Origin of the sequence: Pseudomonas sp. NY15374 (assembly GCF_048068255.1) — a bacterium.
Classification (GTDB): Bacteria; Pseudomonadota; Gammaproteobacteria; order Pseudomonadales; family Pseudomonadaceae; genus Aquipseudomonas; species Aquipseudomonas machongensis.
The window spans coordinates 114,418-201,520 of the sequence record NZ_JBLUPZ010000012.1 but is presented as its reverse complement, the minus strand read 5'-3'; the positions used below and the strand labels follow the sequence as shown (position 1 = coordinate 201,520).

The window sequence follows — 87,103 nt, the reverse complement described above, 5'->3', positions numbered from 1 at the left end:
GGGCCGGCGCCCCGCGCCGCCGCCCCCCCCGCCCCCCACCCCCCCCCCCCCCCCCCCCCCCCCGCCCCCCCCCCCCCCCGCGCCCACCGGCACCAAGGTGATCCCCCGCATTTTCGTGGGGGGTTTGGGGGGCGCTGTGCCCCGGATGCTGTGAACAAAAAGGAGAACCGGGATGGTCTTCTCGTCCAACGTGTTCCTGTTCCTGTTCTTGCCGGTTTTCCTCGGCTTGTACTACCTGAGCGGGAACCGCTATCGCAACCTGCTGTTGCTGGTGGCCAGCTACATCTTCTACGCCTGGTGGCGGGTAGACTTCCTGGCGCTGTTCGCAGGCGTCACCCTGTGGAATTACTGGATCGGTCTGAAAGTCGGCGCTGCCGGCGTGCGCACCAAGCCGGCCCAGCGCTGGCTGCTGCTGGGCGTGGGCGTGGACCTGGCGATCCTCGGCTACTTCAAGTACGCCAACTTCGGCGTCGACAGCCTCAACGCGATGATCAGCTCGTTCGGCCTTGAGCCGTTCATCCTCACCCACGTGCTGCTGCCGATCGGTATCTCGTTCTACATCTTCGAGTCGATCAGCTACATCATCGACGTGTACCGCGGCGACACCCCGGCCACGCGCAACCTGATCGACTTCGCCGCGTTCGTGGCGATCTTCCCGCACCTGATCGCCGGCCCCGTGCTGCGCTTCAAGGACTTGGTCGATCAGTTCAACAACCGCACCCACACCCTGGACAAGTTCTCCGAAGGCTGCACCCGCTTCATGCAGGGCTTCATCAAGAAAGTGTTCATCGCCGACACCCTGGCGGTGGTCGCCGACCACTGCTTCGCCCTGCAGAACCCCACCACCGGCGATGCCTGGCTGGGCGCGCTGGCCTACACCGCGCAGCTGTACTTCGACTTCTCCGGCTACAGCGACATGGCCATCGGCCTGGGCCTGATGATGGGCTTTCGCTTCATGGAGAACTTCAAGCAGCCCTACATCAGCCAGTCGATCACCGAGTTCTGGCGGCGCTGGCACATCAGCCTGTCGACCTGGCTGCGCGACTACCTGTACATCACCCTGGGCGGCAACCGCGGCGGCACCTTCGCCACCTACCGCAACCTGTTCCTGACCATGCTGCTGGGCGGCCTGTGGCACGGCGCCAACTTCACCTACATCATCTGGGGCGCCTGGCACGGCATGTGGCTGGCGATCGAACGCGCGCTGGGCATCGACACCAACCCGCAGCGCTTCAACCCGGTCAAATGGGCCTTCACCTTCCTGCTGGTGGTCGTCGGCTGGGTGATCTTCCGCGCCGAAAACCTCGAAGTAGCCGGCCGTATGTACGGCGCCATGTTCAGCTTCGGCCAGTGGCAGCTGTCGGAACTCAACCGCGCCCAACTCACCGGCCTGCAGGTGGCCACGCTGATCGTCGCCTACCTGACCCTGGCGTTCTTCGGCCTGCGCGACTTCTACCGCAACGCAACGCCACCGGCCGCCCCGCGCATTCCGGCGCAAGTACATGGCGACGGCACGCTGAGCCTGGACTGGAGCCGGGTCATGACCCGCGCCCTGGTGCTGCTGCTGTTCGTGGCCTCGATCCTCAAGCTTTCGGCGCAGAGCTACTCGCCGTTCCTGTACTTCCAGTTCTGAGGTGGATGACATGAACCGCACACTTCGCATCACCTATTCGCTGTCGTTCCTCGGTCTGCTGGTGGGCCTGGGCGCCTGGTCGGTCGGGGGCCTGGAGAGCTTCAACCGTACCGGGCAGATGACCCTGCTCGACGGCAAGCTGGCCAAGGCCGCCGAAACCCACTACGACGAACAGTTCCCGATCAAGCGCCTGGGCACCAACCTCTGGGCCGCACTGGACTTCAAGCTGTTCAACGAAGGCCGCCCCGGTGTGGTGCTGGGCCGCGACCAGTGGCTGTTCAGCGATGAGGAATTCAACCCCACCGCCAACGCCGACCAACTGATGCAGGACAACCTGGCGCTGATCCGCGGCGTGCGCGACACCCTGCAGCGCCAGAACATCGAGCTGGTACTGGCGATCGTGCCGGCCAAGGCACGGGTCTATGCCGAGTACCTGGGCAAGGAGACGCCCGCCAGCCTGCACGGCGAGTTGTTCAACCAGTTCCACGCCCAGGCGCGCCAGGCCAACGTGTTCGCCCCCGACCTGCTCGCCCCACTGGAGCAGGCCAAGGCCCGTGGCCAGGTATTCCTGCGCACCGACACGCACTGGACGCCAATGGGCGCCGAAGTGGTTGCCCAGTCCATCGCCGAAGGCGTCAAGCGCCAGCAACTGCTCGACAGCCAACCCCAGGCCTACATCACCGAGGCGGGCAAGACTGCGCCATACAAAGGCGACCTGACCAACTTCCTGCCGCTCGACCCGCTGTTCAGCAACCTGCTGCCAACCCCGGACAACCTGCAGCAGCGCACCACTCGCCCGGCGCAAGCCGAGGGCGACGACGGCGATGCGCTGTTCGCCGACAGCGCCATCCCGGTGGCACTGGTGGGCACCAGCTACAGCGCCAACCCGCACTGGAACTTCCTCGGCGCCCTGCAACAGGCGCTGCACAGCGACGTCGCCAACTATGCCGAGGACGGCCACGGCCCGCTCCTGCCGATGCTCAAGTACCTGCAGAGCGACGCCTTCAAGAACACCCCGCCACAGGTCGTGGTGTGGGAGTTCCCCGAGCGCTATCTGCCAATGAATAACGACCTCAGCAGCTTCGATCCGCAGTGGATCGCGCAACTGAAGAACACCCGTAAATCCGAAGAAAACCTGGCCCTTTCGTCCAACCGGACGGACCACTGAAAGAGAGGAACACGCACATGACTCACAAGCCATCCATCGCCAAAGCCCTCACCCTCGCGGCCGGCCTTTCCCTGGCATCGCTGCAGGCCTTCGCCGGTGCCGACGCCGCACTCTATGGCCCTAGCGCCCCGAAAGGCTCGACCTTCGTGCGCCTGTACAACGCAAGCTCCGCGCCCACCGCGGCCTCGGTCGGCAATACCCAGATCAAGCAGGTCGGTGCCCAGGCCAGCAGCGACTTCAGCTTCCTGCCTGGCGGCGACTACACCGCCCAGGTCGGCGGCAAGAGCGTGCCGGTCAAGCTGGCCTCGGACAAGTACTACACCCTGGTCAACAACAACGGCGGCAACCCGCAACTGATCGAGGAGCCACCGTTCAAGAACAAGCAGAAAGCGCTGGTGCGCGTGCAGAACCTCAGCGACCAGTCGCTGACCCTCAAGACCGCCGACGGCAAGACCGAAGTGGTCAAGCCGGTGGCCGCCAAGGGTCGCGGCGAGCGCGAAATCAATCCGGTCAAGGTCAACCTGGCCCTGTTCGACGGCAACAAGAAAGTCAGCGACGTCAAACCCGTCGCCCTGGAGCGCGGCGAAGCGGCCGTGCTGTATGTCACCGGTTCCGGCAACAGCTTGTCGCCGGTGTGGGTAACTCGCCCCGTGGCTAGCAACTGAACCCCCCTGCCTCTAAACGACTATTGGAGAAACATGATGATCCCGGTAATTCTTTCTGGTGGTAGCGGTTCGCGTCTGTGGCCTCTGTCGCGCAAGCAGTTCCCCAAGCAGTTCCTGGCGTTGACCGGCGAACACACCCTGTTCCAGCAGACCCTCCAGCGCCTGGTGTTCGAGGGCATGGATACCCCCATCGTGGTCTGCAACAAGGACCACAAGTTCATCGTCCAGGAGCAGTTGGCGGGCCTGAAGCTCGAAACCCAGGCCATTCTCATGGAGCCCTTCGGGCGCAACACCGCGCCAGCGGTGGCAATGGCCGCCATGAAACTGGTCAACGAGGGCCGCGACGAGCTGATGCTGGTGCTGCCCGCCGACCACGTGATCGAGGACCAGAAAGCCCTGCAACGCGCCCTGGCCCTGGCCACCGTGGCGGCCGAGCGCGGCGAGATGGTGCTGTTCGGCGTGCCGGCGACCAAGCCCGAGACCGGCTACGGCTACATCCGCTCCAGCCAGGACGCCCTGCTGCCAGAGGGTGTGGCGCGGGTCGCGCAGTTCGTCGAAAAGCCCGATGAGAAACGCGCCAACGAGTTCGTCCGCGCTGGCGGTTACTTCTGGAACAGCGGCATGTTCCTGTTCCGCGCCAGCCGCTTCCTCGAAGAGCTGAAAAAGCACGACCCGGATATCTACGACACCTGCCTGCTGGCCCTGGAGCGCAGCGACGAAGAGGCCGACGTGCTGAGCATCGACGAAGCCACCTTCGCCTGCTGCCCGGACAACTCCATCGACTACGCGGTGATGGAAAAGACCCAGCGCGCCTGCGTGGTGCCGCTGTCGGCCGGCTGGAGCGACGTGGGCTGCTGGTCGTCGCTGTGGGATGTGCACGAGAAGGACGACAACGGCAACGTCACCAAGGGTGACGTGGTGGTGCAGGACAGCCACAACTGCATGATCCACGGCAACGGCAAACTGGTGTCGGTGATCGGCCTTGAGAACATCGTCGTGGTCGAGACCAAGGACGCAATGATGATTGCCCACAAGGACAAGGTCCAGGGCGTCAAGCAACTGGTCAACACCCTCGACCAGCAAGGCCGCAGCGAGACCCAGAACCACCTCGAGGTGTACCGTCCGTGGGGCTCCTACGACTCGGTGGACATGGGTGGACGCTTCCAGGTCAAGCACATCACCGTCAAGCCAGGCGCCAGCCTGTCGCTGCAGATGCACCACCACCGCGCCGAGCACTGGATCGTGGTCAGCGGCACCGCCGAGGTGACATGCGACGAGAACGTGTTCCTGCTCACCGAGAACCAGTCGACCTACATCCCGATTGCCTCGGTGCACCGCCTGCGCAATCCGGGCAAGATCCCGCTGGAGATCATCGAAGTGCAGTCCGGGAGCTACTTGGGCGAGGATGATATCGAGCGCTTCGAGGATGTGTACGGGCGTACTTCCACGCCGGTCGAACGTGGGGTTTCGGTGAAGACCATCGCGCAGTAACGGCAGCGCTTTCATCGCGGAACAAGTCACAGCGGCGGTTCGCCGCTGCGACGTGTTCCGCGATGGCGTTTTTGAGCCATGCGTCATTTCCCGCTACGATGATCGAACCGCCCAACCAAGGCCTGCACCCTCATGATCATCGGCGCCTTTCTCATCCTCACCTGGCTGGTCCTGCTACTGCGCTACCCGGCCAAGGCCCTGCCGATTTCCATGGCCGCCGTGTGCGGCCTGGGCCTGGTTGCGTTGTTCGTGGTCTGGCAGGACAGCCGCGAAGCCTCGCAACTGGCCCGTCTCGATCTGCGCCTGAGTTATGCGCCCGATCAATGCCCTGCCGACCGGGCCCTGCAAGTACGAATGAAAAACGGCAACAAGGTGCCGCTCACCGAGCTGCGCTGGCGGGTTGCCGCCTACACCCCGGGCGATACGGTCAACCTTGCCGAAAACACCTATGCCGCGCCGCGCTATCGTGGGCCCGGTGAGCTGCAGCCGGGTGCCGAATGGACAGACTGCCTGCCATTGCCACCGCTGCGTTCTGGCTATCGTGCGCAGACCCTGGAGTTTCGTGCCGAGCACCTGCAAGGTACATTTGCCAATTGACCGGGCGACCGCGTCGAGCTTTTTCGCGGGCTTGCCCGCCAAGAGGCCGGTGCAGACGCTGCACATCTCACCTGACAGCAGACCCTGACCATGCCCACCGTTCTTGTCACCGGTTGTTCCAGCGGCATCGGCCGCGCCCTGGCCGATACCTTCCGCGATGCCGGCCACCAGGTCTGGGCCACCGCCCGCAAGCCTGAAGATGTCGAGCGCCTCGCCAGCGCTGGCTTCGTCGCCCGGCAACTGGACGTCAACGACCCGCAGGCCCTGGCACGACTGGCCGAGGAATTGCCGGAACTCGACATCCTGATCAACAACGCCGGCTACGGCGCCATGGGCCCGCTGCTCGACGGCGGCGTCGAAGCCCTGCAGCGCCAGTTCGAAACCAATGTCTTCTCGCTGGTCGGCGTGACCCGCGCCCTGTTCCCGCTGCTGCGCCGCTCCAAAGGCCTGGTGGTGAACATCGGCAGCGTGTCCGGGGTCCTGGTCACGCCCTTCGCCGGGGCCTACTGTGCCTCGAAGGCCGCCGTGCATGCGCTGAGCGACGCCCTGCGCCTGGAGCTGGCACCGTTCGGGATCCGGGTGATGGAAGTGCAGCCCGGGGCGATCGCTTCGCAGTTCGCCAGCAATGCACAGCACGAAGCCGAGCAGGTACTGGTAGCGGATTCGCCGTGGTGGCCGTTGCGCGAACAGGTGCAGGCCAGGGCTCGCGCCTCGCAGGACAGGCCGACCCCAGCGGCGACCTTTGCCCAGGGATTGCTGGCAGCCACACGCAAGACGCCGACACCGGCGCTGGTGAGGCTGGGCAATGGCAGCACCGCCTTGCCGTTGATGGCACGGCTGCTGCCGCAGCGGTTGCTGGACAAGGTGTTGCGCAAGCGCTTCGGGTTGTTGCGGCCGCTTTGAAGCGGTGGTGGATTCTTCGCGGGCAAGCCCGCTCCCACAAGTACAGAATCGGTGCTGTCCGTCCTGTGGGAGCGGGCTTGCCCGCGAAGAATCCACCACCCGTCTCAAACCTTGTCGAACGCCTGCCAGCCGCCCCCAAGCGCCTTGTACAGCCCCACCAGCGCCTGCGATACGGCCGCCGAGCTGTCGATCCACTGCTCTTCGCTGGCCAACAGTGCCGACTGCACGGTCAGCACGTTGAGAAAGTCCACCGCCCCTTCCACGTACTGCCGCTGCGCCGTTTCCAGGGCAATGCGGTTCTGCCGCACCGCCTCGGCCAAATGGTCACGGCGCAGTTGGCTGGCGTTGTACAAGCGCAGCACATCGTCGATCTCATGCCAGGCACCGAGTACCACCTTGCGGTAGTTCAGCGCCGCCTCCTGCTGCTGCGCCTCACGCAACTGGAGCGTGCCTTTCAGGCGGCCGCCTTCGAAGATCGGCAACGACAACTGCGGCCCGAAGGCGAAGCGCCGCGAATCCCAGTTGCCGAAATCAGCCAGTTGCATCGATTGGAAGCCGGCACTCCCGGACAAGCGGATGCTGGGGTAGAAATCCGCCTTGGCCACGCCGATGCTCGCGGTGGCGGCATGCAGGCGGGCTTCTGCCTGGCGGATATCCGGGCGGCGCTCGGCCAGTTGCGAAGGCACGCCGATGGCGAACTTCTGCTCCGGCGCCGGCAACGTGCCAACGTCCAGCAACGTGGTCTGCAGGCTGCGCGGCGGCTCGGCCGCCAGCAGGCTCAGGGTATTGATCAGGTCATCGCGACGCGCCTGCAAGGTTGGCAGGCGCGCTTCGATGGACGCCACCTGGGCATTGGCCTGGGCCACGTCGAGGCGAGTGGCGACACCCTCGGCCTGGCGGTCCTCGGACAACTTCAGGCTGTGCCGGGCAACCTTCAGGTTATCCTCGGTGACCTGCAGGGTGTGCTGCACCGCGCGCAACTGGATGTAGTCACCCGCAGTCTCGGCGAGCAGCGCCAGCAGCACGCCATTGCGGTCATTCTCGGCCACCTCGACACTGGCATCGGCCGCCTCGACCTGGCGCCGCACCCGCCCCCAGAAGTCCAACTCCCAACCCGCTACAAGATCGCCCTGCCACAGATTGAAGGCCGACTTGCCCGCCTTGCCAGATGGGTCGCTCAGCCCTTCGGCGCTGTTGCGCGCACGGCTGTAGCCAGCGTTGACATCCACCGACGGCAGCTCGTCGGCTGCGACGGTACTGCGCAGCGCCCGGCTCTGCAGCAGGCGTGCGCTGGCGATCTGCAGATCGAGGTTGCGCGCTGCGACCTGCTCGATCAGCGCACTCAGGCGCGGGTCATGAAAGCTGTCCCACCAGCGCAGTTGCAGCGGCTCTGCCACAGGCTGGCTCGCCGCCTGCTCGCCCTGCAGGGCGTTCCACTGCTGCGGCGCCTGGCTGTCGGGGCGCTGGAAATCCGGGCCGAGGGTGCAGCCGGCCAACAGCGCGGCGAGCAGCATTGTGGAAGCGGCTGCCGCAATGGCTGGATGGGCTTTCATCGCGCAGTCACCTCTTTGCCAGCCAGGGTGTCGCCCTGGGTATCGATGGTCGCCTCCACCGACATGCCCACACGAAGACGCTCGAGCAAAGGCTGCCCATCATCGAAGACGATCCTCACCGGAATCCGCTGCACCACCTTGGTGAAGTTGCCGGTCGCGTTGTCCGGCTTCACCGCGGCGAAGGTGACGCCGGTGGCCGGCGCGATGCTCTCGACATGCCCGTGCAGGGTCTCGCCGGAGAAGGTATCGACACTGATGCGCACGGGTTGGCCCGGCTGCACATGGGTCAGTTGGGTTTCCTGGAAGTTGCCGACCACATAGGCCTGTTGCAGTGGCACCACCGACAGCAGCCGCGCGCCTGGATTGACGTAGGCGCCAACACGCAGCGCGCGTTCGCCGACCATGCCGTCCACCGGCGCGGTGATGCGGGTGTAGGAGAGGTCCAGCTCGGCTTTTTCCACGCCGGCTTCGGCGCGCTTGAGTTGGCCATCGGCACTGGCGACCTGGGCTTGGAGGATGTCCACCTGCTTGCGCGTGGCCACCAGTGCCGCCTGGGTGTTGGCCAGCCGCGCGCGGGCCTGGTCGACGCGGCTGCGCGCCTGCTGGGCGTTCTGCACGGTGCCGGCGCCCTGCTCGGCCAGGCGGCTGTAGCGCGTCACTTCATGGTCGGCGAAACCGGCCTCGGCCTGCGCCGCCTTCACCGCGGCCTCGGCCTGGGCGATCAGCGCCGCCTGGCGCTCGAGGGTGGCGCGGGCATCGATGGCCTGCGCCTTGGCCACCAGCAATTGGGCCTGGGCGGCATCCAGTGCGGCCTGGTAGTCGCGAGCGTCGATGGTCGCCAGCAACTGGCCGGCCTTGACCTGCTGGTTGTCCTCGACCAGCACCTGCTTGATGAAGCCTGCCACCTTCGGCGCGACCACGGTGTAGTCGGCGGTGACGTAGGCGTCGTTGGTGCTCTGGCGGTGGTCGCTGCCGAACATCCAGGGGCCGACGATGGCGGCGAGGACGGCCACGGCGAGTACCGAGCCGATGAAAACTGTCTTGCGTGCTTGGGTCATGTCATTTGTCTCGAACTACAGGGTCAGGCCACCGCACGGGGCGGATAGACCCGGGTAGGCACAAAGGGAATCAGGCAGATCAGGGCCACGGCGATGCAGGCCATCACCAGGTAAAGGTCGGCCGAGGTCAGTACCAGGGCCTGTTCGTGAAGGCGCCTGGCCAGGTTCGCCGCGCCATCGTCCAGCAGTGGCGCATTGCCCAGGCTGTCGACCAGATGGTTGGAATGAAAATGCCTGCGCAGGGTGCCCAGGGCATCGAGCAGACCGGTAGCGATCACCGCCGCCAGGCCCTTCACGGTGTTGAACCAGGCGGACGCGAACGGGCCTTCCTGCGGGGTCATGCCGTTGGTCGAAAGCATCAGCAGCGGCAGCACCGCCATCGGCTGGCCGAACACCTGCAACAGGTAGTACGGGTAGAAATCACCGCGGATCCATTCGCTGGTGAGCAGGCTGCTGCCCACGCACGAGGCCGCCAGCATCGCCAGCCCGCTCGCCAGTACCCAGCGGCAGTCCACCGCGCGGATATTGCACAGCGCTGCGGTGAGCGGCAGCGCGATCAGTTGCGGCATGGCCACCAGCATCATCAGCGGGCTGGTCTGCGCCGGGCGATAGCCCTGGATCTGCGCCAGGTACGCCGAAGGAATGCTACCTACGCCGGAAAGCACGACCAGCACGCCGGCCAGGGTCACCAGGGCGAAGCTCAGGTTGCGCCGCGACAACATGCGCAACTGGAAGAACGGCAAGGGCTCGGACCATTCGTTGTACATGAACAGCACCAGCAACAGCAGGCCACCGCCCAGCAGCCAGCAGATCAAGGGCGAATCGAACCAGCCCCAACGATCGCCCAGCGACAGGCCCAGCACGATACTGCTGATGGCCGGCAACCCCAGCAGCACGCCACGCCAGTCGAACTGCCGGAAGCGCTCCAGGCGCAGCGGGTCCTGCGGCAGGCCCCAACCGACGCAGAAAATCGCCAGTGCCGAGGGCAGGATGATCTGCCAGAACGCCCACTGCCAGCCGACATATTCGGTCCACAGGCCCGCCAGTGGCGTGCCGAGGTTGGGCCCGAACGTGGCGGTCAGGGCATAGCAGGCCAGGCCATAGACCTTGATGTTCGGCGGCAGGAAGCGCAGCGCCACGCTCATCAGCATCGGCGGCAATGCCCCCGAGGCAAAGCCCTGGAGCACGCGCAGCAGCATCAGGCTATGCAGGTTGGGGGCCAAGGGCTGGACCAGGCCCAGCACGGCGAACAGGCCAATGGCGGTCATTGTGAAGCGGCGCAGCGAGAAGGTGGTGGCCAGCCAAGGTGCGAAGGCCATGGCCGACACCGATGCAGCGGCATACACCGCCACCAGCCAGGCCCCCTCGTCGGCGCCGATGCCCATGGCGCCGCGGATATCGGCCAGGGAAATCTTCGTCACCGCCTCGTTGAGCCCGGCGCAAAGCACCGCCAGTAACACACCGAACAACCCCACCACCACGCGCAGGCCGAATGGCGTCTGCGCGGGCGCAGCAGCCACCGGGGCGGCAGCGAGTGCAGCGGCGGGTGCGCTCAGGGAACTCATTTCTAGACATCTCCAGCAACATTTTTCAGCTGTGGGAAGTCTAGGGGTGGGGAATGCTTACGAAAACTGACTTGTTGGCAGTTTTATATTGCGCCAGACGCAATCCGCTTTCACTCCGGCCTCAAGGCTCGGTCCCGCAACACGCCTTCAATGTCCGCCGCAGCCACCGATGCGCCGGGTCATTGTCGAACCGTGGATGCCAGGCCTGCATCACCCGCACCTTCTCCAACTCCACCGGAATCTCGAACGAGCGCAGCGGCAGCCCGAACTTCAGCACATTGCCGAGGATATTCGCCGGCATCGGCAGGATGAGGTCGGAATCCGGCAGGGAGAACATCGCCGAGTGGAAACTCGGGGTGATCAGCGACACCCGCCGCTGCAGTTTGTAGTTGCCCAGCTCCACGTCGATCGGCCCGTTGGCCCGCCCGCGCCGCGACACGCTGATCTGTGGATAGCGGGCAAAGCGCTCGGGGGTGATCGGCGCGTCGAAGATCGGATGGTCGTCCCGCGCCAGGCCCACGAAGTGCGTATCGAACAGATGCTGCACCTTGATCTCCGGCCCCAGTTCGATGCTCGAACTCACCACCAGGTCGATCTGCCCGTGGCGCAGCACGAGGTCGTCATCGCCATGGGCTTCCGGCACGAAACGCAGCACCGTGCGCGGTGCCTCGGCCAGCATCATGTGCAGCAGGCGCGCGCCATACAGGGCGACGAACAGGTCGTTGGTGCGGATGTTGAAAGCGCGCTCCAGGTTCGGCAGGTCGACGTCCTCGCCGCTATTGAACACCAGCCCGGCCTGCTCGACCAGCGCCCGCACCTGGTCACGCAGGGCCAGCGCGCGGGGTGTCGGCACCAGGCCGCGCCCGGCACGCACCAGAATCGGGTCGCCCAGCGCGTCGCGGATGCGCCCCAGTGTGCGGCTCATCGCCGCTGGGCTCAGGTTCATGCGCTGCGCAGCGCCCACCACACTGCCCTCGTCGAGCAGGGCATCGAGGGCGACAAGCAGGTTCATGTCCGGGAGTTGCATGGCCGGTTTCCGTGGCGAGTGTGGGAAACGCGATGGTAGCAGGTCGCACGATTGCGTCTGGTGCAATGACGCCGTGCGTGGGGGGCCATTTATCCAGGTTGGGGGAAGGTTCGAGAATGGTGGGGTTCTTTTCGCGGGCAAGCCCGCGAAAAGATCGACACCGCTCACCCGCCCTGACATAAGGCCCCGCCAATGCCCATCCTCATCGCCATCGACGCCTCCCCCGCCAGCGCCCCCCTGATCGACCTCGCCCGCCGCTACTGCCGCCCCGGCGAACATCCATTGCAGGTACTGCTGGCCATCGACCCGACCTTCGCCGTGCACGAGCGCCCGGCGTCCTATACCGAGCAGGAACTGGAGGAATACCCCGCCGCCTGCGAGGAGCAGCAACTGGCCGAACGCGCCCTGCAACAAGCCGTGGCCACGCTGCGCGAAGCGGGTTTCCAATGCCAGGGTTGCATGGTCGCTGCGCAACCGGTCGAGGCCATCGTCGACAAGACCCGGGAACTGGGCTGCGAGCTGATCATCATGGGCCACCGGCACCTGTCGCGCCTCGGCAGGCTGCTGGACCCGTCGATCAGCAGCAAGGTGATCGACCGGGTACAGGTGCCAGTGCTGGTCTGCCCGGCAGGCGAGTGACCCTCACGCCCCGCCCGGCCTGACCACCACCGTGCAGGTCGTGCCAGCGGCCAGCAGGTAGCCTTCGGGCACTTCATCGATATGAATCCGCACCGGCACCCGCTGCGCCAGGCGCACCCAGTTGAAGGTCGGGTTCACATCGGCGACCAGCTCGCGGCTCTGCGGGTTGTCACGGTCATAGATACCGCGGGCGATGCTCTCGACATGCCCTTTGAGCAACTCGCCGCTCATCATCTGCAGCTCGGCCTGGTCCCCCACCTTCACATGCGGCAGCTTGGTCTCCTCGAAGAAGCCGTACACCCAGAACGAATGCTCGTCCACCACCGCCATCACCGCCTCGCCGGTGCGGGCGTAATCGCCCTTGTGGATGTTCAGGTTGGTGACGTAGCCGTCGACCGTGGCGACGATCTCGGTGCGCTTGAGGTTCAGCTCGGCCGCTGCCAGTTGTGCCTGGGCCTGCTGATAGTCGGCCAGGGCGGCGTTGGCGATATTGCTGGCGTCGTCGCGGTTCTCCTTGGAGATGACCAGGTTGTCCAGGTCGGCACGGCGCCGTGCGTTGACCTTGCGCATCTCCCAGGTGGACTTGCGCGAAGCGACCAGCGCCCGGGCCTGCTCCACGGCCAGGCGATAGTGCTCGGGGTCGATGCGGATCAGCACATCGCCCTTCTTCACCTGCTGGTTGTCACGCACCGGCACGTCCACCACATAGCCCGGCACATCGGCCGCGACGTTGATGATGTCGGCGCGCACGCGACCGTCGCGGGTCCAGGGCGTGGTCATGTAGTGCAGCCACAACTGGCGGCCGATCACCACGGCAGCGGTCAGCACCAGCAGGGTGGCGAGGAGGCTGAAGAACTTTTTCATCGAAGGTTTCTCACCAGTAGACAGACAGCGCCAGTGCGCCGAACAGGCAGACGAACAGGGACAGGCGCAACAGCGCCGGGTGCCAGAAGAAGCGATAGCCGTCGTGGCTGGCGATGAAGCGGTCCAGGCCCCAGGCCAGGCCTGCAGCGAACAGGAACATCAGGGTCATGGTGGGCATGTACACGCCATGGAAGGCGATCTCACGGGGCATGGTGCAATCCTTTGGCCGGGGCCAGGGGTGACTGGGGGTCGAGCAGCGAGGTGCGGATGAAGTGCAGGTAGCTCTGCGCGCGGCGCAGCACCGACGTGTCGAAGTGCCGGGCGAAGGGTTCGTCGGTGGCCTGCACGCGGCTGATGGCGTGGTCGACCGCCACCAGCGCGCGCTCGTGGTTGCTGGCGTTGGGCTGCAGGAACAGCCGCGCCAGGGCGCGCCCCATCACCCTGATCGCCTGGCGCCAGGGCTGCGATTCGGCATAGGCCGGGTGCACCGGGGCATTGGCCTGCTCCTTGCGCAGTTCGATCACGGCGTGACCGACTTCCGATACCACGAACATCCAGCCCATCAGCTCGGCCTGCACCTGCGGCTTGCCAGCCGCCAGGCCATAGGCCTGGTGCAGCAGGTCGCGGGTGCGACTCTCGAAAGCCGAGCCCAGGCCACGCAGGCGCCCACCGATGGCGAACAGCACCTGTTCGCGCAGGTCCTGCTCCAGGCGGCTCCATAGCCAACGACTGTTCGGCGGCAGGATGATCGCCCCGGCCGCAGCGCAGACCAGCATGCCGATGATCATGCCGATGTAATCGTTGATGAAGGCATACGGGTCGTAGACCGTGAGGTTGTTGGGCACCGAACCGATGGCGAAGAACACCAGCAAGCCCACGCCATAACCGGCATAGGCCGGACGCGACGAGAGGAACGCACCGAGCACGAACACCGGCGCCAGCACCATGCACAGCAGAGCGAAACCGTCGATCCAGGGGAACACGAAGAAGGTCTCGAAGAAGCCGATGAACGCCCCGAGCAAGGTGCCGCACGCCATCTGGAACGACATGCGCCTGGGGTTGGGCGACGCCGCCGAAAGGCCGGCGGTGACCGTGGCGATCAGCGTCATCATGGCGCCGCTGGGCCAGTCGCTGAGCAGCCAGTAGCTGCCCAGCAGCAACAGCACCGCGGCGCCACGCACGCCGGCGGCCAGCGACACCAGCCAGCTGGTCTGTGCCACATAGGGCTCGTCCCACTGCTCGCGTTCGTGGTTGTGCGCGGCCAGTGAGGCATGGGTCTGGGCGTAGCTATAGAGGTCGTCGACCAGGCGGTAGAGCAGCTCGTAGGTGGTGTGGAAGTCCAGCAGGTCGGCGTCGCTGGGGCCGGTCTCCAGGTACGCCGCACGCAGCCCGCGCACCTGCGCCTGCAGGCCGTCCTTGTAGGCCGCCAGTTCCAGGGTCAGGCGTAGCGCATCGGCATCGGTCAGGGCTCGCCCGACGTAGGGCTCGAGCAATTGCGCCAGGGTATGCAGGCCCGGCTCGATGGCACCGACGATCTGCGCCGGGCCGCGTGCACGCAGGCGTTCGAGCAAACGGTGCAAGGCGTTGAAACGGGTGGTGATGGCCATGAATTCGCTGTTCATGCGCACCAGGCGCCCGGAGCGCCTGCGCATGTGTGGATCTTCGAAGGCGGTGACGTTGCGCAGGCTTTCCAGCCCCACCGCCTCGGCGATGAAACGCACGTTGCACGACTCGAACAGCGCACGCTGGCTGTTGCCGCGCAGGGCCTCGACCACCACCCCGGCAAACACGCCGAAGCGCTGGTACAAGGCATTGCGCATGGCGGCGCTGGCCGATTGCGGCAGGATCGCGGCACTGACCAGGGTCGAGACGAGAATCCCCAGAGAGATCTCCAGCACCCGCCATACCGCGGCCATGAACGCCTGGTCAGGGTGCTGGAGCACCGGCAGGCCGATCATCGCCGCGGTGTAACCGGCCAGCACGAAGCCATAGGCGCGGAAGGTGCGATAGCGCATGGCCCCTGCCGAGCACAGGCCGACCCACAGCGCCAGGCTGGGCAGGAACAGCTCGGTGTTCTGCGGGAAGATCGCAATCAGCGCGACCATCATCGCCGAGCCGGCCAGGGTGCCGAGCATGCGGTAGAAACTCTTGGCGAACACATGCCCGCTCTGCGGCTGCATGACGATGAACACGGTGATCATCGCCGTGCGCGGCTGCGGCAGCTCCAGACGCATGGCCAGCCAGAGGGTGAGGAACGCCGCAGCGAGCACCTTGAAGATGTAGACCCAGGTCACCCCGTCGGTGCGCGCCCAGGCAAAGAAGCCCCGGCGCCATTCCAGGTTGGACAGCCAACGCATCATTGCCCGCGTCCCGAGGCAATCAGGGCCGGCGCTTTCGGCACCGCCTGATGCCCTTCATCCGGCACGTCGCTGCCCGCACCCAGACCTCCGCCCAACGCCGTGACCAGCTCGGCATGCACACTCAAGCGCGCAGCCTGGACCTGCTGCTGGATCTGCTGCTGGCGAAACAGCAGGGTCTGCGCATTGAGCACGTTCAGGTAGTCGGTCAGCCCGCGCTGGAAGGCAACCGTGGCGATGTCGTAGGTCTTCTGCGCGGCGGCGACCGATTCGGCCGCGAAGTGTGCCTGCTGCGCCATCGACTCGCGACGGATCAACTGGTCGGAAATCCCCTTCAACGCCCCGACCACTGTTTCGTTGTAATGGGCAACAGCCATGTCGTAGCCGGCCGAAGCTTCACCCAACTGCGCGCGCAGACGCCCGCCATCGAAGATCGGCAAGCTGATGGCAGGCCCGACGTTGTAGTTGAACTTGCGGCCGGTGAGAAACTCCAGCGGCCCGCCACCGGTGGCCATGAAACCAAGGCCGCCGACCAGGTCGACGTTGGGGAAGAAGCCTGCGTGGGCGACCTCGATGCCGCGGGCCTGGGCTGCCACCTGCCAACGGCTGGCGACCACGTCGGGGCGCTGGCCGACCAGCTCGGCGGGCAATGCCGAGGGCAAGGACAGCGGCGCCGCGAGCGTCAGTGTCGGGCGCTGCAGGCTGGCCCCCTCGCCCGGTCCCTTGCCGGCCAGTGCCGCCAATTGATTGCGCGTCAGGGCAATTTCTTCATCGAGGCTGTCGAGCTGCCGATGGGTTTCCGGCAACGGCGCTTCGGCCTGACTGACGTCCAGATGGGTGCCGATCCCGGCTTCGAGGCGCCGCCTGGCCAGCGCGAGGATCTGCTCCTGCTGCTCCAGCTCGGCCTGGACGATGTCGCGCTGGGCGAAATGCAGGCTCAGCTGGATGTAGGTGCGCACCACGTTGTCGTGCAATTCGAGCTGGGCCTGGCGGGCTTCGGCGGCGCGCATGTGCGCCTGGTCCAGCGCCTGCTCAGTGGCGTTGCGTTCACGGCCCCACAGGTCGAGGGCGTAGCTCAGGCCAATGGCGGCGTTGTTGTCCCAGGTATTGGCGCCGGACAGGGCGCCGGGGCCGTAGAACTGGTCCTCCGGCCAGTTGTGGCGCTTGAGGGTCGCCTCGCCATTGGCCTGGAGGCGTTCCGCCGACTCGACCACACCAGCCAGGGCCCTGGCCTGGCGCACCCGCGCCGCGGCCATGGCCAGGCTCGGGCTACCGGCAACCGCGAGGTCCATCCAGCGATCGAGCTGGGGATCACCATAGGCGCGCCACCATTGCTGCGCAGGCCAATGGGCGTCGCGGTCGGCTTCGCGGATGGCAGTGTCGGTGGCGAGTTGGTTGGCTTGCAGCGTCTTGCTTTGCGGGGCGATGCCCCAGGTTCCGATACAGCCGCTCAAGGACAGGCTAAGGGCACAGGCACTGAGCGCTCGAAGCGCTCCGATGTTGCGACGCGGCACAGCTGCGATTTCCCGAGGAAGAGGTGAAGGGGCCGGGCAATTCTAGGGGCGGGTTTCATTGGCGATAAGCGCATATTCCTGCGAATCTTTGTTACCAAAACAGCGATAATCCGGCTTTGGTCGGACGTTCTTTTTCGTCACTTCATGTCACAATTTTGTCCTCTAGATCGAGAGTGACCCATGGACACCCTGCAAAACATGCGTGCTTTCAGTTGTGTAGCCCAGCTCGGCAGCTTCACCGCTGCCGCTGCGCAGCTGGATACGACCACCGCCAACGTGTCGCGAGCGGTCTCCAACCTGGAAGCCCATCTGCAAACCCGCTTGCTCAATCGCACCACACGGCGCATCGCCCTGACCGAAGCGGGCAAGCGCTACCTGATGCGCTGCGAACAGATCCTGACCTTCGTCGAGGAGGCCGAAGCCGAGGCCAGCGATGCCCACGCCCGCCCGGCCGGGCAGCTCAAAGTGCATTCGATGACCGGCGTCGGCCAGCATTTCGTGGTCGATGCCATCGCCCGCTACCGCGAAACGCACCCAGACGTCACATTCGACCTGACCATGGCCAACCGCGTGCCCGACCTGCTCGACGAGGGCTACGACGTGTCCATCGTGCTGGCCAGCGAGCTACCGGATTCGGGGTTCGTCTCCCAGCGCCTGGGTATCACCTACAGCATCGTCTGCGCCTCGCCCGACTACATTGCTCGCCACGGCATCGCACACAAGCCTGCCGACCTGCTCAAGCACCAGTGCCTGCGCATGGTCAGCCCGGTGATTCCGCTGGAAAAATGGTTGTTCGACGGCCCGGAAGGCCAGGAGATGGTCAACATCACCAGCTCGCCGTTCCAGGTGAACTCCGCCGACGCGATGAAGACCGCGATCCGCAGTGGCATGGGGGTGGGCGTGCTGCCGATCTACTCTGCCATCGACGGCCTGCGCGACGGCAGCCTGGTGCGGGTGATGCCCGACTATCGCCTGCAGGAGCTGAACCTGTACGCGATCTACCCGTCGCGCCAGTACCTGGATGCCAAGATCAAGACCTGGGTCGAGTACCTGCGCAACTCGCTGCCGGAAATCCTGGCGGCGCATGAAGCGGACCTGAAGACCCATGAATTGCTGATCGCCACCTGAAAAAGCTGCTGCACTGAAGGTGGGGACAATGGTAGGTTGCTAACCAATCGTTGATTCGCGGCGGCCTTTTCGCAAGGCCGCCATCGTCCCACCGCCTTGCAGAGAAGTAGCCCGATGAAAAAGACCGTCCTGGCCTTCAGCCGTATCACCCCGGCCATGGCCGAGCGCCTGCAGCACGACTTCAACGTGATCCTGCCCAATCCCAAGCTGGGCGACATCAATGCCCAGTTCAACGAAGCGCTGCCTGAGGCCCACGGCCTGATCGGCGTCGGCCGCAAGCTCGGCCGCGCGCAGCTCGAAGGTGCCGGCAAACTGGAGGTGGTGTCGAGCGTGTCGGTCGGTTACGACAACTACGACCTGGACTACTTCAACGAACGCGGCATCGTCCTGACCAACACTCCCGACGTGCTCACCGAAAGCACCGCCGACCTGGGCTTCTCGCTGATCATGGGCTGTGCCCGCCGTACCGCCGAGCTGGACGCCTGGACCAAGGCCGGCAATTGGCAGGCAACCGTAGGCCCGGCACATTTCGGTAGCGACGTGCACGGCAAGACCCTCGGTATCGTCGGCATGGGCAACATCGGCGCCGCCGTGGCACGCCGTGGTCGCCTGGGCTTCAACATGTCGATCCTGTATGCCGGCAACAGCCGCAAGAGCGCGCTGGAGCAGGAACTGGGCGCGCAGTTCCGCAGCCTGGAGCAGTTGCTGGCCGAGTCCGATTTCGTCTGCATCGTGGTGCCGTTGTCCGATGCCACCCGCAAGCTGATCGGCGCCCGTGAGCTGAAGCTGATGAAGCCGAGCGCCTTCCTGATCAACATCGCCCGCGGGCCGGTGGTGGACGAGGCGGCGCTGGTCGAGGCGCTGCAAGCTGGCACCATCCGTGGCGCAGGGCTGGATGTGTACGAGAAGGAGCCGCTGGCCGATTCTCCGCTGTTCAAGCTGCCCAACGCGCTCACCCTGCCGCACATCGGCTCGGCGACTGCCGAGACCCGCGATGCCATGGCCAACCGGGCAATGGAGAACCTGCGCGCAGCGTTGCTGGGCGAGCGACCACGGGACCTGGTGAATCCGCAGGTGTGGAAGGGCTGAGCCTGGCCGCTGACTGTACCGGCCTCTTCGCGGGCAAGCCCGCTCCCACAGGTAACACCACCGTATTCAGAAGCTATGTGGGCTGTTGTGGGAGCGGGCTTGCCCGCGAAGAGGCCAGCACCCATCCAACAGGCTCACCGCGGCTGGCGCCGCCTGCCCAGCACCTTGCGCACCACATACCGCGGCCGGTGCTTGGTCTCCTGGTAGATCCGCCCGACATACTCGCCCAGTATCCCGATCCCGATCAGCTGCACCCCGCCCAGGAACAGGATCGCCGACAGCAACGACGGATACCCTGGCAGGTCGATCCCCCACAGTACCTTCTGCACGATCAGGTACACCGCGAATACCAGCGCGAACAGCGACACCCCCGCGCCGATGTAGGTCCACAACCGCAACGGCACGGTACTGAACGAGGTGATGCCGTCCAGCGCCAGGTTCCACAGTCGCCACAGGCCGAACTTGCTCTCCCCCGCCACCCGCGGCGGGCGGTCGTACTCGATGATCTCGGTGCGAAATCCTACCCACGACAACACGCCCTTCATGAACAACTGCTGCTCCGGCAACTGGCGGATCGCGGCGACCACCTTGCGGTCGAGCAGCCGAAAATCACCGACGTTCTCTTCGATATGAGTGGAGGCGATACGGTTGTGCAGCCGGTAATAAAGGCGCGCACTCCAGCGCTTGAGCGGGGTGTCGGCATCGCGGCTGCGACGCTTGGCCAGGACCACGTCGGCGCCCTGCTGCCAACGCTCGACCATCTGCGCGATCAGTTCGATGGGGTCCTGCAAGTCGACATCGATCGGCACCATGGCATCGCCATCGGCATATTCGAGCCCGGCGAACAGCGCCGACTCCTTGCCGAAGTTGCGCGAGAAGTTGATCACCGTGACCCATTCATCGCGTAGCGCAAGCTCGGCGCAGATCGCCTCGGTCTCGTCGCTGCTGCCGTCATTGACGAACAGGATCTCCACCGTCATGCCCTGCAGCGACGGCTCGGCACGCACGGTGCGGTAGAAGTGTTCGAGGGTGTCCTGCTCGTTGTACACCGGCACGATGAGGGTGATGTTCATGGCGTCCTCCGTCTGAAGACCACACTGCGCGAGTAGCTGTAACCCGCTACAAGGCTGACCATGGAAAAGATCACGAGGGTCAGCCAGGGTGACAGGCGCGCCCAGTCGGAAAGCGCACCCACCGCCACACTCACTATCCCCATGCCCAGCAGGAACAGCAAGTAGCGCCGCTTGCTGGGCCTGGCCGCGAAGGTGTAGCGGGCGTTGACGTAGTACGACAGGCTCGCCGCAACGGCAAACGCCAGCAGGTTGCTTGGCGCCTGGCGCAACCCCAGCAGCAGGTGCAGCAGGAAGAACACCGACCCGTGCACCAGGGTGTTGCCCAACCCGACCAGCACATAGCGCCGCATCTGGTCCAACAGCCCGCCCGCACCGGCGTTCAAGGCAACGTCCAGGGTTTGGGCTGCGGCTTGGTCACCACATAACCCTGGTCGCCGATGAGGTAGATGCTGTACAGGCGGTTGTCCACTACCGGTGTGCCGCCGCGGGCCAGCAGGTCATCGGCGCGCCAGGTCGGCGCCGGGCTCTGGTTGGCGGTGCTGTTGATATAGAACTGGCCGATACCGACGCGCGCCATCATCTCCGGCAAGAGTACGAAGTCCGAACTGCGGATGAACTTGAGCAACGGTGCCCGGGCCTGCGCGCCAGAGGCCGCAGGTAACCAACCCTCGGCCTGGTTGCGTTCGAGCAGGTAGAAGGCGCGGGCCTTGTCCAGGGCGGGGTGGCTGAGGATGTCCTGACCGATGTACTGACCGATCGCCGCGAACTGCGCCTTCTGCGCCTCCAGCAGACGGCCATGGGCGTAGGCCAGCGCCAGCATCGACAACAGCGGCAGGCAGAGAATCAGCGCGCGATCAGGCGCGCGGTCACCCAGCCCGCGCCTGGCCAGGTAGAGCAGTAGCACCAGCACGCAGGCAAAGCCCATCAGGGTGCGTGCGCCATGAATGAAATAGTCGAATGCCAGCATCACGCCGCTGGTCATCACCACCAGCACCAGCACCGCCAGCAGCAGGCCGGCGACGCGCACGAGCAGGCCTGGCAGGCCGTGCTGCCGATGGATACCTCGACCATCGCGCCACAGCCCAGCGGCGGCCAGCAGTGCCAGCCCCGCCGCCAGGACCAGGTTGCCGGGCGTCAGCAGCAGGGCGACATGCTCGAACGCCGTGCCCAGGCGCGTTATCACTTCGCCCGGCAGCGCAGCATCCACTGCCAGCATGGTCAAACGCTGCTCGGACATCCACGGCATCGCCACCAACAGATACACCAGCGCGCCCAACAGCATCTGCACCACACGCAAGGTCACCACCTTGCCCAGCCGGACCAGCGGATCGCCGCGCAACAGGCCGCGCATCGCGTCGATGCAACACAAGCCGATGAATACATTCAGCGTCACCTGGTAGAAACCCAGGCCGCAGGCAATCAAGACGGTGCCGGCGAACAACCGGCGTGGATCGAGGCTCACCGCCAGGATCATCGCCGCCAAACCCAGTGCCATGGCGGGCCCGTCGTACTGGTATGACAGGTTCTGCAGGAAGAACGGGCTGTACCACAGCGGCAACACCACGAGCAGGTCGGTCGGGCGCGGCTGGCCGAAGTAGTGAATGGCCAGGCGCGCCAGGGCATAGGCCGCCACTGGCAGGCTCAACAGCAGCGGCAAGGGGAACAGGTTGATCGCCCCGCCGGCGAAGCTCAGCCCTGCATGCAGCCACTGGGTGAACAGGCGCCCTTCGGCGGTCCAGTTCCCCGTGGCGGTCTGCGCGCGCCAGACATCGTCGAGGTACATCGAGTCGGCGAGAATCAGCGGCAGCACATGCAGGGCAAGTGCGAGCAGGCAGAGCAGGTGCGCCTGGCGCGGTGTCAGGGGGCGGTTCCACGGCTGGGCTGTCGGCATGGCCTACCTTGCAGGATCAAGGGGTTTGGCCAAGTGTAGACAGCGCAGCGCCAGCGTCTTCTGCAACGGTGTCGGGCACAGGCCTCACTTCATGGCCAACGCTGCCTGGGTGGCCTTGGCAACCCGGGGCTTGCGAAACACCAGCACATTACCGGCCATCACGGCGACCAGCCCCAGCAATGCCGGTGCCGTCCACTGATAGCCTTCGGCGAATGCCGACACGTTCAGCGCTACCAGCGGGAACAGCACCGTGCAATACGCCGCCCGCTCCGGACCCATGCGCCCGACGAGGGTCAGGTAGGCGGTAAAGCCAATCACTGAACCTGGAATCACCAGGTACAGCAGCGAACCGATATAGCGGGTGTTCCACTCCATGGCGAAGGGCACGCCATTGACCAGGCAATACAACCCCAGCAGGGTCGCACCGTACACCATCCCCCAGGCGTTGGTGGTCATCGGCTTGAGGCCCGCCTTCTGTTGCAGGCTGGAAAGCATGTTGCCGGCCGAGAAGCACAGGGTACCCAGCAACGCGAGGCCCAGGCCGACCAGGGTTTCACGGCTGGCGGCGTGTCCGGACAGCTCGGGCCAGAACAGCAGGCCCAACCCCAGCAAGCCCATGGCGCCACCGCCCAGCACGTTGGCGGCGATCTTCTGGCCGAAGAAGATCCGCGCGTTGAGCGCGTTCCACAGGGTCGCGGTGGAGAACACCACGGCGATCAGGCCGCTGGCGATCCACTGGCTGGCGGTGAGGAAGCACATGAAGTTGACACAGAACAGGCAAAGCCCCTGGGCCAGGCAGATCAGGTGCCCACGCCGATTCATCGGTTGCAGGCGACGGGTCAGCAGCAGGACCGCGAACAGGATCAGACCTGCCAGGGCAAAGCGGTAGACGATCGATACCGGGATCTCGACCACACCCAATTGCAGCTTCAGGGCGATCCAGGTGGTGCCCCAGATCAGGACGGTAAGCAAATAGAGCGACAGATTCATGGGCGGGGTCCTTGGGTCTGGCGGCGGTCTGCGGAAGCGGCGGTGGGAGCGGGCTTGCCCGCGAAGAACCCACCGCCGCTCACGAAGTCTGTCCCCCTCGCCCCGCCCCGCGCTTGCACAAACTTGCGCTTTTCCGTCGGCAACCACTCCCCTTGCGCTCGCGCCGCAGTACGATAGCCCTCCAGAGGAATCGCCCATGCCGCCACTTCATCAGTTGCAAGTCTTCAACGCCATGCACAGCTCGCCCAACGCCCGCCTGGAAGCCAGCGCGCAAATGGGCGAGGGCCTGGCCGCAGCCCTGTGGCGCAACCGTGACGATGCGCGTGACTACCTCGCCCCCAGCCACCATACCCTGTCGTGCTACATCGCCGACGGCACCGGCACCTTCCGCCGCCAGCGCCCGGGCGACAAGGGCGCGCCGAACAAACTGTGCATCATGCCCGCCGGTCACGAGTCCAACTGGGTGGTCAACGGCACCATCCGCCTGGCGCACCTGTACATCAGCGAAGAACAGTTCGCCCTCGGCTGCATTCGGCTGCTCGACCGCGAGCCACGGGAAATGCAGCTGCACGAAGCCACCTTCCTCGACGACCCACAGCAGGCCCTGCGCTTTCACCAACTGATCGGGCTTGACTGGAACGAACCTGCCGAGCGCCTGCTGGCCAGCAGCCTGGCCCACGCCATCATCGACCATGCCGTGCTGGGCCAGGCCGGCCTGCGCCAGGGGCTACGGCTCAAGGGCGGGCTGGCGCCGCACCAGCGTCTGCATCTGGTGGACTACATCGAGGCCAATCTCGACCAGCCGCTTTCACTGAACGAACTGGCGCTGCGCTGCAATCTGTCCGAATACCACTTCGCCCGGATGTTCCGCGCAAGCTTCGGCCTGCCGCCACACCAGTACCTGCTGGCGCGCCGACTGCACCAGGCGTGCCGGTTGCTGCGCCAGGGCGACCTGCCGCTGGGGCAGGTGGCATTGCTGTGCGGGTTTGCCAGTGCCAGCCATTTCAGCAATCGCTTCAGGCAGGCGATGGGCGCAACGCCCGGGGAGTATCGTGCTGCGTTGGGCAGAATAGAACTTGCGAGCCGATAAACCTTCGCCTGGGTACCTGATAATTCTGCTAGTTGTGGGCTCCTGATCATGTGTCTAGTTTCAGCAGGCACCTATCGCCCTTCACTGAATCTATCGCCCAGGAGAAAACAATGGAAAAAATCACAGAACTACCCGACAAATCTTATGGTTCATCTGCGCCGGATACATCGCAGGAACCTTACTTTAATCTGAGGTGGTATGGCTTCGAGAGCGAACATACCTCCGAGACCTCGAATGCCAAGATTGATTATGAGTTCTTCGCAGGCTTCACTCAGATCATAGCGCGTATGGCCCTCTCGCTTGACCGGGTCGTTCTGAATGTTCCCAATGGTTCCAAAGATGGGAGTTACCCTTTTGTCACCCTGGATGAACATCAAGGCGGGAAAGTCGGCATCATCCCCGGAATCATCCTGGGAGGAACCGCCCTCCGTTCAATAAAAGGTGTTGTCGATCTGAACAACATCGACGGAAGGTGCATCGTCAGCTTCTCTGGAACGGCAGACGGGTTCATCCTCAGAAAAGGGTATTTCAACTTCCCTTACCCGCGTGAACCACGTTGATGACTGAGTATATTGAAAGCACTCTAGTTCGCCATTGAAGTAGAGTGCTGCTGACCTGCCTCAGAACTCCAACGTACTCGATACACTCACCTGCCGTGCGTCGCCAATAGCCACGAAGTACCGGTTCACCGCCGAGCTGTAGTACACCTTGTCGAACAGGTTCTTCACGTTCAACTGCAAACGCACCTTGTGCGCATCCAGCTTGGTCTCGTAGCTGGCGAAGGCGTCGGCCACGGTGTAGGCCGGCAGGTCGAAATCGTTGGTCGGGTTACCTGCCCGCTCACCGACATAACGCGCACCGGCTCCCAAACGTAGACGATCACCACCGAACAGGCTGCCGTAGTCGTACACCGCCGACAGCGAGCCGGTATGGCGCGCCACGTTCTGCAGGCGATTACCCTTGAGGGCCGGGTCCTTGGTCACTTCGGCGTCGGTGAAGGCATAGCTGCCGATCAGGCTCCAGCGTTCGCTGAGCTGGCCGCTCAGGTCCAGTTCGACGCCACGCGAGCTGACTTCGCCAGCATTGCTGTACAGGGTTTCGCCGGTGCGGGTGTCGAAGTTGGCCACCAGGACATTGCGCTTGGTGATGTCGAACAGCGCCAGGGTGCCGGTGATCTGCCCGGGAATGTCGAGCTTGGCCCCCAGTTCCCAGGCCTTGCCCTCCTCCGGGGCGATGGAGGAATCGAGCACCAGCCCGCCGCTCAGCGGGGCGATGCTGGAGTTGGGCTTGAACGACTCGCTGTAGCTGCCATAGAACGACAGTTGCTCGTCGACCTTGTAGACCAGCCCGGCATGCGGGGTCCAGGCGCGGTCGCTGGTGTCGGTGTTGGTGGTGAACGGTCGGCCGCGACCGGCGAGCTGGTCGTACTGTTGCAGGCGCACACCGGCCACGGCGATCCAGTGCTCGTCCAGGTGCACGGCGTCCTGGAAGAACAGCGAGTCGGTGCGCAGCTTGTCGGTCTGGTCGCTGTCGCTGGCACGCACGGTGCTGCCTTCAGGCTCCTGGCCATAGACCGGGTTGAGGTAGCTGAAGGTCGAGCGGCTGGCCTGGCGGATCAGGTCGGCGCGGTAGACCTTGCGGTCTTCATGGTCGAAGCCCAGCAGCAGGTCATGTTGCATCCCGCCCAGTTGCACATTGCCGTTCAGGCTCAGGGTGGCGAACTGGTCGCGGCTCATGGCGCCGTGGGTGCCGTCGATGCTGCGGGTCAGGGTGCCACGGGCATCGTTGACGCCGGTCACCCGTACCTGGCTGGCGTCGTAGGTTTCACGGTTGAAGCTGTAGCCGAAGTGCAGTTTCCAGTCGTCCGCCAACTGGTGATCGACTTCAAGCCGATACAGGTCCGAGCGGCCTTCCATGTCGTTGAACGGCTCGTCCAGGCGGCGAGTGGCCGGGATATCCAGCGGGTGATTGGTGCGGTTGCTGATCGCCGTGCCACGGTCGAACGGATACAGGAACTCGCGGTGCTCATAGGCCAGCAGCACCTGGGTGTCCTCGCCAAACCAGGCCAGCGACGGCGCCACCAGCGACTCGCGGTGCACGCCGTAGTTGCGCCAGTAGTCTTCATCTTCATGATCGACGATCAAGCGATACGCCAGGTTGCTGTCGCCCAGTGCACCGGTGCTGTCGAAACTGCCACCGCTGCCATTCTTGCCGCTGCCGTAGGTCGAGCCGCGCAGGGTCAGGGCGTTGTATTGCTCGAGCTGCGGACGCTTGCTGACCACGTTGATGACCCCGCCTGGATCCTGGATACCGTACAGCAGCGACGCCGGCCCCTTGAGCACTTCAACGCGTTCGGTGGTGGCGTTGAGGCTGCGCCCCTGCACGATCGGCATGCCGTCGCGCATGATCGAACCGTCGCGGTTGTCGCCAAAGCCGCGCTTCATCACCGTGTCGGAGGTGCCGCCAAAGTTGTTGCCCTGGGTGATACCGCTGACGTTGGCCAGGGCATCATCGAGGTTGCGCGGCGCCTGGTCGCGCAACACCTGGGCCGGAACCACGTTGATGGCGTGGGGCGTTTCCAGGTTCGTCCCCTGGCCGCGCATGATCGAGGGGCTGGCCGGTGGCTGGTAGCTGAAGCTGTCCATCTGCGAGGTCACGGTGGTGGCTTGCAGGTTCAAGGCGCCGGACGTGTCGAGAGGTTCCAGGGTCAGGGTGCGCGCATCGACGCGGCGCCAGGCCAGCCCGGATTGGCCAAGCAGTTGCTGCAAGGCCTGCTCGGCGCTGAACGAGCCGTTGAGCGCCGGCGCCTGCTGGCTGGGGAGCTCGAAGGTGTACACCACGCTTTGCCCGGTAGTACGGCTGAAGGCGTTGAGGGCCTGGGCCAGTGGTTGGCCGGGCTGGGCGAAGGTATACACCTGAACCTGCTCGGCGGCGCGAGCCAGGGGTGTCAGCGCCACTGCGGACAGGGCGCAGAGACCAAACCAGAGAGGGACGCAACGCGGGGTGAACTTCATGGACGCTGACCTGTGAGAGACCGGATTTATTGCGAATGAATCGCACTTTCACTCACTACACGGATGCCGCGCCGGGTTACCTCACCCCCCCGTGAAAAAAAATTGCGCACACCACCCCCGATAACGGCAAAAGGCCGCTTCCGGGTATCACGCGCCCATCGGCGCATTACCCGGAAGCGGCCTTGTGCCGCAATTCTGCAGGGGATCAGTGGTGTTCGCGGGTCGCGCGGAACTGCACGTCAGGCCAGCGCTCTTCCATCAGCGACAGGTTGACCCGGGTCGGTGCCAGATAGGTCAGGTGGCCACCGCCATCAATGGCGAGGTTCTCCATGGCCTTGTTCTGGAATTCCTCGAGTTTCTTCTTGTCGTCGCAGGCAATCCAGCGTGCCGACCAGACGGTGATCGGCTCGTAGGCACACTCGACCTTGTACTCTTCCTTCAGGCGGCTGGCGACCACATCGAACTGCAGCACACCGACCGCACCGAGGATGATGTCGTTGCTGCGCTCGGGGAAGAACACCTGGGTCGCGCCCTCCTCGGCCAGCTGCTGCAGACCCTGGCGCAGCTGCTTGGATTTCAGCGGGTCCTTCAGGCGCACACGACGGAACAGTTCCGGGGCGAAGTGCGGGATACCGGTGAAGCCCAGCGCTTCGCCTTCGCTGAAGGTGTCGCCGATCTGGATCGTGCCGTGGTTGTGCAGGCCGATGATGTCGCCGGCATATGCCTCTTCGAGCTGTTCACGCTCGGAAGAGAAGAAGGTCAGCGCATCGCCGATGCGCAGGTCCTTGCCCAGGCGCACATGGCGCATCTTCATGCCCTTCTCGTACTTGCCCGAGCAGATACGCATGAAGGCGATACGGTCGCGGTGCTTGGGGTCCATGTTCGCCTGGATCTTGAACACGAAACCGGTGAACTTCTCCTCCACCGGTTCCACCGTGCGCTCGTGCGCCACGCGTGCCAGCGGGCGCGGTGCCCAGTCGACGACGGCATCGAGCACATGGTCGACACCGAAGTTGCCCAGAGCGGTCCCGAAGAACACAGGCGTGAGCTGGCCGTTGATGAACTCGTCCTGGTTGAACTCGTGGCAGGCGCCCTGCACCAGCTCCAGTTGCTCGACGAAGCCATCGTACTGGTCGCCCAGATGGGCGCGGGCCTCATCGGAATCCAGCTTCTGGATGATCTTGGCTTCAGTGCGCTCGTGGCCGTGGCCCGGGGTGTAGACGATGATGTAGTCACCGGTGAGGTGATACACGCCCTTGAAGTCGCGGTAGCAACCGATCGGCCAGGTGATCGGCGCGGCCTTGATCTTCAGTACCGCTTCGATTTCGTCGAGCAGTTCGATCGGGTCGCGGATGTCACGGTCGAGTTTGTTGATGAAGCTGACGATGGGCGTGTCGCGCAGGCGGCACACGTCCATCAGGGCGATGGTACGCGGCTCTACACCCTTACCGCCGTCCAGCACCATCAGCGCCGAGTCCACGGCGGTCAGGGTGCGGTAGGTATCTTCGGAGAAGTCTTCGTGGCCGGGGGTGTCGAGCAGGTTGATCATGTGCTCGCGGTACGGGAACTGCATCACCGAGGTGGTGATGGAGATGCCACGCTGCTTCTCCATTTCCATCCAGTCGGAGGTGGCATGGCGGTCGGACTTGCGCGACTTCACGGTCCCCGCGACGGAGATTGCCTTGCCCATCAGCAGGAGCTTCTCGGTGATGGTGGTCTTACCGGCGTCGGGGTGGGAAATGATTGCGAAAGTGCGGCGCTTCGCGACTTCGGCGGCCTGGTTGGTCATGGGAAATCGCCTGACTGGGGATCGAAAAATGGGGCGATATCATACCTGAACTCGGGCTTGGACCAAAGCCGGCTGCACGGGTGATTGCAGAACCGGCCTCTTCGCGTGGCACGCCCGCGCCTACCAATTGGCGATGCCCTGCGAAGAGGCCTGCCCAGTCACTATAAATTCGTGGCATCGCCCAAAAGCCCTCCACCTTAGTGTTTTCAACGCCTGCAGGGCGACAAATCGCATTTTTCACGCGCCTTTATCCTGCTTAGCCAGTGATTAACACTGGCCAAATGCCGCCTCAGATGGGAACCTTTACGCCCTCGGAGACGTCCACTCCCCTGCAACCCGTTTCGGTTCAGGGCTGGTTTCACCAGCATTCACGAGCCTGACGGGGCTCGACTCATGGCATGAACGCACTGCCTCGCAGGCGTCACGCTGCTACTCGCGAACACACCACCCGCCTCCCGCACGGGCCGGCTACGAAGAAGTGTGTCCGCCGACGACATAAGGAGTCCACCTGTGGCGAAACGCTACGGAAAAGGGCTGATGGGATGGGCCTGCGTGCTCGTCATCCTGGCCCTGCTGATCCACTGGATCGGCACTGACACGATCGCGCGTTACCGCGACGATCTTGGGTTCTACCTGCAAGCGCACCTGGTACTGGTGTTGGCTTCGATGGCGGCGGCGCTGGCCGTGGGCATCCCCGCCGGCATTGCGCTCAGTCGACCGCACCGGGTCGACAAAGCCGAGCGCTTCATGCAGTTCTTCAACGTTGGCAACACCATTCCCCCCCTGGCCGTTCTGGCCATTGCCCTGAGCATTCTGGGCATCGGCGCAGGTCCTGCGATCTTCGCGTTGTTTCTCGCCTCCCTGCTGCCCATCGTGCGCAACACCTACGAGGGCCTGAAAAACGTCCCCGCCTCGCTCAAGGAAGCCGCCACCGGCATCGGCATGACCCCGCGCCAGCAACTCTGGCAGGTGGAGCTGCCCAACGCCGTGCCGATCATCGTCGGCGGCGTGCGCGTGGCCCTGGCGTTGAATGTGGGCACCGCACCACTGGCGTTTCTGATCGGCGCCAACAGCCTTGGCAGCCTGATCTTCCCCGGCATCGCCCTGAACAACCAGCCACAGCTGCTGCTGGGCGCCGCCTGCACGGCGCTCCTGGCCCTGGTACTGGATGCCCTGGTGAGCTTCTCCAGCAAGCGCTGGCTGGAACGCGGCCTGGCCGGATAACAAGAGGGAACCCATGAAAAAGACAATCGCCTTGCTGCTGGGCGCGGCACTGCTATGCGCAGGTTTTGCCCAAGCTGCAGAAAAACCCCTGGTGCGCATCGGCGCGCGGGTGTTCACCGAGCAGACCGTGCTCGCCGAAATCACTGCCCAGTACCTGCGTGCCAACGGCTTCCAGGTCCGTGTCACCGGCGGGTTGGGCAGCAGCCTGGCGCGCCAGGCCCACGAAACCGGACAGCTCGACCTGATGTGGGAGTACACCGGAGTATCGCTGGTCTCCTACAACCACATCGAGGAACGCATGCCCAGCGCCGAAGCGACCTACAACAAGGTCAAGGCCCTGGATGCGAAGAAGGACCTGATCTGGCTGACCCCCTCCAAGTTCAGCAACACCTATGCCCTGGCCCTGCCACGCAAGGTCGCCGAAGCCTACCCGCAGGTCACCAGCATCAGCCAGCTGAACCAGGTACTGCAGGACGAACAGGCGCGCAAGCACCTGGTGGCGCTGGACACCGAGTTCGCCAATCGCCCCGACGGTCTCGATGGCCTGCAGGCGATGTACGGCATGCAACTGGGGCGCGCCAACATCCGCCAGATGGATGCGGGCCTGGTCTACACCGCCCTGCGCAACAACCAAGTGTTCGCCGGCCTGGTCTACACCACCGACGGCCGCCTCAGCGCCTTCGACCTCAAGCTGCTGGACGACGACAAGCACTACTTCCCCGACTACACCGCCGCGCCGGTGGTGCGCAAGGCCGTGCTCGACGCCCATCCACAACTGGCCGACCTGCTCAAGCCGCTGGCCGAGACGCTCGACGACGAGACCATGCGCCAGCTCAACGCCAAGGTCGATGTCGAGCACCAGAGCCCGTCCAGCGTGGCGGCCGCTTTCCTGCGTGAACATGCCTTCAGCGAGGTCGCGCGATGAACCTGATCGATACCTTCGCCCATCTCGACTGGGCCCTGGTCCTGCAACTGACCGGACAACACATCATGCTGGTCGGCATCGCCGTCAGCCTGGCCATCGTCATCGGCGTGCCGCTGGGCATCCTGATGACCCGCTTCCCGGTACTGGCCGGCCCGCTGCAAGCCAGCGCCACGGTATTGCTGACCATCCCGTCGATTGCCCTGTTCGGCCTGCTGCTGCCGTTCTACAGCAAGTTCGGCCAGGGCCTCGGCCCGCTGCCGGCGATCACGGCGGTGTTCCTTTATTCGCTGCTGCCGATCCTGCGCAACACCTACCTGGCCCTGACCAACGTCGAGCCTGGCATCCGCGAAGCGGCACGCGGCATCGGCATGACCTTCGGCCAGCGCCTGCGCATGGTCGAGCTGCCCATCGCCGTACCTGTGATCCTCGCCGGCGTGCGCACCGCCGTGGTGATGAACATCGGCGTGATGACCATCGCCGCGACCATCGGTGCCGGTGGCCTGGGTGTGCTCATTCTCACCTCCATCAGCCGCAGCGACATGTCGATGCTGCTGGTCGGCGCCGTACTGGTCAGCCTGCTGGCGATCATCGCCGACCTGCTCCTGCAAACCCTGCAACGTGCCCTGACTCCAGAAGGACTGCGCTCATGATCGAACTCAAGAACCTCAGCAAGACCTTCAACGTCAACGGCAAGGACGTCAAAGCCGTCGACTCGGTCAGCCTCACCGTCAACGAAGGCGAAATCTGCGTGTTCCTCGGCCCTTCCGGCTGCGGCAAGAGCACCACGCTGAAGATGATCAACCGCCTGATCACCCCGACCTCCGGCCAGGTGTTCATCAATGGCGAAGACACCACCGGCCTCGACGAAGTGACCCTGCGCCGGCACATAGGCTACGTGATCCAGCAGATCGGTCTGTTCCCCAACATGACCATCGAGGAAAACATCACCGTGGTGCCGCGCCTGCTCGGCTGGGACAAGCAGCGCTGCCATGACCGCGCCCGCGAGCTGATGAGCATGATCAAGCTCGAACCCAAGCAGTACCTGCAGCGCTACCCGCGCGAACTGTCGGGTGGCCAGCAGCAGCGCATCGGCGTGATCCGCGCGCTGGCGGCCGAGGCCCCGGTGCTGCTAATGGACGAGCCGTTCGGTGCGGTCGACCCGATCAACCGCGAGATGATCCAGAACGAGTTCTTCGAGATGCAGCGGGCGCTGAACAAGACCGTGATCATGGTCAGCCACGACATCGACGAGGCCATCAAGCTGGGCGACAAGATCGCCATCTTCCGCGCAGGCAAGCTGCTGCAACTGGACCACCCGGACACGCTGCTGGCGCATCCGGTGGACGACTTCGTCAGCAACTTCGTCGGCCAGGACAGCACCCTCAAGCGCCTGCTGCTGGTGCGCGCAGAGGATGCCGCGGACAACGCGCCGTCGGTCAGCCCCGAGACCCCGGTGAGCGAGGCACTGGAGTTGCTCGACGAGCACGACCGCCGCTACGTGGTGGTCACCGATGCGGCGAACAAGGCGATGGGGTATGTGCGCCGGCGCGACATGCACCGCCAGCAAGGCACCTGTGGGGACTTCCTGCGATCGTTCAATGCCACCGCATCCCATGACGAGCACCTGCGCATCCTGTTGTCGCGCATGTACGAGTTCAATCGGGCCTGGTTGCCGGTGCTGGATGCCGAGCAGGTATTTCTTGGCGAGGTGACCCAGGAGTCCATTGCGGCCTACCTGAGTTCCGGGCGCTCGCGCGGGGCCAAGACCAGCATCGTGTCGCCTGCCGAGACGGTAGCCCTTTAAATTGCTGGGGGCGCTTTGCGCCCCGGCAATGTCGAATCAAATCCTGGATAGGTAGTGCTTGGACGGGCCTATTCGCGGGCAAGCCCGCTCCCACAGGTACAGCGCCAGCCTCAGGGCTTGCATAGGACCTGTGGGAGCGGGCTTGCCCGCGAATGGGGCGACTCGGTATCAGAACCCTACACTGGCCTGCACATAGAAAGTGCGCGGCTCACCCACGTACAACCCGGCGTTGTTGTCGCTGGAACGGGTGTAGTACTGCTTGTCGAAGATGTTCTTCACCCCCGCCGCCAGCTTCAGGTTCGACAGCTGCGGGCCGAAGTCATAGCCACCACGCGCATGCCAGGTCACATAGCCCGGAATGTTGCCGTACTGTCCATCGGCGCTCGGCTGGGTGATGTAGTTGCCGGTGAAGCTGCCGTCGGCATTGACCCCGGTGCCCGGTGCGCGCTGCTTGGATTGGGCATAGGCATCCAGGTTCCAGGTCCAGCGGTTGATCTGGTAACGCAGCCCGGCCGTGGCCACCTGGCGCGAGTAGAACGGCAGGTCGCGGCCCTTGAAGCCAGGGATCTCACCTTCATAGGTAGCACGGGTGTAGGTGAAGCCGGCGTTGGCCGACAGGCCGTCCAGTCGCGGATCCAGGCCGGCCAGGTCATAGCGCACCGATGCCTCGATACCCTGGTGCTTGGTCGCGCCCAGGTTGGTCCAGCCCACGTCGTTGCTGATGTACTGCAGTTCGTCGTCGAAGTCGATGTAGAACGCAGTCAGCTCGCCAGCGAAGTGGCCGTCGTCATAGCGGGTACCGATCTCGTAGGTCTTGGCTTTCTCCGGCTCCAGGCCGTTGGCGGTGTTGTCACCCGAGCCGCCCTGGCCCAGCTGGAAGTACTGCAGGCTACCGAACGAGGTCTCGTAATTGGCGAACAATTTCCACGCCTCGGACATGTGGTACATCACGCTCAGGGCCGGCAGCGGCTCGTTGCTGGTGATGCTGCGGTTCTTCTCCGGCACCGGGCGGTTGTTGGTGTCCAGCACCGGACGGTCGCGCCAGTCAGTGTTGATGTGCTCGAAGCGGATGCCCGGGGTGATGGTCCAGTTGCCGACGTCGATCTTGTCATCGATGTAGTAGGCACTGGCCTCGGTACCACCGGTACGGTCCTGGTAGACGTGGCCATCGGAAGTCGGGGTGACGGTCGGCACGTTGTCGATCAGCGCCAGGCGCGATGCCTGCTCGCGCATGGTTTCCTTCAGGTAGCGATAGCCAACGCTCACTTCCTGGGTCACAGGCCCGGTGAAGAAGACCCGCGACACGCGTGGCTCGATACCGAAGGTGGTGTAGTTACGCGGGAACGACGACAGGGTGCGCTGGTCGCGGGCGGCAATGGCGCTGCCGCGGAAGCTGTCGGTGTAGTAGGTCAGCACTTCGAACTGAGTGGCTTCGTCGAGCTGGCGCTGCCACTTGAACGAGACGTCCTTGCGACGGCCGCTGAAGTAGTCGTAGTCGCGTACCGACTGGTACGGATCGCGGTCGAATTGCGCCTGGGTCAGGCCACCGGGCATGTCGGCGCGGCCGTCATAGTAGTGGAAGTTGAGCCAGAACTCGTCGCTGTCGGTGGGTGCCCAGTGGGTCTTGAGCAGCACGTCATCGATGTCGTTGTCGTTGTTGCTGCGGCGGTAGCCGTTACCGTTGACGCCGGAGTACAGCAACGCGACGCCGATGCCGTTGTCGGCAGTACCGCCGACGAAGGCCGACTCTGTGTGTTTCCAGCCACCGTACCTGGAGGTTTCCAGGGTGGTGCCCAGCTCGGCCGTGGCTTTTTCCGGGATCGCCCGGGTGACGAAGTTGATGACCCCGCCGACGTTCTGCGGGCCATAACGCACCGAGCCTGCACCGCGGACCACGTCGATGCTGTCGAGGTTGCCCGAGGAGATCGGCGCCATCGACAACTGCGGCTGGCCATAAGGAGCAAAGGCCGCCGGCACGCCGTCGATCAGCACGGTCGAGCGTGGCGACAGGCGCGAGGTCAGGCCGCGCACCCCGACGTTGAGCGACAGATCACTGCCGCCGGTGCCGTTGGAGTCCTGTACCTGCACGCCTGGGATGCCGCGCAGCGCGTCGCGCACGTTCATGGTGCCCTGCTCGACCATTTCCTGGCGGCGCACCACGGTACGCGCGCCGGGGTGGTTCTGCACCACGGTCTGGTCGGCATCGCCCAACCAGTCACCCACTACCTTCACATCCGTAGGCGCCAGTTCCAGGCTACCGGTGGTCAAGGTGCCAGCGCTCTGCACCGGCTTGACCACCACGGTGTCCTGGGACATCTCGTAGGTCAGCCCGCTGCCTTGCAGCAACTGTTGCAGCGCCTGCTCGGGGGCCAGGTTACCGGACACCGCCGGCGCCTGTTTGCCGGCCACCAGGTCCGGGCTGAAGAACAGTTGCAGGTTGGTCTGCTGGCCAAGCTGGGCCAAGGCCTGGGCCAGCGGTTGGGCCTGGATCTGGATGGCGGCCGGGGCCTGGGCGGCATAACCGTGGGTGGCAGCGGCGCTGACCGCCAGCGCCAGCGCCAGGCGGCGCAGATGAAGCAGGGGCTTGTTGTTGTTCACGTCTTCGATCAGTCCTGAAAGTCGGGATGAATGCCAACCGCATGCAAATGTAAATGCTTGGCAGTTGCAGCTGGCGGGGAAGACGAACGAGGCGAAAAAAACCTGAATTTATTTCGCGATTATTTCGCTGGAGCCGTCGGAGTGGGTTTTCACGGCCACCGGCAGGATGTTCGGCAGGGCCCGCAGCAGCGCATCCGGATCGTCGGTGCTGAAGGTGCTGGAAAGGCGCAGGTTGGCAACCTTGCCCGGTGCGACATACAGAGGATGGCTGCGGTAGCGCGAGACTTCACTGACCACTTCGGCAAGGGTGGCGTTATCGAACACCAGCTTGCCCTGGCGCCAGGCGGTGAGCGTGGCGGCGTTGATCGTGTAGGGCGCGGCGACCTTGCCCTGGTGGTCGATATGCGCGCCCTGCCCTGCCCCCAACTGTGCCAGCGAGCCCGCCGCGCCCTCGACCTTCACCGAGCCCTGCTCGACGGCAACCCGGGTCAGGCCGTTGTCCTGACGCACGTCGAAACGGGTACCGGTGACGGTGACGCTGCCTTGCGCGGTATCGACCACGAACGGTCGGCCGCTGTCGTGGGCGACGCTGAACATCGCCTCGCCGGCCAGCAGCCGCAGTTGCCGGCGCCCGGCGCTGAACGCAACGTCGATGCGCGTGGCACTGTTGAGCTCCAGGCGCGAGCCGTCCGGGAGCTCGAACAGGCGCCGCTCGCCCGCCTGCGTGGCGAGCACGTCGTGGTGGTTCATTTGCTGGTACTGCCAGCCGCCCAAACCCAGGCCAAGCGCAGCCAGCGCCACCCCCGCGGCCAGGGCCTGGCGCAGCAGGCGCCTGCGCGGCAGTTGGCGCACCGGCTCTGGTTCGCACAAGGCTTCGAGGCGCTCGGGAGGGATGAAATCGGCTGCACACCACAACCTGCCGAGCAGTTCGTATTCCTGCCGGTGCTCGGGGCGCTCGTCCAGCCAATGCTGCAGACGCTCGCGCAGGGCGCTGTCATCGGGCGCGTCCTGCATGCGAACAAACCAGGCGGCGGCCTGTTCGCGCGGGTTGTCGGCGCCTTGCTGATTCATCGAAAGGGTCTCCTGACTCATCTGGTAGTCACGTCCAGGTGCTCACGCAGATGTCGGAGCGTGCGAATCATATACTTTTCGACCATGTTCTTGGTCAAACCCATGCGCTCGGCGATCTCGGCCTGGGTCAAGCCTTCGAGCTTCTGCCAGATGAACACCCGCCGACAGTTGACCGGCAGTTGCGCCAGCGCTCGCTCGACCGTGTCGGCCAACTCCAGCGCGTGCATATAGGCTTCCGGGTCGCCGCCATGGCCGGTGCCTTCATCGAACAGTTCAATTTCCAGGGCCTGACGGCGGTCTTCGCGACGGAAACCATCCACCGCAATATTGCGCGCGGTCTGGTGCAGATAGGCGCGCGGCTGCTCGACCTGCTCGCGCGGATTTTCCAGCACGCGGACGAAGGCATCGTGGGCGAGATCCTCGGCCTGCTGACGACTGCGCAACTTGCGCGTCCAGGTGCCGATCAGCTCGTGATAGTGGTCGAGAAAGCCTTTGTGTCCGGACACGGTCTGGCTCGTCAGGGAGGCGGGGACAAGAAGTCGCAAATAGTAATACTTCTTATTAAAAGCGGCAAATCGGCGTGTGCCTGTTCGACCGAGGGCATTTTTTTGCCTTGGTAACAAAAAATTTATCGATGGATTCCGGCACGGATGTACCCGCTCTGCGTGGCCATAAATATGAACACCCAAATGCTTTTCGCGAACGAGCACGGCGTCGCTCAAACACCGTGACGCCTATGAAAACGGGTTCGCTGGCGAACGGGCCGACATGCTCCATTCCACAATTCTTTACGCTGGAATTGGCCTGGGGAACATCTGCCGGTCACACGAGTCGGTTATTCAAATGGCTGCTCGTCGATTGCACCGGAACACGCCGGGATTGCGGGTTGATTCTGCATTCCTCACGCCCTAAAGTGCGCGCCGAACGTCCATGCTGGAAACGATCCATCCGGCTCAAGTACTGACGACGAGACAGCAAGGCCGCCGCTTTTTACAGCGACCTTTTTGCTTTCGGCGACATGCCTTGGGAAGTAGGCGAACCAAAGTGGGGATACGGAGGACGTTCAGTTTGCAGCCACTTATCTTTTCAGTTTGCCCATGGAGTCCCTAAGCATGTCGATCCAGGTCGAAGACTATTTCGCGCGCGATACCTTCCAGAAAATGAAGGCGTTCGCCGACAAGCAGGAAACCCCGTTCGTACTCATCGACACCCAGATGATCAGCCAGGCCTACGACGACCTGCGCGCGGGCTTCGAATTCGCCAAGGTCTACTACGCAGTCAAGGCCAACCCGGCGGTCGAGATCATCGACCTGCTCAAGGATAAAGGCTCGAGCTTCGACATCGCCTCGATCTACGAGCTGGACAAGGTGCTGGGCCGTGGTGTCAGCGCCGACCGCATCAGCTACGGCAACACCATCAAGAAGTCCAAGGACATTCGCTACTTCTACGAGAAGGGCGTGCGTCTCTACGCCACCGACTCCGAAGCCGACCTGCGCAACATCGCCAAGGCCGCGCCGGGCTCGAAAGTGTACGTGCGTATCCTCACCGAAGGCTCGACCACTGCCGACTGGCCGCTGTCGCGTAAATTCGGTTGCCAGACCGACATGGCCATGGACCTTCTTATCCTGGCCCGAGACCTGGGCCTGGTGCCCTACGGCATCTCCTTCCACGTCGGTTCCCAACAGCGCGACATCAGCGTCTGGGACGCGGCCATCGCCAAGGTCAAGGTGATCTTCGAGCGCCTGAAGGAAGAAGACGGCATCGAGCTGAAGCTGATCAACATGGGCGGCGGCTTCCCGGCCAACTACATCACCCGCACCAACAGCCTGGAAACCTACGCCGAAGAGATCATCCGCTTCCTCAAGGAAGACTTCGGTGACGACCTCCCGGAAATCATCCTGGAGCCGGGCCGTTCGCTGATCGCCAACGCCGGTATCCTGGTCAGCGAAGTGGTGTTGGTGGCGCGCAAGTCGCGCACCGCGGTCGAGCGCTGGATCTACACCGACGTGGGCAAGTTCTCCGGCCTGATCGAAACCATGGACGAAGCCATCAAGTTCCCGATCTGGACCGAGAAGAAAGGTGAAGCCGAAGAAGTGGTGATCGCCGGCCCGACCTGCGACAGCGCCGATATCATGTACGAGAACTACAAGTACGGCCTGCCGCTGAACCTGGCCATTGGCGACCGCCTGTACTGGCTGTCGACCGGCGCCTACACCACCAGCTACAGCGCGGTGGAGTTCAACGGTTTCCCGCCGCTGAAGGCGTTCTACCTGTAATACCCGAACGGGGCCGCAAGGCCCCGTTCTCGTTTGTGGCGTCCTGCACTGGCCCCTTCGCGGGTACAGCGCCAGATTTCAATGTGGCGCGGTCCCTGTGGGAGCGGGTTTACCCACGAAGAGGCCAGTACAGGCGACATCATTCTTCGCGCCGCTCCAGTTCCTCGGCATAGCGCGCGGCAAAGCTCATCAGCACCGGCCCTGCGTTCTGTAACGTCACCAATGCACTGCGCAGAAAGCTCAGGTTGCCCTCCCCTCGCGCCCGCTCGAACCATGGCGCAGCCTCGGCGACCTCACCTCGCTCCACCAGCACCAGCGCCAAACTGAACATTCCGCGAAAATCCCCCGCCTCGGCCGAACGCCGATACCAGCGCACCGCCCGCACCGGGCTCGCGGTCGTGGCGATGCCCTGCTCCAGGTAACGTCCGTACAGGTTCATCGACTTGGCATGTCCCATGTGCGCCGCCTTCTCGTAGCAGAACAGCGCCTGCGCCTGGTTCACCGGCACCCCACGTCCGGTCGCCAGCAGGTTGCCCAGATTGTAGAGGCCCCACTCGGAGTCGGCATCGGCGGCCTGTGCGTAATGGATGGCCGCCTGGGTCAGGTCGATCTCCCCACCCCAGCCGTGCTCCAGGCAACGCCCCAGCATGTTGAAGGCCATGGCATTGCCAGCCTGCGCGGCAATGGCGAACCAATGCCGCGCCAAGCGTTCATCCTGTTCGATACCGTGCCCGTCGAGCAGGATCTGCCCAAGCAATGCCTGCGCCTCGACCACACCTTGCCCCGCTGCGGCAAGAATCGCCTGGGCGGCCTTGCCAGGGCTGTGCTCGAGCATGGCCTTTAGCTCGGCGACATCGATCACATCCTCGCGCCGCAACTGATACGACATGCTCAAACCTCCGCCCAGCGACGCAACAGGTTGTGGTAGGTGCCGGTCAGTTGCAGCAGCGACGGATGATCGGGCACATCGGCACCGAGCTGGCGTATGGCGTTGTCCATCTCGAACAGCAGCGTGCGCTGGCCATCGTCGCGCACCAGGCTCTGGGTCCAGAAGAACGCCGCGTAACGCTCGCCACGGGTCACCGGGTTGACCTTGTGCAGGCTGGTGCCTGGATACAGCACCATGTCGCCTGCCGCCAGCTTGACCTGCTGCACACCGTAGGTGTCCTGGATCACCAGTTCGCCGCCGTCGTAGCTGTCCGGCTCACTGAGAAACAGCGTGGACGAAAGGTCGGTGCGCACCCGCTCGGGGCTGCCCTTGGGCTGGCGCAATGCATTGTCGATGTGGAAGCCGAAGTTGCCACCCTCGCGGTAGCAATTGACCAGCGGCGGGAACACCTTGTGCGGCAACGCCGCCGACATGAACAGCGGATTGCGCCATAGCCGGTCGATCAGCGCGCTGCCGATCTCCTTGGCCAGGGCGTGGCCTTCGGGCAGTTGCAGGTTGTGCTTGGCCTTGGCCGACTGGTAGCCGGCAGTGACCTTGCCATCGGCCCAGTCGGCCTGCTCCAGCGCCTGGCGGATGCGGGAAATCTCGTCGGCGTCAAACAGGCCGGGGATGTGCAGAAGCATGCGCGGGTTACCTGGCAGAGGGCAAAGGCCCCAATGATATTGATTCCCTTTTGCGACAGGCAAGTGCCGTTTGGGCAATCCCTTTGATACAGATGGCGGGCGCAGACGCATGAACCCGGAAAAACCGTAAGGGCAAAATGTAAAGATTGTAAGTTTCTTGCGAATGGTAACGAGTCTCAATTGTTACTTACAATTGCTTACATTAACATCCGCGGCCTTCACACCTTGGGGAAGGTCAAAAACAACATGCGCCACGTACCATCCGCTGTCAGCTCTCCACGCCTGCTCACCTGCGCCATCGGCGTCGCCATCAGCGCGACCTCGGCCTATGCCGCCGACCCCGCAGCCCAGCCCGTGACGCTCGACGCCACCAGCGTCAACGGCAAGGCCGAACAGGCGAGCACCGAGTACAAGGTCGAGAAAGCCTCCTCGCAGAAATACACTGCGCCGCTGGTGGACACCCCGCGCTCGGTCACGGTAATCCCGCAGCAGGTGATCAAGGACACCAACGCCCTGAGCCTGCAGGATGCACTGCGTACCGTACCAGGTATCACCTTCGGTGCCGGCGAAGGCGGCAACCCGCAAGGCGACCGCCCCTTCATCCGCGGCTTTGACGCCCAGGGCGATACCTACCTGGACGGCGTGCGCGACACGGGTGCACAGACACGCGAGATCTTCGCCATCGAATCGGTGGAAGTGGCCAAGGGCCCGAACTCTGCGATTGGCGGGCGCGGCGCGGCAGGCGGCACCATCAACCTGGTGAGCAAGCGCGCCCACCTGGGCAACTCGCTCGACGGCGCCTGGACCTGGGGCAGTGACCAGACCCAGCGCTACACCTTCGATGGCAACTACCAGTTCAGCGACAGCGTGGCCGGGCGCCTCAACCTGATGACCCACGAGAGCAACGTCGCCGGGCGCGACAAGGTCAATTACGACCGCTGGGGCATCGCCCCGTCGCTGGCCTTCGGCCTGGGCACCCCGACCCGCGTCAACCTCGACTACTACCACCTGGAAAGCGACGACCTGCCGGATTCGGGCATCCCCTACACCGTACCGGCCGGCGGCACCGGCGCCCGTACCTCGGCCAACCCGAGCAAGCCTTACGCAGGTGGCGACCACGACAACTTCTACGGTCTGACCGGCCGCGACTTCCGCAAGTCGCGGGTAGACATCGCCACCATCGCCGTCGAACACGACCTGTCGGACTCGCTGACCATCAAGAACACCCTGCGCCACGGCAACAGCATGCAGGACTACATCCTCACCCAGCCGGACGACAGCAAGGGCAACGTCAACAACGGCAGTGTCTGGCGCCGCGCCAATACCCGCGTAGGCAATACCGCCACTACCACCAACCAGACCGACCTGTTCGGCGAGTTCTACCTGGGCGGCCTGAAGAACAGCTTCTCCACCGGCATCGAACTGAGCCGCGAAGAAAGCGAACGGTCCTCCTACAACGTCAACACCGACACCACGCCAGCCTCGCCCGGCAACGCCAGCACCAACTGCACCCCGGGCATGATCGTCTCCAGCGGTTACAACTGCACCTCGCTGAGCAACCCCAACCCGGACGACCCGTGGAACGGCGCGATCTCGCGCAACTACGCAGGCACCACCACCAACAGCAAGACCCGCGCGCTGTACGTCTTCGACACCCTCGAACTGACCCCGCAGTGGCTGCTGAACATGGGCCTGCGCTACGACCACTTCGACACCGACTACAAGACCTACACCGCAGCCGGCGCCACCACGGCCAAGGGCCGCGACAAGAGCGAGTTCCTCACCGGCCAGTTGGGCCTGGTGTGGAAACCGGCCGACAACGGCAGCATCTACGTTTCCTACGCCACCTCAGCCACGCCACCAGGCGCGATGCTCGGCGAAGGCCAGGAAGGCAACCCGCTACCGGGCACCCCGGACCGTTCGGGCAACCTGCTGTCCAGCGACCTGGAGCCTGAAGAAACCACCAACTACGAGATCGGTACCAAGTGGGACCTGCTTGACCAGCGCCTCTCCCTGGCCGCTGCGCTGTTCCGCACCGAAAAGGAAAACGCCCGCGTCCAGGTGAACACCACCACCTACGAGAACGTCGGCGAAACTCGCGTGCAGGGCATCGAGCTGTCGGCCAGCGGCAAGCTCACCGACAAGTGGCAGGTGTTCGCCGGCTACACCTACATGCAGGCACGCCAGATCGACGGTGGCCCGCTGGGCAAGGCCAACGACGGCAACCAGCTGCCGAATACGCCGAACAACAGCGCCAGCCTCTGGACCACCTACGCCATCACACCGAAGCTGACCGTTGGCGGCGGCGCCTTCTATGTGGATGACGTGTATGGCAGCGTGGCCAACACCACCATGGTCGACAGCTACGTGCGCTACGACGCCATGGCAGCGTACAAGCTGACCAAGAACGTCGATCTGCAACTGAACGTGCAGAACCTGACCAACGAGGTGTACTACGACAAGGCCTTCTCCACCCACTTCGCCAACCAGGCGGCCGGGCGTACGGCGCTGCTGACCACCAGCGTCCACTTCTGATGATGGGGCTGGGCTAGTTTGCACCGGCCTCTTCGCGGGCAAGCCCGCTCCCGCAGGGACACCACAATCCTCAAACCTGTGGAACACCTGTGGGAGCGGGCTTGCCCGCGAAGAGGCCGGTGCAGTCGAGCACTAGACAGAACGCCCCCCGCCCCGAACATTCCTGTGAGCGGGGCTTTTGCGTATCAAGGCATAATGCACGCCGCGCGGTCTGTGGCAGCAACACAAGGTGATCGATGTGGTGAAGAAGTCGCTGTTCCAATTGCACTGGTTCTTTGGCATCACCGCCGGCCTGGTGCTGGCGCTGATGGGCATCACCGGTGCGATCTGGTCGTTCCAGGAAGAACTGCTGCGCCTGTTCAACGCCGATGTGCTCAAGGTCGAGGTGCGCCAGGAGGGTGTGCTGCCGCTGCCGGAACTGGTGCGCCGCGCGGAACTGGCCCAGGGTGACAAGGTGGCGATGCTCTGGGTCGATACCCACGCCGACACTGCCGCACGCCTCTTCTTCACCCCGCCGCCCGGCGAACGCCGCGGTGAGCTGCGTTATGCCGATCCGTACACTGGCGAGCTCAAGGGTGAAGTGACGGGCCTGGGCTTCTTCAACCTCATGCTGCAGTTGCACCGCTTCCTGGCCATGGGCGATACCGGCCGGCAGATCACCGGTGCCTGCACCCTGATGCTGATCTTCTTCTGCCTCTCCGGCCTGTACCTGCGCTGGCCGCGCCGGGCCTTGAACTGGCGGGTCTGGCTGAGCTTCGACTGGGCCAAGAAAGGCCGCGCCTTCAACTGGGACCTGCACGCCGTTGCAGGGACCTGGTGCCTGCTGTTCTACCTGCTGTTTGCCCTGACTGGCCTGTTCTGGTCCTACGACTGGTACCGCGAGGGCCTGAACAAACTGCTCGCCGACAAACCCGCAGCCGGCGAGCAGCAACAGCGCGGCGCAGGTCGCGGCCGGCCCGGGCCACAAGCAGCGGATGCCAAGGCAGCGCCGCTGGTGGTCGACTACGACGCCATCTGGAGCAATCTGAAGGATGCCGCAGGCCCACGCCTTGCCAGCTATAACCTGCGCCTGCCGCCTGGCGGCGGCCAGCCGGCGACGCTGTTCTACCTGCTCGATGATTCGGCCCACGAGCGCGCCTTCAACACCGTGACGCTTGACCCCGCCACCGGCCAGATCAAACGTCACGAGCGCTACACCGACAAGTCGTTCAAAGCCCAACTGCTACAGAGCGTCTACGCCCTGCACGTGGGCAGCTATTTCGGTTTGCCGGGCAGGATCATCCTCACCATCGCCAGCCTGACCATGCCGCTGTTCTTCGTCACCGGCTGGCTGCTGTATCTCGATCGCCGCCGCAAGAAGCGCCAGGTCCGTGCCGCCCGAGGCTCGGTCGACACCGCCAACGCCAGCGGCGACAGCTGGCTGATCGGCTTCGCCAGCCAGAGTGGCCTGGCCGAGCAACTGGCCTGGCAGAGCGCAGGGCAGTTGCAGGCGGCGGGCTTGCCGGTACAGGTGCGCTCGCTCGCCGAGCTGGGCGAGGACGAGCTGCGCCAGGCCCGTCGCGCGCTGTTCGTGGTCAGCACCTTCGGTGACGGCGAGGCGCCTGACAGCGCCCGCGGCTTCGAGCGCAAGGTGCTGGGCCAGCCCTGGGCCCTGCAACACCTGAACTACGCCCTGCTCGCCCTGGGCGATCGGCAGTATCCGCATTTCTGCGGTTTCGCCCGGCGTTTGCAGGCCTGGCTGGCCGAGCGTGGCGCGACCACCGCGTTCAGCCCGATCGAAGTCGACAGTGCCGACCAGAACGCCCTGCAACAATGGCAGCAGGCCCTGGGGCAACTGACCGGCGCACGTCCGCTCGCCGCCTGGCAACCGCCCAGCTACGGCAACTGGCGCCTGGTACGACGGGAGCGCCTCAACCCCGGTAGCCAGGGCGCACCGGTGTACTTGCTGGGCCTGAGTGCCGAACACCCAAGCGTCTGGGACGCTGGCGACCTGGTCGAGGTGCTGCCCCGCCACAGCCAGGCGCGGATCGATGCCTTCCTGCAAGGGTTGGGGCTCGATGCGAATCTGCCGGTGCAACTTGAGGGTCTTGTCGAGCCGCTTGGCCAGGCGCTGGCCAGTCGCCAGTTGCCAACCAGCCGCGAGCATCTGGTCGGCCTGCACGCCCAGGCGCTGGTCAATTCGCTGATTCCACTCGGTGCCCGCGAATATTCCATCGCCTCGATCGCCAGCGACGGCGTGCTGGAGCTGATCGTGCGCCAGGAGCGTCATGCCGATGGCAGCCTCGGGCTGGGCTCCGGCTGGCTGACCGAATACCTGCCCATGGACGGCCATGCCAGTCTGCGTCTGCGCCGCAACAGCAGCTTCCACCTGCCGGCCGCCTCGGTACCGATGGTGCTGATCGGCAACGGGACTGGCCTGGCAGGCCTGCGCAGCCTGCTCAAGGCCCGGATCGCGAGTGGTGAGCAGCGCAACTGGCTGCTGTTCGGCGAACGCAACCGCGCCCACGACCTGCTCTGCGGCCGCGAGCTGCAAGGCTGGCTGGACAGCGGCGATCTGGCACGATTGGACCTGGCGTTCTCGCGAGACCAGGCGGAAAAGGTGTATGTGCAGGATGTGCTGTTGCAGCAAGGCGAAGAGCTGCGCCGCTGGATCGACGAGGGTGCCTGTGTGTATGTCTGCGGCAGCCTACAAGGGATGGCAGGCGGCGTGGATGCAGCGCTGAAGGGGCTTCTTGGTGAAGAGCTCGTCGAGCGGCTGATTGAGGACGGGCGCTTGGGGGGGTTTTGTAAAGCCCCCGCGCCGTTTGTTGGGTTATTTGCGCGGCCACCCCCGCGCCCACTGGCAACGCTGGGATCACCGTTTTCCCTGGGGCCGCGGGCTTGCCCGCGAAAAGAGCACTGCAGTTTCAATGCAGCTCGAAGGTGTCGGCATCCAGGTTCGCCGGGAACTTGGCCCGATACGCCGCCAGGTCAGCGGCGCTCAACACCGCGCTGAACACCCCGTCGGCCTCCCCCGCACTCAGCAGGCTCTCGCCCTGGAAGTCCAGCACTTGGCTGTCCCCCGAATAGGCAAAGCCTTTGCCGTCGGTCCCCACCCGATTCACCGCAGCCACGTAGCACAGGTTCTCGATCCCCCGCGCCGGCAGCAGCCGGTTCCAGTGCTGGCGCCGCGCGGCCGGCCAGTTCGCCGTGTACAGCAGCAGGTCGGTGTCCTGGGCGTCGCGGCTCCACACCGGGAAGCGCAGGTCGTAGCAGATCAGCGGGCGAACTCGCCAGCCCTTGAGCTCGAACTGCACCTGGCGCTCGCCAGGCATGTAGTGCTTGTGTTCACCTGCCATGCGGAACAGGTGGCGCTTGTCGTAATGCAGCACCTCGCCGTCCGGTCGCGCCCACAGCAGGCGATTGCGATGGCTGCCGTCGGCGGCCTGGATGATCACACTGCCGGTGATCACCGCATCGATCTTCTTTGCCTGTGCCTTGAGCCACTTGTAGGTCGGACCCTGCTCGGGCTCGGCAAGGCGTTCGGACTCCATCGAGAAGCCAGTGGTGAACATCTCCGGCAGGATCACCAGGTCAGCGCCACGGGCCTGCTCCAGCAATACCTCGAAATGCGCATGGTTGCCCTCGCGGTCATGCCAGGCCAGGGTGGTTTGCACCAGGGCGAGCTTCAGGTTCGGCAGTTGACTCAGATCGCGCATAGTTTTTCCGCCGCCTGACGCAGCGTCTCCTCACGTTTGGCAAAGCACAGGCGCACCAGGCGTTGCTCGGGGATGGGGCGCTGGTAGAACACCGACACCGGGATGGTCGCCACGCCGTGTTCGCGGGTCAGCCACAGGGCCATCTCCACATCATTGAGGTCGGGACGGATCGCCGAGTAGTCCACCAACTGGAAATAGGTACCCGCGGTGCGGGTGAAGGCAAATCGCGATGTTTGCAGCAGGTCGCAGAACAGGTCGCGCTTGGCCTGGTAGAAGCCTGGCAGTTCGTCGATATGCTCCGGGTGTTCGGCCATGAAGTCGGCCAGCGCCCATTGCAGCGGCGTCACGCCGCAGAAGTTGACGTACTGGTGGACCTTGCGCAGCTCGGCGCTCAGCGCAGGCGGTGCAATCACATAGCCGGTCTTCCAGCCGGTGACGTGGTAGGTCTTGCCGAACGAGCTGACCACGAAGGCCCTCGCATACAGCTGCGGGTGAGCCAGCACGCTGGCATGGCGTACGCCGTCGTAGACCAGGTGCTCGTAGACCTCGTCGCTCACCAGGTAGATGTCGCGCTCGGCAATCAAGGCGGCAAGCTGGTCGAGGTCTTCACGGGTGATCAGGGCGCCGCTGGGGTTGTGCGGCGAGTTGAGGATGACCATGCGCGTGCGCGGGGTCAGGGCATCGCTGAACTTCTGCCAGTCGATGCGAAAATCGCCATCACTCAGCTGCACATGCACGCAGCGACCACCGGCCAGCTCTACCGACGGCTCGTAGCTGTCGTACGACGGGTCGAAGACGATCACCTCATCGCCAGCCTGGATCACCGCCTGGATCGCACAGAAGATCGCCTCGGTGGCGCCCGGCGTGATGGTCACTTCCTGATCGGCGTCCACCTGGGCGCCATAAAGCCGGGCGATCTTCGCCGCGACCTGCTGCCGCAACACCGGCAACCCGGTCATCGGCGCGTACTGGTTGTTGCCAGCGGCCACGTGTCGGCCGACCGCATCGAGCAGCGGCTGCGGGCCATTGAAATCGGGGAAACCCTGGGACAGGTTGAGCGCGCCGGTTTGCGCGGCGAGCTGGGACATGGTGGTGAAGATGGTCGTGCCGACGTTCGGCAGTTTGCTGCGGATCATGAAGCCCTCTTTCCTGCGGGGTGGTCCGGCACGGGGTGGAGTCCGAGCATAGCGGATCGGGCAGGCAGGAAAAAGGTTGAAACATTTAAAGGCTCATTCGTGGGCAAGCCCGCTCCACAGGTCGCTCACAGATCTCAATGCCTGTGCCTTACCCAGTGGGAGCGGGCTTGCCCGCAAAGAAGCAGACGCGAGAATCAGCGCTTGTCTTTGCGCTTCTTCTCAGCCTTCTTGTGGTGCGACATCAAGCGACGCTTCTTGTTGACCTGGCGATCGGTGAGGGTGTTCTTGTTGCCCTCGTAGGGGTTTTCGCCGCCCTTGTACTCGATGCGGATCGGCGTACCGACCAGCTTCAGCACACGGCGGTAGGTGTTTTCCAGGTAGCGCGAGTAGGAACGCGGGATCTTGTCGGTCTGGTTACCGTGAATCACGATCAGCGGCGGGTTGGCGCCACCCAGGTGGGCATAGCGCAGCTTGATCCGACGACCATTGACCAGCGGCGGCTGGTGCTCGCTGATCGCATCTTCGAGGATCTGGGTCAGGCGGCTGGTCGGCCAGCGGGTGACCGCCGACTTGAACGCGGCCTGCACCGACTTGTACAGGTGGCCAACGCCAGTGCCGTGCAGGGCGGAGATGAAGTGGATATCGGCAAAGTCGACGAAGAACAGCCGGCGCTCCAGCTCGGTCTTCACGTAGTCGCGCTCGCCCGGCTCCATGCCGTCCCACTTGTTCAGTGCGATGACGATGGCACGGCCGGCGTCCAGGGCGAAGCCCAGCAGGTTCAGGTCATGGTCGACCACACCCTCGCGCGCGTCCATGACGAAGATCACCACGTTGGCGTCCTTGATCGCCTGCAGCGTCTTGACCACTGAGAACTTCTCGACTTCCTCGTGGATCTTGCCGCGTTTGCGCACCCCGGCAGTGTCGATGAAGGTGTACTTCTCGCCATCACGCTCGAACGGGATGTAGATACTGTCGCGGGTGGTGCCCGGCTGATCGTAGACCACCACGCGCTCTTCACCGAGCATGCGGTTGACCAGCGTGGACTTGCCGACGTTGGGGCGACCAATGATGGCGATCTTGATGCCATCCTTCTCGCTCGGGCCGGGGATACGCACCGCTTCCTCGCCTTCGGCGACCTCGGCATCCAGCGCTTCCTCGACCTGGTCGCGCGGGATGTGGCCAAGCACGGCTTCCATCAGCGCATTGATACCACGGCCTTGCGAGCCAGCGACCGGAATGGCGTTGCCCATACCCAGCGGCGAGAACTCGGCGCGGGCGACATCGGCATCGATGTTGTCGATCTTGTTGGCGACCAGGATCGCCTCTTTGTTCCGCTTGCGCAGGTGCTCGGCGATCATCTGGTCAGCGGCGGTCATGCCGGCGCGGGCATCGACCAGGAACAGCACATAGTCCGCTTCTTCGATGGCCATCAGCGACTGCTCGGCCATCTTCTCGTCCATGCCCACTTCGTCACCGGTGATACCGCCGGTGTCGATGAGGATGAACGAACGACCCTGCCAACTGGCATCGCCGTACTGGCGGTCACGGGTCAGGCCCGACAGGTCGCCGACGATGGCATCGCGGGTCTTGGTCAGGCGGTTGAACATGGTGGATTTGCCGACGTTCGGCCGTCCCACCAGGGCGATTACGGGAACCATGCGGCTCTCCATTCGTGAATTCTTGAAAATGCAAAGGCCGCTGCAAGGCAGCGGCCGGAGTTCGGGCGGCGCTTCCTGCGCCGCAGCCTGAAACCGATGACGGTCTCAAGCATAGCTTCAGCGGATGGTCAGTGCCTCGAGCTTGCCGCTGTTGCCATAGACATAGATGGTGTCGCCGACCACCAGGGGACGGGCGCGCAGGCCATCGCTGTCGATACGCTCACGGCCGACGAAGCGACCATCGACCTGGCTGAGCAGGTGCAGGTAACCCTCGAAGTCACCCACCGCGACATAGCTGGAGAACACTTCCGGTGCCGATAGTTGGCGACGGGCCATGGAATCGTTGGTCCACAGCGCCGAAGACGAACGCTCATCGACGCTCTCGACGGTGCCCGAAGCCTCGCTCACGTAGACGTTGCCAAAGCCCTGGGCGACACCGACGTAGCTGGAGGCATCGCGCTGCCACAGTACACGGCCGCTTTCCAGATCCAGGCCCGCGACGCGACCCTGGTAGCTGGTGACGTACAGGGTACCACCGGACAGCAGCAAGCCACCGTCGATGTCCACCACGCGGTCCAGCTCGGAACGGCCTTGCGGCACGGCCACGCGGGCCTCCCACACCGGTACGCCGTTCTGCGTGTCGACCGCAATCACCTTGCCGGTGGACAGGCCAGCCACCGCCAGGCGGTTGGTGACGATCGGCGCGCCGGTACCACGAAGAGTGAGTACCGCAGGCGAGCTCTCGTAGATCCAGCGGCGATCACCGGTGCTGAAGTCCAGGCCGATCAGACGGTCGTCCTGGGTCTGCACCACCACCACATCACCGTTGGTCGCCGGCGGAGCCAGCACTTCGCTGGTGACGCGCGAGCGCCAGCGCTCTTCACCGGTGCTGGAGTCCAGGGCGATGACTTCACCCTTCAGAGTGCCCATCATCAACAGGCCGTAACCCACGCCGACAGCGCCGGAAACCGGCACCTCCAGGTCCTTCTTCCACACCACGTCACCGTTGCTGCGGTTCAGGGCGAAGACCTTGCCGTTGACGTCGGCAGCGTAGATGCGGTCGTTCTCGATGGCCGGCACCAGGGTGTTGTACTTGTCACCCTGGCCGTCACCGATCGAACGGCTCCACTGTTTCTTGAGCACCACCTCTTCGGTGAACTTGGTCAGTTCGGCCGGGGGCAGTTCCTTCTTGCTGTTGCTGCTGCAACCCGCGGCCAGCACGGCCAGGGCGAGCACTGCTGCTTGTTTCCAACCGGTCACTTCACGCGTCCCCTTTGGCCAGGTCATCCAGCTTCAGTTGCAGGCCACCGATCGCGGCGTCGTCGGACAGCGCGGCCTTGGCTTTTTCATACGCACCGTGGGCATCGTCGGCACGGCCCAACTGGACCAGCAAGTCACCCTTGAGCTCCTCGCGGCTGGCCAGGAACGCCTTGTCGGCGTCACCGTCGAGCAGCTTGAGGGCCTCCTCGGCCTTGTCCTGGGCAGCGAGCACACGGGCCAGACGCTGGCGCGCGATCTCGCCGAGGGTGGCATCGGCCGGCTTGTCCATCACGCTCTTGAGCTCGGCGGCGGCATCGTCCAGCTTGCCGCTGTCGACCGCGACCTTGGCCACGAACAGGCTGCCGTACTGGGCATAGGCCGAACCGCCAAATTCGCTCTTGAGCTTGCCGGACAATTCGGCGACCTTGGTCGCATCCGGCTTGCCGTCAGGCGTCAGGGTAGTTTCCAGCAACGCCTGGTACAGCGCCGAAGCGCCTTGCGACTGGTTGCTCTGGTACTTGTGCCAGGCCTGCCAGCCCATCACCACCGCGGCGGCGAGCAGGGCACCGGTCAGCAGCGGCTTGCCGTTGCGGTTCCACCAGTCCTTGGCTGCGGCCAGGCCATCATCATCGGTACTCGACACCCCAATACTCCTTTTCAGCAATTCGGCTGTTTGACCGCTTCACGCCTGCGCGAGAGCAGCTTGCAGGTGCTCGGCCAGAGCATCCCAGGCAATGTTCTGTTGTTCGCCCTGGCCACGCAGGGGCTTGAAACCTACCACTTGTTGCGCCAGCTCGTCGTCCCCCAGGATCAGGGCGAACAGCGCCCCGCTCTTGTCGGCCTTCTTGAACTGGTTCTTGAAGTTGCCACCACCGGCGTTGACCGCCAGGCGCAGGCCCGGCAAGCGATCGCGCAGTTGCTCGCTGATCTTCAGGCCCGCCAGCTCCGCCTGCTCGCCGAAGGCGCACAGATAGACATCCAGCGTGCGGCTGATCGACTCGGGCACCTTGCCCAGCGTCTCGATCAGCAACAGCAGGCGCTCGATACCCATGGCGAAGCCCACGCCAGCCGTCGGCTTGCCGCCCATCTGCTCGACCAGGCCATCGTAGCGGCCACCAGCGCAGACAGTGCCCTGGGCACCGAGCTTGTCGGTCACCCACTCGAACACGGTCTTGCTGTAGTAGTCCAGGCCACGCACCAGCTTGGTGTTGATCACGAACGGGATTCCGGCAGCGTCCAGGCGGGCCTTCACGCCCTCGAAGTGCACGCGGGACTCTTCGTCCAGGTACTCTTCGAGCTTCGGAGCGCCCACCAGGGCGGCCTGGGTGCCTTCGTTCTTGCTGTCGAGGATGCGCAGCGGGTTGCTCTGCAAACGACGCTTGCTGTCGTCGTCCAGCTGATCGATACGTTCGCTGAGGAACTCGACCAGCGCGTCGCGATAGCGCGCACGGGCTTCGCTGGTGCCCAGGCTGTTGAGCTCGAGCGTGACCGCGTCCTGGATACCCAGGCGCGCCCAGAGGCGCCAGGTGAGCATGATCAGTTCGGCGTCGATGTCCGGACCGGCCAGGTTGAATACCTCGACGCCGATCTGGTGGAACTGGCGATAGCGCCCCAGTTGCGGGCGCTCGTGGCGGAACATCGGGCCGACATACCAGAGTTTCTGGACCTGGCCGTTGCCGATGATGCCGTGCTCGAGCACAGCACGCACACAGGCGGCAGTGCCTTCGGGACGCAAGGTCAGCGAGTCCTTGTTGTCCTGGAAGGTATACATCTCTTTTTCGACGATATCGGTGACTTCACCGATCGAGCGCTTGAACAGCTCGGTGAACTCGACGATCGGCGTGCGGATCTGGCTGTAGCCGTAGCCGTCCAGCAGGCCGGCCACGGTGCCTTCGAAGTAGCGCCACAGGGGCGACTGCTCGGGCAGGATGTCGTTCATGCCACGGATGGCTTGCAGCGATTTGCTCACGAAAAGTCCTTACGAATCTGTCTATCAGCCGCGGGCGATAAGCGCCGCGTCGGCCTCGACCTTCTCGGCCGCTTTCTGGCGGATGAGCTTTTCCAGCTCATCGACCAGGTTGTCATTGGTCAGCTTCTGCGCCGGCTTGCCATCGATGTACACCAGGTTGGGGGTGCCACCGGTCAGGCCGACGTGGGATTCCTTGGCTTCGCCCGGGCCGTTGACCACGCAGCCGATCACCGCGACGTCCAGCGGCACCAGCAGGTCTTCCAGGCGCCCTTCAAGCTCGTTCATGGTCTTGACCACATCGAAATTCTGCCGCGAACAGCTCGGGCAGGCGATGAAGTTGATGCCACGCGAGCGCAGGTGCAGCGACTTGAGGATGTCGTAGCCGACCTTCACTTCCTCGACCGGATCGGCAGCAAGCGAGATGCGAATGGTATCGCCAATGCCTTCGGCGAGCAGCATACCGAGGCCGACGGCGGATTTCACCGTCCCCGAGCGCAGACCACCGGCTTCGGTGATGCCCAGGTGCAGCGGCTGCACGATCTGCCTGGCCAGCAGGCGGTAGGCTTCGACGGCCATGAACACGTCGGAGGCCTTGACGCTGACCTTGAAGTCCTGGAAGTCGAGGCGGTCAAGGTGCTCGACATGGCGCAGCGCCGACTCGACCAGCGCAGCCGGGGTCGGTTCGCCGTACTTCTTCTGCAGGTCCTTTTCCAGCGAGCCGGCATTGACGCCGATGCGAATCGGGATGCCACGGTCGCGAGCGGCATCGACCACCGCGCGTACGCGGTCTTCACGGCCGATGTTGCCCGGGTTGATGCGCAGGCAGTCAACACCAAGCTCGGCGACGCGCAGGGCAATCTTGTAGTCGAAATGGATGTCGGCGACCAATGGCACGCTGACCAGTTGCTTGATCTTGCCGAAGGCTTCGGCCGCGTCCATGTCTGGCACCGAGACGCGGACGATGTCGACACCGGCATCGACCAGGCGCTGGATCTGCCCAACGGTGGCGGCGACATCATTGGTGTCGGTGTTGGTCATGCTCTGTACCGCGATGGGTGCATCACCACCCACCGGCACATTGCCGACCCAGATTTTGCGGGATTCGCGACGTTTGATCGGAGATTCGCCGTGCATGACTTACTGTCCCAACTTCAGGCGAGCGGTCTCGCCACTGGTGAACGGGGCGACATCGACGGCCTGACCGTTGTAGCTGACCTGAGCGCCGCGGGCAAAGCCCAGGCGGACCGCGAACGGCGGCTTGCCGGTCAGTTCCAGGCTGTCACCCTTGCGCTTGATCGCGCTGAACAGCACCTTGCCGTTGCCGTCGGTGACCTGGGTCCAGCAATCGGCGGTGAATTGAATGGCGACCTTGCCGTCGCCAGCAGCAACCACGGCAGGCTCGGTAGCTGCTGGAGCGGTCGGTGCGGCGTGGTTGGCAGGCGCGGTCGGTGCGGGCGTGGTGGCCGGCGTGTGGGTCTGGGCAGGAGCCTGGGCAACCGGAGCGGCTGGAGCGGCGGCTGATGCCGAGGTGGCCGGGGCGCTTTCCACAGGCGCCTCGGCAGCGGGTTCGGTCGGAGCCTGTTCAAGCGGCAGTGGCGCGCTTTCAGGCTGCTGGCCAGCAGTCACGGCCTGGTCTTCCGGCTCGTCGAGCGGGTGGATCTGGGTGGTACCGTCGGCGCTTTCGACCTCGACATGCTCCAGGGCGATCTTGGCCAGGTCCTTGCCACGCAGGCTGCTCTGGTCCTGCCACCAGAAGAAGCCGCCACCGACCACAGCCACCAGCAGCAACAGGCTGACGACACGCAGGATGTTGTGCGAAAGGCGCACCGGCTCCTCGATACGACCAAGGGCATGCACTTCGCTGCCCTTGGCGTGAGTCCCGGTGATCTGGTCGAAAGCCTCGACGAGCGGCGCCTGGTCCATCTCCATGAGCTTGGCGTAGGCGCGGATATAGCCGCGCGCGAACGTGTGTCCGGGAAGCTTGTCGAAGGCGCCGGTTTCCAGGTTGTTCAGCGAAGTGACCGTGAGATTCAGCTTACGGGCGACCTCGGCCTGCGACCAGTTCCGGTTCTCGCGGGCCTGGCGCAAGACATCACCGGGATTCTGCTGAATCGCTGCTGCTGCTTCGGGGTGCGCGGCTTTCATCGTTGCTCCGACAGGTATTGCTGATATTCCGGCGTACCGGGATAAAGTCGTTGTAATTTCTTGCCCAGCTCGGCCGCGGTGCCGTGCTCTTCGAAGACTCGGGCGAGGCGGCTGCCCAACAACAGACTGCGGGCGTCATGATCGCCTTGCTGGCTGAAACGTTCGTAGTAGTCCCGGGCCGGCACATAATGCCTGTTTTCGTAGGACAACTCAGCCATTTCCAGCAGCGCTCGTGGTTGCCGTTGATTGAGCCGCAGGGCCTTGTCCAGGTATTCGTGCGCCTGCTCGCGGCGCCCCTGCTTGAGTGCGGTCAGGCCAAGGTTCTCGTACACCCGGGAGCGCTCAGGATACAGGGTATCGGCGGCGGCTTGGCGAAACATCTGCTCTGCCTGGCGAAAATGCCCTTGAGCATATAGGAAACTGCCGTAGTTGTTGCGAATCCGCGTGTCATCCGGGCGTTGCGACAAGGCTTCGCGGAAATGGCCATCGGCCAGATCGGGCTCGCCCTGGGCCTGAAAGACCAGGCCCAGGGCGGCGTGTGCATCGGCATCACGGCTGTTCAACGCAAGCGCCCTTGCCAGCGGGGCCTTGGCTTGCTCAGTCATGCCTTGTTGCAAATACCCCAGGCCCAACTGCACGTAGGCACGCCCTGCCTCCGCCCTGCCCTGTCGGCTGGAAAGCGGATCACCTGCCCCGCCGGACACGCAGCCGGCCAGCAGCAAAAGCGACAGGATCGACAGCGCGGCGCGCAGGGTCATCGGCGGAGTCCGTCAGTGGCGCGCAGCGCTGTCGTGCAGCTCGCTGCCATCGGCGTTGATCTGGCGCACGGCGATGTAGCGTTCGCTGCGGCGGGTGCGGTCCATTACCTGCCCCACCAACTGGCCACAGGCCGCGTCGATATCTTCGCCGCGGGTGGTGCGGGTGGTGACGTTGAAGCCGCCGTGGTGCAGCAGATCCTGGAAGCGACGGATCGCATTGTTGCTGGGGCGCTCGTAACCGGAGTGCGGGAACGGGTTGAACGGAATCAGGTTGATCTTGCACGGCACGTCACGCAGCAATTCGATCATCTGCGCGGCATGCTCAGGCTGATCGTTGACGTCCTTGAGCAAGGTGTACTCGATGGTAAGCACCCGCTTGCCCCCGAGCGTGGACATGTAGCCCATGCAGGACTCGAGCAGCATCTTGAGCGGGTACTTCTTGTTGATCGGGACCAACTGGTTGCGCAACGCGTCGTTGGGCGCATGCAGCGACAACGCCAGCGACACGTCGATGTGCTTGGCCAGCTCGTTGATCATCGGCACGACACCCGAGGTGGACAGGGTGACGCGACGCTTGGAAATGCCATAGCCCAGATCGTCCATCATGATCTTCATCGCGGCGATGACATTGTCGAAGTTCAGCAAGGGCTCGCCCATGCCCATCATGACCACGTTGGTGATAGCGCGGTCGATCTTGGCGGGGACGGTCCCGAAGGATTTGTTGGCAAGCCACACCTGGCCAATCACTTCGGCAGCGGTGAGGTTGCTGTTGAAGCCTTGCTTGCCGGTGGAGCAGAAACTGCAGTCCAGGGCACAGCCGGCTTGCGACGAAACGCAGAGGGTACCGCGGTCGTCGGTGGGAATGTAGACGGTCTCGACGCAGCTGCCGGAGGCAACGCGGACTACCCATTTACGGGTACCGTCAGCGGAAATGTCCTCGCTGACCACTTCCGGGGGGCGAATCTCGGCAACGGCCTCGAGCTTTTCGCGCAAGACCTTGCCAACGTTGGTCATGTCCGCAAAGTCGGACACGCCAAAATGGTGAATCCATTTCATCACCTGACCGGCACGGAAGCGCTTCTCCCCGATCGAGTCGAAGAACTGTTCCATTTCCGGCAGGGTCAGCCCCAACAGGTTGATTTTGCCAGTAGATGTCGTCATGGATTCACCCTCACTCGTAAGCTTTCGCTTAGCGAGTGGTTACCTCGGTAGCAGCGAAGAAGTAAGCGATTTCGCGAGCTGCAGCGGCTTCGGAGTCCGAACCGTGAACGGCGTTGGCGTCGATCGACTCGGCGAAGTCGGCACGGATGGTGCCTGGAGCGGCTTCTTTAGGGTTGGTGGCGCCCATCAGCTCACGGTTCAGAGCGATGGCGTTCTCGCCTTCCAGCACCTGAACGACGACCGGGCCGGAAGTCATGAAGGCAACCAGATCACCGAAGAAGCCACGAGCGCTGTGCTCGGCGTAGAAGCCTTCGGCTTCGGCCTTGGACAGTTGCTTGATTTTCGAAGCGACGATTTTCAGGCCAGCTTCTTCGAAGCGAGTGGTGATCTTGCCGATGACGTTCTTGGCAACTGCGTCAGGCTTGATGATGGAGAAAGTACGTTGAACAGCCATGGAAAACTCCAGAATTTGAGTGTTGCGAAAAATTAAACCCGCGAATTATACGCGGGTTCCAGGGGATTGCCTAACCTGCAGAGACGCTCAGTCGGCTTCTTCGATCCAGGCCGCCTGGATGGCCTCGAGCACTTTCTCACCGCCGCGTGACGGATCGTCGCTGAACTCTGGCAAAGCCAGCACCCAACGGTGCAGATCGACGAAATTCACATATTTAGGATCGACGTCCGGCTTGCTTTCCGCAAGCTGGATGGCGATCTCAAGTACATCAATCCATTTCAGGCTCATGCTGAAAACCTCAGTGCGGCGCTTCGGCAGCGTGGTTGAGCGAGTATTTCGGAATCTCGATGGTGATGTCTTCATCACCCACGATCACCTGGCACGCCAGGCGGGACTGCGCTTCCAGGCCCCAGGCCTTGTCCAGCATGTCTTCTTCCAGCTCGTCGGCTTCTTCCAGCGAGTCGAAACCTTCACGCACGATGCAGTGACAGGTGGTGCAGGCACACACGCCACCGCAGGCGCTTTCCATCTCGATATGGTGCTCGTGGGCCAGCTCCAGGATGTTGGTCCCTGGCTCCACTTCGACCACCAGCCCATCCGGGCAGAACTTCTCATGCGGCAGGAAAATCACCTGGGGCATCGGTTACTCCTCGATCTCATTCAGGTTGCGCCCGGCCAGTGCGGCTTTGACCGTCGAATCAAGGCGACGGGCGGCAAAGGCATCGGTCACCTGCGACAGACGCTTGGTCTGTTGCTCGATGGCCGCGCCATCGGTGCCGCTGAGCAAATCACGCAATTCTTGCATCTGGAAGGCGATGGCCTCGCGCTCGTCAGCGCTGAGCAGACGCTCGCCATCGGCATCCAGGGCGCCCTGCACCGCTTCGAGCAACCGCTCGGCATCGACCTGGTGCTCGCGCAACTGGCGCGCCTGCTTGTCGGAGCCTGCGTGCTCGAAGGAGTCCTTGAGCATACGAGCGATCTCGCCGTCGGTCAGGCCGTACGACGGCTTGACCTGGATGCTCGACTCCACGCCCGAGCCCAGCTCGCGGGCCGCGACGCTGAGCAGGCCGTCGGCATCGACCTGGAAGGTCACGCGGATCTTCGCTGCACCGGCCACCATCGCCGGGATGCCGCGCAGCTCGAAGCGGGCCAGCGAACGACAGTCGCTGATCAGCTCGCGCTCGCCCTGCAGGACGTGAATCATCATGGCCGACTGGCCATCCTTGTAGGTGGTGAACTCCTGGGCGCGAGCCACGGGAATCGTGGTGTTGCGTGGAATCACCTTCTCCATCAACCCGCCCATGGTCTCAAGACCCAACGACAGCGGGATGACGTCCAGAAGTAACAATTCGCCACCCTCGCGGCGATTACCGGCCAGGGTGTCGGCCTGGATCGCGGCACCAATAGCGACGACCTGGTCCGGATCGATCGAGGTCAGCGGAGCGCGGCCGAACAGCGTGCCGACGGCTTCACGCACACGCGGCACGCGCGTCGAGCCACCGACCATGACCACCGCACCGACCTCTTCCAGCTCGACACCGCTGTCGCGCACGGCGCGGCGGCAGGCCTTGAGGCTGCGGGCGATCAGGGGTTCGATCATGGCTTCGAAGGCGGCACGGCTGAGCTCGCCCTGCCAGGCGCCATGGGCGACGCTGACGGTATCGGCGTCGGTCAAGGCCTCTTTGGCGGCACAGGCCGTCTGCAGCAGTTGACGCTGGGTCGCCGGGTCGAGATCGGCGGACAGACCGGCCTGCTCGATGATCCAGCCGGCAATGGCGTGGTCGAAGTCATCGCCGCCCAGGGCAGTGTCGCCCCCCGTGGCCAGCACTTCGAAGACGCCCGCGGTCAGGCGCAGGATCGAAATATCGAAAGTGCCGCCCCCCAGGTCGAAGATCGCCACCACGCCTTCGGCGTTCTGGTCCAGGCCATAGGCCACGGCGGCAGCGGTCGGCTCGTTGAGCAGGCGCAGCACGTTCAGGCCAGCCAGACGCGCAGCGTCCTTGGTGGCCTGGCGCTGGGCGTCGTCGAAATAGGCCGGCACGGTGATGACCGCCCCCACCAGTTCGCCACCGAGGGTTTGCTCGGCGCGCAGACGCAGGACCTTGAGAATGTCGGCCGACACCTCTACCGGACTCTTCGGCCCCTGGACGGTGTCGATGAACGGCATGTGCGACTCGCCGCCAACGAAGCGATAGGGCAGTTGCTCGCCCAGCTGCTTGACGTCGGCAAGACCGCGCCCCATCAGGCGCTTGACCGAAAGCACGGTGTTCAGCGGGTCGCTGGCGGCTGCATCACGAGCCGCCTGGCCAACGTCGCTGTGCCCTGGCAAATAGCGCACTGCGGACGGCAGGATGACGTTGCCCTGGGCGTCGGGCAGGGGCTCGCTGCGACCGCTGCGCACCGCAGCGACGAGAGAGTTGGTGGTACCCAGGTCGATACCCACCGCCAGGCGACGCTGGTGCGGCTGGGGGCTCTGACCGGGTTCGGCGATCTGCAGTAGGGCCATGCTTATCTGAATACCTTAGGCGTCATCACGGGCAACGCCGGGGTTAATCGTCGAGGCGCTCTTCGAGTTGGCGCACTTCTTGGGCGAGCTTGTCGAGAAACTGCATGCGGCGCATCAGGCGCTCGGCCCTGTCGCGCTCGGCAGCTTGATCCCAGCAGGCGGCGAAATCCTCGTTGAGCGTGTCCTGGGCGACCTTCAGGCGCTTCTTGAACACGGCAACACCGTCGAGGTCGGCTTCGTCCTGCAGCTCTTCGAGTTCTTCGCGCCACTGCATCTGCTGCAGCAGGAAGTCGGGGTCGTGGACCGTGACCTCCTGCGGCACTTCATGACCGCTGACGGCCAGCAGATAACGCGCGCGACGCGGCGCGCTGCGCAGCGTCTGGTAGGCGTCGTTGAGTGCTGCGGACTTTTCCAGGGCGACACGCTGCTCACGCTCGGAGGCGTCGGCGAAGCGGTCCGGATGGACCTCGCGGGCCAGCTCACGATAACGGGTGGCCAGCTTGTCGAGGTCCAGGCGAAAGCCCGGCTGCAGGTCGAACAGGGCGAAATGGCAAGGAGTACCCACGTCAAGCCTCAGACATTGAAGCTTTCGCCGCAGCCACACTCACCGCGCACGTTGGGGTTGTTGAACTTGAAGCCTTCGTTCAACCCTTCCTTGACGAAATCCAGCTCGGTGCCATCGAGATACACCAGGCTCTTCGGGTCGATGATGACCTTCACGCCATGGTTCTCGAACACCTGGTCCTCGTCGGCCAGCTCGTCGACGAACTCCAGCACGTAGGCCAGGCCCGAGCAGCCGGTGGTGCGCACGCCCAGGCGGATGCCCTCACCCTTGCCGCGCCCGTCGAGGGAGCGGCGAATGTGGTTGGCGGCGGCTTCTGTCATGCTGATAGCCATCGGAACTCCTTACCTCGCGGCGACTTAGATCAAGCCTTTCTTCTGCTTGTAATCGCGAACGGCTGCCTTGATGGCATCTTCGGCGAGTACCGAGCAGTGGATCTTGACCGGCGGCAACGCCAGTTCTTCGGCCAGCTGAGTGTTCTTGATGGTTTCGGCTTCGTCCAGGGTCTTGCCCTTCATCCACTCGGTGGCCAGGGAGCTGGAGGCGATGGCCGAACCGCAGCCGTAGGTCTTGAACTTGGCATCTTCGATGATGCCTTGCTCGTTGACCTTGATCTGCAGACGCATCACGTCACCGCAAGCCGGGGCGCCGACCATGCCGGTACCGACGTCCGGATCTTCGGCGTCCATCTTGCCGACGTTGCGCGGGTTTTCGTAGTGGTCGATGACCTTTTCACTGTATGCCATGGTGCAATTCCTTCCTCATCAGGGAGCCGCTCTTGCTGGCGACTGCTTAGTGGGCGGCCCACTCGATCTTGGAGATGTCGACGCCGTCTTTGTACATGTCCCACAGCGGCGACAGTTCACGCAGTTTGTTCACGGCCTTGCAGACTTCCTGCGCGGCGTAGTCGACTTCTTCTTCAGTGGTGAAGCGACCGAAGGAGAAGCGGATCGAGCTGTGCGCCAGTTCGTCGTTGCGGCCCAGGGCGCGCAGTACATAAGACGGCTCGAGCGACGCGGAGGTGCAGGCCGAACCGGAAGATACGGCGATGTCCTTGAGCGACATCAGCAGCGACTCGCCTTCGACGTAGTTGAAGCTCAGGTTCAGGTTGTGCGGAACGCGCTGGGTCTGGCTGCCGTTGACGTACAGCTCTTCAAGGTCGGAGACCTGCTTGAAGAAGCGGTCGCTCAACGCCTTGATGCGCACGTTTTCAGCGGCCATTTCCTGCTTGGCGATGGCGAAGGCCTCGCCCATGCCCACGATCTGGTGGGTCGGCAGGGTGCCCGAACGCATGCCGCGCTCATGACCACCGCCGTGAATGATGGCTTCCAGGCGCACACGCGGCTTGCGGCTGACGTACAACGCGCCGATGCCCTTCGGGCCGTAGACCTTGTGCGCCGAGAACGACATCAGGTCGACCTTGGTCTTCTGCACGTCGATTTCGACCTTGCCGGCCGACTGAGCGGCATCGACGTGGAACAGCACGCCGCGCGAGCGGGTCAGTTCACCGATAGCGGCGATATCGTTGATCGAGCCGACTTCGTTGTTCACATGCATCAGCGAGACGAGGATGGTGTCGTCGCGCAGCACTGCCTCGACCATCGCCGGGGTGACGATGCCATCTTCACCGGGTTCGAGGTAGGTGACTTCGAAACCTTCGCGCTCGAGCTGGCGAGCGGTGTCGAGGACCGCCTTGTGCTCGATCTTGGAGGTGATGATGTGCTTGCCCTTGGTCTGATAGAAGTGCGCGACACCCTTGAGCGCGAGGTTGTCGGACTCGGTGGCACCGCTGGTCCAGACGATTTCGCGCGGGTCGGCATTGATCAGCTCGGCGACCTGGCGGCGGCCATTCTCGACCGCCTCTTCAGCGCGCCAGCCGAACACGTGGGAACGCGAGGCCGGGTTACCGAAGTTTCCGTCGACCAGCAGGCAGTCGGCCATCTTCTGGGCGACGCGGGGATCGACCGGGGTGGTCGCGGAGTAATCGAGGTAGATCGGCAACTTCATTGAGTATCTCCTATCAGGCGTTGGCGTCGCTCGTCGCTGCATCAGTCGACGGCGGACGTCTCAATCTTGTCCAGCTGGGCAACGCGACCGGCGACTCGACGCAGGTCCTGGCGCTGGGCGACTTCCTGCACCTCACGGCGCATGACGAGGTCGGACAGGCTGATGCCGCTGAGGAATTCGTGGATCTGCTGGCTGAGGTCACACCACAGGTGGTGGGTCAGGCAGGTATCACCGGCGTGGCAATCCCCGAGGCCTTGGCAGCGAGTGGCGTCTACCGACTCGTTGACCGCGTCGATTACCTGCGCCACCTGGATGGTTTCCATGCCCCGCGACAGCTGGTAGCCGCCACCCGGACCGCGCACGCTGGATACCAGGCTGCTGCGGCGCAGCTTGGCGAACAGCTGTTCCAGATAGGAGAGGGAGATGCCCTGGCGCTCGGAAATGTCGGCCAAGGATACCGGCCCATGCTGCGCGTGCAACGCCAGGTCGAGCATGGCGGTGACGGCGTAACGGCCTTTGGTAGTCAATCGCATGGCTATGGGTACCACGGGAGTTACAGGATGTGTGCGAGTATGCGATTCCCGAGCATTTAAGTCAACTATAAGACCTAGTGCTTTAGTCGGGCTTGCATGCGGGAAGCGGGCGCGATGATAGCAGACAAGGGGCGCGAGCACACGCCCCGTGTATCAGCCGGACGTAATCAATGCGACGGAGTGTCGCTCTGCGCAGCCTGCTTGACCTCGGCGAAGTCTTCTTCCGGCAGCGCCGGCAGGGCCTTGGCACAGTAGTCACTGCCCAGGTTGGTCAGCGCCCCGCACATGCCCTCCAGGCGCTCGTCGACCGCCTGCAGGTGGTCGAGCATCTGGCCGATGGCGCGCGCTACCGGGTCGGGCATGTCGCCACTGACGCCGTAGGCATCGAAGCCGATCTTCTCGGCCATGGCCTTGCGCTTGGCCTCGACCTCGCTGTCTTCGGTCTTGACGATGATCCGCCCCGGGATCCCGACTGCCGTGGCGCCGGCCGGCACGGCCTTGGTCACCACCGCATTGGAGCCGATCTTGGCCCCGGCACCAACCGTGAACGGGCCGAGCACCTTGGCGCCCGCCCCCACCACTACGCCGTTTTCCAGGGTCGGGTGTCGCTTGCCCTTGTTCCAGCTGGTGCCGCCGAGGGTAACGCCCTGGTAGAGCGTCACGTCATCGCCGATCTCGGCGGTCTCGCCGATGACGATGCCCATGCCATGATCGATGAAGAAGCGCCGGCCAATGGTGGCGCCCGGGTGGATCTCGATGCCGGTCATCCAGCGCCCGAAGTTCGACACCAGGCGCGCCAGCCACTTGAAGTCGCGCTTCCACAGCGCATTGCCCAGGCGATGCAGCCAGATGGCATGCATCCCCGGGTAGCAGGTCAGTACCTCGAAGGCATTGCGCGCCGCCGGGTCACGATGAAACACACTCTGGATATCTTCACGCAGACGCTCGAACATTGTTTCTAGTCCTTCCGCTTGTGCGCATCACCCCGTGCGACCTTCTGGGTCTCGGTGAGGATGCCGCGCAAAATGCTCATTTCCGAACGGTTGACCGAGCTGCGCCCATACAACCGGCGCAGGCGCGCCATCAGGTGCTTGGGCTTCTCAGGGTCAAGGAAGCTGATGTCCACCAGGGTCTTTTCCAGGTGTTCGTAGAACAGCTCCATTTCGTCCAGGGTGGCCAGCTCATCGCTGGCATCGACCTTCTCGACCTTCGCCGGCGCACCTTGCGCCGCCAGCCATGCTGTGCGCACCTCGTAGGCGAGCACCTGGACCGCGGCGGCAAGATTCAGCGAGCTGAAATCGGGGTTCGATGGAATGTGGACGTGGAAGTGACATCGCTGCAGTTCGTCATTGGTCAGGCCTGCATGTTCACGACCGAACACCAGGGCGATCTCCTCGCCAGCGGCCGCACGCGCGACGCTCTGCACCCCGCATTCGCGCGGGTCGAGCATCGGCCACGGCATGCTGCGGTCTCGGGCGCTGGTACCAATCGCCAGACTGCAACCGGCCAGCGCCTGCTCGAGCGTATCGACCACGATGGCGCCCTCCAGCACGTCGTCGGCACCAGAGGCGCGGGCACTGGCGTCGGCCGCGGGGAAATCCAGAGGCTGAACCAGCACCAGGCGCGACAAGCCCATGTTTTTCATGGCACGAGCAGCGCCGCCGATGTTGCCGGGGTGGCTGGTATTGACCAGAACAACACGAATATTCTGCAGCAAGGTGTCGAGCTCACGGATGCCTATAAAGGGGGGAACGATCTTACCTAAGCGACGGGCGTAACGCCACGAATGCGAATGTCACCCTTCTGCCGGAACAGTTTTCTGATAGACTAGGCGGCTTTCTTCTTTAACATCTCCAGGTGAAACGCCCATGCAGCCTATGCTGAATATCGCCCTGCGCGCCGCTCGCAGCGCCAGTGAACTGATTTTCCGCTCCATCGAACGCCTGGACAGCATCAAGGTCGACGAGAAAGAGGCCAAGGATTACGTCTCCGAGGTCGATCGCGCCGCCGAGCAGACCATCGTCAACGCCCTGCGCAAGGCTTACCCGAACCACTCGATCCAGGGTGAAGAGACTGGCCTGCACGCCGGCTCCGGTGAGGAAGGCAAGGACTACCTGTGGATCATCGATCCACTGGATGGCACCACCAACTTCCTGCGTGGCGTTCCGCACTTCGCGGTCAGCATCGCCTGCAAATACCGCGGCCGTCTCGAGCACGCGGTCATCGTCGACCCGGTCCGCCAGGAAGAATTCACCGCCAGCCGCGGTCGTGGCGCCCAGCTCAACGGTCGTCGCCTGCGTGTCAGCTCGCGCACCAGCCTGGAAGGCGCCCTGCTGGGTACCGGCTTCCCGTTCCGCGACAGCCAGATGGCTGACCTGGACAACTACCTCGGCATGTTCCGCGCCCTCACCGGCCAGACCGCCGGCATCCGCCGCGCGGGTTCCGCCGCCCTGGACCTGGCCTACGTTGCCGCTGGTCGTTTCGACGCCTTCTGGGAGTCGGGCCTGTCCGAGTGGGACATGGCGGCAGGCGTACTGCTGATCCAGGAAGCGGGCGGCCTGGTGAGCGACTTCAACGGTGGCCACGACTTCCTCGACAAAGGCCACATCGTTGCCGGCAACATCAAGTGCTTCAAGGCGGTACTGACCGCCATCCAGCCGCACCTGCCGGAAAACCTGAAGCGCTGAGCCAGGGCTTCGGATGCAAAAAAAGCACCCCGTGGGGTGCTTTTTTTGTGCCTGTTTTCCCTGGCTCTGCTGGCCCGCGACGAGGCCAGCATCCAGATCACTGCCCGGGCTGCGCCTGGCTCAGCACCAGCTTGCCATTCTTGTCCAGCGGAATGGTCGAACCTGGCTCGTGGTCCATCTTCACCACACCAGCCTGGTCACCGATGGTGTACTTCACGGTGTAGCCCACCACCTTGTCGCTGATGTCGTTGACCGTGTTGCAGCGCGTTTGCGTGGTGGTGTAGGTGTCACGCTCCTGCATGCCTTCCTGCACCTTGTTGCCGGCATAACCACCACCCACCGCACCTGCGACCGTGGCGATCTTCTTGCCGGTGCCGCCACCGATCTGGTTACCCAGCAGGCCACCGGCCAGGGCGCCCACCACGGTACCGGCGATCTGGTGCTGGTCCTGCACCGGTCGCTGGCGCGTCACGGTCACGTCCTTGCACACTTCGCGCGGTGTCTTCACCTGCTGCTTGATCGGTTGTACGTCAGTGACCTGGGCGTATTCCGGCCCTTTGTTCACCAAGCTGTAGGTCGCCACAGCACCTCCGGCTGTAACACCGACAGCACCCAGAACCGCACCCACCAGCATTGATTTGTTCACGTGGAATCTCCTGATCATACCCGCGGGACATTGCCCGCCTTCTCCCTGCCTTGGAGCAAAAAAAAAGGCGCGAGTTCAACTCTCGCGCCTCTCTTTACGCCAAACGGCGTAGGACAAGCCCTTACGGACGGTCGTCCACACCCTCGGCCTTGACCGGCGGGATCAGGTCTTCACTGTTCAGGTTCAGCCAGATCAGCACCACGTTGGCGATGTAGATCGACGAGTAGGTACCCGCCATGACGCCCAGGAACAGCGCCAGCGAGAAGCCGAACAGGTTGTCGCCACCGAAGAACAGCAGCGCTGCGATCGCCAGCAAGGTCGACACCGAGGTGGCGATGGTGCGCAGCAGGGTCTGGGTGGTCGAGACGTTGATGTTCTCGATCAGCGACGCCTTGCGCATGACGCGGAAGTTCTCACGCACCCGGTCGAACACGACGATGGTGTCGTTGAGCGAGTAGCCGATGATCGCCAGCACTGCCGCCAGCACCGTCAGGTCGAAGGTGATCTGGAAGAACGAGAGGATGCCTACGGTCACGATCACGTCGTGCACCAGCGAGACGATCGCCCCCACTGCGAACTTCCACTGGAAGCGAAACGCCAGGTAGATCAGTACCCCGCCCAGCGCCAGCAGCATGCCCAGGCCGCCCTGGTCACGCAGTTCTTCACCGACCTGCGGGCCGACGAACTCGACACGCTTGACGGTGGCCGGGTTGTCGCCGCCCACTTTCTGCAGCGCCTGGGCAACCTGATTGCCCAGTTGCGGGTCGTCGCCAGGCATGCGCACCAGCAGGTCGGTGGTGGCACCGAAGCTCTGCACGATGGCCTCGTGGAAGCCGGACTCGACCAGCTCGGCACGCACCGCCTTGAGGTCGGCCGGACGCTCGTAGGTCAGCTCGATGAGCGTACCGCCGGTGAAGTCCAGGCCGAAGTTCAAGCCCTTGTGCCACCAGCTGAACAGCGCCAGTACGGTCAGCAGGACAGTGACGGCGAACGCAACGTTGCGCACGCCCATGAAGTTGATGGTTTTCATCGCAGCTCCCTCAAACCCACAGCTTCTTGATGTCACGCCCGCCACAGGTCAGGTTGACCATTGCGCGGGTCACCATGACGGCGGTGAACATCGAGGTGAAAATCCCGAGGGACATGGTGACCGCGAAGCCCTTGACCGGGCCGGTACCCATGGCGAACAGGATGCCGCCGACCAGCAGGCTGGTCAGGTTGGCGTCGATGATCGCGGTGTAGGCACGGTTGAAGCCTTCGTGGATGGCGCGCTGCACCGACATGCCGTTTTTCAGCTCCTCGCGAATCCGCGAGAAGATCAGCACGTTGGCGTCGACCGCCATACCCATGGTCAACACGATACCGGCGATACCCGGCAGCGTCAGGGTCGCGCCCAACAGCGACATCAGCGCCAGCAGCAACACCATGTTGCCCGCCAGGGCGATGGTGGCGATCACGCCGAAGCCACGGTAGATGGCGATGATGAACAGCGAGACGAACAACATGCCCCACAGCGATGCATCGACACCCTTGGTGATGTTGTCGGCACCCAGGCTTGGGCCGATGGTACGTTCTTCGGCGAAGTACATCGGTGCGGCCAGACCACCGGCACGCAGCAGCAGGGCCAGTTCGGACGACTCACCCTGGCCGTTCAGGCCGGTAATACGGAACTGGCTGCCCAGCGGCGACTGGATGGTCGCCAGGCTGATGATCTTCTTCTCTTCCTGGAAGCTCTGTACCGCCACTTCCTTCTCGACGCCATCAACGGTCTGCTTGACGTAGCGGGTCACCGGCTTCTGCTCGATGAAGATCACCGCCATGCTGCGACCGACGTTGCTGCGCGTGGCGCGGCTCATCAACTCGCCACCGTGGCCATCCAGGCGGATGTTCACCTGCGGACGACCGTGCTCGTCGAAGCTCGCCTGGGCATCGGTAACCTGGTCACCGGTGATGATCAAGCCACGCTCGACCGCAGCCGAACGGTTGCCGTCACGGAACTCGAAGACCTCGGTGGTCGCTTTCGAAGCACCTGGCTCAGCGCCGAAGCGGAACTCCAGGTTGGCCGTCTTGCCGAGGATACGCTTGGCTTCGGCAGTGTCCTGCACGCCCGGCAGCTCGACCACGATACGGTTGGCGCCCTGGCGCTGAACCAGCGGCTCGGCCACGCCCAGCTCGTTCACACGGTTGCGGACGGTGGTCAGGTTCTGCTTGATGGAGTATTCGCGGATTTCGGCGACCTTGGCCTGGGTCAGCGCCAGACGCAGCACGGAGAGCTCGTTGCGCTCGGTGGTGGTGATGTCGAAATCATTGAAATTCTTGCGGACCAGGGCACGTGCCTGTTCGCGAGTAGCATCGTCGGCGAAGCCCAGCATGATGCTGCCGTCCTGCTGGGGCAGGCTACGGTAGCGCACGCGCTCTTTGCGCAGCAGGGTCTTCACTTCGCCGTCGTAGACCTTCAGGCGGGCGCTCATGGCCTTGTCCATGTCCACTTCCAGCAGGAAGTGCACACCACCGGAGAGGTCCAGGCCCAGCTTCATCGGGCTGGCACCCAGGTTGCGCAGCCACTGCGGGGTGGTCTGGGCCAGGTTCAGTGCGACGACGTAGTCGTCACCCAAGGTCTTGCGCACCACATCCTTGGCCGGCAGTTGGTCTTCCTGGTTGGTCAGGCGCACCAGCGCACTGCCCTTCTCGCCCAGGCTGCCACCCTTGACGGTGATACCGGCATCGGCCAGCGCTTTGGTGGCGCGGTCGAGGTCGGCCTGGCTCACGTGCAGCGCGGAACTTGCACCGCTGATCTGCACCGCCGGGTCATCCGGGTAGAGGTTGGGAGCGGAATAAATAAAGCCGACCGCCAGTACCACCAGGATCAGCAGGTATTTCCACAGAGGGTATTTGTTCAGCATCACGCCGCCCGTTCAAGACGCGGGGCGCTTTGCGCGCCCCGACTGGAAAAAATGAAACCGGTAACTCAGATAGCCTTGAGCGTACCTTTTGGCAGGGTCGCGGCGATGGCGCCCTTCTGGAACTTCAGCTCGACGTTGTCGGACACTTCCAGGACCACGAAATCGTCGGAAACCTTGACGATCTTGCCGGCGATACCGCCGTTGGTGACCACTTCGTCACCCTTCTGCAGGGCGCCGAGCAGGTTCTTCTGCTCTTTGGCACGCTTGGCCTGTGGGCGCCAGATCATCAGGTAGAAGATGACCAGGAAACCGACCAGGAAGATCCACTCGAAGCCAGTACCGGCTGGGCCGGCGGCAGGGGCTGCAGCGTCCGCGTAAGCGGCGGGAATCAGAAAGCTCATGTAGCACTCCAGTTGCTGAATTTAGTTATGTGTGCGAACAGTCAGTCCAAAGGCGGAACGGGAAGTCCGCGCTTGGCATAGAAGGCGTCGACAAAGGCGGCCAATTTACCCTGTTGAATAGCCTCGCGTAAACCGGCCATCAAGCGCTGGTAATGGCGCAAGTTGTGGATGGTATTCAGCATGCTGCTCAACATTTCGCCGCACTTGTCCAGGTGATGCAGATAAGCGCGGGAGAAGTTGGTGCAGGTGTAGCAGTCACAGGTCGGATCCAGCGGCGAATCATCGTGGCGATGGAACGCATTGCGGATCTTGATCACCCCTGTATCGACGAACAGATGGCCGTTGCGCGCGTTGCGCGTAGGCATCACGCAGTCGAACATGTCGACGCCGCGGCGCACACCCTCAACCAGATCTTCCGGTTTGCCTACCCCCATAAGGTAACGAGGTTTGTCAGCAGGCATTTGTGCCGGCAGGTAATCCAGTACCTTGATCATCTCGTGCTTGGGTTCGCCCACCGACAGGCCGCCGATAGCCAGGCCGTCGAAGTCGATGTTGACCAGTGCTTCCAGCGAGCGCATGCGCAGGTCCTGGTACATGCCACCCTGAACGATGCCGAACAGCGCCGCGGTATTGTCGCCGTGGGCGTTCTTCGAGCGCTGGGCCCAACGCAGCGACAGCTCCATGGAGGTGCGCGCCACATCGTGCTCGGCCGGGTACGGCGTGCACTCGTCGAAGATCATCACGATGTCCGAGCCCAGGTCGCGCTGCACCTGCATCGACTCTTCCGGCCCCATGAACACCTTGGAGCCGTCGACCGGCGAGGCGAAGGTCACGCCCTCTTCCTTGATCTTGCGCATCGCGCCCAGGCTGAACACCTGGAAACCGCCGGAGTCGGTGAGGATCGGGCCTTTCCACTGCATGAAGTCGTGCAGGCCGTTGTGCTTCTTGATCACCTCGGTGCCCGGGCGCAGCCACAGGTGGAAGGTGTTGCCCAGGATGATCTCGGCGCCGATGGCCTCGATGTCCCGCGGCAGCATGCCCTTGACCGTGCCATAGGTGCCCACCGGCATGAACGCCGGGGTTTCCACGGTGCCACGGGGGAAGGTCAGCCGACCGCGACGGGCCTTGCCGTCGGTGGCCAGCAGTTCGAAGGACATTCGACAGGTGCGACTCATGCTTGATCCTCGGGGCCGCGCGGCGCCGGATTGCGGGTGATGAACATGGCATCACCGTAACTGAAGAAGCGGTATCCCTGCTCGACCGCCGCGGCGTATGCGGCCATGGTCTCGGGATACCCCGCAAAGGCCGAGACCAGCATCAGCAGCGTGGACTCGGGCAAATGGAAGTTGGTCACCAGCGCATCGACCACGTGGAACGGTCGGCCGGGGTAGATGAAGATGTCGGTGTCGCCACTGAACGCCTTGAGCACACCATCGCGCGCCGCACTCTCCAGCGAGCGCACGCTGGTGGTACCGACCGCGATCACCCGCCCACCACGGGCGCGGCAGGCCTCGATGGCATCGACCACGTCCTGGCTCACTTCGAGCCACTCTTTATGCATGTGGTGATCTTCGATCTTGTCGACCCGCACCGGCTGGAAGGTGCCGGCACCCACGTGCAGGGTGACGAAGGCACGCTCGACGCCCTTGGCGGCGATCTGCTCCAGCAGCGCCTCGTCGAAATGCAGGCCCGCCGTAGGTGCAGCAACCGCACCGGCACGCTCGGCGTACACGGTCTGGTAGCGCTCACGGTCGGCGCCTTCATCCGGGCGGTCGATATACGGCGGCAGCGGCATGTGACCGACGCGATCGAGCAGTGGCAGCACCTCTTCGGTGAAGCGCAGCTCGAACAGCGTCTCATGGCGCGCGACCATTTCGGCCTCGCCACCGCCATCGATCAGCACCGTGGCGCCGACCTTCAGTGCCTTGCTGGCACGCACATGGGCCAGTACCCGATGGCTGTCGAGCACCCGCTCGATCAGCACTTCCAGCTTGCCGCCGGAGGCTTTCTGACCGAACAGCCGCGCCGGAATCACCCGAGTGTTGTTGAACACCATCAGGTCGCCCGGGCGCAGGTACTCGAGCAAATCGGTGAAGCGCCGGTGCGCCAGCTCCCCGCTCGGCCCGTCAAGGACCAGCAGACGGCTGCCATGGCGCTCAGCCAGGGGATGGCGGGCGATGAGGGAATCGGGGAGTTCGAAGGAAAAATCGGCGACGCGCATGATCGTGTTCGGCTTGGCAGGGCCGGGAAGTTTAGCCCAATGCATGAAAATTGACCATGAAAGCCGATTGACCGACTGCAGGAGCCTCTCTATACTGCGGCGCCACAAGCCCTGATGGCGGAATTGGTAGACGCGGCGGATTCAAAATCCGTTTTCGAAAGGAGTGGGAGTTCGAGTCTCCCTCGGGGCACCAAGATCCAAAAAAAACCGACCTTATGGTCGGTTTTTTTATGGGCGGGATTCAGACCGACGTTGTCGGGGGGAGCGAACCGCCGCCCACCTCAGCGCCGACTCAACGCCAGCCGCGCCGCAAACAACACAAACACCAGCCCGGTCGCCCGATCCATCCACTGAATCACTTTCCCTTTGCGCAACACCCCGGCCATTGATTGTGTCGCACTGATCAACCCCACCGCCCAGATCAGCCCCAGCAGCACATGAATGCCCACAAGCCCGAAGGTCCATGCAATCAATGGCTGGCCTTGCGGAATGAATTGCGGCAGGAACGACACGTAGAAAATCCCGACCTTGGGATTGAGCAGATTGCCCATCATGCCCTTGAGGAACCAATTCGCTGCCGGTCTCCCCTCGGCCTCGGCAGGCGCCAGCGACTGGCGTGGGCGCAGGAGCATGTTCACGCCTAGCCATGCCAGATAGGCCGCGCCGCAGTACTTCAGGATGTCGTATGCCAGCTCGGAGACGGCGATCAATGCGCCAAGGCCGAAGGCGACCGCTGCGCCCCAAAGCAGGCAGCCGGCGTTGATGCCCAGGGCCGCGCGCAGTCCCTGCTTGCGTCCTTCGACGGCGGAGGTTCTGAGAATCAAGGCGGTGTCGAGGCCGGGGGTTACCGTTAGCAGGGTAGCCGCGAGTGTGAAGGCAATCAGATTGTCGGCGATGGACATGGGGGCTCTACCTGGGCGGGAAGTTGCCCTAGATTAGCTTGGGCGAAGCTTTTTTCGTTGTGGATAAGTGGCTAGATTTTCAGTTTTTCCCCATTCCCTGTAGTCCGTTTCCCAAACATACTCTCGGCCGCCTAAAGCCGTTGCGGTGCCATGGGGCGCGTTCTAGTCTCGCCCGGTCGTTGCTCATCAACGACCGGCTATGACAGGCCGAATCAGCATTGCAACTCACACGGCTTCGCTTTTATGGCGGCTGTAGGTGGGGCACCTCCGGGTGCGCCGGGTTTCCTTGCTGACCGGTCTGTCAACCTACTTACAGCTGCCACCCTCTTGTTTGACAGCAATGGTGGTGGTCCCTTCATCAGCGAGGAGTTCACCATGTTAAAGATCGTCCCCGATCCCCCTTTCTCCCACGAAAATCCCCACGCCCTCGAAGACCTCGTCCTCCAACTCATCGAACACCTCACCTGCGCCTTCGCCATCACCCACCACAGCACAGCCCTCACCCTCGGCACGCCCGCCCAGCCCCTGACCATCACCACCGCCCACGAAGTCGATGCCGCCCTGACGCTGGCGGAAACCGCACTAAGCAGGATCCAGGTCCGTCACTGAAGGAGCATTGGAGATGAGCGATACCACTGCAGGCGTCACCGGGTTCGGATACGGCGATGGCGACAAGCCGCTGTTCCGGGTCGAGCCCGGACATGATTCGAAACTGGCAATGGAACAGGCCTCGGCGATGATGGCCTGCGCCAAGCGCATGACCTTGCTCGCCTCCACCGACGGCGAGGCCGACCTGGGCTGGGCCGCGCACTTGCTGTGCGACATGGTCAAGGCGGTGATGGACGACGTGGAGATAGGACGCGGGCGGGGAAGCCGCTAGGTCAGAGCCGCATTGTCGATAGGCTGGGGCTGCACGTGGCCCCGGCCTATTGAATCGAATCGGCTACACAGGCTGTGATTCAGTCGCTTGGGCGAACCGCTGGCTTCGCACCAGCAGTACCAAACTCCACACTTTGACGGCTTCCGCACCAACTCCCAGTAGAAAAAGCAGCCAGGGTGCTGGCGTAACAAGCACGTTGGGCCATAGGAAGGCGATAGGTATCGAGGGAAGCAGGATCATTCGAAATGGCGCCTGGGCCAGGCCCACATAGGCCGCAGCACGCACGCCTTTGATAAACAGCAAACCGCTGGCGACTACCGAGAGATGCACCGCTACGCCCGTAAGGCCGATAAATAATGCCAGCTCGCCATGCTCACGTGACAAGGCAACAATGCTTTGCAGATCATCCCAAAATGGAATCCGACCACGGCGAATACTGGCGACTGCGTAGAGCGCGATGATGAGCGCATCCATCGCGCCCCAGCATAATTGGGTGCATCGCTGATGCCGATCATTCATCAGGGCCAAAAGCTTCTCCTTTTTCCCACACAATCCACCACCAAGACTCAGCCCAGAATCCTCCGTGCGCTGGTCGCATCGCGCGCCAGCTCCAACACCTTGCCTTGCAGAAAGTCCGCGTAGTACTCCTTCAACTCGTCGGCCCAACCACCAACCAGGTCAAGGATACCTTCCGCCTCATCCTGCGCGAGCCCGAAGTGCTGCCGTTGGCTAAGCAGATTCGCGCGCGACACCCGCGCCCCATCCAGTCCGACGCTCATGGACAGATATTTCGCAGGCCCCTCATCCAGGATTGGCAGCACGTCGTACATGGGCGAAAGTCGCCATCCATCGTTGATGAAAATGACGGCGTGGTTGCGGGGATGGTCGTCCGCGTTGCCGACCAGGGCGTTATAGGCCATGCGCGTGTACAGCTCACGCAGATCCTGATCCGGCACGCCACGACGATGCATTTCGTTGGCCAGGCGAGCGTACGAACGGGCCTGGAGATCCAGCAGCGTCCAATCCGTCTTCAGCAAGGTCAGGCCACTGAGCATCGGGACTCGCCGGAAGACGCCGTCCACGTACCGACGATCAAAGCGCTCTACCAGCAAGGTCGGCCCCTTTCCATCCAGGTACAGCGAGGTGTTGGCGACGCGCATGCCTTTCATGGCGGCGAAGGTCATGCAGGCATGCTCTACCGGGGCCAGCTCATATTGGTCAAAGCGATCATGCGGCTTGGCCAGAATGAGTTTTCCGTCACCCTGGAACGTGCGCTTCGGACGGGCTCCTCCAGCCGATGAGCGCTGGTCTCGCACGCCCAGGGTTCTGGCGGTCTCTTCATCGATGTCCTGGTCGTAGACGACATCGCAGGCTTCGATGAACTTGTCCAACCCCGACAGCCGTGGCAGTGGCTTTTGGCCGACACCGATAGGTGGGGTTTTGTCGCGCCCGGTCATCAGGTTTCCCGCGCGATCGCTGTTGGGCGAATCGATCAGCAGGTCATAACGTGTGATCGGGTCACGCTTGAGGCGCTGGAGCAGCCTCTCGCCCCAGCCATCTGGCAGGGCGTCGTCGATAAAGCCCGGAACCCCGTGATTACTGGCGACGCTGAAGACTTGATCCGACAAGGGGTAGTGGAAAGGGTCGGGCACCCATACCTTCGAGTCCAGCACGGCGGGCGAATAGACGAACTCGCCAGGGCGGTTGCCATTCAAGGTCAGGCGCCCAAGCGTCAGAACCTCACCGGTCTGGGGGTGCTCCATGTAGATGTAGGCACTGGGCATCAGAAGTCCTCCGGCTTGGCGCGGCGTCTACGCGCTCGGCGGCCACTGGTCTCGTCCTTCAACTCAACGAAGGAGACTGAAGCATCCTCCAGAGGACGGAAAACCTTGTCTGTAAGACCAAGGTTCCACAACACGAGCATCAACGATCTGACACTGACGGATGGATCACCACGTTCGATGCGACGCAGCATCTTCTCGGTAACGCCGAGTCTACTGACGACATCCAGTTGCCGGACACCCTGCTCCAGGCGTGCCGTTTTGACCAGAAGCCCTATACGCTGGAGGCTTGCTTCACAATCTACCGGAAAAAATCTTTCCATAAGCGGCTAAATATGTCCGACTAATTTAAATAAACGGACGATTAAATCCGTTTATCCATAGGGTTGGGTACGCCTAAGCATAGCTGAGGAGCCTGCTTATCGAAAACAATCGGATGATTGGCTTCCGTTTATTTCTGAGCTGCGCGGGTCAAAAGAGGTCGACCTGCTGAGCAAACTCAAAACCAACACATAGCAGCTATGCAATTGCGGGTGTCACACCAGCGCCCCATACCGGCCTGCCACCACAATCCGATTCCGCCCCGCACTCTTGGCCTGATACAGCGCCATATCCGCCTCATGCAACCAGGCCTCGGCACTCTGCAGATGCACGCCAAAAGGCGCGATGCCGATGCTCAGGCTCAAACCCTGCTCCGGCAATTCAGGATGGCGATAACACTCCACCGCCTCGCGCAGTCGCTCAAGCACTTCCTCGGCCTGGGCCACGCTGACGCCGGGCAGCATCACGCAGAACTCGTCACCGCCATAGCGCGCCACCGGGTCGCTCTTGCGCAGGTGAGTCGGCAGGAAGGCGCTGAGGGTGCGCAGGATGTCGTCACCCATCAGGTGGCCGTGACGGTCGTTGATCTGCTTGAAATGGTCGATGTCGATCAGTGCCAGCACATTGGCCTGATTGTCGCGGCGGCAACGCTGGAATTCGCGCAGCAGCAGGTCTTTCCAGGCGCCGTGGTTGATCAGGCCGGTGAGGCTGTCGGTCTGGCTCAGGCGCGAGAGAGTGCGTTTGTGCTGGGCGAGCTGGACGGTGACTTGATAGCAGATCAGGCCGATGGCCATGGGGTAGATCAGCAGGATCGGCAGGCAGGCGAGCATCTGTGCCTGGCTGGTCGGCGGGAATAGCGGTGGTGCGTACAACCAGAGCCCCAGACCAATGCCCAGCGCCTGGGCGAGCAAGGTCTTGCCGAGCATGTGCCAGCCGCCTGCGGCGATCTTGTCCATGGCGATCATCGACAGGATGATCACGCTCGGCAGGGGGTTGAGCCCCATGACACCAGCCCAGCAGCCTCCAGCGAAGCCATCGAACACCAGGTTGCGCTGCTCGGCGCGAAAGGGCTGCTTCGACAACCGGGCCAGCTGATAAGCGACGTGCGGCCAGACGAAGCCGTGCAGCGCGAGCAAGGCCCAGGTCCACCAGGCCGGCTGCAGCGGCCAGATGCCGATCAGCACACAGAAGAACCCTAGCCCGGTGCCGATGGCGCGGGGTGGGTACATGCGTTTGGCGAAGGAAAGACCCTTACCCGTTCGCTCGATCATCGAGGGCTCACCGAAAAAATGGACTGTCCTTGAATGCACCGGACAGGCAGCCAGGCGGGAAAATGCCCTGGGGGTCGGCGTTCGAGCATTGTGCCACTATCGAAAACAGGACTTCAAACGTGCTGGACGAAATACACTAACCGTCGGGTTAATTCCGTCTCGACCTCGCGAGAAACACGTCCGGTAACATCCAGTCCACCGAACCTTGCCCCGCCCCCGACGTCGGATCCTTAATCCGCTCCACGAAGAGATCCCTGCGTGAAAAACTACCTCGTACGCAAATACCGCCTGGTCCTAAAGACCTTCAACTACATCGGCTGGTCGCTGCTGTGGTTGCTGGTGTGGGACATCCTGGTCACCATCGATTTCATGCTGTTCTTCAACAGCAAGTTCAGCCTGCCGCTGATCCCACTGACGCTGCTGGGTTCAGCGCTGGTGGTGCTGGTGAGCTTTCGCAACAGCAGTGCCTACAACCGCTGGTGGGAAGCGCGCACGCTGTGGGGGGCGATGGTCAACAGTTCACGCAGCTTCGCGCGGCAGGTGCTGACGCTGGTGGACGATCCGGATGACGGGCTCAATCCGGTCAAGGCGACCTTGCTGCGCCGGCATGTGGCCTATGTGAACTGCCTGGCGGCGCACCTGAAGAACGAGCCGTGCCCGCCGGAACTGATGGCGTTCATCCCTCATCACGAGTTCGAGCGGCGCAATGGCTCGAACAACTTCGCCAATGACATTCTGGCCGGCTCCGCCGCCTTGCTGGCAGGCGAATACAAGGCTGGGCGGCTGGACAGCATTCGTCTGGCGCGGCTGGAGTCGACGCTGGTAGACCTGTCCAACGCCCAGGGCGGGATGGAGCGGATCGCCAATACACCGCTGCCCTACCCCTACGTGTATTTTCCGCGGTTGTTCATCACGCTGTTCTGCGTGATCGTGCCGATCGGGCTGGTCGAGTCGCTGGAGTGGTTCACGCCGCTGGCTTCGACGGTGGTGGGCTTCATGCTGCTGGCGATCGAGCGGATCGGCACCGACTTGCAGAGCCCATTCCGACGCAGCGAGCACCAGATTCCGATGGACACGATCTGCGAGACCATCGAACGGAACCTGGAATCGATGCAGCGCGAGGCGCAGTGTGGGGAGTGGGTGGACTGAGGTCGACCCATTCACCTACGCCCGCACATAGCGCTGGCGCAGCACATCACTGAAGGCATCCACCAGCAACACCAGCACCAGCATGCCGATGATCACCGTGCTGGCCTGGGCTTCCTGGAACAGGCTGAGGGTGGTGTAGAGCATCTGCCCCAGCCCGCCCGCGCCGACGAAGCCCAGCACACTGGCCATGCGGATGTTGTTCTCCCAGCGATACAGGCTGTAGGCCAGCAACTGCGGCCACAGATTGGGCAAGGTGCCAAAGCAGAACGCCGCGACCTGGCTCCCGCCCTGTAAACGAATCGCCGCCGCCGGCTCTGGGGGCGCATTCTCCAGCGCCTCGGCGAACAGGCGCCCCAGCACGCCTGCGGTGTGCAGCGCCAGGGCCAGGGTGCCGGCATTGGGCCCGAGCCCGGCTGCCAGCACGGTCAAGGCCGCCCACACCAGCTCAGGGATAGCCCGCAGCGCATTGAGCAGCAAGCGCGCCGCACCCTGTAGCGGCCAGCCGAAGCGCCCGGCCGCAGGCAATGCCAACAGCAGGCCGAGCAGCATCGCCAGCAAGGTGCCCAGCCCGGACATGGCGAGGGTCTCCAGCGCACCACGCGCCACCGCACGCAGGTGCTCGGAAGAAAGGTCGGGGCTCAGGAAACGCGAGGCGTACTCGCCCATCTGCGCCAGGCCACCATTGCCGATGACCGACGCAAGATCGAGTTCCAGGTAGGCGAACGACGACACCACCGCCGCAACGATGGCGACGATCACCAGCAGGTTGATCGCCCGGTTCATGTCAGCCTCCCACGCAACACGCGGCTCAACACATCGGCCAGGGTCACCAGTACGAGAAACGCCAGCAGCATGCTCGCCACCTCGGCGCCAGCGAACATGCGCATCGACAGGTCGATCTGCTGCCCCAGCCCACCGGCACCGACAAAGCCCATCACCACCGAAGCTCGCACCGCGCATTCCCAGCGGTAGACCGTGTAAGACACAACCTCCGCCGCCGCCACCGGCAGGATGCCATAGCAGAACGCACTCAACCGTCCGCTGCCGGCCTGCATCAAGGCATGAGCCGGGCGTTGGTCCACCGACTCGAAGATCTCGGCATAGACCTTGCCAAGCATGCCGCTGTAGGTGATGGCGATGGCCAGTACCCCCGCTGTCGGCCCCAGCCCCACGGCGCGCACGAACAACAACGCCCAGACGATCTCCGGCACGCTGCGCAGGAACACCAGCAGGCCGCGTACCGGCATGCGCACCAGCCGCGACCAAGGCCCCGGGCGGCCGGCGCGTGATGCCGCCCTTAACGACAATGCCCGGCTGCCCAGCAGGCTGGCAGGGATGGCCAGCAGCAATGCCAGGGTCATGCCGGCAGTGGCCACGGCAAGCGTCTGCAGGGTGGCTTCGAACAGCAACGCCAGAAACTCCCGATCATGGGCAGGCGGCCAGAAGGCGCCGACGAAGCTTGCCATCTGTCGACGGTTCTCGGCCTGCAACAGCACCCCGGGGTCGAGTTCGCTCAACTGCAACCCCGGCCACAACAGGGCCAGGCACAACAGGGTCAGCAACAGGCGTGGCAGCGCCGCTGGGTCGCGGGCATCGGTCTTCAGCATCGCGGAATCTGCACCGTCAGCGTCGGCCCCACGGTCTTCGGCGACGCCAGTTGCTCATTGGCGTAGAGGGCGTCGAGCAAGGCATCGGTCACCGCCGCTGCCGAGCAATCGAACACCACACGCCCTTCGCGGATACCAATCACCCGGGGAAAATGCGCGAGCGCCAGCTCCACCGCATGCAGGCTGGCGACCAGTGTCACGCCATGGGTTTGCGCGTGGCGATTGAGCAGGGCCAGGCTGTGATCAGCCAGCACCGGGTCCATCGCCGAGACCGGTTCGTCGGCCAGCAATACTTCAGGTTGCTGGTACAGCGCACGGGCGATACCCACCCTTTGCAACTGGCCACCGGACAGCTGCCCGCACTGCACGAACAGCTTGTCGGCCAGCCCCAGCTCCGCCAGCACCTGTCGCGCGCCCGGCACATCGCTGGGGTGCAGCAGATTGAGCAGGCCGCGCAAGGTGCCCCACTGGCCAAGACGCCCGGCCAATACGGCGGTGACCACCCGCTGGCGCGGCGGCAACGGCGGTGCCTGATGCACCAGCGCGACCCGCGCCCGCAGGCGTTGTCGCGCACCCGCCGACAGAGCCCAGGGCTGGTCGCCAAGCAATTCCAGGTGCCCGGCGCCGGGCTGCACGGCCGTAGCCATCAGGTGCAGCAGGCTGGACTTGCCCGCCCCCGACGGCCCGATCACCGCCACCCGCTCGCCCTTGTCGATGCGCAGGCTCACGTCTTCGAGGGCGCGTACCTGGCCGTGCCGAAGCCCTGCCGCGTGCAGTTGAATACTCACTTGAGCAAGCCGGCCTCACGGGCAGCCTGTTCGGTGCCGGCGTAGTTTTCGGGTTTGGTCTCGATGAAGCGGCTGGCCGCTTGCAGGTCGAGGATCGCCTTGTGCTCAGGCTTGGCCGGGTCGAGGGCGAGGAAGGCTTGCTTGATCTTGTCTTTCAGGGCCGGGTCCATGTTGCCGCGCACGGTCCAGTTGTAGTCGTAGTAGGTCGGCGTGGTGGCGAACACTTTCACCTTGCTGGTATCGACCTTGCCCGCATCGACCAGCTTCTGCCAGACACTGGCGTTGAGTACGCCGGCATCGACCTTGCCCGCCTGAACCCAGGCCACGGTGGCGTCATGCGCGCCGGAATAGGCAACCCGACTGAAGTAGCTCTCAGGCTTGATGTTGTCTTGCTTGAGCATGAAATAGCGCGGCATCAGGCTGCCGGAGGTCGAGGAAATCGAACCGAAGGCAAAGGTCTTGCCCTTGAGGTCGGCCAGGCTCTTCACATCCGGGTTGGCGGTGATGAACTTGCTGGTGAACTGCGCGTCCTGCTCGCGCTGCACCAGCGGTGTAGCGGTCGGGTCCTTCAGGTGCACCTGGACGAAGGTAAAGCCACCCAGCCAGGCAAGGTCCAGGCGATTGCTGGCCAGCGACTCGACCACCGCCGGGTAGTCGGCGACCGGTACGAACTGCACCTTCATGCCCAGTTGCTGCTCGAGGTATTCACCCAGCGGCTTGAACTTGCGCAGCAGTTCGGTCGGCGCTTCGTCGGGAATAGCGCTGACCCGCAAAGTGTCGGCGGCCTGTGCGATGACGGCGCAGCAGGACAGCACGAGGCCGGCGGCGAGCGCCAAGGGGCGTTTGAGCATGGGAGTTCTCCGGTTCAATAGCGGGGAAAGTGCCGGCGACGCACCGACTGCGGGAATTATAAGAGCCGATGGCGCAAAGGCCAGCTTTGCTACAATCGCGCAACAATTGGACCCCGAGGTACCTATGAGCGAGCCGATTCGCCTGACCCAGTACAGCCACGGCGCAGGCTGTGGCTGCAAGATCTCCCCCAAGGTGCTGGATGTGATCCTTGCCGAAAGCGGCAGCCAGGCGCTGGACCCCAAGCTCTGGGTCGGCAACGCCTCCCGTGACGACGCTGCCGTGTACGCCCTGGACGACGAGCGCGGGGTGGTCTCGACCACCGACTTCTTCATGCCCATCGTCGACGACCCGTACGACTTCGGCCGTATCGCCGCGACCAACGCCATCAGCGACATCTACGCCATGGGCGGCGACCCGCTGATGGCCATCGCCATCCTCGGCTGGCCAGTCAACGTATTGCCGCCTGAGGTTGCCCGCGAGGTGATCCGTGGCGGCCGTGCGGTCTGCGCCGAAGCGGGCATTCCACTGGCCGGCGGCCACTCCATCGATGCGCCCGAGCCGATCTTCGGCCTCGCGGTGACCGGCGTGGTCGGCAAGCGCAATCTCAAGCGCAACGACACCGCGACCGTCGGCTGCACGCTGTACCTGACCAAGCCTCTGGGTATCGGCATCCTTACCACTGCCGAGAAAAAATCCAAGCTGCGTGAACAGGACCAAGGCCTGGCGCGCGACTGGATGTGCACCCTGAACACACCCGGCAGCCGCTTCGGCAAGCTCGACGGGGTCAAGGCCATGACCGACGTGACCGGCTTCGGCCTGCTCGGCCATCTGGTGGAAGTCGCCGAAGGCAGCGGCCTCACCGCACGTCTGCAGTTCGATGCAGTACCGCGCCTGCCGGGTGTCGAGCACTACCTGGCCGAGGGCTGCATCCCCGGCGGTACCCTGCGCAACCACGAAAGCTATGGCCACAAGATCGGCGCCCTGAGCGATGAACAGAAGCACCTGCTGTGCGATCCGCAGACCAGCGGTGGCTTGCTGGTGGCGGTGAGCCCCGAGGGTCAGGCGGAGTTTCTGGCGGTCGCCGCTGAACTGGGCCTGGATCTGGCGCCGATCGGCACGCTGGTCGAGCGACAGACCTATGCAGTCGAGGTGATTTGATGCGCCCCGACTGCACCGACTTCAAACAGCTGTTCCTCGACGATGCGCCGATGATGGACATGCGCGCACCGGTCGAGTTTGCCAAGGGCGCCTTCCCCAGCGCCATCAACCTGCCGCTGATGAACGACCAGGAGCGGCAGAAGGTTGGCACCTGCTACAAGCACCAGGGCCAAAGCGCAGCCATCGCCCTGGGGCACCAACTGGTCAGCGGCGCGGTCAAGCAGGCGCGCCTGGAGGCCTGGGCCGCATTCGCCCAGGCCCATCCCGAAGGCTACCTGTACTGTTTTCGTGGCGGCCTGCGCTCGCAGATCGTCCAGGGCTGGCTGAAAGAGGTGGGCATTGACTATCCGCGGGTCAAAGGCGGTTACAAGGCCCTGCGGACCTTCCTGATGGACACCACCCAACAGGCAGTCGAGCAATGTGACTTCGTGCTGCTGGGCGGCCTGACCGGCACCGGCAAGACCGACGTGCTGCTGCAACTGGACAACGTGCTCGACCTCGAAGGCCACGCCAACCACCGCGGTTCCAGCTTCGGCAAGCGCGCCACCGTGCAACCGGCACCGATCGATTTCGAGAACCGCCTGGCCATCGACGTGCTGAAAAAACGCGCGCGTGGCGTGCAGCAGTTCGTGCTGGAGGACGAGGGGCGGATGGTCGGCAGCTGCTCGGTGCCGCTGGCGCTGTACCAAGGCATGCAGCAGTATCCGCTGGTGTGGTTGGAGGACAGTTTTGCCAATCGCGTCGAGCGCATCCTGCGCGACTACGTGATCAACCTGTGTGCCGAATTCATTGCCCTGCATGGCGAAGAGGATGGGCGCCGCCTGTTTGCCGAGCGCCTGCGTCAGAGCATGGGCAATATCCACAAGCGTCTGGGGGGCGAACGCTTCCAGCGGCTGTATGGGCTGCTGGAGCAGGCGCTGCAAGTGCAGTTGCACAGCGGTGAGGTGGACCTGCACCGAGGCTGGATCGAGGGTTTGCTCAACGAGTACTACGACCCGATGTATGCGTACCAGCGTGAGGCGAAGTCGGGCAGGATCGAGTTTGCCGGTGATGCACTCGAGGTGCGGGAGTACTTGAAAGCACGGGCGATGCGCCGGCGCTGATTGCTCCGCGGGGCATGGCACCGGCTTTGCCGGTGCGGTACCTCTAGGAGCAGCGGTTCGCCGCTGCGACTTGTCCCGCGAACACGGGCGTAGCCCGTGCCAGGCAGTGCGGTGTATTTTTCGCGGGCAAGCCCGCTCCTACAGGGTTCGAGACCGTTCACTGTCCGGGGCTGAGAATCCGCTCCAGCTCCGCGGCGCGCTCGCGGGTCATGTCCAGTACGCACATGCCGCCTTCGAGTTGCGCCATGGTCCCGCCGCTGGCCTGGACATGGAACTTGCAGTTCTTGTCACGAAAGCTGATCCAGTCGCGCTGCACTTCACGCAGGCTTTTCTGCTGCGGCGCATCGAGCTTGCCGAGCAACTGCTTGTAGACACGGTTGAGGCGGTCGTCCTGCAGCTTGGTTTCATCCTTGATGCAGGCGCTCATCGCAACGGTGCTGGAGGCCTTGTCCATGCATTTGGTATAGGTGGGGGAGTTCTCGTCGGCCTGGGCCTGCGAGGCGAACACCAGCGCGGCAACGACGGCTGCCAGGGAATGCTTGAACATCGAAGAGAACCCTCTGATCGGAAAGATTGCCAGCCTAGCAGCAAGTACGCCGCAAGGCCCCTGTGACCCTGTGAAATCGGACCTGTCCTACGCGCGCGAATGCCAGCCCCGACAATGGGCAAGGATCAGCTCGCGCAACCACTGATGCCCAGCATCGCCCTCGCGCCGGGCATGCCAGGCCTGGGCAAAGCTGAACGCGCTGATCGGCAGCGGCGGCTCGAATACGCGCAGGGCCTTGTCTGGCGGGCTTGCTGCCAGGCTGCGCCGGGCCACGGTCAACACCAGATCGGTCCCGGCCAGCACGGTCTGGGCCACCCCCCAATGCGGGAGCGTGAGGGCAATGCGCCGACGGACGCCGAGGGCCTTGAGTGCCTGGTCGATCTCGTTGTCGATACCGGGGCGTACCGCCACCAGCACATGCGGACGCGCCAGCCAGGCGTCGAGGGTCAGGTTGCCGCGCACCGGCAAGATGCCACGATCGGCCACGCAGACGAACGACTCGTCGAACAAACCCTGCTCATGGATCTCCGAGGGCAACTCGGGGAACACCCCAAGCGCCAGGTCGACCTCCCCGTCGATCAACTGCCCGAGCATCGCTTCGCGGCTGCCCTGGGAGACGACCAGATCGATCTGCGGTGCCAGGGTGCGCAGCTCGCGCATCAGCGCAGGGAGGACCACCTGGGCGCCGTAGTCGGACATCGCCAGGCGAAAGGTGCGGCGAGCCCTGCCCGGCTCGAACCCCGGGCTGCCCAGCAGCCCGTCGAGCTGCGCCAGTGCCTGCTGCAATGGGTCGCGCAGGGCCTGGGCGCGGGGGCTGAGCACCAGGCGTGCGCCACGACGCACCAGCAGCGGGTCGGCGAAGATATCGCGCAGTTGCGCCAAGGCATGGCTCACCGCCGGCTGGCTGCGGTGCAGGCGAATTGCTGCCCGGGATACGTGCTGCTCGCTGAGCAGGGCATGCAGGGTCAGCAGCAGGTTGAGGTCGATGCGACGCAAATCATCCATGTGACGAATAAAGCCTGTGCAGAATTCGAATTTCCATCATTTAAGCGCATACCGGAGACTGGGCCAAGGTTTTCCACAGGAGTTCACGCCATGCCGAAGGTCATTGCCTTGTCTGCCACCCTTCCCTTGCTCATCGCCCTGCTGGCCGGGGCGGCGGTGCCTTTTCAGGCTGGCAGCAATGCTGCATTGGGGCGCTTGCTCGGGCACCCGTTGTGGGCGGCGGGGGTTTCGCTGCTGGTCAGCCTGATGATGCTGGTGCCGGCGCTGCTGCTGATGCGCGCGCCCATACCACAGCTGCAGAACCTGGCCCAGGCACCCTGGTGGGCCTGGCTGGGGGGCGTCGCCGGGGTGATCTACATCACCGCCGCGTTGGTGCTGACGCCACGCCTGGGCGCGGCGGGGTTCATCGTCTGCGTGATCGCCGGACAGGTGCTGTCGTCGTTACTGATCGACCAGTTCGGCTTGATGGGCCTGCCGGAGAAACCCGTGAACCTGCCACGGCTGTTGGGGGTGGCGATGATCGTTGGGGGTATGCTGGTGGTGCAGTGGGGCACGGCACGCAGCGCCTGAGCCCAGACCGCTACAGGCTGTGTGCAGGCTCGGGCGGCATCAGCACCTGATCCACCTCGAAGCGCAGCGAGGGCATCTGCGTGGCGGCATACAGCATCACGCCGAGCGCTGCGATCAGGGCCACGTCCAGCCAGTTCCAACCCGGCATGTCGTCGGCCTTGCGGGCCTTCCAGCACCACCAGGCCTGACCTGCGCAGAAGGTGAGGATCGACAGCGACCACAGGTAGAACCCGGCCCCGAAACCTGTGACATCGTGGAACGCGTAGCTGCGGTTGTCGGGCAGCCGCTCAACGCCGAGGCTGCTTGCCGCCAAATATAGCGCCAGCAGACCGAACAGCAGCGACAGCCGCCGCAAGCGCCGATGGCTCAGGATCGCCAGCGCCAGCAGGGGGTTGGCGAACCACTGATACAGCTCGAATGCCACGCCCCAGGGGCCGTAGAGCAGCATCTGCAAAGCAGGCATATGCTGCTCGGCGCCCATCAGGGCGCCATCGAAAAACAGGCCAAGCAGGTAAAGCAGCAGGCTGATGCTGATGTAGTAGGCTGGCAACCGGAGCTCCATCGGATCGGGCGAAACCCCGACCTTACCGCACCCGCGCCTCAGACGACAGGCGGTTCCAGCAACAACCCGTAGATCCCCGAGTCGGACAACTCGCCCGCCACGCACCAACGGGCGCGCAAGGTGCCTTCGAGGACGAAGCCCTGGCGCTCCAGGGTGCGCGCCGAGCCTTGGTTGCGCGGGTCGATCTCCGCCTCCAGGCGGCGCATGTGCAGGGTATGGGCCAGGTAGTCGATGAAGCAGGTCAGCGCCTCGTCCATGTAACCCCGGCCTTGCATGGCCTTGGCCAGGCAGTAGCCGATCTCGCCGCGACGCGAATCGTCATCGAGATTGAACAACTGGACCATGCCGATCAGTTCGTCGTTGTCGCGCCGGTACATGCCAAGCTTGAGCAGGTTGCCGGCCGTATAGGCCTCGCGGTCGGCGGCCAGGGCGCTTTCGGCCTCGGCCAGTTCCTGCCAGGGTGCGTGGTGCCAGAAACGCATGACCTCAGGATCGGCCATGATCGTCAGCCACTGCGCGGCATCGCCGTGACGCATGGGGCGCAGCTGCAGGCGCGGGCTGTCCAGGCACAGGTCGCTGGGGAAACTGCGGGGGTGGGTCACTCCAGGGCTCCTTCGCACAGATGTAGATCAACACGTTAGTCTAGCGTCAGCGTCAAGGATGGAACAGTCGCTCCCGACGGGCTAGAGCATCGCCAGCAGTCGTGTCCAGCGTGCCTCCTCGAGTCGCGGGTTCATAACGCACAGGCGCATGACTGTCTGCCCCTGCCACTCACTTGGCACCACCAGGGCAATTCCCT

General features: G+C 63.9%; 83 protein-coding genes, 1 tRNA gene and 1 pseudogene (1 of these 85 cut by a window edge). 26 read left to right on the top strand and 59 right to left on the bottom strand.

Annotation, left to right across the window (positions count from 1 at the left end):
* Nucleotides 1-172 precede the first annotated feature (172 nt).
* From ACNFHO_RS23100 to ACNFHO_RS23075, 6 genes are all read left to right on the top strand, one after another.
* On the top strand, nucleotides 173-1,633 hold the full coding sequence (locus ACNFHO_RS23100; RefSeq protein WP_416767461.1) for an MBOAT family O-acyltransferase: 1,461 nt from the start codon (nucleotides 173-175) through the stop codon (nucleotides 1,631-1,633).
* 10 nt (nucleotides 1,634-1,643) lie between these two features.
* Complete coding sequence (locus tag ACNFHO_RS23095; protein ID WP_416767460.1) at nucleotides 1,644-2,801, top strand: alginate O-acetyltransferase; 1,158 nt, start codon at nucleotides 1,644-1,646, stop codon at nucleotides 2,799-2,801.
* Nucleotides 2,802-2,818: 17 nt separating this feature from the next.
* Nucleotides 2,819-3,466 carry an alginate O-acetyltransferase AlgF gene (locus ACNFHO_RS23090; RefSeq protein ID WP_054894909.1) on the top strand — a complete coding sequence of 216 codons (648 nt, stop codon included), beginning with the start codon at nucleotides 2,819-2,821 and terminating at the stop codon, nucleotides 3,464-3,466.
* Between the two features lie 36 nt (nucleotides 3,467-3,502).
* On the top strand, nucleotides 3,503-4,957 hold the full coding sequence (locus ACNFHO_RS23085) for a mannose-1-phosphate guanylyltransferase/mannose-6-phosphate isomerase (protein WP_054894908.1): 1,455 nt from the start codon (nucleotides 3,503-3,505) through the stop codon (nucleotides 4,955-4,957).
* A gap of 132 nt (nucleotides 4,958-5,089) precedes the next feature.
* A complete protein-coding gene (locus ACNFHO_RS23080; RefSeq protein WP_063546041.1) occupies nucleotides 5,090-5,554 on the top strand; it encodes a hypothetical protein in 465 nt (154 codons plus the stop codon).
* Nucleotides 5,555-5,644: 90 nt separating this feature from the next.
* Complete coding sequence (locus tag ACNFHO_RS23075) at nucleotides 5,645-6,457, top strand: SDR family oxidoreductase (protein WP_125931471.1); 813 nt, start codon at nucleotides 5,645-5,647, stop codon at nucleotides 6,455-6,457.
* Nucleotides 6,458-6,561: 104 nt separating this feature from the next.
* Here ACNFHO_RS23075 and ACNFHO_RS23070 read toward each other — a convergent pair whose 3' ends face one another.
* The 4 genes from ACNFHO_RS23070 to ACNFHO_RS23055 all read right to left on the bottom strand — a co-directional run bounded on the left by ACNFHO_RS23070 (nucleotide 6,562) and on the right by ACNFHO_RS23055 (nucleotide 11,660).
* On the bottom strand, nucleotides 6,562-8,010 hold the full coding sequence (locus tag ACNFHO_RS23070) for an efflux transporter outer membrane subunit (protein WP_416767459.1): 1,449 nt from the start codon (nucleotides 8,008-8,010) through the stop codon (nucleotides 6,562-6,564).
* Entirely contained in the window at nucleotides 8,007-9,068 is a 1,062-nt protein-coding gene (locus tag ACNFHO_RS23065) for an HlyD family secretion protein (protein ID WP_063546044.1), read from the bottom strand. Before ACNFHO_RS23065 ends, ACNFHO_RS23070 begins: the two co-directional genes overlap by 4 nt.
* A 23-nt stretch (nucleotides 9,069-9,091) precedes the next feature.
* Nucleotides 9,092-10,633 (bottom strand): MFS transporter, encoded by a 1,542-nt coding sequence (locus ACNFHO_RS23060; protein WP_054894903.1) that lies wholly within the window; start codon nucleotides 10,631-10,633, stop codon nucleotides 9,092-9,094.
* A 121-nt stretch (nucleotides 10,634-10,754) separates the two neighbouring features.
* Nucleotides 10,755-11,660, bottom strand: a complete 906-nt coding sequence (locus ACNFHO_RS23055) for a LysR family transcriptional regulator (protein ID WP_416767458.1) — start codon at nucleotides 11,658-11,660, stop codon at nucleotides 10,755-10,757.
* A 192-nt stretch (nucleotides 11,661-11,852) separates the two neighbouring features.
* Between ACNFHO_RS23055 and ACNFHO_RS23050 the strand changes: the two genes are divergently transcribed.
* The gene (locus ACNFHO_RS23050) at nucleotides 11,853-12,299 is read left to right on the top strand and encodes a universal stress protein (RefSeq protein WP_054894901.1); all 447 of its coding nucleotides are present in this window, start codon (nucleotides 11,853-11,855) and stop codon (nucleotides 12,297-12,299) included.
* Nucleotides 12,300-12,302: 3 nt separating this feature from the next.
* Here the strand turns inward: ACNFHO_RS23050 and ACNFHO_RS23045 are convergent, their stop codons facing one another.
* From ACNFHO_RS23045 to ACNFHO_RS23030, 4 genes are read right to left on the bottom strand one after another with little or no spacing between them, the layout of a single operon-like run.
* A complete protein-coding gene (locus ACNFHO_RS23045; protein ID WP_063546047.1) occupies nucleotides 12,303-13,163 on the bottom strand; it encodes an HlyD family secretion protein in 861 nt (286 codons plus the stop codon).
* A gap of 10 nt (nucleotides 13,164-13,173) precedes the next feature.
* On the bottom strand, nucleotides 13,174-13,374 hold the full coding sequence (locus tag ACNFHO_RS23040) for a DUF1656 domain-containing protein (protein ID WP_054894899.1): 201 nt from the start codon (nucleotides 13,372-13,374) through the stop codon (nucleotides 13,174-13,176).
* Complete coding sequence (locus ACNFHO_RS23035) at nucleotides 13,364-15,520, bottom strand: FUSC family protein (RefSeq protein WP_063546868.1); 2,157 nt, start codon at nucleotides 15,518-15,520, stop codon at nucleotides 13,364-13,366. The genes ACNFHO_RS23040 and ACNFHO_RS23035 overlap by 11 nt, the downstream gene beginning before the upstream one ends.
* Complete coding sequence (locus tag ACNFHO_RS23030; RefSeq protein ID WP_416767456.1) at nucleotides 15,520-17,034, bottom strand: efflux transporter outer membrane subunit; 1,515 nt, start codon at nucleotides 17,032-17,034, stop codon at nucleotides 15,520-15,522. Before ACNFHO_RS23030 ends, ACNFHO_RS23035 begins: the two co-directional genes overlap by 1 nt.
* A gap of 180 nt (nucleotides 17,035-17,214) precedes the next feature.
* On the opposite strand from ACNFHO_RS23030, the gene ACNFHO_RS23025 reads away from it, so the two are divergent.
* Both ACNFHO_RS23025 and ACNFHO_RS23020 read left to right on the top strand, forming a co-directional pair.
* On the top strand, nucleotides 17,215-18,162 hold the full coding sequence (locus ACNFHO_RS23025; protein WP_054894897.1) for a LysR family transcriptional regulator: 948 nt from the start codon (nucleotides 17,215-17,217) through the stop codon (nucleotides 18,160-18,162).
* 114 nt (nucleotides 18,163-18,276) lie between these two features.
* Complete coding sequence (locus tag ACNFHO_RS23020; protein WP_416767454.1) at nucleotides 18,277-19,251, top strand: 2-hydroxyacid dehydrogenase; 975 nt, start codon at nucleotides 18,277-18,279, stop codon at nucleotides 19,249-19,251.
* Between the two features lie 134 nt (nucleotides 19,252-19,385).
* Here the strand turns inward: ACNFHO_RS23020 and ACNFHO_RS23015 are convergent, their stop codons facing one another.
* The 4 genes from ACNFHO_RS23015 to ACNFHO_RS23000 all read right to left on the bottom strand — a co-directional run bounded on the left by ACNFHO_RS23015 (nucleotide 19,386) and on the right by ACNFHO_RS23000 (nucleotide 23,205).
* A complete protein-coding gene (locus ACNFHO_RS23015) occupies nucleotides 19,386-20,324 on the bottom strand; it encodes a glycosyltransferase family 2 protein (RefSeq protein ID WP_063546050.1) in 939 nt (312 codons plus the stop codon).
* The gene (locus ACNFHO_RS23010) at nucleotides 20,321-20,707 is read right to left on the bottom strand and encodes a GtrA family protein (protein ID WP_367613733.1); all 387 of its coding nucleotides are present in this window, start codon (nucleotides 20,705-20,707) and stop codon (nucleotides 20,321-20,323) included. The genes ACNFHO_RS23015 and ACNFHO_RS23010 overlap by 4 nt, the downstream gene beginning before the upstream one ends.
* On the bottom strand, nucleotides 20,704-22,215 hold the full coding sequence (locus ACNFHO_RS23005) for a glucosyltransferase domain-containing protein (protein WP_416767451.1): 1,512 nt from the start codon (nucleotides 22,213-22,215) through the stop codon (nucleotides 20,704-20,706). Before ACNFHO_RS23005 ends, ACNFHO_RS23010 begins: the two co-directional genes overlap by 4 nt.
* Before the next feature lie 84 nt (nucleotides 22,216-22,299).
* Nucleotides 22,300-23,205 carry a DMT family transporter gene (locus tag ACNFHO_RS23000; protein WP_063546052.1) on the bottom strand — a complete coding sequence of 302 codons (906 nt, stop codon included), beginning with the start codon at nucleotides 23,203-23,205 and terminating at the stop codon, nucleotides 22,300-22,302.
* 196 nt (nucleotides 23,206-23,401) lie between these two features.
* Between ACNFHO_RS23000 and ACNFHO_RS22995 the strand changes: the two genes are divergently transcribed.
* Entirely contained in the window at nucleotides 23,402-24,295 is an 894-nt protein-coding gene (locus ACNFHO_RS22995; protein WP_416767449.1) for a helix-turn-helix domain-containing protein, read from the top strand.
* Between the two features lie 110 nt (nucleotides 24,296-24,405).
* Entirely contained in the window at nucleotides 24,406-24,855 is a 450-nt protein-coding gene (locus ACNFHO_RS22990) for a hypothetical protein (protein ID WP_416767447.1), read from the top strand.
* 60 nt (nucleotides 24,856-24,915) lie between these two features.
* Here the strand turns inward: ACNFHO_RS22990 and ACNFHO_RS22985 are convergent, their stop codons facing one another.
* Together ACNFHO_RS22985 and ACNFHO_RS22980 are read right to left on the bottom strand one after the other, a co-directional pair.
* Complete coding sequence (locus ACNFHO_RS22985; protein WP_200603857.1) at nucleotides 24,916-27,309, bottom strand: TonB-dependent siderophore receptor; 2,394 nt, start codon at nucleotides 27,307-27,309, stop codon at nucleotides 24,916-24,918.
* A 205-nt stretch (nucleotides 27,310-27,514) separates the two neighbouring features.
* Entirely contained in the window at nucleotides 27,515-29,098 is a 1,584-nt protein-coding gene (locus tag ACNFHO_RS22980; RefSeq protein WP_054892572.1) for a peptide chain release factor 3, read from the bottom strand.
* Between the two features lie 510 nt (nucleotides 29,099-29,608).
* Between ACNFHO_RS22980 and ACNFHO_RS22975 the strand changes: the two genes are divergently transcribed.
* From ACNFHO_RS22975 to ACNFHO_RS22960, 4 genes are read left to right on the top strand one after another with little or no spacing between them, the layout of a single operon-like run.
* The gene (locus tag ACNFHO_RS22975; RefSeq protein WP_054892571.1) at nucleotides 29,609-30,322 is read left to right on the top strand and encodes an ABC transporter permease; all 714 of its coding nucleotides are present in this window, start codon (nucleotides 29,609-29,611) and stop codon (nucleotides 30,320-30,322) included.
* A 13-nt stretch (nucleotides 30,323-30,335) separates the two neighbouring features.
* Nucleotides 30,336-31,247 (top strand): glycine betaine ABC transporter substrate-binding protein, encoded by a 912-nt coding sequence (locus ACNFHO_RS22970; RefSeq protein ID WP_186710993.1) that lies wholly within the window; start codon nucleotides 30,336-30,338, stop codon nucleotides 31,245-31,247.
* Nucleotides 31,244-31,897 carry an ABC transporter permease gene (locus tag ACNFHO_RS22965; protein WP_054892569.1) on the top strand — a complete coding sequence of 218 codons (654 nt, stop codon included), beginning with the start codon at nucleotides 31,244-31,246 and terminating at the stop codon, nucleotides 31,895-31,897. Before ACNFHO_RS22970 ends, ACNFHO_RS22965 begins: the two co-directional genes overlap by 4 nt.
* Nucleotides 31,894-33,051, top strand: coding sequence for a betaine/proline/choline family ABC transporter ATP-binding protein (locus ACNFHO_RS22960; protein WP_054892568.1), 1,158 nt, complete (start codon nucleotides 31,894-31,896; stop codon nucleotides 33,049-33,051). Before ACNFHO_RS22965 ends, ACNFHO_RS22960 begins: the two co-directional genes overlap by 4 nt.
* Nucleotides 33,052-33,219: 168 nt before the next feature.
* On the opposite strand, the gene ACNFHO_RS22955 is transcribed toward ACNFHO_RS22960, so the two are convergent.
* From ACNFHO_RS22955 to ACNFHO_RS22945, 3 genes are all read right to left on the bottom strand, one after another.
* Nucleotides 33,220-35,649, bottom strand: a complete 2,430-nt coding sequence (locus ACNFHO_RS22955; protein ID WP_054892567.1) for a TonB-dependent siderophore receptor — start codon at nucleotides 35,647-35,649, stop codon at nucleotides 33,220-33,222.
* 108 nt (nucleotides 35,650-35,757) lie between these two features.
* Nucleotides 35,758-36,720 (bottom strand): FecR family protein, encoded by a 963-nt coding sequence (locus ACNFHO_RS22950; protein ID WP_416767442.1) that lies wholly within the window; start codon nucleotides 36,718-36,720, stop codon nucleotides 35,758-35,760.
* A 17-nt stretch (nucleotides 36,721-36,737) separates the two neighbouring features.
* Nucleotides 36,738-37,226, bottom strand: coding sequence for a sigma-70 family RNA polymerase sigma factor (locus ACNFHO_RS22945; protein ID WP_063546058.1), 489 nt, complete (start codon nucleotides 37,224-37,226; stop codon nucleotides 36,738-36,740).
* A 606-nt stretch (nucleotides 37,227-37,832) separates the two neighbouring features.
* Between ACNFHO_RS22945 and ACNFHO_RS22940 the strand changes: the two genes are divergently transcribed.
* Nucleotides 37,833-38,996, top strand: coding sequence for a type III PLP-dependent enzyme (locus ACNFHO_RS22940; protein ID WP_054892564.1), 1,164 nt, complete (start codon nucleotides 37,833-37,835; stop codon nucleotides 38,994-38,996).
* A gap of 139 nt (nucleotides 38,997-39,135) precedes the next feature.
* Here the strand turns inward: ACNFHO_RS22940 and ACNFHO_RS22935 are convergent, their stop codons facing one another.
* Nucleotides 39,136-39,885 (bottom strand): tetratricopeptide repeat protein, encoded by a 750-nt coding sequence (locus ACNFHO_RS22935; RefSeq protein WP_054892563.1) that lies wholly within the window; start codon nucleotides 39,883-39,885, stop codon nucleotides 39,136-39,138.
* 2 nt (nucleotides 39,886-39,887) lie between these two features.
* Nucleotides 39,888-40,568, bottom strand: a complete 681-nt coding sequence (locus ACNFHO_RS22930) for a Fe2+-dependent dioxygenase (RefSeq protein ID WP_065864131.1) — start codon at nucleotides 40,566-40,568, stop codon at nucleotides 39,888-39,890.
* 246 nt (nucleotides 40,569-40,814) lie between these two features.
* Between ACNFHO_RS22930 and ACNFHO_RS22925 the strand changes: the two genes are divergently transcribed.
* Together ACNFHO_RS22925 and ACNFHO_RS22920 are read left to right on the top strand one after the other, a co-directional pair.
* The gene (locus ACNFHO_RS22925) at nucleotides 40,815-43,103 is read left to right on the top strand and encodes a TonB-dependent receptor (RefSeq protein WP_063546061.1); all 2,289 of its coding nucleotides are present in this window, start codon (nucleotides 40,815-40,817) and stop codon (nucleotides 43,101-43,103) included.
* 238 nt (nucleotides 43,104-43,341) lie between these two features.
* Nucleotides 43,342-45,876: pseudogene (locus tag ACNFHO_RS22920) on the top strand (PepSY domain-containing protein); the annotation flags it as partial.
* 133 nt (nucleotides 45,877-46,009) lie between these two features.
* On the opposite strand, the gene ACNFHO_RS22915 reads toward ACNFHO_RS22920, so the two are convergent.
* From ACNFHO_RS22915 to trmJ, 21 genes are all read right to left on the bottom strand, one after another.
* Nucleotides 46,010-46,801 carry an amidohydrolase gene (locus tag ACNFHO_RS22915; RefSeq protein ID WP_416767438.1) on the bottom strand — a complete coding sequence of 264 codons (792 nt, stop codon included), beginning with the start codon at nucleotides 46,799-46,801 and terminating at the stop codon, nucleotides 46,010-46,012.
* Nucleotides 46,789-47,937 (bottom strand): pyridoxal phosphate-dependent aminotransferase, encoded by a 1,149-nt coding sequence (locus ACNFHO_RS22910; RefSeq protein ID WP_151925204.1) that lies wholly within the window; start codon nucleotides 47,935-47,937, stop codon nucleotides 46,789-46,791. Before ACNFHO_RS22910 ends, ACNFHO_RS22915 begins: the two co-directional genes overlap by 13 nt.
* A 194-nt stretch (nucleotides 47,938-48,131) precedes the next feature.
* Nucleotides 48,132-49,595 (bottom strand): ribosome biogenesis GTPase Der, encoded by a 1,464-nt coding sequence (der, locus tag ACNFHO_RS22905; RefSeq protein ID WP_054892576.1) that lies wholly within the window; start codon nucleotides 49,593-49,595, stop codon nucleotides 48,132-48,134.
* A gap of 117 nt (nucleotides 49,596-49,712) precedes the next feature.
* Nucleotides 49,713-50,855: an outer membrane protein assembly factor BamB gene (gene bamB / locus ACNFHO_RS22900; protein WP_054892575.1), complete on the bottom strand. Its 1,143-nt coding sequence runs from the start codon at nucleotides 50,853-50,855 to the stop codon at nucleotides 49,713-49,715.
* Between the two features lies 1 nt (nucleotide 50,856).
* A complete protein-coding gene (locus tag ACNFHO_RS22895) occupies nucleotides 50,857-51,498 on the bottom strand; it encodes a tetratricopeptide repeat protein (RefSeq protein WP_054892558.1) in 642 nt (213 codons plus the stop codon).
* 39 nt (nucleotides 51,499-51,537) lie between these two features.
* Nucleotides 51,538-52,824: a histidine--tRNA ligase gene (gene hisS, locus ACNFHO_RS22890; RefSeq protein WP_054892557.1), complete on the bottom strand. Its 1,287-nt coding sequence runs from the start codon at nucleotides 52,822-52,824 to the stop codon at nucleotides 51,538-51,540.
* A 24-nt stretch (nucleotides 52,825-52,848) separates the two neighbouring features.
* The gene (gene ispG / locus ACNFHO_RS22885; RefSeq protein WP_054892556.1) at nucleotides 52,849-53,958 is read right to left on the bottom strand and encodes a flavodoxin-dependent (E)-4-hydroxy-3-methylbut-2-enyl-diphosphate synthase; all 1,110 of its coding nucleotides are present in this window, start codon (nucleotides 53,956-53,958) and stop codon (nucleotides 52,849-52,851) included.
* A gap of 3 nt (nucleotides 53,959-53,961) precedes the next feature.
* The gene (locus tag ACNFHO_RS22880; protein ID WP_416767434.1) at nucleotides 53,962-54,969 is read right to left on the bottom strand and encodes a RodZ domain-containing protein; all 1,008 of its coding nucleotides are present in this window, start codon (nucleotides 54,967-54,969) and stop codon (nucleotides 53,962-53,964) included.
* On the bottom strand, nucleotides 54,966-55,727 hold the full coding sequence (gene pilW, locus ACNFHO_RS22875; protein ID WP_416767432.1) for a type IV pilus biogenesis/stability protein PilW: 762 nt from the start codon (nucleotides 55,725-55,727) through the stop codon (nucleotides 54,966-54,968). Before pilW ends, ACNFHO_RS22880 begins: the two co-directional genes overlap by 4 nt.
* 12 nt (nucleotides 55,728-55,739) lie before the next feature.
* Entirely contained in the window at nucleotides 55,740-56,888 is a 1,149-nt protein-coding gene (gene rlmN / locus ACNFHO_RS22870; RefSeq protein WP_416767430.1) for a 23S rRNA (adenine(2503)-C(2))-methyltransferase RlmN, read from the bottom strand.
* Between the two features lie 28 nt (nucleotides 56,889-56,916).
* Nucleotides 56,917-57,342, bottom strand: a complete 426-nt coding sequence (gene ndk / locus ACNFHO_RS22865) for a nucleoside-diphosphate kinase (protein WP_011532343.1) — start codon at nucleotides 57,340-57,342, stop codon at nucleotides 56,917-56,919.
* 87 nt (nucleotides 57,343-57,429) lie between these two features.
* A complete protein-coding gene (iscX, locus tag ACNFHO_RS22860) occupies nucleotides 57,430-57,630 on the bottom strand; it encodes a Fe-S cluster assembly protein IscX (protein ID WP_027920277.1) in 201 nt (66 codons plus the stop codon).
* A gap of 10 nt (nucleotides 57,631-57,640) precedes the next feature.
* Nucleotides 57,641-57,982, bottom strand: coding sequence for an ISC system 2Fe-2S type ferredoxin (fdx, locus tag ACNFHO_RS22855; RefSeq protein ID WP_063546067.1), 342 nt, complete (start codon nucleotides 57,980-57,982; stop codon nucleotides 57,641-57,643).
* A 3-nt stretch (nucleotides 57,983-57,985) separates the two neighbouring features.
* Nucleotides 57,986-59,848, bottom strand: a complete 1,863-nt coding sequence (gene hscA / locus ACNFHO_RS22850; protein WP_054892552.1) for a Fe-S protein assembly chaperone HscA — start codon at nucleotides 59,846-59,848, stop codon at nucleotides 57,986-57,988.
* 43 nt (nucleotides 59,849-59,891) lie between these two features.
* Complete coding sequence (gene hscB, locus ACNFHO_RS22845; protein ID WP_054892551.1) at nucleotides 59,892-60,413, bottom strand: co-chaperone HscB; 522 nt, start codon at nucleotides 60,411-60,413, stop codon at nucleotides 59,892-59,894.
* Between the two features lie 8 nt (nucleotides 60,414-60,421).
* The gene (gene iscA / locus ACNFHO_RS22840; RefSeq protein ID WP_003248536.1) at nucleotides 60,422-60,745 is read right to left on the bottom strand and encodes an iron-sulfur cluster assembly protein IscA; all 324 of its coding nucleotides are present in this window, start codon (nucleotides 60,743-60,745) and stop codon (nucleotides 60,422-60,424) included.
* A gap of 24 nt (nucleotides 60,746-60,769) precedes the next feature.
* Nucleotides 60,770-61,156, bottom strand: a complete 387-nt coding sequence (gene iscU / locus ACNFHO_RS22835) for a Fe-S cluster assembly scaffold IscU (protein WP_003443374.1) — start codon at nucleotides 61,154-61,156, stop codon at nucleotides 60,770-60,772.
* A 46-nt stretch (nucleotides 61,157-61,202) separates the two neighbouring features.
* Entirely contained in the window at nucleotides 61,203-62,417 is a 1,215-nt protein-coding gene (locus ACNFHO_RS22830) for an IscS subfamily cysteine desulfurase (protein WP_054925565.1), read from the bottom strand.
* 41 nt (nucleotides 62,418-62,458) lie between these two features.
* Complete coding sequence (gene iscR, locus ACNFHO_RS22825) at nucleotides 62,459-62,950, bottom strand: Fe-S cluster assembly transcriptional regulator IscR (RefSeq protein ID WP_054892549.1); 492 nt, start codon at nucleotides 62,948-62,950, stop codon at nucleotides 62,459-62,461.
* Nucleotides 62,951-63,117: 167 nt separating this feature from the next.
* The gene (cysE, locus tag ACNFHO_RS22820; protein WP_054892548.1) at nucleotides 63,118-63,903 is read right to left on the bottom strand and encodes a serine O-acetyltransferase; all 786 of its coding nucleotides are present in this window, start codon (nucleotides 63,901-63,903) and stop codon (nucleotides 63,118-63,120) included.
* Between the two features lie 5 nt (nucleotides 63,904-63,908).
* Nucleotides 63,909-64,667, bottom strand: coding sequence for a tRNA (cytosine(32)/uridine(32)-2'-O)-methyltransferase TrmJ (gene trmJ, locus ACNFHO_RS22815; RefSeq protein WP_112899129.1), 759 nt, complete (start codon nucleotides 64,665-64,667; stop codon nucleotides 63,909-63,911).
* Nucleotides 64,668-64,818: 151 nt separating this feature from the next.
* On the opposite strand from trmJ, the gene suhB reads away from it, so the two are divergent.
* Nucleotides 64,819-65,637, top strand: coding sequence for an inositol-phosphate phosphatase (suhB, locus tag ACNFHO_RS22810; RefSeq protein ID WP_054892546.1), 819 nt, complete (start codon nucleotides 64,819-64,821; stop codon nucleotides 65,635-65,637).
* Nucleotides 65,638-65,734: 97 nt separating this feature from the next.
* Here the strand turns inward: suhB and ACNFHO_RS22805 are convergent, their stop codons facing one another.
* From ACNFHO_RS22805 to queA, 6 genes are all read right to left on the bottom strand, one after another.
* Nucleotides 65,735-66,283 carry a glycine zipper 2TM domain-containing protein gene (locus tag ACNFHO_RS22805; protein WP_054892545.1) on the bottom strand — a complete coding sequence of 183 codons (549 nt, stop codon included), beginning with the start codon at nucleotides 66,281-66,283 and terminating at the stop codon, nucleotides 65,735-65,737.
* Nucleotides 66,284-66,404: 121 nt separating this feature from the next.
* Nucleotides 66,405-67,313, bottom strand: coding sequence for a protein translocase subunit SecF (secF, locus tag ACNFHO_RS22800; RefSeq protein ID WP_063546069.1), 909 nt, complete (start codon nucleotides 67,311-67,313; stop codon nucleotides 66,405-66,407).
* Nucleotides 67,314-67,323: 10 nt separating this feature from the next.
* On the bottom strand, nucleotides 67,324-69,186 hold the full coding sequence (secD, locus tag ACNFHO_RS22795) for a protein translocase subunit SecD (protein ID WP_054925563.1): 1,863 nt from the start codon (nucleotides 69,184-69,186) through the stop codon (nucleotides 67,324-67,326).
* A gap of 65 nt (nucleotides 69,187-69,251) precedes the next feature.
* Nucleotides 69,252-69,587: a preprotein translocase subunit YajC gene (yajC, locus tag ACNFHO_RS22790; protein WP_054892542.1), complete on the bottom strand. Its 336-nt coding sequence runs from the start codon at nucleotides 69,585-69,587 to the stop codon at nucleotides 69,252-69,254.
* A 41-nt stretch (nucleotides 69,588-69,628) separates the two neighbouring features.
* The gene (gene tgt / locus ACNFHO_RS22785) at nucleotides 69,629-70,744 is read right to left on the bottom strand and encodes a tRNA guanosine(34) transglycosylase Tgt (protein ID WP_162144435.1); all 1,116 of its coding nucleotides are present in this window, start codon (nucleotides 70,742-70,744) and stop codon (nucleotides 69,629-69,631) included.
* A gap of 14 nt (nucleotides 70,745-70,758) precedes the next feature.
* Entirely contained in the window at nucleotides 70,759-71,808 is a 1,050-nt protein-coding gene (queA, locus tag ACNFHO_RS22780) for a tRNA preQ1(34) S-adenosylmethionine ribosyltransferase-isomerase QueA (protein ID WP_063546071.1), read from the bottom strand.
* Between the two features lie 108 nt (nucleotides 71,809-71,916).
* On the opposite strand from queA, the gene ACNFHO_RS22775 reads away from it, so the two are divergent.
* Nucleotides 71,917-72,001 (top strand) — tRNA-Leu (locus tag ACNFHO_RS22775).
* A gap of 88 nt (nucleotides 72,002-72,089) precedes the next feature.
* On the opposite strand, the gene ACNFHO_RS22770 is transcribed toward ACNFHO_RS22775, so the two are convergent.
* Nucleotides 72,090-72,710 (bottom strand): LysE family translocator, encoded by a 621-nt coding sequence (locus ACNFHO_RS22770; protein WP_112899133.1) that lies wholly within the window; start codon nucleotides 72,708-72,710, stop codon nucleotides 72,090-72,092.
* A gap of 375 nt (nucleotides 72,711-73,085) precedes the next feature.
* On the opposite strand from ACNFHO_RS22770, the gene ACNFHO_RS22765 reads away from it, so the two are divergent.
* Together ACNFHO_RS22765 and ACNFHO_RS22760 are read left to right on the top strand one after the other, a co-directional pair.
* Nucleotides 73,086-73,319, top strand: a complete 234-nt coding sequence (locus ACNFHO_RS22765) for a hypothetical protein (protein ID WP_112899134.1) — start codon at nucleotides 73,086-73,088, stop codon at nucleotides 73,317-73,319.
* Nucleotides 73,320-73,332: 13 nt separating this feature from the next.
* Complete coding sequence (locus tag ACNFHO_RS22760) at nucleotides 73,333-73,590, top strand: DUF3077 domain-containing protein (protein ID WP_112899135.1); 258 nt, start codon at nucleotides 73,333-73,335, stop codon at nucleotides 73,588-73,590.
* Between the two features lie 63 nt (nucleotides 73,591-73,653).
* Here ACNFHO_RS22760 and ACNFHO_RS22755 read toward each other — a convergent pair whose 3' ends face one another.
* From ACNFHO_RS22755 to ACNFHO_RS22745, 3 genes are all read right to left on the bottom strand, one after another.
* On the bottom strand, nucleotides 73,654-74,118 hold the full coding sequence (locus tag ACNFHO_RS22755) for a hypothetical protein (protein ID WP_416767424.1): 465 nt from the start codon (nucleotides 74,116-74,118) through the stop codon (nucleotides 73,654-73,656).
* A gap of 38 nt (nucleotides 74,119-74,156) precedes the next feature.
* Entirely contained in the window at nucleotides 74,157-75,374 is a 1,218-nt protein-coding gene (locus ACNFHO_RS22750; RefSeq protein WP_416767423.1) for a type II toxin-antitoxin system HipA family toxin, read from the bottom strand.
* Between the two features lie 533 nt (nucleotides 75,375-75,907).
* Nucleotides 75,908-76,963 carry a diguanylate cyclase gene (locus ACNFHO_RS22745; RefSeq protein ID WP_416767422.1) on the bottom strand — a complete coding sequence of 352 codons (1,056 nt, stop codon included), beginning with the start codon at nucleotides 76,961-76,963 and terminating at the stop codon, nucleotides 75,908-75,910.
* A gap of 258 nt (nucleotides 76,964-77,221) precedes the next feature.
* Between ACNFHO_RS22745 and ACNFHO_RS22740 the strand changes: the two genes are divergently transcribed.
* Nucleotides 77,222-78,112: a bestrophin family protein gene (locus ACNFHO_RS22740; RefSeq protein ID WP_054892532.1), complete on the top strand. Its 891-nt coding sequence runs from the start codon at nucleotides 77,222-77,224 to the stop codon at nucleotides 78,110-78,112.
* A 15-nt stretch (nucleotides 78,113-78,127) separates the two neighbouring features.
* On the opposite strand, the gene phnE is transcribed toward ACNFHO_RS22740, so the two are convergent.
* From phnE to ACNFHO_RS22720, 4 genes are read right to left on the bottom strand one after another with little or no spacing between them, the layout of a single operon-like run.
* Nucleotides 78,128-78,895 carry a phosphonate ABC transporter, permease protein PhnE gene (gene phnE, locus ACNFHO_RS22735; protein ID WP_416767420.1) on the bottom strand — a complete coding sequence of 256 codons (768 nt, stop codon included), beginning with the start codon at nucleotides 78,893-78,895 and terminating at the stop codon, nucleotides 78,128-78,130.
* Nucleotides 78,892-79,719, bottom strand: a complete 828-nt coding sequence (locus ACNFHO_RS22730) for a PhnE/PtxC family ABC transporter permease (protein ID WP_063546079.1) — start codon at nucleotides 79,717-79,719, stop codon at nucleotides 78,892-78,894. The genes phnE and ACNFHO_RS22730 overlap by 4 nt, the downstream gene beginning before the upstream one ends.
* Nucleotides 79,713-80,507, bottom strand: a complete 795-nt coding sequence (locus tag ACNFHO_RS22725; RefSeq protein WP_416767418.1) for a phosphonate ABC transporter ATP-binding protein — start codon at nucleotides 80,505-80,507, stop codon at nucleotides 79,713-79,715. The genes ACNFHO_RS22730 and ACNFHO_RS22725 overlap by 7 nt, the downstream gene beginning before the upstream one ends.
* Nucleotides 80,504-81,358, bottom strand: coding sequence for a putative selenate ABC transporter substrate-binding protein (locus ACNFHO_RS22720; protein ID WP_063546081.1), 855 nt, complete (start codon nucleotides 81,356-81,358; stop codon nucleotides 80,504-80,506). The genes ACNFHO_RS22725 and ACNFHO_RS22720 overlap by 4 nt, the downstream gene beginning before the upstream one ends.
* Before the next feature lie 124 nt (nucleotides 81,359-81,482).
* Between ACNFHO_RS22720 and selD the strand changes: the two genes are divergently transcribed.
* Together selD and mnmH are read left to right on the top strand one after the other, a co-directional pair.
* Entirely contained in the window at nucleotides 81,483-82,517 is a 1,035-nt protein-coding gene (gene selD / locus ACNFHO_RS22715) for a selenide, water dikinase SelD (protein WP_125931442.1), read from the top strand.
* Nucleotides 82,517-83,620, top strand: coding sequence for a tRNA 2-selenouridine(34) synthase MnmH (mnmH, locus tag ACNFHO_RS22710; protein ID WP_416767417.1), 1,104 nt, complete (start codon nucleotides 82,517-82,519; stop codon nucleotides 83,618-83,620). Before selD ends, mnmH begins: the two co-directional genes overlap by 1 nt.
* 157 nt (nucleotides 83,621-83,777) lie before the next feature.
* Here mnmH and ACNFHO_RS22705 read toward each other — a convergent pair whose 3' ends face one another.
* Together ACNFHO_RS22705 and ACNFHO_RS22700 are read right to left on the bottom strand one after the other, a co-directional pair.
* Entirely contained in the window at nucleotides 83,778-84,167 is a 390-nt protein-coding gene (locus tag ACNFHO_RS22705; RefSeq protein ID WP_054892525.1) for a lysozyme inhibitor LprI family protein, read from the bottom strand.
* An 87-nt stretch (nucleotides 84,168-84,254) separates the two neighbouring features.
* Complete coding sequence (locus ACNFHO_RS22700; RefSeq protein ID WP_416767416.1) at nucleotides 84,255-85,172, bottom strand: LysR family transcriptional regulator; 918 nt, start codon at nucleotides 85,170-85,172, stop codon at nucleotides 84,255-84,257.
* Nucleotides 85,173-85,262: 90 nt separating this feature from the next.
* On the opposite strand from ACNFHO_RS22700, the gene ACNFHO_RS22695 reads away from it, so the two are divergent.
* Nucleotides 85,263-85,742, top strand: coding sequence for a DMT family transporter (locus ACNFHO_RS22695; protein ID WP_416767415.1), 480 nt, complete (start codon nucleotides 85,263-85,265; stop codon nucleotides 85,740-85,742).
* 10 nt (nucleotides 85,743-85,752) lie between these two features.
* On the opposite strand, the gene ACNFHO_RS22690 is transcribed toward ACNFHO_RS22695, so the two are convergent.
* The 3 genes from ACNFHO_RS22690 to ACNFHO_RS22680 all read right to left on the bottom strand — a co-directional run.
* The gene (locus ACNFHO_RS22690) at nucleotides 85,753-86,292 is read right to left on the bottom strand and encodes a hypothetical protein (RefSeq protein ID WP_054892522.1); all 540 of its coding nucleotides are present in this window, start codon (nucleotides 86,290-86,292) and stop codon (nucleotides 85,753-85,755) included.
* A gap of 50 nt (nucleotides 86,293-86,342) precedes the next feature.
* Nucleotides 86,343-86,906 carry a GNAT family N-acetyltransferase gene (locus ACNFHO_RS22685; protein WP_112899146.1) on the bottom strand — a complete coding sequence of 188 codons (564 nt, stop codon included), beginning with the start codon at nucleotides 86,904-86,906 and terminating at the stop codon, nucleotides 86,343-86,345.
* Nucleotides 86,907-86,987: 81 nt separating this feature from the next.
* A protein-coding gene (locus ACNFHO_RS22680; protein WP_416767414.1) for a pyridoxal phosphate-dependent decarboxylase family protein crosses the window boundary here: on the bottom strand, nucleotides 86,988-87,103 show its 3' portion. Its footprint extends 1,264 nt past the window's final position; 116 of the gene's 1,380 nt are visible here — the last part of the coding sequence; its start codon lies off the right edge, out of view — the gene reads right to left on this strand; its stop codon occupies nucleotides 86,988-86,990.

What these genes read in the sequence shown, in the direction of transcription:
- ACNFHO_RS22880 (WP_416767434.1), bottom strand. Translation starts at nt 54,969, where the DNA reads ATGAAAGCCGCGCACCCCGAAGCAGCAGCAGCGATTCAGCAGAATCCC.
- iscX (WP_027920277.1), bottom strand. Translation starts at nt 57,630, where the DNA reads ATGAGCCTGAAATGGATTGATGTACTTGAGATCGCCATCCAGCTTGCG.
- ACNFHO_RS22940 (WP_054892564.1), top strand. Translation starts at nt 37,833, where the DNA reads ATGTCGATCCAGGTCGAAGACTATTTCGCGCGCGATACCTTCCAGAAA.
- ACNFHO_RS23020 (WP_416767454.1), top strand. Translation starts at nt 18,277, where the DNA reads ATGAAAAAGACCGTCCTGGCCTTCAGCCGTATCACCCCGGCCATGGCC.
- ACNFHO_RS22830 (WP_054925565.1), bottom strand. Translation starts at nt 62,417, where the DNA reads ATGAAGTTGCCGATCTACCTCGATTACTCCGCGACCACCCCGGTCGAT.
- ACNFHO_RS23040 (WP_054894899.1), bottom strand. Translation starts at nt 13,374, where the DNA reads ATGCCCCGTGAGATCGCCTTCCATGGCGTGTACATGCCCACCATGACC.
- ACNFHO_RS23070 (WP_416767459.1), bottom strand. Translation starts at nt 8,010, where the DNA reads ATGAAAGCCCATCCAGCCATTGCGGCAGCCGCTTCCACAATGCTGCTC.
- ACNFHO_RS22750 (WP_416767423.1), bottom strand. Translation starts at nt 75,374, where the DNA reads ATGCCCAGTGCCTACATCTACATGGAGCACCCCCAGACCGGTGAGGTT.
- iscR (WP_054892549.1), bottom strand. Translation starts at nt 62,950, where the DNA reads ATGCGATTGACTACCAAAGGCCGTTACGCCGTCACCGCCATGCTCGAC.
- ACNFHO_RS22935 (WP_054892563.1), bottom strand. Translation starts at nt 39,885, where the DNA reads ATGTCGTATCAGTTGCGGCGCGAGGATGTGATCGATGTCGCCGAGCTA.
- ACNFHO_RS23005 (WP_416767451.1), bottom strand. Translation starts at nt 22,215, where the DNA reads ATGCCGACAGCCCAGCCGTGGAACCGCCCCCTGACACCGCGCCAGGCG.
- ACNFHO_RS22970 (WP_186710993.1), top strand. Translation starts at nt 30,336, where the DNA reads ATGAAAAAGACAATCGCCTTGCTGCTGGGCGCGGCACTGCTATGCGCA.
- queA (WP_063546071.1), bottom strand. Translation starts at nt 71,808, where the DNA reads ATGCGCGTCGCCGATTTTTCCTTCGAACTCCCCGATTCCCTCATCGCC.
- ACNFHO_RS22930 (WP_065864131.1), bottom strand. Translation starts at nt 40,568, where the DNA reads ATGCTTCTGCACATCCCCGGCCTGTTTGACGCCGACGAGATTTCCCGC.
- ACNFHO_RS22705 (WP_054892525.1), bottom strand. Translation starts at nt 84,167, where the DNA reads ATGTTCAAGCATTCCCTGGCAGCCGTCGTTGCCGCGCTGGTGTTCGCC.
- iscA (WP_003248536.1), bottom strand. Translation starts at nt 60,745, where the DNA reads ATGGCTATCAGCATGACAGAAGCCGCCGCCAACCACATTCGCCGCTCC.
- ACNFHO_RS23100 (WP_416767461.1), top strand. Translation starts at nt 173, where the DNA reads ATGGTCTTCTCGTCCAACGTGTTCCTGTTCCTGTTCTTGCCGGTTTTC.
- ACNFHO_RS22730 (WP_063546079.1), bottom strand. Translation starts at nt 79,719, where the DNA reads ATGCTGAAGACCGATGCCCGCGACCCAGCGGCGCTGCCACGCCTGTTG.
- ACNFHO_RS22925 (WP_063546061.1), top strand. Translation starts at nt 40,815, where the DNA reads ATGCGCCACGTACCATCCGCTGTCAGCTCTCCACGCCTGCTCACCTGC.
- secF (WP_063546069.1), bottom strand. Translation starts at nt 67,313, where the DNA reads ATGAAAACCATCAACTTCATGGGCGTGCGCAACGTTGCGTTCGCCGTC.
- cysE (WP_054892548.1), bottom strand. Translation starts at nt 63,903, where the DNA reads ATGTTCGAGCGTCTGCGTGAAGATATCCAGAGTGTGTTTCATCGTGAC.
- ACNFHO_RS23060 (WP_054894903.1), bottom strand. Translation starts at nt 10,633, where the DNA reads ATGAGTTCCCTGAGCGCACCCGCCGCTGCACTCGCTGCCGCCCCGGTG.
- ndk (WP_011532343.1), bottom strand. Translation starts at nt 57,342, where the DNA reads ATGGCTGTTCAACGTACTTTCTCCATCATCAAGCCTGACGCAGTTGCC.
- ACNFHO_RS22700 (WP_416767416.1), bottom strand. Translation starts at nt 85,172, where the DNA reads ATGGATGATTTGCGTCGCATCGACCTCAACCTGCTGCTGACCCTGCAT.
- ACNFHO_RS23090 (WP_054894909.1), top strand. Translation starts at nt 2,819, where the DNA reads ATGACTCACAAGCCATCCATCGCCAAAGCCCTCACCCTCGCGGCCGGC.
- hscA (WP_054892552.1), bottom strand. Translation starts at nt 59,848, where the DNA reads ATGGCCCTACTGCAGATCGCCGAACCCGGTCAGAGCCCCCAGCCGCAC.
- ACNFHO_RS23045 (WP_063546047.1), bottom strand. Translation starts at nt 13,163, where the DNA reads ATGAAAAAGTTCTTCAGCCTCCTCGCCACCCTGCTGGTGCTGACCGCT.
- secD (WP_054925563.1), bottom strand. Translation starts at nt 69,186, where the DNA reads ATGCTGAACAAATACCCTCTGTGGAAATACCTGCTGATCCTGGTGGTA.
- der (WP_054892576.1), bottom strand. Translation starts at nt 49,595, where the DNA reads ATGGTTCCCGTAATCGCCCTGGTGGGACGGCCGAACGTCGGCAAATCC.
- ACNFHO_RS22990 (WP_416767447.1), top strand. Translation starts at nt 24,406, where the DNA reads ATGGAAAAAATCACAGAACTACCCGACAAATCTTATGGTTCATCTGCG.
- ACNFHO_RS22965 (WP_054892569.1), top strand. Translation starts at nt 31,244, where the DNA reads ATGAACCTGATCGATACCTTCGCCCATCTCGACTGGGCCCTGGTCCTG.
- ACNFHO_RS22765 (WP_112899134.1), top strand. Translation starts at nt 73,086, where the DNA reads ATGTTAAAGATCGTCCCCGATCCCCCTTTCTCCCACGAAAATCCCCAC.
- ACNFHO_RS22950 (WP_416767442.1), bottom strand. Translation starts at nt 36,720, where the DNA reads ATGAATCAGCAAGGCGCCGACAACCCGCGCGAACAGGCCGCCGCCTGG.
- ACNFHO_RS22745 (WP_416767422.1), bottom strand. Translation starts at nt 76,963, where the DNA reads ATGATCGAGCGAACGGGTAAGGGTCTTTCCTTCGCCAAACGCATGTAC.
- ACNFHO_RS22960 (WP_054892568.1), top strand. Translation starts at nt 31,894, where the DNA reads ATGATCGAACTCAAGAACCTCAGCAAGACCTTCAACGTCAACGGCAAG.
- ACNFHO_RS22985 (WP_200603857.1), bottom strand. Translation starts at nt 27,309, where the DNA reads ATGAAGTTCACCCCGCGTTGCGTCCCTCTCTGGTTTGGTCTCTGCGCC.
- tgt (WP_162144435.1), bottom strand. Translation starts at nt 70,744, where the DNA reads ATGTCCTTCGAACTGCTGGCCACCGACGGCAAGGCCCGTCGCGGTCGG.
- ACNFHO_RS23080 (WP_063546041.1), top strand. Translation starts at nt 5,090, where the DNA reads ATGATCATCGGCGCCTTTCTCATCCTCACCTGGCTGGTCCTGCTACTG.
- yajC (WP_054892542.1), bottom strand. Translation starts at nt 69,587, where the DNA reads ATGAGCTTTCTGATTCCCGCCGCTTACGCGGACGCTGCAGCCCCTGCC.
- ACNFHO_RS22910 (WP_151925204.1), bottom strand. Translation starts at nt 47,937, where the DNA reads ATGATCCGCAGCAAACTGCCGAACGTCGGCACGACCATCTTCACCACC.
- ACNFHO_RS23095 (WP_416767460.1), top strand. Translation starts at nt 1,644, where the DNA reads ATGAACCGCACACTTCGCATCACCTATTCGCTGTCGTTCCTCGGTCTG.
- ACNFHO_RS22695 (WP_416767415.1), top strand. Translation starts at nt 85,263, where the DNA reads ATGCCGAAGGTCATTGCCTTGTCTGCCACCCTTCCCTTGCTCATCGCC.
- fdx (WP_063546067.1), bottom strand. Translation starts at nt 57,982, where the DNA reads ATGCCCCAGGTGATTTTCCTGCCGCATGAGAAGTTCTGCCCGGATGGG.
- ACNFHO_RS23000 (WP_063546052.1), bottom strand. Translation starts at nt 23,205, where the DNA reads ATGAATCTGTCGCTCTATTTGCTTACCGTCCTGATCTGGGGCACCACC.
- ACNFHO_RS23035 (WP_063546868.1), bottom strand. Translation starts at nt 15,520, where the DNA reads ATGCGTTGGCTGTCCAACCTGGAATGGCGCCGGGGCTTCTTTGCCTGG.
- ACNFHO_RS22980 (WP_054892572.1), bottom strand. Translation starts at nt 29,098, where the DNA reads ATGACCAACCAGGCCGCCGAAGTCGCGAAGCGCCGCACTTTCGCAATC.
- suhB (WP_054892546.1), top strand. Translation starts at nt 64,819, where the DNA reads ATGCAGCCTATGCTGAATATCGCCCTGCGCGCCGCTCGCAGCGCCAGT.
- ACNFHO_RS22995 (WP_416767449.1), top strand. Translation starts at nt 23,402, where the DNA reads ATGCCGCCACTTCATCAGTTGCAAGTCTTCAACGCCATGCACAGCTCG.
- ispG (WP_054892556.1), bottom strand. Translation starts at nt 53,958, where the DNA reads ATGCACGGCGAATCTCCGATCAAACGTCGCGAATCCCGCAAAATCTGG.
- selD (WP_125931442.1), top strand. Translation starts at nt 81,483, where the DNA reads ATGAGCGAGCCGATTCGCCTGACCCAGTACAGCCACGGCGCAGGCTGT.
- pilW (WP_416767432.1), bottom strand. Translation starts at nt 55,727, where the DNA reads ATGACCCTGCGCGCCGCGCTGTCGATCCTGTCGCTTTTGCTGCTGGCC.
- ACNFHO_RS23025 (WP_054894897.1), top strand. Translation starts at nt 17,215, where the DNA reads ATGGACACCCTGCAAAACATGCGTGCTTTCAGTTGTGTAGCCCAGCTC.
- mnmH (WP_416767417.1), top strand. Translation starts at nt 82,517, where the DNA reads ATGCGCCCCGACTGCACCGACTTCAAACAGCTGTTCCTCGACGATGCG.
- ACNFHO_RS23085 (WP_054894908.1), top strand. Translation starts at nt 3,503, where the DNA reads ATGATCCCGGTAATTCTTTCTGGTGGTAGCGGTTCGCGTCTGTGGCCT.
- ACNFHO_RS23075 (WP_125931471.1), top strand. Translation starts at nt 5,645, where the DNA reads ATGCCCACCGTTCTTGTCACCGGTTGTTCCAGCGGCATCGGCCGCGCC.
- ACNFHO_RS23050 (WP_054894901.1), top strand. Translation starts at nt 11,853, where the DNA reads ATGCCCATCCTCATCGCCATCGACGCCTCCCCCGCCAGCGCCCCCCTG.
- iscU (WP_003443374.1), bottom strand. Translation starts at nt 61,156, where the DNA reads ATGGCATACAGTGAAAAGGTCATCGACCACTACGAAAACCCGCGCAAC.
- ACNFHO_RS22760 (WP_112899135.1), top strand. Translation starts at nt 73,333, where the DNA reads ATGAGCGATACCACTGCAGGCGTCACCGGGTTCGGATACGGCGATGGC.
- phnE (WP_416767420.1), bottom strand. Translation starts at nt 78,895, where the DNA reads ATGAACCGGGCGATCAACCTGCTGGTGATCGTCGCCATCGTTGCGGCG.
- ACNFHO_RS23015 (WP_063546050.1), bottom strand. Translation starts at nt 20,324, where the DNA reads ATGAACATCACCCTCATCGTGCCGGTGTACAACGAGCAGGACACCCTC.
- ACNFHO_RS22770 (WP_112899133.1), bottom strand. Translation starts at nt 72,710, where the DNA reads ATGTCCATCGCCGACAATCTGATTGCCTTCACACTCGCGGCTACCCTG.
- ACNFHO_RS22720 (WP_063546081.1), bottom strand. Translation starts at nt 81,358, where the DNA reads ATGCTCAAACGCCCCTTGGCGCTCGCCGCCGGCCTCGTGCTGTCCTGC.
- ACNFHO_RS23065 (WP_063546044.1), bottom strand. Translation starts at nt 9,068, where the DNA reads ATGACCCAAGCACGCAAGACAGTTTTCATCGGCTCGGTACTCGCCGTG.
- ACNFHO_RS22915 (WP_416767438.1), bottom strand. Translation starts at nt 46,801, where the DNA reads ATGCGCGATCTGAGTCAACTGCCGAACCTGAAGCTCGCCCTGGTGCAA.
- ACNFHO_RS23055 (WP_416767458.1), bottom strand. Translation starts at nt 11,660, where the DNA reads ATGCAACTCCCGGACATGAACCTGCTTGTCGCCCTCGATGCCCTGCTC.
- rlmN (WP_416767430.1), bottom strand. Translation starts at nt 56,888, where the DNA reads ATGACGACATCTACTGGCAAAATCAACCTGTTGGGGCTGACCCTGCCG.